Below are 100,335 nucleotides of genomic sequence, written 5' to 3' on the forward strand. Positions count from 1 at the left end.
TCCGAAAGACCCAGCGGTCGGGACGAAAAGCTGGCAGCAATCAAACAAAAAGCTGAACATCCGCCTTGACACACCAAATCCCCATGTGAGCAATCCAGACCGCCACCGCGGTGGGATTCTGGATTGCTTCGCTTCGCTCGCAACGACGGGGAGGGAGCGATCAGATCTCCTTCTTCTGCATCGCGCCGGCAATGTAATCCGCCTGCCGGATCGCGAGCGAGACGATGGTCAGCGTCGGATTGCAGGCAGCGCCGCTGGTGAACTGGCTGCCGTCGGAGACGAACAGATTCTTGACGTCGTGGCTCTGCCCGAACTTGTTGACCACACCGTCGCGCGGCTTCTCGCTCATCCGGTTGGTGCCGAGATTGTGCGTGCTCGGATAGGGCGGCGTCGGATAGCTCACGGTGGCGCCGACGGCTTCGTAGACCGCCGCCCCCTGCTTGTAGGCATGCGCGCGCATCGCGAGATCGTTGGGATGATCGTCGAAATGCACGCTCGCGACCGGCTGTCCGAACTTGTCCTTCACGGTTGGATCGAGCGTGATGCGGTTGGTCTCCTGTGCCATGTCCTCGCCGACCAGCCACATGCCGGCCATTCGGGGATAGCCGTCGAGCGCTGCGGTGAACGGACGTCCCCAGGCGCCGGGGTTGAGGAACGCCGCCATGAAGGGCAGGCCGATCGACAGCGTCTCCATCTCGTAGCCGCCGACGAAGCCGCGCTTCGGATTGTTGGTGGCCTCGTCGCGGATGATGCCGGCCATGGTGGTGCCGCGATACATGTGCACCGATTTCTCGAACACGGCGTAGACGCTGCCGGTCATGTGGCGCATGTAGTTGCGGCCAACCTGACCACTCGAGTTGCCAAGGCCGTCCGGAAACATCGTGGATGCGCTGTTCAACAGCAGCCGCGGGCTTTCGATCGAATTGCCGGCCACCGCAACGATGCGTGCCTTCTGGCGCTGCATCGCGCCCGTCTCGTCGGCGTACACCACGCCGGTGACCTTGCCGCCCGCGTCATGCTCGATCTTGACCGCCATGCTCGCGGGGCGGACTTCGAGATTGCCGGTCGCCTCGCCCTTGGGTATCTCAGTGTAGAGCGTCGACCATTTCGCGCCGGATTTGCAGCCCTGGAAGCAGAAGCCGATCTGCTGACAGGCGCCGCGGCCATCTCGTGGCTGGCTGTTGATGGCCATGTTGCCGGTGTGCACGGTTTTGTATCCGAGCTTCTTCGCGCCGGCCTCCATCACCCTGAAGTTATTGTTGCCGGGAAGTCCGGGAATGCCGTTGGTGCGGGTCACGCCCATCTTGTTCTCGGCCTTGGCGTACCACGGCTCCATCTCCGCGAGCGTGACCGGCCAGTCCAGCAGGTTGGCGCCGGGAAGGCTGCCGTAGGTGCTCTTCACCTTGAACTCGTGCTCGTCGAAGCGCAGCGACGCGCCGGCCCAGTGTGTGGTCGAGCCGCCGACCGCCTTGACGATCCAGGCAGGAAGACCCGAGAAGTCTTTTGCGACGCGCCATGTTCCCGATGTGGTGCGCGCGTCGGTCCAGGCGAGCTGCGAGAAGCTCTCCCACTCGTCATTGACGAAGTCCTGATTCTCGATGCGGGGACCTGCTTCGAGAATGACGACCTTGACGCCCTTCTGTGCGAGCTCGTTGCCCAGCGTGCCGCCGCCGGCACCGGAGCCGACGATCACCACAACGCTGGAGTTGTTCAGATCGAATTTTGCCATTTGCGTTCTCCTGAACCGTTGGGTGGCCTTAAGCCTTCGGCAGCCAGTCGATGTCGGCGAAGCCGCGGTTGATGTAACCGCCGTGCTCGGCGGAGGAGCCCTCGTAGCCGAACCGCGGCCAGACCTCCTTCTGGTTGTAGAGAGAGACGATGAGGTCGCCGCGCACCTTCTGGAAGAAGTCGCTCTGCTCGATCTCCTTCAAGAGCACCACGCGGTCGGCTTCCCAGGGCACTTCGGCATAGGGCGCCTTGTGGCGATCACGCGCGTTCTGATCGAGCCTGGTGATGCCGTCGCTGATCAGCACCTTGACGGACGCGTCTTTCGCCGCCTTGCCGTCCCACGGCTTGATCGCGGTGATGTAGTAGCTGTCGCCGAGGGCGTCGTGTGGATAGATATCGCGCGCGACCTTCAGCAGTGTCTTCATCGTCGCAGGCGAAAGGGCGCTTGCCTCATCGGCCCAGGCGCCATCGATGCTGACGGCGACGCTGGTCGCGACTGCCGCGACCGGAACGGCGGCCGCGGCGCCCTTGAGAAAGATGCGGCGGCTGTGCTTGCTTCGACGATCGACTTCTCTCATGGCATTCCACCTTCGATTTTTGTGATTTTGATTTTTGTAGTTTGATCAGTTGAACCGTCCGCCGCGCTGGATCACCTCGATCTTGTAGCCGTCAGGGTCACTGACGAAGAAGAAGCGCGCCAGCGTTTTGCCGTCGTGCTTGAAGTCGCGCAGCGGACCCGGTGCGAGCTTTTCACGCTCGAAGCGGGAATGTTCGGCATCGAGATCCTCGACCACCACGGCGAGATGTCCATAGCCGTCGCCGAGCTGGTACGGCTCCTCTCGATCAGAGTTCACCGTCAGCTCCACTTCGAAGGGTGAGGAGGGGTGACGCAGATAGATCAGGGCAAAGTCCGAAAATTTCAGATGGTCGGCGATCTCCAGGCCGAAGGCGCGTCTGTAGAAGTCGAGCGAGCGCGCCTCGTCGAGCACGCGGATCATGGAATGAACGGGCTTCGCCATTCAGTTCTGCTCCTTCAGATAAGCGATAACGGCAGCGCGCGTCTCTGGCTTCGCCTGCCGGTAGACCATGGTCACGCCGGGAACGACGGCTTGCGGATCGGTCAGCCAAGCGTCGAGCCTGGTCTCGTCCCAGGCGAAGTCGGCTTTCGACAGCGCCTCTGAGTATTTAAAGCCTTCGGCCTTGCCGGCGGGGCGGCCCACGATCTTCACCAGTGAAGGGCCTTGCCGCATCGGTTCTGACAAGCTCAAGGTGTGGCACACCGCGCAGTGCTGCTTGAACAGTGTTGCGCCATCCGGCGGCTTTGCGGTCGGCAAAGGCATTTGCGCCTCGGCCACCCGCACCACCAGCACCATCGCGGTGCACAATCCCAGCACGATCGCGCGCATCGTCAAAAGCCCGCCCGTCCACGTCAATTCAGCGTGCGCAAACTCTAGGCGCGGCCAAACATGCGGTGGTAGTAGCGGGCTGTTTCGCCGCGAGCGGAGATGCTCACGGCCGCGTGTGTTCCGCACTGCCTAATATGCGGAGCACAATTCCGCGAAACCGCCGTCAAATCCCTAAACGATTACCACATGATGCGGATTGCATGACCAATGCGCCGCTTGATTTCTTTACGCGATGCAATGGACCGGTGCTGGCAAGCGGTGTCGGGAACGGCCGAGCCATTCATTGCAAAAAAATCCAGGAGAAATGGATGAAGTTGGTGAAGACCTCGATGATCGCATGCGCTCTGTCGGCTCTCATTGCGACGCCCGTTCTCGCGCAAGGCGCGCCATCCGCCAAGACAGGCGGCACCGTGCAAAGCAAACCCATGCAAGGCGGCACGATGGGCAGTGGCGATGAGGAGATGAGTGCTCAGCCGGGCGCAGCGGGCGAGAAGACCGGCATGAAGTCGACCAAAGGCACCAGAGGCACGGCCGGTACCACCGGCAGCGCTGCGCATAAGGGGACCGCCGACGATCCCACGACGGGCGGTGCTGCCCCATCCAAGCGTTACTAACCCGGCCGGGTCTGACGGCAGAACTCCGGTCGCCCTGCGGCCGGAGTTTTCTGAGCTAGCTAGTCGTCGAAATGTCCGCCGCGCTTCGACTTGATGTCGCTGCGGCGCTTCTTGCCCTCGAGCCGGCGCTGCTTGGAGCCAAAGGTCGGCTTTGTCGCGCGCCGCGGCTTCGGCCGGACCATGGCTTCGCCGAGCATCTCCGTAAGGCGGTCGATGGCGTCCTGGCGGTTGCGCTCCTGGGTGCGGAAGCGTTGGGCCTGGATCACGATGACGCCGTCCTTGGTCATGCGCTGCCCTGCGAGCCGTGCGAGGCGCAACGCGGCATCCTCCGGCAGCGTCAGCTTCCGGGTATCGAAGCGCAATTGCGCCGAGGTCGCGACCTTGTTGACGTTCTGCCCGCCCGGGCCGGAGGCGCGGACAAAGCCGATCTCGATGTCGTCCTCGTCGATGACGAGATCGCGGGATATCCGCAGCATGGTGGCACCATTCGTGATGTCCGGACATATCGCGGACGTCTACGTTCGGCAATGGCGCTCATCCGAAACGCAAATGGCCGGGCGAACCCGGCCATTCCAAGCGACGTAGCGGAAGTCAGTTCGACTTCGGGGCCGCTGCGGCCGGTTGCGCCGCGGCCTGCGGAGCGCGGCCGACGACGACGGTCAGAAGCCCCTGGCCCCAGAGGCGCTTGGCGGCTGCCTTGGCGTCGTCCAGGGTCACCGCATCGACGACGCCGTTGCGCTTCTCGATATAGTCGATCGGCAGCTTGTCCTGCTGATATTGCAGCAGCGCCTGCGCGAGCTTCGAGGAGGTGTCGAGCGCCAGCATCTGTGAGCCCTTGAGATAGGATTTGGCCTCGTCGAGCTCCTTCTGCGTCGGGCCCTCCTCGGCGATCCGGCGCACTTCCTTCTCGATGGCGTCGGTGGTGTCGCCGGCACGGTCGGCACGGGTACCGGTATTGCCGATGAAGACCGCCGAATGCTCCATCCAGAGCAGCGATTCGAACACCGAATAGGCCAGCCCGCGCTTCTCGCGCACCTCGCGATAAAGCCGCGAGGACAGCCCGCCGCCGCCGAGAATGTGGTTGACGACGTAGGCCGCCATGAAGTTCGGATCGCTGCGCTTCACCCCGGGGCCGCCGAAGGTGATCACGGTCTGGGGAACGTCGAGCGTCACGAAGGCGCGTTGCGGCGGCCTGGCGGCTTCGACGTCGGGGATCGGCACGAGATTGGCCTTGGCGGGCAGGCTGCCAAACGTGTGGTCGAGCAGCTTGCCGAGCGTGGCTGGATCGACGTCGCCAACCACGGCGATCTTCAGCGTGTCCTTGGCGAGTACGCGGCCGACATAATCCTTCATGTCGGCGATCGTGATGGTCGGGACACTGTCGAGGTTGCCGTTGGACTGCCGGCCGTAAGGATGTTCGCCGAAGGCGACCTCCAGGAATTTGCGGCTCGCCAGCGAGGTCGGGTTGGTGGTCTCGCGGCGCAGGCCCGAGATCACCTGCGAGCGGATACGTTCGACATCGGCGGTTTCGAAATGCGGCGAGGTCAGCGCGCTCCGCAGCAGGTCGAAGGCCTCGTCCTTGTTGTCGCGCAGCATGCGCAGGCTGCCGCGGAACGTGTCGCGGGTGGCGCTGAAGGAGAGCTCGATGGCGCGGCGGTCGAGCCGCTCATGGAAGGTCTTGGAGTCGAGATCACCGGAGCCTTCGTCGAGGAGATCGCCGACCAGATTGGCGAGGCCCGACTTGTCCTTGGGATCCTGGGCCGAGCCGCCGGCGAAGGAATATTCCATGGCGATCAGCGGCACGGTCGCATCCTGCACGAACCAGGCTTCGATGCCGCCCGGCGAGGTCAAATGCTGGATCTTTGCAGCCGCTTGTGACGGCGAGACCGCAGCGAGCGCGAGTGCCGCGCCGGTGGCAAAGGAGAATGCAACGCGTCGAAGGAAGGAATAGGTCACGAACGCTTCTCCTCGCGCTTGGTGGTCGCGGTGTCCTTGATCAGATAGCCCGTCACCGAGCGCTTCTTCTCGAGCCATTTCTGCGCGACGGTGCGGACCTGCTCGGCGGTGACGGCGCGGATGCGGTCGGGCCAGCTCCGGATGTCCTCGATCGACAGGCCCGTGGTCAGCGCGCCGCCATACCAGCGCGCCAGAACAGCCTGGTTGTCCTGGGCGTAGATCGCCTCCGCGATGAGCTGGGTCTTCACGCGCTCCAGATCCTCGGCGCGAACCGGGTTTTGGGCGATGTCGGCAATGACGCCGTCGACCACCTGCTCGACTTCGGCGAAGCTGACGCCGGATTTCGGCGAAGCCGAGATCGCGAACTGGGTCGGGTCGAGCGAGATGCTCGAATAGCTGGCGCTGGCGGAGACCGCGAGCGGCTTGTCGACCACCAGCGCGCGGTAGAGATAGGAGTTGCTGCCGCTGCCCATCAGCTGCGCCAGCACGTCGAGGGCCGCGCTTTCGCCGGCTGCAGCCGTGGTCGCCGAGGGCACCAGATAATAGCGCCGCAAGCCCGGCTGCTCGACGCGTGGGTCGGACAGCGTGACGGTGCGCGGTGCCGCGGGCTCCGGCTCCTGCGGGCGGATGCGTTGCGCCGGGATCGCGGGCTGCGCCGGGATGGAGCCGAAATTGCGCTCGACCAACGGACGGATGTCGGCGGCGTCGACGTCGCCGGCGATCACCAGGATCGCGTTGTTCGGCGCGTAGAAGCGGCGGTAGAAGGCGAGTGCGTCTTCGCGATTGAGCTTCTCGATCTCCTGGTGCCAGCCGATCACCGGACGGCCATAGGGGTGGTTGAGATAGAGCGCGGCCATGATCTGCTCGTTGAGGCGCGCGTCGGGGCTGTTGGCGACGCGCATGTTGTACTCTTCGAGCACGACGTCGCGCTCAGGCAGCACGTTCTCGTCCTTGAGGATCAGGCCGGTCATGCGGTCGGCCTCGAACTCCATCATGGTCGGCAACTGCTCGCGCGGCACGCGCTGGTAGTAGTTGGTGTAGTCGACCGAGGTCGAGGCGTTCTCGTTGCCGCCGACGCGGAGCACGGTCTGGGAGAATTCGCCGACCGGATGCTTCGAGGTGCCCTTGAACATCAGGTGCTCGAGGAAGTGCGCGAGCCCGGACTTGCCCGGCGTCTCGTCTGCGGAGCCGACCTTGTACCAGATCATCTCCGTGACGACGGGCGTGCGGTGGTCCGGAATCACCACGACCTGCATGCCGTTACCGAGCGTGAAGCTGGCGGGCGGAGCCGATGTCACCGTGGTCTGGGCGAACGCGGCGCTGGCTGAGAGGACACTGGTCGAAAGCAGCGCGACAAGGAGGCAGGCAACCGATCGGTTTGCGGACATCATGATCCCTGGTGAAAGGCCGAGCCCGGATGTCCGGCTCGGAGGCACGGCATGCTACACCGTGCGGCTGAGGCTTCGCGTCACGAAGCAGAGAACGCAACTCGTAGGCAAGTTACTGATTAGCAATTTATAGACCGCGTCCGGCGTGCATCAGCCGCCGGTGCCGGGTTCGCGCCTGTCAGGACGTCGCGGCGGGTGAGGGGCGCTATTGTACCTTGTCCTTGCCCGTCATGATGTCGAAATAGGTCCGCCGCGATTTGTCCTCGCCGGCGCCATAGGCGTAGTTCGGTGACGGCGTCTGGTATCCCGGCGGCGGCTCGACCAGCGACGAGCGCGGCGGCTCGGTGGTGAACTGCTTGTTCTCGGCGCTCTTGCCGCCCTTCATCATATTCCACAACCCGCCGGTAAAACCGAGTTCGGCGGGGCTGAGCGACGGGTTGCTGTTGGCGCCCGGCTGAATGGGATCGTTGCTCGTGCGCTCGGGAGCGGCCGTCTGGCCGGCCTTCATCTCTGCGGGGGTCAGCGGCTGGGCGGCCTGCCAGTTCTCCGTCGCCTTGGTGGCCTTCTTCCGCGCGGCGATCGCTTCCTTGCGGCGCTTCTCCTCGGGATCCTTGGGCCAGTTCGGCGCATTCTGGGTCTGGGTCGCGGGCGGCGGCAGGTCGAGCTTGGGCGGCACCACCAGCGGCGAGCGCTCGCGGTATTCAATGCCGGGCTTTTCCATGCTCTTGGCGCCGATGCCGGACATCAGATTGTCGATGAGCTTCTCTTCGAAGGTCATGTCGTCGTCATCGGCATCATCGCCGTCACCGGCGCGGGCCGCGCCTGCCGACATGGCGAGACCGATGCCGAGGGCAACAGCGGACAATTTCAGTGCCCGCCAGAACCCCTGCTTGGGGTCTCGAACCATCGAACCGCTGGTCTTCGAGCTGCGCATCACTGTACCTGTTCCAAAATGTGCCAGTTTGCCGCTCTCGCGCGGCATAACCCCCCGCAAAAGCAAGGTTCCGCCTGCCGGTCCGTATCGGCCGGGATCAGGGCGCTTTTGCGGCGGGTACCCCCAGGAAGGAATCATACAATAGCGCCGCCACGCCGACAACGATGGCCACGTCGGCGAGGTTGAACACGTACCAATTATAGGTATTTCCGCCGATCTCGATGTGGAACAGGGCGAAATCGACCACCGCGCCATAGGCGAAGCGGTCGATGCCATTGCCGATGGCGCCGCCGATGATCAGCCCGAGCGCGATGGTTGCCAGCAGGGTGTGTGAGCGGACCATCCAGACCCCCAGCGCGACCACCGCAATGACTTTGACAGCCATCAGCGCCAACTGCGCCGCCTGACCGTCGTTCTGAAGCCAGCCGAAGCTGATGCCGATGTTCAAGGCCAGCACCAGGTCGAAGAACGGCGTCACCTTTACCGCGCCGCGACGGGCGAGGTCGAACACGTTCAGCAGCCAGAGCTTTGAGGCCTGGTCGGCCACGAGCGTGAGCAAGGCCGTGAGGATGCCGGCGCGGAGCGGGGTCATGGCCGCGGGGATCAGACCCCCACCCCCAGCGCCTTCCATTCGCGCAGCGCCCGGGCGTCGCGCGGGGTGACGTCGGGGTATTCGGGATCTTCACCCACCGTCGGCGAAATCTTCCAGGAACGGGCGCATTTGGTGCCGACCGCTTTCTCCACCACGACGGCGACGCCGGGCACGGCATCGAGCCGGAACGCAGACGCTGGCGCCTCGCCCTCGCGCACCTCGTAGTTCGAGGTAATGCAGATTTCGGCGAGGTCGGTGTCGAACAGCGTCGCCAGCATGTCGCGGTCGGCGACATAGATCACCGGCGAGGCCTCCAGCGACGAGCCGATGTTCTTGGCGGCGCGCTCGAGCTCCAGCGCGCCGGTGACGACGCGGCGGACGTTGCGGATCGCTTCCCACTTCGCGGCGAGCTTGTCGTTGCGCAAGCTTTCGAGGTCGTGGGGAAACTGTGTCAGGTGCACCGAGGGTTCGGCGTCGGGCCTGTACATCCGCCAGGCTTCCTCGGCCGTGAAGCTGAGGATTGGCGCCAGCCATTTCAGGATCGCGTGACACAGCAGGTCGATCGTGGTCAGCGCCGCCTTGCGCGTCGGCGAGGACGGCGGATCGCAATAGAGCGTGTCCTTGCGGATGTCGAAATAGAACGCCGAGAGCTCGCTGTTCAGGAAGGCGGACAGGGTCGCGACCACGGTCTTGTAGTCGAACTCCTGATAGGCCTTGCGGACGACGGCAGCACGGACCGCGAGTTCGTGCAGCATCAGCCGTTCGAGCTCCGGCATCTCGGCGGCCGCGACCGCGTCGGCCGGCTTGTAATGATGCAGCGTGCCGAGCATCCAGCGCACGGTGTTGCGCAGCTTGCGATAGGTCTCGACCGTGTTCTTCAGGATCTCGGGGCCGATGCGCTGGTCGTCGGTGTAGTCGCAGGCGGCGACCCAGAGCCGCAGAATGTCGGCGCCGGATTCCTTGATGACGGTCTGCGGCGCGATGGTGTTGCCGAGCGACTTCGCCATCTTGCGGCCGTGCTCGTCCTGGGTAAAGCCGTGGGTCAGCACGATATCGTAAGGCGCGCGACCGCGCGTGCCGCAGCTCTCCAGCAGCGAGGAGTGGAACCAGCCGCGATGCTGGTCCGAGCCCTCAAGATACATCACGGTATCCTTGCCGCCGTCGACCTTGCGCTTGATGCCGGCGAGGCCAGGGAAGTGCACGGGGTCTTCGAGCACGAAGGCGTGAGTCGAGCCGGAATCGAACCAGACGTCGAGAATGTCGTCGACCTTCTGCCAGTCCTCGTTCGCGTGCGGCCCAAGGAAGCGCTCGCGCGCGCCTTTCGCGTACCAGGCGTCTGCGCCTTCCTTCTCGAAGGCTTCGCCGATGCGCGTATTGACGGCCTCGTCTTGAAGGATCTCGGCCGAGCCGTCGCCCTTCTCGCGCACGAACACGGCGATCGGCACGCCCCAGGCGCGCTGGCGCGAGATCACCCAGTCGGGCCGCGACTCGATCATGCCGTTGATGCGGTTCTCGCCGGATGGCGGCACCCATTGCGTCACCGAGATCGCGTGCAGCGCGCGGGCGCGCAACGTGTCGCCGGACTTGGTCTTGCCGCCTGCCGCGATATCCTTGTCCATCGCGATGAACCATTGCGGCGTGTTGCGGAAGATTACCGGCTTCTTGGAGCGCCAGGAATGCGGATATTGGTGCTTCAGCCGGCCGCGTGCCAGCAGCATGCCTCTTTCGACGAGCGCCTTGATGACGGCCTCGTTGGCCTCGCCCTTCTCGCCCTTGTCGTTGATGACGCGCTTGCCGGTAAAGCCCGGGGCATGATCGGTATAGGCGCCGTTCTCGTCGACGGTGTAGGGGATTGCGGTGTTGATGCCGCGCGCATCGAGATCGCGTGCCTGCGCCGTCCAGGCGTCGAAGTCCTCGCGACCATGGCCGGGAGCCGTATGCACGAAGCCGGTGCCGGTGTCGTCGGTGACGTGATCGCCTGGCAAAAGCGGCACGATGAATTCGTAGCTGTCGGCAAGACCCTTCAGCGGGTGGGCGCATTCGATCGCGTCGATGTTATCGCCGGGGATGTCGCGGACCTTCTTGTAGGCGGTCACGCGCGCCTGCTTGAACACTTCTTCGGCGAGCGCGTCCGCAAGGATCAGGAGATCGCCCGTCTTGGCCCAGTTGTCGCCAGGGGCGTCCGTGACCTCAAAGAGGCCATAGGCGATCTTCGGCGAGAACGAGATGGCGCGGTTGCCCGGCAGCGTCCACGGCGTCGTGGTCCAGATCACGACGCTGGCGGAGGCGAGCGCACCATGCGCGGGCGAGGTGACCGGGAATTTTACCCACACCGTATCGGACGTGTAGTCCTCGTACTCGACCTCGGCTTCCGCGAGCGCGGTCTTCTCGACCACGCTCCACATCACCGGCTTGGAGCCGCGATACAGCGTGCCGTTGGCGGCGAACTTCATCAGCTCGCGGGCGATCTGCGCCTCGGCCGGATAGCTCATGGTGGCGTAGGGATGGTCCCAGTCGCCGATCACGCCGAGGCGCTTGAATTCCTCGCGCTGCACGCCGAGCCAGTGCGTCGCGTAAGCGCGGCACTCTTTGCGGAAATCGATCATCGCGGCACTGTCGCGGAAGTCGGGCTTCTGCTTGCCCTTCTTGCGATAATGCTCCTCCTCGACTTTCCACTCGATCGGCAGACCGTGGCAGTCCCAGCCCGGCACGTAGTTGGAATCGAAGCCGAGCATCTGCTGGCTCTTGGTGACGAGATCCTTCAGGATCTTGTTCAGCGACGTGCCGATATGGATGTTGCCATTGGCATAGGGCGGGCCGTCATGCAGCACGAACTTGTCGCGGCCCTTGGCGCTCTCGCGCAGCTTCTCGTAGAGGCCCATCTCGTACCAGCGCTTGAGGATCTCCGGCTCGCGCTGCGGCAGGCCGGCGCGCATCGGGAATTCGGTCTGCGGCAGATAAAGGGTCTTGGAATAGTCTTTGGCGTCGGACTTTTGGGTGTCGGACTTTTGCGGCTTATCGGACATGGGGCTGACTGGCTCGGAAGTGCGCGGGAACGGATGGCGATGCGGAATCGCGGGGTGAAACGACAACATCCCGGTCTTGCGCCGAGCCGAAGGCTCAGGCGGAAGCCGGGCCGCTAATCCCTATGATGCGCCGCGCAAACATGGGGCCCTCCATAGCAGCCGGGCCGGGGAAGCGCAAAGGCCCGGCAGGCCGGCTTTGGGACCTCAGTCAATCGCTCCAAGCCTCGGAAATGCGTCCGGGGCGGCGGCGAGCATGGCGCGGGCGCGGGCGGAATCGTCGTCCATCTGGCGGATCAAGGCATCCAGGTCGTCGAATTTCAGCTCCTCACGGATGAAGCCGACGAAAGCGCAATCCAGCGCCTGCCCGTAAAGGTCGCCCTTGAAGTCGAACAGGAAGATTTCCAGCAGCGGGGCGCCATTATCAAACGTCGGGCGGCGGCCGAAGCTTGCCACCCCGTCCAGCCGCTCGGCGCCGCGACCGACCCGCACCGCATAGATCCCGTGCTTCAAGCCGCAATTCGCGTCGAGCCTGATGTTGGCGGTGGGATAACCGAGATCGCGGCCACGCTTCTCGCCGTGGATGACTTCGCCGGTGACGAACCAGGGTGCGCCCAGCATGGTGGTGGCCTCGTCGAGCTGACCTTCGGCGAGTGCGATCCGGATCGCGCTGGAGGAGACCGGCCGCTCGTCGATATCGACATGCGGCTGCACGTCGACCTCGATACCGAGCCGCGGCGCCTCGTTGACGAGGAGGCTCGGCGAGCCGACGCGACCCTTGCCGAAATGAAAATCGTAGCCGACGGCGATTCCGCCGATGCCCAGGCGCCCGATCAGGTCATGGTGAATGAAGTCTTGCGCGCTGGTCCCGGCGCGGGACTTGTCGAAGGTCATGACAACGGCGCCAGCAAGTCCGGTGCCGGCCAGAAGCCGCAACTTGGCCCGCTCATCCGTGAGGCGGAATTGCGGGGTGTTGGGGCTGAAAAACCGGCGCGGATGCGGCTCAAAGGTCAATGCCAGCGCAGGGCGGCCATGCGTCCGGCCCATTTCCAGGGCCGCAGCGATCACGGCGCGATGGCCGAGATGAACGCCGTCGAAATTGCCCATGGCGACCACGGCGCCCCTCGCAATAGCGGAGTCCGGCGTGGTGTCGCGGATAACGGTAAAATGCGGAGCCATCAGGGGAATTCTCGAGCCGGCGGGACCGGCCGGGACCGTGGCGCGACGGGCCGGATGAAGTCAAGCGGGAGGGGCGGCCGCATCGAATGCGATTTCCGTTCGACGGCGGCCTCCCCGGTTAACGCGCTGTTTAACGCCTCGGTGTTAGTCCTTGAGCGTGGAACCGCCGGCTCCGGTCTGGCAGGTCCGATCGTAATATTCCTGGGTTTGCGTTGGGGGAGTCGAGATGGCGGTTGATTTGTCGATGTCGGTTCTGGTGGTTGATGACTACAGCACCATGATCCGTATCATCAGGAACCTCCTGAAGCAGCTTGGCTTCGAGAATATTGATGATGCCAGCGACGGTTCGGCAGCGCTGAACAAGATGCGCGGCAAGAAGTACGGGCTCGTGATTTCCGACTGGAACATGGAGCCAATGACTGGTTACGATCTGCTGCGCGAAGTGCGAGCGGATCCGAATCTCGCCACCACGCCCTTCATCATGATCACGGCCGAATCGAAGACCGAGAACGTGATCGCGGCCAAGAAGGCCGGCGTGAACAACTACATCGTCAAGCCGTTCAACGCGGCGACGCTGAAGACCAAGATCGAGGCGGTCTTCCCGGACATGGCGAGCGCGTAAGGCGCAATCGAAGCCATCATCGAATTCGGAAGGCCCGGGCATCGTCCCGGGCTTTCTGTGCTGGATTTGTCATTCGGGGTTCGATGCTCACATCACCCCGGAATGACGATCAGCTCGTTACCACTTCAGTTCGCGCATCAGCGCCTTCGGCGGATGGCCGAACAATTCCAGCACCGAAGCCGGGTCGAGCTGGTCGAGACCCTCGAACTCCTCGGCATGGATGCCGCGGGTCACGAACAGGCAATCGATGCCGAATTCGCGCGCGCCGGTAAGGTCGGTGCGCACGGAATCCCCGATCGCGAGTACCTTCTTGCGGTCGATCTGGTGACCCTGGCGTTCGCCGGCCAGCGCCATCGCGCGCTCGTAGATCGGCCGGTGCGGCTTGCCGTAGAAGAGCACTTCGCCGCCGAGCTCGCGATAGAGCTCCGCGATCGCGCCGGCGCAATAGATCAACCGGTCGCCCTTCTCCACCACGATGTCGGGGTTGGCGCAGATCAGCGTCAGCTTGCGCTCGCGCGCCTTCAGCATCATGCCGCGATAGTCTTCGGCCGTCTCGGTCTCGTCGTCATAGAGGCCGGTGCAGACGATGTAGTCGGCCTCTTCCAGCGGTGCGAGCACCGCGTCGAGGCCGCGATAGATCGAGTTATCGCGCTCAGGCCCGAGCCAGAACATCTTGCGGCCGGGATGGTCGGCGACATAGAGCCGCGTCAGGTCGCCCGATGAGACGATCGCGTCATAGGTCTCGTCGGCGACGCCGAGCTTGCGCAATTGCCGCTGCACGGAGTCGGCCGGCCGCGGCGCGTTGGTGATCAGGATCACCGTGCCGCCGTGGCTGCGATAGGTGTGCAGCGCCTCGCAGGCTTCGGGGAAGGATTCGAGGCCGTTATGGACCACGCCCCAGATGTCGCTGAGCACGACGTCCACGCCACCCACGAGTTCGCGCAGGCTCTTGGCGAAATGCAGCGTCGTCATGATGCGTGCGGCCGATCAGATGCGGCGCGCAAGCGCCGCGTTGCCGGTGACGCGCTGTGGCGGAGGCGCAGCTGATGTCGCGCCTGAGCTGGGTGTGCCGGAGCCATTCGATTCCTGAGTGTCCTGTGCCTGGTTCGACGGGGCCCCGGCGGTAGCAGATGCCCCCTCCGGCCGCAATGGTCGGGGCGGCGCGAACAAAAACCCCTGGCCGAACCGCACGTCGTAGTCGAGCAGGTCGATCACGGCGCGCTCGCCCTCGATCCGCTCGGCGATTAGGTCGATGCCGAAGCGGCCGAGCAGATCCGAGAGGTCCGAGGGGTGGATGTCCGAGGCCGACGCCTGTTTGGGGTCGAGCAGCAGGGACGCCGGCACCTTGATGAAGCGTACGCCGCGGTCAGCGAGCTCGCGCGGCTCGATGCGCAAATCCGTGACATGGTCGATCGAGAAACGGAAGCCACGCTGGGCGAGCGCAGCGAGGTTCTCAGTCTCGGCCGGGCCGAGATTGCGGAAGGTCGATTGCTTGAATTCCAGCACCAGCGAGGGCGCCAGCGCCCGATTGGCTTCGAGGAAGTCGAGGTATTGCGCGAAGGTCGTGGAATTGCCGAGCGTGGAAGCCGCGACGTTGCAGAACACGCCGACATCCTTGTTGCGGACCATCAGCCGCCGCAGCACCTGCACACAGCGCAGCATCACCATGTTGTCGATGCGCCCGATCAGGCCGGAGGCCTCCGCGAGGCTGATGAACTCCTCGGCCGCGATCAGCTGGTCACGCTCGTCGCGCAGGCGCGTCACGGCTTCGTAGAAGCGGACCTTGCGCTGCGGCAGCGTCACCATCGGCTGGAGGAAGATGTCGATGCGGTTCTCGTCGATCGCGTTGCGCAGCGTCGCCAGCAATTGGGTCTGGTTGCGGCCGTTCGCCGTCTGAACCGGATTGGCGGTCTGGGTCTGGATCGCCGGTGGTGCCGGTCGTGGCGGCGGCGCGGAAACTGGGGGAGGGGCAGCCGGCCGCTCCTCGTCGAACGGAGCCATCAGGTCGAGCGGCCCCTCCGGCTCCAGCCTCGCGACCGGAGCGGGAGCCGGAGGCGGCGCGTTGCCGGCCATCAGATCCTCATGAGCCGACACGGTGGTGGCGAGCTGCCTGACCAATCCGCCGAGCTCGTTGATCTCGCCAACCACCGATTGGATGCGGTCGGAGTTGGTCGAATTGGAGGAGGCGATGCGTCCTTCGATCGTGGCAAGCCGGCGGCCGTACTCGGCCACCTGGCGGGCGAGGTCGGCGGTGCCGCGCGAAAGGTCGGCGATCTGGCCGCCGACGTCGCTGCGGTCGCGCAGCCGCATCGACACTGCATTGTAGAGGATCAGGAAGGTCAGCGCCGTCAGCGCCACGATCGCGGATTCGGTTCCGCTGATGCCGGCGACCGCGTACAGCACAAGGCCGAGCGAGGCCGCGACCAGAACCATGCAGATGGCGATGAAGATCGTCGAAATACGAATCATGCCGCGCGTTACGCCTCAAGAGCTGACTGCCTGACCGGGAAAACACGGGTGGCGTTTCGAACCCGTCACGCCCTATGCTCCCCCAAGCGAGCATGACGTTAGCATCATTGTTGATTCGAGGGGATAGCGGCCCTCCTGCAGAGTCAGGACGGCGCCGCAGCGCCGACCGTGTCGGCCGAGACGGCCTGACGGGTGCCAAGCGGCTTGGGCGGCCCGGTGGTCGTGTCGTGCAGGGTGTGCCGTTCGACCTCCGAGTTCAGCTCGGCCCCGAACATGATGACGATGGCCGACATCCACATCCACGTCATCAAGCCGATCGCAGCGCCGAGCGAGCCGTAGGTCGCATTGTAGTTGGCGAATTCCGAGAGATACCAGGACAGCAGCGCCGAGCCGGCGATCCAGAGGATCGCGGCCGTCACCGCGCCGAGGCTCAGCCATTGCCAGCGCGGCGCATCGCGGCTGGGCGCGAAACGGTAGAGGACGGCGAGCGCCGCAAGGAGAATGACGAACAGCACCGGCCATCGCGCCAGCGCCACGATCAGCTTGCTTTCGGGCGCCATGCCGAGATGATTGAGCGCGAGCGGGAAGGCGACGACGGCGCCCACCATCAGCAGCAGGGCAACGATGCCACCGACCGTGAAGGCCAGCGAGACCGCGTTAAGCCGGATGAAGCTGCGCTTTTCGCGCTCTTCATAAGCGACGTTGAGGGCGTCGAAGATGGCTTTGACGCCAGCATTGGCGCTCCAGATCGCGAGCACGAGGCCAAACAGGAAAGTGACACCAAGCGTCGCACCGCCGTTCGACACGACGCGCGCCACCTGGTCCTCGACGATCTGGAACGCACCCTCGGGCAGCATCATCGCGAGCGAATGCAGGTTGGAACTGATCGTCGAGGGATCGGCGAACAGGCCATAGAATGAAACCAGAGCTGTGACGGCCGGAAAGATCGCGAGCAGCCCGAAGAAAACGACGCCGCCGGCGGTCGCGAGCAGGCGATCGTCGCCGACGCGCTGATAGGTGCGCCAGAAGATGTCTTTCCAGCCAGCCCAGGGGATCGCGAACGGGCTTTTCGAGCGGCGGCCATGGCCGGGCTGCGTGGCTGCGCCTGTCGGGCTCGTTTCCGGCGAATTCGCCTCGCTGTTGCGATGGTCTTGCGGAGGTCTCGGCCGGATCAGGCCGGAATCCTGGAAATACCGTTCTGCGGTGAGCACAAACACGGTCGTGGCTGCCACCAGCAGCCAGCTGTCGAGTTGCTCGGTGCGCCGCACACGCATCTAGCTGTCCGCTCCGTGGCCGTGACGCCGCCGACGCGCTGCCGTGAGCCCTACCAGCCCGACAGCCGCGAGCATCAGCCCGAGTTGCACGGGCCGGTTGGATCGAACCGGCCATGTGCTGCCGCCATGTCCTCGTTCGTGGCCGCGTTCGCCCGGCGCGAGCGGCACCAGGGGAATTGTCGTCGCGACCTCTTTCACCGCCTGCTTTACCGTTCCGCGCGGGATGCGCGGGGTGGCGATAGCCGCGCGCAGGCGGCTGGCGAGCGGCACGATCGGCTTGGTCTTGCGCTTCATCTGAGCCATGGCCACGCCGGCGCAGGCGCCGGCCAGCACCAACAGCACGCCGCCGACGGCGCCGAACCCCCAGAATTGTCCGTAATGGATTGCAACCCAGCGGTACAGCGCGATCAGGCCGACGAAGAAGGCTGCAACGACGAACAAGCCGGCAACCGCGAGCAGTCCGGCCGCAACCGCGTACGACGTCATGCGCCCTGTGGCTTGATTGCTCCGGTCACGGGCATAGGACCGGGCGGCGCGCTTGAGATGGTTGAGCTTGAGCGCGACGCCGGCGCGCAGCAATTCGCCCGATGGCGCGAGCATGCGGATATCCTCCGAGAGCGAGACATTCGTCCGGGGATGAACGTGGCGGTATTTGACTTGTTCCGACGAGGTCTGCCGGTCGTGACGGATCAGCCGAGATCGGCTGCCGCGATCCAGAACACCTCGCCCTCGGAATCCTCGGTGTCGAGCCAGAGCAGCGGCAGCTCCGGGAAGGCCTCGTCGACCAGCTCGCGGCCGCGGCCGATCTCGCAGATCAGCCCGCCATCCGGCGTCAGGTGTTCGGGCGCCTCGCGCAGGATCCTGCGCACCACGTCGAGACCGTCGGCACCGCCGTCGAAGGCGAGCTTCGGCTCGGCCCGGCACTCCGGCGGCAGCGCCGCCATGCCTTCGGCGTCGACATAAGGCGGGTTGGTGATGATCAGGTCGTATCTGGTGTCGCCGAGCGGGGCGAACAGGTCGCCGCGATGCAGGCTGATCCGGTCATCGAGCCCGTATTCGCCGACATTTCGGCGGGCGACTTCGACCGCGCCCTTCGAGATATCGACGGCGTCTATCGTGGCGTTCGGGAAATGATGCGCGGCGAGAATAGCGAGGCATCCCGACCCTGTGCAGAGATCGAGCACGTGCTCGACGGCGGCGCGATCGTCGATCAGCGAGCCGGCTTCGCCGTCGCCGCCGAAATGCGAATCCAGCAGCTCGCCGATGAAGGAGCGGGGAACGATGACGCGCTCGTCGACATAGAAGGGCAGGCCGCGCATGTAGATCTTGTTGACGAGATAGGCGGCCGGTTTGCGCGTGGTGACGCGCTGATGGATGAGATCGATGATGATCTTGCCCTCGGCGGCCGTGACGCGCGCGTTGGCAAAAATCTCGAACTGTTCGGGATGCAGATGCAGGGCTTCACAGACCAGGAAGGCCGCTTCCGCGACCGGATCGGTCGTGCCATGCGCAAAGGCGAGCTTGGCCTCGTTGAAGCGGCTCACCGCATAGCGGACGAAATCGATCAGCGCGACAAGCTCGCCGCGGCCCACTTTCGCGAGCTTTGGCGCGGCGCGACCGCGCATGGTCTTTTTGGATGTTGTTGCCATCAGGGTCGGGTCCAGCGTGCGGCGGCTTCGTCGTCGCGGGCCTGGGCCTCGACCCAGCCGGTGCCGGTGGCGCTCTCTTCCTTCTTCCAGAACGGCGCGTTGGTCTTGAGATAATCCATCAGGAACTCGGCTGCCTGGAACGCCGCCTGGCGGTGCTGCGAGGCGGTCAGCACCAGCACGATGTTCTGGCCGGGCATGAACCGGCCGACGCGATGGATCACAGTGACCCCGTCGAGCGGCCAGCGCGCGGTGGCCTCGTCGGCGTGACGCCTGATCTCTTCCTCCGCCATACCAGGATAATGCTCGAGCGTGAGCGCGGCGATCTTTGCACTGTCCTCGTCGCCGCGGCAGATGCCGGAGAAGCTCACGACCGCGCCGATGTCGGTGCGGCTCCCGGTCAGGACCGCAATCTCGCGCGCGATGTCGAAATCGTCCTGCTGGATACGGATGGTGACGGGGCACGCGGTGACGGGAGAGGCGGTGACGGGAGAGGTCATGGCCTAGCCGCCGGTCATCGGCGGGAAGAACGCGATCTCACGGGCGCCCGCGATCGCGGCGTCCGGCTTGACGTGGGTATGGTCGATCGCGGTGCGGATCACCTTCGGCTTCTCGAACGCGTAGGCGTAGGCTTCGCTTTGGCCGGATAGCCAGGCGATCAGCTCTTCCACGGTGCGTACGGTCGCAGGCGGTTCGATCGTCTCCTCGGCCTTGCCGACGCGCTCGCGCACCCAGGCGAAGTACTTCACCTTCATCCCTCATCCTCCTTGATGAGGTGATGGATGCCGGCGCGGAAATAGTCGTAGCCGGTGTACATGGTGAGGATTGCCGAGGCCCAGAGCAGGACCAGTCCGACCATCGAGACCATGGGTATCACCTCATCGCCGGCCGGACCAGCCAGTAGGAAGCCGATGGCGATGAGCTGAACGGTTGTCTTCCACTTCGCAAGCTTGGTCACAGGCACGCTGACGCGCAGCGCGGCGAGGTACTCGCGCAGGCCCGAGACCAGGATCTCGCGGCACAGGATCACGATGGCGGCCCACAGCGACCAGCCGTGGATGATGCCGTCGGCGGCCAGCATGAGGAGGCACGAGGCGACCAGCAGCTTGTCGGCGATCGGATCGAGCATTCGGCCGAATGCCGATTGCTGATTCCATATCCGCGCGTAATAGCCGTCGAGATAGTCCGTGACCGCGGCCGCGATGAAAATGGCGACCGCAACCCAGCGCAGCCACAGAGGGCCGTCCACGATCGACTGCGCGTAAATGCACCCGACCACGACCGGGATCGCAGCGATCCGGCCGTAGGTCAGAAGGTTCGGGAGGGACATCGCGCGGCTGGTCGTCCCTCGTGTCGTGGCGATGTTCATCCGTCCTACCAATACCGCTGCAGCCTGAAGGTCAACCGGTCCGCTCCCCAAATGGGGTGCGAGATGCGACGACCATATGACCGCGGCCCCTTTAGATCACCCCGGCTGGGGGTGGAAATAGTCGAAAATCTTGCGGGCGCTTTCGGCGCTCACCCCCGGAACCTTGCCGAGATCGGCGATCGAGGCCCGTTCGATCTCCTTCAGGGTTCCGAAATGATGCAGCAAGGCACGTTTGCGTGACGGACCGATGCCCGCAATCTCCTGCAAACCGGCCTCGCGGATGTCCTTCTTGCGCAGCTTGCGGTGCGAACCGATGACGAAGCGATGCGCCTCGTCCCGCAGCCGCTGGATGAAATAGAGCACGGGGTCGCGTGGCTCCAGCTTGATCGCCTCGCGCTCCGGCATGAACAGGGTCTCGCGGCCGGCATCCCGGTCCGGCCCCTTGGCCACCGACATCAGCGCCACCTGGGTCAGGCCGAGATTCGTAAAGATCTCCCGGACGGCGTTGAGCTGGCCGCGGCCGCCGTCGATGATCACGAGATCGGGCCATTGGGGGAAATCATCGTCCTTGGCCTTGTCGTTTTCCCTGGCCGCACTGTCCTCGGGTGGATTGATCAGGCGCTTGAAGCGGCGTTCGAGCACCTCGCGCATCATCCCGTAATCGTCGCCGGGCGTGAGCCCTTCCGACTTGATGTTGAACTTGCGGTACTGGTTTTTCACAAAACCGTCCGGGCCGGCGACGATCATGGCGCCGACCGCGTTGGTGCCCTGGATGTGGCTGTTGTCGTAGACCTCGATCCGCTTCGGCGAATGCGGCAGGCTCAGCGTCGTGGCCATGGCGTCGAGCAGGCGGCTCTGCGTCGCGGTGTCCGCGAGCTTGCGGCCCAGCGCCTCGCGCGCGTTGGTGAGCGCGTGGGCGACGAGCTCCTTCTTCTCGCCGCGCTTCGGCGTGGAAACCTCGACCTTGCGGCCGGCCTTGATCGCCAGTGCGCTGGCGAGCAGCTCGCTCTCCTCGATCTCGTGCGAGAGCAGGATATTCCTCGGCGGCGGCTTGTCGTCGTAGAATTGGGCGAGGAAGGAGCCGAGCACTTCCTCCGGCGTATACGTCTTCTCCGCGCGCGGAAAATAGGCGCGGTTGCCCCAGTTCTGCCCGGTGCGGAAGAAGAACACCTCGACGCAGGAGAAGCCGCCCTCCTGGTGGATGGCGAACACGTCGGCTTCTTCCACCGTGCGCGGATTGATGCCCTGCTGCGACTGGATCGCAGAGAGCGCGGCGAGGCGGTCGCGGTAGAGCGCGGCGCTCTCGAATTCGAGCTCGCCGGAAGCCTTCTCCATCTCGCCAGCGAGCTCCTGCTTCACCGCCTGGCTCTTGCCCGAGAGGAAGTCGGTCGCCTCGCGCACCAGCGTCGTGTAGCCGGGGAAGTCGATCTCGCGGGTGCAGGGGCCGGCGCAGCGGCGGATCTGGTAGAGCAGGCAGGGCCTGCTGCGGCTCTCGAAGAAGGAATCCGTGCAGGAGCGGACCAGGAACGCGCGCTGAAGCGCGGTGATGGTGCGGTTGACGGCGCCGGCGGAGGCGAACGGGCCGAAATAGCGACCGGGACGGGTCTGCGCGCCGCGGTGCTTCAGGATCTGCGGCGCCCAATGGTCGCCGGTGATCAGAATATAGGGAAACGACTTGTCGTCGCGCAGCTGCACGTTGAAGCGCGGCCGAAGCTGCTTGATGAGGTTGGCTTCCAGCAGCAGCGCTTCGGTCTCGGTGTTGGTCGAGATGATTTCCACGGTAACGGTGGCGGCGATCATGCGCAGGATGCGCGCCGGCAGCGGCGCACTCTGACGCGCATAATTCGACAGGCGCTTTTTGACGTTCTTGGCCTTGCCGACATAGAGCACGTCGGCATTCGCACTAAGCATGCGGTAGACGCCGGGCGAGGTGGGGGCGAGGCGAACCGCGCGCTCGATCGCCTCATGGCCGGTCGCCAGCGGCTCTTCGCCGACCGTGCCGCTCTCTTCCGGGATATCCGGCAGCCGTGCATCGTCCTCGTCGTCACCGCTTGCGGTCGCGGGATCGAGGTCCGGGGGCGCCGTTTCCGTTTCCTGGGGCGGGACGTCCGGCACGTTGCCGTGCACGGGTTTACGCGCGTGCATGTCGTCCGGATCGTCGGTGGAATCGTGAACCATGGAGCGAATTTAGGCGCTTGGGGTGCTGATTTGAAGTTCCGGCCGTGCGGCACGCACAGAATGGCGGCGCAGTTCCCGGTAACGCTTGCTTAAGCCTGTTAACAGCGCGGTAACCCGACTTAACAGGCCTTTAACTTAAAACTCTCGATAAATCTTACACGAAAAGGTCTTGGTTCCGTAACCATGCGGTTTTGCCTCGCGCGGCGGCGCAGGCATCGCACCCGGTGACGGCAGTTGCGTTGGAGTGTGTGATGAAGAGGCTCGTTGTGGGCGCAGCTGCGTTGGTTGCAGCCGGCTGGACGGCTTCGGCAAAGGCGGCCGATCTCAATTACGGGCAGCGTGCGCCCTACACGGTCAATCAGCCGCTCAACGGCTATAGCTGGGCGGGCCCGTATCTCGGCGGCAATCTCGGCTACGAATGGGGCTCGGTGAACAACAATCCCGCAAAGCCCTCCGGCTTCGTCGGCGGTGTTCAGGCCGGCTACAATTTCCAGAACGGCCCGTGGGTGTTCGGCGTCGAGGGCGACATCCAGGCCACGGGTGCCGACGACACCTTCGCGCCGTGGAAGTTCTCCAATCCGTGGTTCGGCACCCTGCGCGGCCGCGCCGGCTATGCCTTCAGCAACGTGCTGGTCTACGGCACCGCGGGCCTCGCCTTCGGCGAGCTGCGCGCGCAGACGTTCGGCTGGACGGAGTCGCACACCAGCGCCGGCTGGACCATCGGTGCCGGCGCGGAAGTTGGGTTCGCGCCGAACTGGAGCGCCAAGCTCGAATATCTCTACATTGATCTGTCGACGAGTCAGTTCGCGATTACAGGCGTGTCAAACGGCTATAGCGCCAGCGTTGTGCGCGCAGGCGTGAACTATCACTTCTGATACCCAAAGAAGAAAATACCGGACTACAGCCTCCCGGCCGCTCGCGGCCGGGATTTTTTTGGGGCCGGTGTTTTCGCGTGGGACTCGCTAGGAAAGGATGACTAAATCGACCGCCTTCGGCCCCTTCCCCTTCTTGTCCGGTTCGACTTCGAAAGTAATACGCTGTCCTTCGGCAAGGTCCTTTAATCCGGCCCGCTCCACGGCAGTAATGTGCACGAAGACGTCGCGGCCGCCGTCGTCCGGTTTGATGAATCCGTAGCCGCGCTCGCCGTTGAAAAACTTGACCGTTCCCGTCATGGCCATCGGGAAACTCCCCCTCATTGCTCCTCCGTCGCGACGCAGACGCACGTCACGACATGACCGGGCCTTACGAAGCCCGGGAGCTGGCCATCCTTGGGCAGACCATTCGGTCCGACTGGATCTTTCTTAGGCCTTCACTCCGCCGCAACCATTCGCGGAAGCGGAACGTAAAGCCAGTCACGGAAACAGCATAATACGGTTCTTTGCAGATTGACTACGGCTCTTGCATATTTTTCCCAAGAATGCCGGAGTGTTAGGGCCTCGGCACCTCTAATCGGAATCTGGCAGCGCCACCCTGGCCGAGCGGCATTTCCAGCTCGGGCAGGATCGTCTTGAGCTCGCCCTGCAGCGTGTAAGGCGGATTGACGATCAAGAGCCCGGTGGAGGTGAGAGTTGCGCCGTCGGCTTGCGGCGACACACTGAATTCGAGGCGCAGGCAATTTCCCGGCGGCTTTGCTGCGGCTGCGAGGCGCGCCACTGATTGCACCAGTGCGTCGGTGGCGCGCCGGCTCTTGGCGGGATACCAGATTACATAGATACCAGTCGGCCATTTCGCGAAAGCCGCCGAGAAGGCCTCGCCCAGCTTGTCGAACTCGTCCTTTGCCTCGAACGGGGGGTCGATCAGCACGAGCCCGCGCCGTTCCTTCGGCGGCACGAAAGCCGGCAGCGCCATCCAGCCGTCGAGATCGACCACGCGGGCCTGCTCGTCGTGGCGCAGCACGCCGATCAGCGCTTTCCGCGCCTTCGGCTCGAGTTCGCAGGCGACGAGGCGGTCCTGCGGCCGCATCAGGGCGCGCGCAATCAGCGGCGAGCCCGGATAAGCCTTGAGCTCGCCCTTCGGATTGTAGGCGCGGACAATATCGAGATAGGGCTTGGTCAGCGCGATGGTGTCGTTCGAGAAACGCGCCTGCATCAGCCGGGCGATGCCCGTCAGCCACTCGCCGCCGCGGCGGGCCTCGTCGCTTTCGAGATCGTAGAGGCCGGCGCCCGCATGGGTGTCGATGACGCGGAAGGCGCCCGGCTTGTCCTGGAGATAGGTGACGATGCGCGCCAGCACGATGTGCTTGATGACGTCAGCGAAGCTTCCGGCGTGAAAGGCGTGGCGGTAATTCATGCAAGAGCACTACGCCACGTGACGGCTTGAGCAAAGAGGCACGACGCCGGGGCTACCCACCCCTGATCGGCGGCATCGTCACCTGGTCGCGGCGGCAGGCGCGGCGGTCGATCTCCTCGCAGGCGCGGAATTGCAGGTCCTTGCTGAGGCAGATGCGGACTTCGGACAGCCGCGTCCGGTTGCACGTGATCGAGACGGCGGCGTTGCCGAGGCCCGGATTGGCCTTGATGAAGGCCTCCTCCACCTCAGCCGGCGCCACGGTCTTGGCCTGCGATAGATCGAGATATTCGGCCGGAATCTTGATCGCGGCGCGCGCCTTTCGGATCGTTTCGAAATAGCTGCGGTCGGCGAGCCCCGAGCAGGTGCCGTGCTTGTCCCACTCGTTGAAAATCAGCCCCGGCGCCGGCATCAGATCGAGCATCGAGGAGACGATGCTGCGATTCAGCCGCGGCGACGGCCGCTGGCAATATTCCGGAAAACCGTTCTCATATTGCGGCCACAGACCATGCACCACGAAAGAGTAGGGCCGTCCGCTGCACTGGATCTGCGAGCGGCCGCCGCGCTCTGCCGCCTCCTCGCAGAAGGAGGGCGACCACGACAGCGACAGCACATAAAAATCGAATTCGCCGGGCGCGTTCTGCCGCTTGTCCTCGGCCTTCGCGCCGCCGGCCAGCGCAGCCAGCCCGGCCGCAAGCGTCAGCGAGATCATCAGGCGGGAGAACGAATGCAATCTGGAATGAAACATGGCGACCCCCTCAACTAGACTGTGCAGCAAGCCTAGCAGGCGATAGGAACATTTCAAGAACAAAATTCAGGCGGCCATTTCAGCCAACCGAATCAGAGCTTCTTGGACTGAGGCTGGGCTGCTTAAGGCTTAGGCTGCTTAAGGCTTGGCGGCGCGGCAGGACGGGTTGTAGGCCCAGTTGCGGTCGAGCCCGACCACGCACCATTCGACGCCCTGGCCGAAGCTGGCGAAGCCGCCATCCTCGATGATCGAGAAGTGCACCTTGCGCATCTTGCCGTCCGTGAGCATGGCCTCGCCGCTGCAAAAGCGGCGCGGAATGTTATCGGGTGCCCAGGGCCGGAACGCGGTCTCGCGAACCGCGGCGAAGCCGGTGATCTTCAACGAGGAATTCCAGAACGAGCTTTCCTTCTCCAAGAACTGGGAAGCGATCGTCGGCAGCGCCCTGTCGCATTCGGAGACGTTGCCGTCATAGCGCGGCCCGCTCAGCCAGAAATTCAGCTCCAGCGGATTGGCGGCCCTGGCCTCACCGAGCGACAGCGCCCCGAACAGGAGGCCGAGCACGGCGGCAAAGCGGAGCGATTTCAGGGAGGTCGAGGCGCGCATGGGCAATCCAGACAACATGATCTGCGAGGGACGGACGGTGCCGTGAAGGCCGCGCGGGGTCAAGTGCAGCGCGGCAACACTTGCCGACGAGTTGACCACAAGGTCGCAGCAACCGGCCTTCCGTTCTTTCCACCGCCGCCCCGGCACCGTAAACTGCCACCAACCAATCGGAGTGACGGGAATGCGAATCATTGCGGCCGCGGGCCTACTTGCCTTGGGTATGATGGCGAGCCAGTCGGCGCGCGCCGATATCCTTCCGGTGCCTCCGTTTAAGGGCAACGACACCGGCGGCATCATCGCCTATTCGATGGCAACCCAGGTCGATGCGCGGCAGGTCGCGGTCGATCACTGCGCGCGCTACGGAAAGGTCGCGAAATTCCTGGGGGTGCAGGCCTATGAGGGCGGCTACATCTCGTTCTCATGCCGCTGGGTGCCCTATGGCGCTGCCGACAAGCCGATCCGCACGCTCTACTGAGGCGTTTTCGTAACGCCCGCAATCTCTTAGCCGGGAGCTTCTCACATGACGCGCAAACTCGCTTTGCTCGGCTCGGCCCTTTGCCTCGTCTTGTCGGCCGGCGTAGCCAGCGCCGACGATCTGCCGATGCGCAAAGCCGGTCTCTGGGAATTGAAGATGCTCAGGACCGGTACGCCCGTGCCCGAAATGACCATGCAGCACTGCACCGACGAGACCGTCGACAAGGAGATGAACAACAACGTCTCCCCGATGGCCAAGCAGATCTGCGCCAAGCAGGACATCAAGAAGACCGCGACCGGCTATGTCAGCGATTCCGAGTGCAGTGTCGCGGGCATCAGCACGACCTCGCATGCCGAGATCACGGGCGATTTCAATTCGGCCTACACGGTGAAGACCTCGTCGCACGCACAAGGTGGCGCCGCCGGCGCCGCGGGGCGCGATTCCACGATGACGCTCGAAGCCAAGTGGCTCGGAGCCTGCAAGCCCGAGCAGAAGCCCGGCGACATCGTGATGCCCGGCGGCTTCAAGATGAACGTGCGCGACATCGACAAGCTGAAGGCGCTGCTGCCGAAATAGGGCTATTGCGGTTACATCCGTTACACCGGTATCCGCACGCTCGCCCTTAATCCGCCCATCGGGCTATCGCCGAGCGTGATGTCACCGCCATGCGAGCGGGCGATGTCGCGTGCGATCGCGAGGCCTAGGCCGGTGCCGCCTTCGTCCTGGTTGCGGGCGTTGTCCAGCCGCAGGAACGGCTTGAACACCTCTTCGCGCAGATGGGCGGGAATGCCCGGCCCGTCGTCGTCGACCGTCACGGTCAAATAACGGTGATCGCGCTGACCGGTGATGGCGATGCTTTTGCCGTAGCGGGCGGCGTTGGTGACGAGGTTGGCGAGGCAGCGCTTGAACGAGGCCGGCTTCACCGTGACCACGGGCAGCCCGTTGAACGCGACGGTCGCGGTGTGGCCGTGGCGTTCGGCGTCGCTGCGCAACTCCTCGAGCGCCTGCGCCATGTCGGTCGGCTGCGACTGCTCGCCGGAATCGCCACGGGCAAACGCGAGGTAATCTTCCAGCATCATCGACATCTCGTCGACGTCCTTACGCATGCCCTCCATTTCGGGGCTGTCGCCGATCAGCGCCAGTTCGAGCTTGAACCGCGTCAGGATCGTGCGCAGATCGTGACTGACGCCGGCGAGCATCGCGGTGCGCTGCTCCATCGTGCGCTCGATGCGCGATTTCATTTCGAGGAAGGCGACCGACGCGCGCCGCACCTCGCGCGCGCCGCGCGGCCTGAAGTTCGGCGCCTCGCGGCCCTTGCCGAAGCTTTCGGCGGCGTCCGCAAGACGCAGGATCGGCTTGATCTGGTTGCGCAGGAACAGCACCGCGACGATCAGCAGGATCGAGGACGTTCCCACCATCCAGAACAGGAAAATCTCCGAGTTCGAGGCATAAGCGGCGCTGCGCTGCGCGAACACGCGCATCACGGCATCGTCGAGCTGGATCCGGATCTCGACGAGGTTGGAGCGGCCGACGGTGTCGATCCAGAACGAGCGCCCGATCTGGCGGCCGAGCTGCACCGACAGCGTCTGGTCGAGCAGCGAGAAGAACGGCTTTGGTCCGGGCGGCGGCATGTCGCCGGCCGGGAGGAAATCGACGACGAGGCCGAGGCGCTGCTGCGCGATGCGGCGGATCTGGTCGCGGTCCTTGTCTTGCGGATAGCCCTTGTAGACGTCGATCAGCGCGGCGATGTCCTGCACCACCGCCGCCGATAGGCGCCGCGTCACCGTGTTCCAGTGCCGCTCCATGAACACGAAGGCGACGACCGACTGCAGGATCACCATCGGCACGATCATGATCAGCAGCGCGCGGGCATAGAGGCCGGTCGGCATCCAGCCCTTGAATGCGTTGCCCATCCAGCCATTGACGGCGGAGACGCGGCCGGCGGCGCTCTTCAAAAGCGTCAGGCCGGTATCGATCGTGCTCATAGGGGGCGCTTCACTTCACAAAACTCAAGGCGAGGCGACCAGCCGGTAGCCGATACCGCGCACCGCCTGGAGGAACAGCGGATTGGCGGGATCGGTCTCGATCTTGCGCCGCAGGCGGTTGATCTGCACGTCGACGGCACGCTCGTTGACGCTGCCATTGCCGGTCAGCGCGCTGCGCGGCACGGTCTCGCCGGGCGTCTCCGACAGGATCCGCAGCATCTCGCGCTCCCGGTCGGTGAGGTGGATGACGTCTTCGCCCTGGCGCAACTCGCCGCGGTCGAGATGGTAGACGTAGGGACCGAACGCGATCTTCTCGACCGCTGCGGCCTGCGGCGGCGGCGCGGCGCGCTTGAGGATGTTGTTGATGCGCAACGCGAGCTCGCGCGGCTCGAACGGCTTTGCGACGTAGTCGTCGGCGCCGATCTGCAGGCCCTCGATGCGGGCTTCGGCTTCATGCCGCGCCGTCAGCATCACGATCGGCACCGAGGAGGAGGTCCGGATGAAACGGGCGAGATCGAAGCCGGTCTCGCCGGGCATCATGACGTCCAGGATCAAGAGGTCGAAGTGCAGGCCCATGAGCTTCGCGCGCGCGTCGCTGGCGCTGCCGGCGGTCGAAACGCGATAGCCTTCGCCGGCGAGAAAGCGCGAGAGCAGATCGCGGATGCGGCGGTCGTCGTCGACCAGCAGGAGATGCGGGGCATCGTCGGCCGGGCGTGCCGGCGGGCGGGCGAGCGTGGCAGCGAGCGGCACGGTCACTCCTTGGCGTCGTGGTTGACGGAAGCGAAGATTGTCTCGAGCACCTTGTCCGGATCCTCGCGATCGATCATCGCGCGCAGGAAGCGCTTGACGGTCTCGGCATCCTGCGGCGCCATCTCGGCGAGCGCCCTGGTGATCCGCGTGGTCTGGAGGCCGGCGAGCTTCTGCACCAGCGCCTCGCCCTTCGGTGTCGCAAAGAGCAGGCGTTGGCGGCGATCATTGTCGCCGGTCTTCTGCACGATATAGCCCTCGTCCAGGAGCTGCTTGAGCACCCGGCCGAGCGATTGCTTGGTGATGCGCAGGACGTCGAGGAGATCGGCGACCTTGAGACCGGGATAGCGATAGACGAAGTGCATGACGCGGTGGTGAGCCCGGCCGAAGCCGAACGCCTCCAGCTCCTGGTCGGGATCGCCGACGAAATCGCGATAGGCGAAGAACAGCAGCTCAATGATATCCCAGCGCAAATTGCCTCCGTCGCCTGCCGCCGGCCGTGGCTCGGCAGCGTCTTGAGGGGGAGTCGCGAAATTTATGTCAGGCATATTGACGTATCTTGGGTCCAATGTTACAAAACGGTCGGCTCGCACGAAATTTTAAATCGTTTCACTGCGGGCGGCATTTCCAGGAGCGGTTGGTGAGCGCCGAGCAGGCGGCGACAGCCGGATCAGATCTACCGTGCGATTGTCGAGCGGTGTTCGACAAAACATACTGGACTTCTGCCTTCCGCAAAAGCATGTCCTCGGCGACATGCTGGCCACGGAAACCGGCCGTAACAAGGCTGGCGTTGGTCCGGCCAGTAACCTAGTCAAGCCAGCCGAGCCCGGAAAAGGGCAGGCGGGCGCCAGAACAGCGCCGCCACCGGCAGCGGGAGGCCTAAGGACATGAGCATGAAATTCGACATCCAGCCCGCATCCAATCCGATCCCCGAGAAGGACCGCGTCGCCAAGCTGGTGGACCCAGGTTTCGGGAGGGTCTTCACCGACCACATGGCGGTGGTTCGTTACAACCAGGCCAAGGGCGGCTGGTACGAGGCGCGCGTCGAGGCCCGCGCCAATTTCCAGATCGATCCGGCCGGCGCCGTCCTGCACTACGCTCAGGAAATTTTTGAAGGCCTCAAAGCCTACAAGCGCGACGACGGCGGCGTGAACCTGTTCCGTCCCGACGCCAATGCGCGGCGCTTCAAGGACTCGGCCGATCGCATGGCAATGGCGCAGCTCCCCGAAGACATCTTCATCGAGGCTGTCGAGCAGGTCGTGCGCATCGACCGCGCCTGGATGCCGGGCGGCGAGGGCAGCCTTTACCTGCGTCCCTTCATGATCGCAAGCGAGACCTTCCTTGGGGTCAAGCCCTCCTCCGAATACATTTTCGCGGTGATCGCCTCGCCGGTCGGCTCCTACTTCAAAGGTGGCCCCGCGCCGGTGTCGATTTGGGTTTCAGAGAACTACACGCGCGCCGCGGTCGGTGGTACCGGCGCCGTCAAATGCGGCGGCAATTACGCTGCAAGCCTGCGGGCGCAGGCCGAAGCCATCCAGCACGGCTGCGATCAGGTCGTCTTCCTGGACGCGGTCGAGCGCCGCTACGTCGAGGAGCTCGGCGGCATGAACGTGTTCTTCGTGTTCGAGGACGGCTCGCTCTCGACACCGCCGCTCGGCACCATCCTGCCCGGCATCACCCGCGACTCCATCATCGCGCTGGCCAAAGACGCCGGCAAGACCGTGCGCGAGGAGCCGTACTCGCTCGACCAGTGGCGCAAGGATGCGGCAAGCGGCAAGCTCAAGGAAGCGTTTGCCTGCGGCACGGCGGCCGTGATCTCGCCGATCGGCAAGGTGCGTTCGGTGAGCGGCGATTTCGAGATCGGCGGCGGCGCCGCCGGCCCCATCGCCATGGGCCTGCGCAAGCAGCTCATCGACATCCAGTACGGCCGCACCAACGATCCGCACAACTGGATCCGTAAGGTGTTTTGAGGTCTCGTGTCCCGGACGCGCTGCAGCGTGAAACGCTGCTGCGCAGAGCCGGGACCCATCCCGCCGCGGATGGACCCCGGATCAGCAGCGCACCACGCCGCCAAGAGGCGGCGCGTTGCGTAGCATCCGGGGAACGCCAGCCGACATGCCATGAACTCGCTTGCACGACCGCGCGACAAAGTCCGAGACATCATGGCATCTGGACATCGCGATCATGGCTTCCACGCTTTCCCAACCCCTGAAATGGGCCGTTCTCGCCGCAATCACTGGCGTCACCGTCTTCGGCGTCCTGACGATCGGCCCCAAGCCGCATGTCGCCGCGGAAGACCGTTCACCCATCGTCGACGTGCGCACCACCGATCCGGAGATGAACACCGCGATCGCGCGCGCCCGCGGCACGCTGCCGACTTTCTGGGCCTCCTACGAGGCGCCAAAACCGTCGGAAACCGGGCATGCCCTGAAGGTGCACTTTTCGACCCGCAAAGGCGGTGAGCACATCTGGATGGCCGAGGTGACGAAGCTACCGAACGGGACTTATTCCGGTCTCTTCGCCAACGAGCCACGCGATCTGCCCGGCAAGCGGGCAGGCGACAAGGTCGAATTCACTGAAGCCGACATCTCGGACTGGATGTTCATGCGCAACGGCAAGATCGTCGGCGGCGAAACCATCAAGCCAACGCTGAAGTCGCTGCCGAAGGCGGACGCCGATGCCCTCAGGGCGCGGATGGAGAAGCCGTAGGGCAAGCCGGCAGTTGCCGCACCCCGCGTCGGCTGGTAAATGCCGCGCATGGCCGAAAAACCCAAAAAAACCCAGAAACTGAAGGCGCGGCTGCCGCGCGGGCTCGAGGATCGCGACCCTGCCGCGATCCGGGCGACGCGCGAGATGGTCGAAAAAATCCGCGCCGTCTACGAGCTCTACGGGTTCGAGCCCGTGGAAACGCCGGCGATGGAATACACCGACGCGCTCGGCAAATTCCTGCCCGACCAGGATCGTCCGAACGAAGGCGTGTTCTCGTTCCAGGACGACGACGAGCAGTGGATCAGCCTGCGCTATGATCTGACCGCGCCGCTTGCGCGCTATGTCGGCGAGCGATACGGCACCGACGGTCTGGTCCTGCCGTATCGCAGCTATCGCGTCGGCTACGTCTTCCGCAACGAGAAGCCCGGCCCCGGCCGCTTCCGCCAGTTCATGCAGTTCGATGCGGACACGGTGGGCTCGGCGACGCCGGCGGCGGATGCCGAGATCTGCATGATGGCGGCGGACACGATGGAGGCGCTTGGTGTTCAGCGCGGCCAGTACGTCGTGAAGGTCAACAACCGAAAAGTGCTCGACGGCGTTCTGGAAGCAATCGGGCTCGGCGGCGAAGAGAACGCGGCACGCAGGCTGACCGTGCTGCGCGCAATCGACAAGCTCGACAAATTTCCCGCCGAGGAAGTGCGCAAATTGCTCGGTCCCGGCAGATGGGATGGCGGCGAAGAAGGCAAGGGCGACTTCACGAAGGGCGGCAATCTGAGCGCGTCTGAGGCCGACGTTGTTCTCGCCATCACCAAACCGCGCGATGATTGGAAAGAGGCCATCGCCGCGGCAGAAACTTACCTCGCCAAGAGCGAAGTTGGCCAGGCGGGCGTGAGCGAGCTGGAAGAGATTGCCAAATTGGTTACGGCATCGGGCTACGGCGCTGATCGCATCCGTATCGACCCCTCCGTCGTGCGCGGCCTCGAATATTACACCGGCCCCGTCTACGAGGTCGAACTGCTTCTGGACACCAAGGACGAGAAGGGCCGTCCGGTGCGGTTCGGCTCGGTCGGCGGCGGCGGGCGCTATGACGGCCTGGTCTCGCGCTTCCGCGGTGAGCCGGTGCCGGCGACCGGATTCTCGATCGGTGTGTCGCGGCTTCAGGCCGCGCTGACGCTGCTCGGCAAGCTCGACACAAAACCCGAGTTTGGCCCCGTCGTCGTCACCGTGTTCGATCGCGACCGTGTCGCAGACTATCAGAAGATGGTCGCGAGCCTGCGCACCGCCGGCATCCGCGCCGAGCTCTATCTCGGCAATCCCAAGAACATGGGCAATCAGCTCAAATATGCCGACCGCCGCAACAGCCCTTGCGTGATCATCCAGGGCTCGGATGAGAAGGCGCGCGGCGAGCTGCAGATCAAGGATCTGATCGAGGGCGCGAAGGCGGCGGCTGCGATCGCTTCCAACCAGGAATGGCGGGAGAGCCGCCCGGCGCAGTTCTCGTGCAGCGAGGCCGATCTCGTCGCAAAAGTGCGCGAGGTGCTGGCGCGCCATGACGTGAGCTGGGGCTAGCCATTCGCTGACGCCGCCATGCCCGGGCTTGTCCCGGGCATCCGCCTCCTGTTTGATGGCGCCCGTCAACGGCCGGTGTTCGGCCCCAAGGGAGAGAAAAATGCCTGAGATCACTGTCAGCATGGCCGAAGGCCGCAGCGACGAACAAAAGGCCGGCATGATGCGCGACATCACCCAGGCACTGGTGAAGAATCTCGGCGTCGATGCCGATGCCGTCGTCATCCAGATCAACGAAGCCCCGCTCCGCCACAAGATGAAGGGCGGCAAGACCTTCGTGGAGCGCGCGGCGGCGGCGAAGAAATAGCCACTGCTCTAGCGCCAATCACAACTGTCGTCCCGGCCTAGTGCGCAATTGCGCACGGGGGGCCGGGACGACGCCGAGCAAGCAACATGGACGCACGCGACTTCATCACAATCGGCATGAACGCCGAGCGCATGCTGGTGGTGCCAGTAGAGCGTACGGTCGGGCATTTCGTGCCCGGCATGCCCATGGTCTACGCGACGCCGATGATGATCCTGGAAATGGAGATGACGTCGGGCGATGCGATCCGCCCGGCGCTTCAGCCGGGCTGGGTCACCGTCGGCACCGAGGTCGACATCCGGCATCTCGCAGCAGCTCTGGTCGGCGCGACGGTGCGGACTACCGCGAAGGTCGTCGCGGTCGAGCGCCGCGTCATCCGCTTCGAGGTCGAGGCTTTCGAGGGCACGCGAAAGCTTGGCGAGGGCCGCCACGCGCGCGGGCTCGTCAATGTCGAGATGTTCAACAAGCGGTTGGGAACGACGTAGGAGCCGCTTGCTCTGTCCTCATCCTGAGGAGACCGCGCAGCGGTCGTCTCGAAGGATGGCTCGCGGGCGAGAGCCGGGCCTGCATGGTTCGAGACGGCGCTTCGCGCCTCCTCACCATGAGGGGATAGCTTCCTTACTTCGCCAGGTCCTTTGACCGCTTCGTCGCCGCCGCGATCGCGCGGATCATCAGATCGCGCAGGCCGGGCTCGCCCATCAGCACGCCGAGGGCTGCGGCGGTGGTGCCGCCGGGCGAGGTGACGTTCTGGCGCAGCGTGCTGGAGGGAAGCTCCGACTGGTGGAGAAGTTCACCGGAGCCGGCGACGGTTTCGCGCGCGAGCTTTGTCGCCAGCGCCTCGGGCAATCCCGCCTCGACACCGGCGCGCGCGAGCTCTTCGGCGAGCAGAAACACATAGGCCGGGCCCGAGCCGGAGACGGCGGTGACCGCGTCCATCAGGCTCTCATCGTCGACCCATTCGACCGAGCCGGTGGCGCGCAGCAGCGCATCGGCCACCGCGCGCTGGCCGGTGCTGACGTTGTTCGCCGCGACCGCGACGGTGATGCCGCGGCCGATCGCGGCCGGCGTGTTCGGCATCGCGCGCACCACGGCGCCACCGCAGACCTCTTCAAGCGAGGCGATCGTGGTTCCCGCCATGATCGAGACCACCGAGGTTTTTTCAGAGACAAATGATTTCAGCTTCGCGCCGGCCTCGCGGAACATCTGCGGCTTCACCGCGACGACCATTGTCTCGACCGTGCCTACCGTCGTCACATCGGGATTGAGCGCAACGCCCTTGGCGGCAAGCGCGGTGATCTCGGGCGAGATGTGCGGATCAACCACAGCGACGCGGCGCGGATCGAGCCCGCCCGCCAGCCATCCGGTCAGCATCGCGCCGCCCATCTTGCCGGCGCCGGCGAGCAGGATGGTGCCGGTGATGTTTTTGAGAGTGCTGTTCGCCATCGCTGTTGCCACAAACTCAGTGTCGTCCCGGCCTAGTGCGCAATTGCGCACGAGGGGCCGGGACCCATTACCACGAATGGTTTTAGTGGATGGAGGTGTTGGCAACAAGCATCGCGCGGTACTGAGAAATCACGCGGTATGGGTCCCGGATCTGCGCTTCGCTTGTCCGGGACGACGTTGGGGAGGAAGGCGAGACTTACGCCTCGCCCACCGTGTCGAACATTGCCGCGTCCATGGCTTCCGTCGTGGTCTTGCCCGCCCACACCACGAACTGGAACGCCGGAAAATAGCGCTCGCAGGCGTGGATGGCGCCGGCGAGCATGGCTTCGCATTGCGCGGTGGAGGCGGTGAGCCCGCCCGGCAGCACCAGGGCCTGGCGGTGCATGATCATGCCGGTGTTGCTCCACAGGTCGAAGTGCCCGACCCACAACTGCTCGTTGACCGCGGCGACGAGCCGCTGCACCTCCGGTCGCCGCGCAACCGGAATCTTCATGTCGAACGCGCAGGCCAGATGCAGCGCCTCGATCTCGCCCATCCAGGTGAAGGAGATCTGGTAGTCGGTCCATTGTCCCTTGGAGACAATCGTGAGTTCGTCTTCGCCGGAGCGTTCAAACGGCCAGTTGTTGCTGGCAGCGATATCCTCGACCACCGCGAGCGGATGGCTTTTCGAATCGATAGTGCCTTCGAGCAGGGACATGCCGTCTCGACCTCTTGCCTTTTTGTTGTCTCTGATACGCACGCGCTTGGTCCGGCGCGCGCTTCCTTAACGTCGTTAAGGCGTTCCCCTCGGAGTCGCTGTAGCGATCCCGGGATCAGCGCGGGCTTGTCGCGGATCAACTGATGTGATTTGCGGAATCTGCGCAACCGGCTGCCAAGTCCGTCCACAAGCCATGACTCGTTCGTCCACAGCTCATCTCGGCCACAATTATTAACGTGGGATGTCCCAACCGGGATGGAGGAGAACAAACCGGAATCGGATTCGCGTGGAATGCCCGATCGTTAATTCCGCCCTGCGAGGGCCGGGTCGCCAAAGCGGCATGGGACCATGCGATTTCCCCATGCGGAACGTACTTGCTGTGGCAGCTCGCCGGCGTCATATTTCCCTCAGGCCGTTCATTCCGGACGGCCGATGTTCTCAGGGCGGGGTGAAAGTCCCCACCGGCGGTAAGGGCCGAAAGGCCTAAGCCCGCGAGCGCCTTCCTCAAGGTCTCTTGCCGCAGGGAAGGGTCAGCAGATTCGGTGCAACTCCGAAGCCGACGGTTAAAGTCCGGATGAAAGAGAACGGTCGGTGGCAGACGCATCGCAGGATGCGGCTGTTTGTCGTTCCGTGTGCCCTGATTCTGGTCCTTAACTGAGGAAAGCCATGAATCAGATGTTGCAAGACCCCCAAACCGAAACGCCCCAACCAACCCAAACGCCGCCGCCGGTTCCACAGGATCCCGCGACGGAGCACCCGCGCTTCGCAAAGCCGCAGCGGGTGGCCTTCGTGCAGGCCTGCTGGCACCGCGACGTGGTCGAGGAGGCCCGCATCGCCTTCGTGAGGGAGGCAGAAGTGCGTCACCTCAATCATGTCGACGTGTTCGAGGTGCCGGGCTCGTTCGAGATCCCGCTGCATGCGCAGATCCTCGCCAAGACACGGCGCTACACCGCGATCGTCGCGGCCGGCCTCGTCGTCGACGGCGGCATCTACCGCCATGAGTTCGTCGCCGACACCGTGATCAAGGCGCTGATGGATGTGCAACTGCGTACCGAGGTGCCCGTGTTCTCCGCGGTGCTGACGCCGCAGCAATTCCACGAGACCGAGGTGCACTACGATTTCTTCCGCAGGCATTTTGCGATCAAGGGCGTCGAGGTCGCGGCCGCCTGTGCGGAGACATTGCTCGGTCTGGAGCGTCTGCGTGGCCAGGTCGCGGCGGGAATTGTGTAGCGCAGCGCAATGACCAGCACCCCTCATCCCGAGGAGCGCGAAGCGCGTCGCGAAGGATGAGGGGCGATTGCCGCCGTGTTCGTCATCACCCCAGCGACACCCCCGCCTTGGCGCGGCTTATTCCGAGCATCAGGATGCGTTGCAGGAGAGCCGGATATTTCAGCCCGGCATGTTGAGCCGCCGTGGCGAACTCCTGGCTCTTGGCGATCTCGGGATTGGGATTGGCTTCGATGAAATATGGCGTGCCGTCGGCGGCGAGACGAAAATCGATGCGCGCGTAGCCGTCGAGGCCAAGCGCCCGGTAGATGCGTTTCGCGGCCCGCTGGATGCGGGCGGTCACTTCCGGCGCCAGATCCTTCGCAGGCCCGTCGACGATGCCGACCTTCTCCTGATAGTCGGTGTCGTGCTTGGCCTTCTCCGTGGCGATATGCCGTGACGAGCGGCCGCCCATGCTGCCGAATTTCAATTCCCAGACCGGCAGAACGCGTAAGCGATTGTTGCCGAGCACGCCGACGTAAAGCTCTCGCCCTTCGATGAACTGCTCGGCGATGGCGGCGGATTCGACCCGCTCGTGGATGAAGGCAACCCGCTCTGCGAGCTTCTCGTCGGTATCGACGATCGAGGCCTGCGAGATGCCGAACGAACCATCCATGTTCAGGCTCTTGACGATCAGCGGCAGCGCAAGACGGGTCGGGCGTTTCACCTTGCGGCGCATCGGGAAGACGGCAAAGGCCGGCGCGGCGATCCGGCGGTGATGCACCAGCGTCTTGGACAAATCCTTGCCGCGCGCCAGGATCAGGCCGCGCGGATTGCATCCGGTATAAGGGACCTTCATCAGCTCGAGATAGCTCGCGATGTGCTGGTCGAAGGCGACGTTGTTGTGGAATTCCTCCAGCAGCGTGAAAACCACGTGCGGCTTGAACTCCTCGATCGCTACGCGCACCGGCTTGATTTCCTCCTGCGCGCCGAGTGGCCGCACCTCGTGGCCGGCCGCGCGCAAGGTGCTCACCACGTCGTATTCCGTTTTCCACGCATTGATCTCCTGTGCGGAGTATCCGTCGGAGGAGTCCGGGGGCAGGAAGTCCGGATGCATCAGCACGAGAATACGGCGACGTCTCATAGCGCGATCCATTTTCGCCGAGACGGTCCAAACATCGCGTGCATGGTCTTGGCGGTCACGAGGACGGTGAAGTCGAGAACGAGCTTCTGTTCAGGGCCGACGGCGCGCAGATCGAGCTCGCGGCAACGGGAGATCATCTCGTCAAGCACGGCATCGAGCGTCAACTGATTCTCGCCGGTCCATCGCGCGACCAGTTGCCTGATCTGGGCGCGGTGCCGCCTGATCAGCACCGAAGCCGGCTTTGCCCGGTGGTGCCGCGGATCGGCGGAGAAGAGCCTGGAGAGGTCGCGATCGTAGGTCTTCGCTGGTGTGAAGGCGTAGAACGCCTGCTTCTTCTTGTAGTGCTCCTCCAGTGTCTGGCCGAGACCACGCAGTGGGTCGACACGCTCGCGCGTCGTGATCAGTGGTCGCTTTTCCGCAATCTCGTTCATCAGCTCGTCGACATATTCGAGCTTCTTCAGCGCCGGCCAACCGGCATATCGCGTCCGCCAGTTCGAGCGCGGCCGCAGCCACACCGCAAAGGTCTCGGCGAAATCCTCGTCCGGATGGCTCTGCGCATACCACAGCCGCAGATGCTGGACGTAACGCCTGCTCGCCGGATTGGGCCGGTAATAGCGCGGATAGTGTTTCGACGACGGGCCGAACAATTGCTGCCAGCGCCGGCGGCGTTGCAGCTGATAGCCGTGCTGTATGGCGTGGCCCGCTTCGTGACGGAGGATGGCCATGCATTCGCGCCAGGTTCCGCCCTCGACGTCGAACATCATCTTCTTCTCGAGCTTCATCAGGCGGGGATGGGCCAGATAGAAGGGGATGGCGATGCCGGGGACGCCTCCCGGGCTGAACCATTCGCTCGAGATCCAGGTATGCGGCCGCAGCCGGATGCCGCGCTCCTCGAGCTCCTCGTGGAGCGTGCCGACACAATCATCGAGCCAGGTGCCTTCGACCGTAACCCTCAGGCTGGAGAGCCGTTGCTTGAGCAACTCGTCATCCGACAGCTTTTCCCAAGCGAATTTCCGGCGTGGCATCAGGCATCCAGAGGGCAGAGATGACTCGGTATCCGGATGATGTCATGGGGCGGGGCCGGCAACAACCTGTGGAGCGGCGCATGAGGCCCTAGGGTGGGCAAAGCGAAGCGTGCCCACCGTGCTCATGGCCACAAAAAAAGGTGGGCACGGCGCCTCGAGCCTTTGCTCACCCTGCGACATCGCGAAGCTAATCAGTCGAACAGGCTCGACACCGATTCTTCCGCCGCCGTGCGCGCGATCGCGTCGGAGATCAGGCTGGCGATCGGCAGCGTGCGGATGTTCGGCGCCTTGCTCACCGCATCCGTCGGCAGGATCGAGTCGGTGATCACGAGCTCCTTCAGCTTGGAGTTTGTAATACGGGCGGCTGCACCGCCGGAGAGCACACCGTGGGTGATGTAGGCGTAGACGTCCTTGGCGCCCTTGGCGATCAGCGCGTCGGCTGCGTTCACCAGCGTGCCGCCGGAGTCCACGATGTCGTCGATCAGGATGCAGGTGTAGCCGGCGACATCGCCGATCACGTTCATGACCTCGGATTCGCCGGCACGTTCGCGGCGCTTGTCGACGATCGCGAGCGGGGTGTTGATGCGTTTGGCGAGGCCGCGGGCGCGTGCCACGCCGCCGACGTCGGGCGAGATCACCATCGTCTTGGAGAGGTCGAACTTGTCCTTGATGTCCCGCACCATCAGCGGCGCCGCGTAGAGATTGTCGGTCGGGATGTCGAAGAAGCCCTGGATCTGGCCGGCATGCAGGTCGAGCGTCATGACGCGGTCGACGCCGGCCTGCGTGATCAGATTGGCGACGAGTTTTGCCGAGATCGGCGTGCGCGAACCTGATTTGCGATCCTGCCGGGCGTAGCCGAAATAGGGCAGCACCGCGGTGATGCGGCGCGCCGAGGAGCGCCGCAGCGCGTCGGTGATGATCAGCAATTCCATCAGATGGTCGTTGGCCGGGAACGAGGTCGACTGGATGATGAAGGCATCCGAGCCGCGGACGTTCTCCTGGATCTCAACGAAGATCTCCATGTCGGCGAAGCGCCGTACCACCGCCTTGGTCAGCGGCAGGTCGAGACCTTGCGCGATGGCCTGGGCGAGAGCCGGATTGGAGTTGCCGGCGACGAGCTTAATGGAGCCGTTCTTGGCCGACATGGACGCTTCCTCCCGCGCTTTGTTGGACAGGATGTTCAACATCAGAGAATACCCACTGGAAGCACGGTTACGACGGGCGAGGAAATATCAGGCGGAGGGCTGCAATGGCAACCCGGGATGCTACGTTTTCCCTGCGAAATCCTGAGTCCGGTCAACGGTTTGGCCCGAAGTTGGGGCCGTGGTTTAGCGGGGTTATCGCTCGGCATAGCCGAGCGCCGAGGCCGGCATCTCGGCCGCCGGAGCCTCCGGGATCACACTCGCCACGGCCGGCCCGCGCAAGCCGGGAGCCGAGCCCGGCGCATCCGGTGTGCCATTGATCATGTTGGAAAGTCCGCTGAATCCGGCCTGGGCGATCTTCCGCAACACGAGGTCGTCAGCGGCGCCCCACGGATCGCGGCCGCCCTTGGCGGACGTGGGTTCCTCGCCGGAAAGGCGCAGCGCCCGCTGCTGGTTGGCGTCGTAGACGTCCCAGACCCAGGCGATCACGGTTTTGCCGCGCACAATCTGGGCGGAGAGGTAGCTGCGCACGCGGTAGGCGGCCGTCCCCTCGCGGGAGACCACGGACAGGCTGCGCAGCTTGGATTCGCTGTCGAGCACGCCGACCATTCGGTCGAACACTTGCGGCGGCGGCCCGTCGATCGATTCGAACGCGACCGTCGCCCCGGAGCCGGCGCTCGGCGCCATCGCATAGGAGTTCGCAGCACCACCGCCGCCGGCGCAGCCGCCAAGCGCGCAAGCAATCGCAATCGATGCGGCGGCGATCGCGGCGCGCATGATTGTCCCGGTTTGGAGCAGGCGGGTTGACGCTTCCCTCATCGCGCCTTGCGATATCGTTAAAATCGCTTAACGTCTAGGGCAGGCAGGACACAGGGCTTAACCGATCAGGCCAGCGTGCATGGGGAGCGGTCGATGAGAGACCCGGCTTTTGGCTTGATCATCGCGTGCCTTGCCGCAGGCCCGGTGGCCGCAGAGGAGAGCGCTGCGGAGGTCATTCAGTCCTTCGGATTGGTCGGGACGTGGTCGGTCGATTGCAAGCGCGATCCAAATCAGGCTTGCACGAGCAACGGCTGCGGCGCGCGGATGACATACATTGTGCCGCCCTCGGGATCGCCGACCATCAGGAACGTGATAGGGACGTTTTCGCCCGGCCAGGTGCGGACATTCATCAGCACGATCTACGCGGCGACCCGCATCGCGGACGACAAGATCAAGTTCGTGTCCGTTCAGGATCCTCCGGCGAGCGTCGCGGCGGTGTGGTGGCGTCAGCCTGGCGAGCCTTGGGAGATTGTTCTGTTGAAGGTTGGCGACAAGTATCGAACATTTTCCGCGCATCGCGAGGACAAGAAGAAGTTCGACGTCGAAGAAGGCTTTTACGTCCGGCCGCCGCCGCCGCCCCCGCCCGCCAAGACATATGACGAACTGCCGACGAAATGGGATCGCACCCAGCAGCAAGCGCCGTTGTTTGAAAAGTGCAGCGACTGACGCCTACCCTTCGAGCGCGATCGCGTGAACGTGGCGGCCGTAATCCGGCTCCTTGCGATGCACCGAGCGGCGATAGCTGAAGAAGCGCTCGTCGGCGTAGGTATCGAGGCCGAGATCGTCGATCATCAGGATGCCCGCGGCTTCCAGACGTTTCCGGATAAAGCCGGCCAGGTCGAACATCGCGTGGCCTTCGCGCACCGACGGGATGAAGAACATGGCGTTGTCCGCATCCGCCTCGATGAAGCGGGCCACGAACTCGTTACCGACCTCGTAGCTGTCCTGGCGGATTAACGGGCCGATCGCGGCGATGATGCCGCTGCGCGAGGCGCCGAGCTTTTCCATCGCCGAGATCGTCGCCTCCAGCACGCCGGTGAGGGCGCCCTTCCAGCCGGCATGTGCGCCGCCGATCACGCGCGCGTTGGGATCGACGAACAGCACCGGTCCGCAATCGGCGGTGGAGACGCCGAGCGCGATGCCCGGCACCTTCGTCACCAGCGCATCGCCCTTCGGCCGCGGCCCGCTGGGCCACGGGGTGTCGGCGACGCGCACGTCGGGCGAATGGATCTGGTGCAGGCTGAGAAAGCGTTCCGGCGCGACGCCGACATGCTCGGCCATGCGGCGGCGGTTTTCTGCGACAAGGGCCTGATCGTCGTTGGAGCCGAGCCCGCCGTTCAGCGCGGAATAGATGCCGCCTGAAACGCCGCCCTCGCGGGTGAAGAACGCGTGGCGCAGGCCGGGCACCGCCGACAGCAGCGACGAGCCTAGCGTCATGACGCGCCCCCGGCCTGTTCGAGATCGCTCAAGCCCGCAAGGCCGGTCAGACGCGGCTCGGAGATGCCGAGCACCTTGAACATCGAGCCCATGCCGCTACGCCCGGTATCGGTCAGGCGCTTGAGCGCGATCGAAATGTCGGTGGCGACATCAGGCGTCGCCTTCTGCATCAGCGCGGCTGCACGGGTCTCGATGCCGACGCGCTTGAGGAAATCGCCCTGCGTCACCGGGCCGTGCACGTGGGCGCCGACATCCTCGGCCGCGCGCGCCAGCGCCTGGAAGTCGACATGGGCGGTGACGTCGGCCTGGCCCGGTGCCTTCAGGGGATCGGTAAAGGTGTGGCGCGCGATCGCCTGGAAGGTGTCGCCGGCATCGCTGCGCAGATGGCCGTAGTCGATGATCAGCGCCGCGCCGTCCTGGTCGCGCACGCGGCTGGCGAGCTTCATGATCTCCGCATCGGGCCGCCATTCGAACACGGCCCCGACGGGCGCGGCGCGCACCAGAGGCGGCAGCAGCACCTCGAAGCGCGGCGTCGGCTCGGCCGCCGCGCCGAACTGAAGTTTTCCGTTGGCGTCGACCTCGATCACGCGCTCGTGCCAGCCGTTCTCGTGACGGACCATTTGGTGGATCGGCAGCACGTCGAAATATTCGTTGGCGAGGATGATGCTCGGTCCCTCAGGCACGTCGTCGATGCTGTCGTGCCAGGCGATGTTGCGCACGCCCGCCAGCGTCGCACTCTGCCGGTCGCGCAGGACGGGATTAACCTCGACCATGTGGATGTGAAGCGCCTGGTAGAGCGGCGGCAGCACGCGGAGCGCACGCAGCGCATCCGCCATCATGGTGCCACGGCCGGGGCCGAGCTCGATCAGCCGCAGGAATTGCGGCGAGCCCATCTGCTTCCACACCGAGGCGGTCCACAGGCCCAAAAGCTCGCCGAACATCTGGCTGACCTCGGGCGCGGTGGTGAAGTCGCCTTCTCGTCCCAGGGGATCGCGCGAAACGTAATAGCCATAGCGCGGGTGCATCAGGCACAGTTCCATGTACCGCCAGACCGGCATGGGGCCTGAGGATTTGATCAGCGCCTTGATCGCGTTGAGTAACGGCTGGTCGGTCACGGCCTATCTTCTCAAAAGGAATTAACGAATAGCCCCTGCGGGCTCGGGCGCACCGCGCCTGATAGCCAATACGATAAGTATGCCGCCGACAATAAGCATCGGGATCGACAACAGCATGCCCATGGTTAATCCGCCCCAGAGATAACCGAGCTGGACGTCCGGTTCGCGGAAATGCTCGCCGATGATCCGGGTCAGGCCGTAGATCAGGATGAAGCTGCCGAGAATGAGCCCCGGCCGCTTCAAGGCGCCGCGGCGGATCATCACGGCGAGGACGATGAAGAGCAGGAGACCCTCCATGCCCGCTTCGTAGAGTTGGCTCGGATGGCGCGGCACGTTACCACCGGTCGGAAAGACCATGGCCCAAGGCAGGCTCGGGTCGGCGGGGCGGCCCCACAGCTCGCCATTGATGAAGTTCGTCAACCGCACCAGGAAAATCCCGACCGGCGCAACGCCGCAGGTGATGTCGCCGAGCGACAGGATCGAGATGCCGTTCTTCCAGGCGAACCACATCACCGCCACGACGCATCCGAGGAAGCCGCCATGGAAGGCCATGCCGCCTTCCCACAATTTGAAGATGGCAGCCGGATGTTCGACGAAGAAGGGCAGGTTGTAAAACAGGATATAACCGGTGCGGCCACCGAGAATGATGCCGAGCGTCACCCACAAGATGAAATCGTCGATCTGCGGCAGACTGATCGGCGAGGTGCCGGCCCATAGCCTGTCGTTCTTGATCAGTGCACGTGCATAGAGCCAACCGAAGGTGATCCCGCAGATATAGCCAAGCGCGTACCAGCGGATCGCGAACGGTCCGATCTCGACCGCGATCGGACTGAACGATGGAAAGTCGATGAGCAGAAAGGGCATCGCGCCTTGCTTCTACAGAGTGAAGGGCAAGCAGCGGCCCCGTTGGAGCTGCGCCCCCTCTCCCGCTTGCGGGAGAGGGTTGGGGTGAGGGTGTTTCCGCGTTCGAGATAATCTCCGTGTGGAGAGAACCCCCACCCGGCGCTTCGCGCCGACCTCCCCCGCAAGCGGGAGAGGTGCACCGAGCTCGCGGATAGATCGATCCATCCCGTTCTACACGAGATTGCGGCGATAGAGCGCCAGCAGACGCTCCCAATGCCGCTCGGCGGCGTCGCGGTCATAGACCGGACGCTTGGGGAAGGCGAAGCCGTGATGGGTGCCCGGATAGATCTCGACCTCGGCTTTGGCACCGCTCATGCCCTGCTTCACCTTCTTGATGATCTCGGCAGGCGCGTAGATGTCGGTCTCGGCGCAGGCGAAGTACAGCTCGGCTTTGGTCTTGGCTGCCGCGAGATGCGGGCTGTCGTCCTGGTCGGTTGCGAGCTGCGTGCCGTAGACCGAGGCGGCGGCCTTGACGCGATCGGGGAAATGCGTGGCGGCGTTGACGGCGTAGCGGCCGCTCATGCAATAGCCGACGGCGCCGATCAGCTTGGTGTTAGCGGCCGCCTGGCCCTCGGCATAGGTCAGCAGCGCGCGCGTGTCGTCCATGATCATGGGGATCGTGAGCGATCCCATCAGCGCGAACATGCGCTTGCGCTCCGGCGCGTTCGGATCGGCCGGCAGCGCGCCGAGCTCCATCACGCCGGAACGGTAATAGAGGTTCGGCAGCATCACGTAATAGCCCGATGTCGCGAGCCGGCGCGCCATGTCGCGCAGCTCTTCGCGGATCGCCGGCGCGTCCATGTAGAACAGGATGACCGGAAACGGCCCGCCGCGTTCGGGATGGCTGATGAAGGTTGCGGTGTGACCGTCCTTGGTGGGGATCGCGATCTGCTGGTCGATCATCTCGAGCGCCTTTGTGATTCTTCTTATGCAGGGACGTTGAATACGATTGCAAGGAAACCGGGGCATGACAAGGATACCGCCGATCGGCCCTTGAACCGGGCCAAACGGGTTGCCATTGTCTCCCGGCGCATTCGCGCAGAGTTTATCGAAGGCCGCCAGGAGACCGACATGACCCAGACCAACAACCGGTTTTTCGACGAGATCGGCCGGCTGATGAACGATGCCGCCGGTGCCGCCCAGGGCGTCAAGCGCGAGGTCGACACCGTGTTGCGCACCCAGGCCGAAAAATTCCTGCGCGACATGGACCTGGTCAAGCGCGAGGAGTTCGAGGCGGTCAAGGACATGGCCCGGCTCGCCCGCGAAGAGAACGAGGCCCTGAAGGCCCGCATCGTGGCGCTGGAAGCCAAGCTCGGCGGCTAAGGCGCCAACCGGGAACGAACCGCGGCATGAAGTTCCCGGGTTTCGCCGCTCCATCCGGTCTATCCGGTCCTCACCGGCGGCCCATTCTCCTTGTCATTTCCGCATCTTCCGGGTAAAAGCCCGCTACGTCCGCGGCCCCCGCACCCCTGGAGGCTTGCTGCGGCGTATGCCATGGGCCGCCTTGCGGCCCATTAACTTTTGCAAAAACAAGGACTTAACGTTATGGCGACCGTCAAGGAATTGAAGGCGACCGCACGTCCGAAGAGCGGCAAGGGGGCCGCCCGGGCTGAGCGTCGCGCCGGGAGAGTGCCCGGAGTGATCTATGGCAACAACCAGCCCCCGCTGACGATCTCGATCGAAGATCGCGAACTGCGCACGCGCATCCTTGCCGGCCGGTTCCTGACCACGCTGGTCGACATCGACCTCGAGGGCAACAAGCACCGCGTGATTCCGCGCGACTACCACCTCGATCCGGTCAAGGACTTCCCGATCCACGTCGACTTCATGCGGCTCGGCGAAGGCGCCACCATCCGCATCAGCGTTCCCTTGCATGTGGTGAAGGCTGAAGGTTCGCCCGGCGTGAAGCGCGGCGGCGCCGTGAACATCGTTGCGCATGCGATCGAGCTCGAGTGCGGTGTGGAGAACATCCCGCAGTTCATCGAGGTTGATGTCGGTTCGCTCGAAATCGGCCACTCGCTGCATCTCTCCGACATCAAGCTGCCGGCCGGTGTGAAGGCGCTGACCTCGGAGGACGCGACCCTTGTGACCATCGTGCCGCCGTCCGGCTACGCCGAAGAGCAGAAGGCTGCGGCTGCTGCTCCGGCTGCGGGTGCTGCTGCTCCGGCGGCCGGTGCTGCCGCTCCTGCTGCGGGTGCTGCTCCGGCAGCGGCTGCCAAAGCTCCCGCTGCCAAGGCTCCCGCCGGCGGCGACAAGAAGAAGTAATCTCTCAAAGCCGGCGCGCGGTCTCTGATCGCGCGCCGAGCGAGGGGCGCGCCGCGTCATGCGACTCTTTGTTGGGCTCGGCAATCCCGGCCCGAAATTCGCACGTAACCGGCACAATGTCGGCTTCATGGCCGTCGACGAGATCGCGCGGCGTCACGGTTTCGCGCCATGGCGCCGCAGGTTTCAAGGCGAGACCTCGGAAGGCACGCTCGGTACTGAGCGCGTGATCCTGCTCAAGCCGGCGACTTACATGAACGATTCCGGCCGCAGCGTTCAGGAAGCGGCAAGCTTCTTCAAGATCGCACCGGGCGACGTCACCGTATTCCATGACGAGCTCGAACTGCCGCCGGGCAAGGTGCGGGTGAAGGTCGGCGGCGGCATCGCCGGCCACAACGGCCTGCGCTCGATCTCGGCGCATATCGGCAACGAGTACCGCCGGGTGCGGCTCGGCATCGGTCATCCCGGCGTCAAGGAACTGGTGCACGGCCACGTGCTGTCGGACTTCGCCAAGGCCGACAACGACTGGGTGGCGACGCTCTGCGACGCGGTGGCCGAGCACGCGGCACTGGTTGCCAAAGGCACGGACGCGACCTTCGCCAACAGGGTGCATCTCGCCATGCAGGCGAAGGGATTTTTGACCAAGGACGACAACGGCAAGGAATAACGCTCGTGGGATTTAAATGCGGGATCGTCGGATTGCCCAATGTCGGCAAATCGACCTTGTTCAATGCGCTGACCGAGACGGCCGCGGCGCAGGCGGCGAACTATCCGTTCTGCACGATCGAGCCGAATGTCGGCGAGGTCGCGGTGCCGGATCCGCGGCTCGACAAGCTGTCGGCGATCGCCAAATCGGCGCAGATCATCCCGACCCGGCTGACCTTCGTCGACATCGCCGGCCTCGTGCGCGGTGCGTCCAAGGGTGAAGGCCTCGGCAATCAATTCCTGGCCACCATCCGCGAGGTCGACGCCGTCGCGCATGTCGTGCGCTGCTTTGAAGATTCCGACATCACCCATGTCGAAGGCAAGATCGCCCCGCTCGCCGACATCGAGACCATCGAGACCGAGCTGATGCTCGCCGATCTCGACAGCCTCGAGAAGCGCGTCGACAACCTCTCCAAGAAGGCCAAGGGCAACGACAAGGACGCCAAGGAGCAGCTCGACCTCGTCAATCGCACGCTGGTGCTGCTGCGCGAGGGCAAGCCCGCGCGCCTCGTCGAGCGCAAGGCGGAGGAGGAGCGCGCTTTCGGGATGCTCGGCCTGCTGTCGTCCAAGCCTGTGCTCTACGTTTGCAACGTCGAGGAAGGCTCGGCCGCGACCGGCAATTCGTTCTCGAAGGCGGTGCAGGAGCAGGCTGCCAAGGAAGGCGCCATTGCCGTCGTCATCTCGGCAAAAATCGAATCCGAGGTCGCCACCATTTCACGTGACGAACGCGCCGACTTCCTGGAGACGCTGGGTCTCGAAGAGGCCGGCCTCGATCGCCTGATCCGCGCCGGCTATACGCTGCTCGACCTCATCACCTATTTCACGGTGGGCCCGAAGGAAGCGCGCGCCTGGACCATCTATCGCGGCACCAAGGCGCCGGGTGCGGCCGGTGTGATCCACACCGACTTCGAGAAGGGTTTTATCCGCGCCGAGACCATTGCGTATGAGGACTATGTCGCGCTCAACGGCGAAGCCGGTGCCCGCGATGCCGGCAAGCTGCGCCTCGAAGGCAAGGAATACGTCGTCGCCGACGGCGACGTGATGCATTTCAGGTTTAATACGTAAGATTCTGGAGTTCGTGCCCCGGACGCAGCGCAGCGCTTCTTCAGCGGAACGCTGCAGAGCCGGGGCCCAGGAGTCTCGATTGGAGATGCATGGGTCGCGGCTCTGCGTCGCGTCATTTCATGCCGCGCCGCGTCCGGGACACGGAAGCCCTACCGCAATCCGCCGCCCTGGTCCCGTATCGCGCCGAGATGCTCGTTGATGCGGAATATGATCAGGATCAGCTCCGCGACGATGCGCGAGAACACGATGCCGACGACCACGCTCGCGATCGACGACAGCAGCATCAGGAAACCGCCGAACGGGCTGATCGCCATCATCGCGAGGCCGGAGAAGATGCCGGAGAGGCCGAACAGGCAGATCAGCGCGATCACCAGCCAGTAAAAGGTCTTGATGATCGTCGGCGTGATAAAGCGGTCCCATTGAAACAGGTCGCTGAATGAAAACATCTTTTTCCCCCGGGCGAATCGCGCCCCCGCCGCGTCAATTGACCAAAAGGCGGGTCCGGCCCGACTCGTCGAATGTAGCACGAGCCATGCGGGCCGGCGGGTTGAGATTGCCGCAAAGTGCGGCCACAATCTGTCATTCCCTCAAAGCTTTCCCAAGATGACCCTGACCTTCGAAGATTTTCCGCCCGGCCGGTTCGGAACATTCGGCCCGCGCCATGTCACCCGTGACGAGATCCTGGCTTTCGCCGCCGAGTTCGATCCGCAGCCGATGCACCTCGATGAGGACGCGGCCAGCAAGAGCATGCTGCGCGGCTTGTCCGGCTCGGGCTGGCACCTCTGTTCGCTGATGATGCGAATGATGGCCGACGGCTTTATCACTCGCGCCGCCTCGCTGGGTTCGCCCGGCGTGGACGAGGTGCGTTGGCTGTCGCCGCTGAGACCTGGCGACGACCTCATGCTCGACGTCGACGTGCTGGAAGCGCGTACCTCGAAGAGCCGCCCCGAGCTCGGCATCGTCAAGTTCAAATGCACCGTGCGTAACGCGGCGGGGCAGGCGCTGTGTGAGATGACCTCGCCGATCCTGATCAAGCGGCGCGAAGGGGCGGTTTGATGCGGTTCTTCGAGGACATCGAGATCGGCCATCGTCGCGAGATCGGCGCCTACAATTTCACGGCGGACTCCATCAAGGCGTTCGCCGCGAAGTTCGATCCGCAGCGTTTTCACCTCGACGAGGAGGAGGGCAAGAACTCGCTGTTCGGCGGGCTCGCGGCCTCGGGCTGGCATGTCGGCTCCGCCTGCATGAGCCTGCTTGTCGCGGACGGCCAGCGTTTGGCGCGTGAGGCCGCTTCGCGCGGCGAGCAGATCGCGGTGTGGGGCCCGTCGCCGGGCTTTCGCGATCTGCGCTGGATCCGGCCGGTGCTCGCCGGTGACACCGTCGCTTACGCCAACGTCGTCATCGACAAGCGCAGCTCCGCCTCGCGTCCCGGCTGGGGCATCTTGACCGCCCGCACCACCGGCACCAACCAGCGCGGCGAGGAAGTCTACGCCATCACCGCCAGCGCCTTCGTGCCGATGCGCGTGCAGGGCGGTTAGATTCGTTCCAGGATGAACGGCGAAAACAGCGTGCGAGTGTTGCTCCCGCGCTATGGACGCGATTCCGGGTGGCTGCCATAAGCCTGCGCAACATGGTTTTCCCGCGAAGCAGTTGGCGGAACCATCGAGTTGCTAACCAATTATGAACCTGTCGCTGTCTATTTGATCGATCTGGGCAGAGTACAGGGGACAGAGGACCATGGCAGACCGCGGCGCACTCAAGCTGGTCGGATTCATCTTTGCTACCGCGACGCTGGCCGTGATGCTGGTCGCCGGCATGGTGGTGAAGGGCTATGCCGATGGCGGCTACACCCTGGAAGCCTCGAGCGTCGACGCGAGCCGTTAAGAGTTCGTTAACTCCGCGGGCCGCAACGCGGCCTCCGCCTTCAGCGGCTATAGACGAACGCCAATATGGCGATCGCAACCGCCAGCAATCCGACAAAACGAAGCATGATCGTGCCGAACTGGTTCGGCGCGGGCCGCAACGGTATCGGGTCCGTGTTGTCGGGCCGAATGCTTTCCATGAAATTCCCCCGGCCCGGCCGCAGGGTGCGGGCGCTCGGCATTGGTCGCCAGGGAGAGGTGGAAAGTTCAAATCGGGGAACGAGACCCCACGAATCAAAACCGCCACGTCCGTTTCGGAACGCGGCGGCTGGTGATGCGTGATGCCAGCGATCAGCTGTTGCGCAGGCCGTCGGCGGCGCGCTTCCACTGCGAGACGTTGTCGGCGATCATGCGGGTCGACTTCATCGCAGCCTGGCTGAGCTGGGCGTAGCCGGAGATCTCGCGCTGGACGCGCTGGCCTTCGGCGTGGAGCAGGTCGCGCAGGCTCTCGAGCTCGGAGATCAAATTCTCGATCTCGGCGAGCGAGGTGCCGGCGACGCGCTGGATCAGCGAATTGACGTTGGTGACGGTGGCCTCCGCGCTCGGATCGAGCGGCGGCGCGTCCGTGGCGGTCGCTGCCGGACGGCGCAGATAGGCGATGTCATTGCGGACGAAGTCACGGATGCCGGCTTCGACTTCCGTCACTGCGGCGAGGTTGGTGTCGATGGTCTCGGTCTCGGTGGTTTCGGTCTTTTCCGGACGCATGGCGTTCATCGTTATTCCCCTGTTCGCGTTGAGCGCAGCGCGAGTGTCCCCCGCACGACGACGTCGGTCAGTGGACTAGGGCGTCGGATTTTGGCGGCAACTTGGCCGAGGTGCGGCAAGGGTGGTCCATTCGGGGGTTTTGCCGTGGCGTATGGTTACGAGAGTCTGAACGCCGCTCGCGGGGAGGGATCCGGGCGCTCAGCTACCAGCTCTTCTTGAAACCCGCCGTCAGGCTCTTGTTGATCGCCCCTTGCGAGGTCTCGCCGACCGAGCCGGAGACGGTGACGTTGTCGAACAGCTTTTGCTCGGCGCCGACCTTGCGCAGCCATTTGTCGTCGGTGGTCGACAGCGACTGGCCCGCGGTGATGCTGGTGCCGGTGTCGATGATGGTGACCTTGGCCGACTGGTCGGTCTCGTAATTGCGCGTGATGTGGCCGCCGACGCCGGGCAGCGCCGTGGTGCCCTGCTGGTTGACGCTGTAGCCGTTCTGGAGCGTCAGCGACGTGTCGTTCGACAGCGGCACCGACTTGGTCAGCGACGCCCCGAGCTTGCTCTGTTCGGCGCCGGGGTCGACGCGGGCTTCCACCGCGGTCTTGTCCCAGATCGCGCCCGCGCCCGGCGCGGTCGCGGCCGCCCAGGCGCTCCCGGATGACTGAGGGACGCTGCCGCCATTGGTGGCCTTCTGTGCCAGGAGCTCGGACATCGTCCGCGGCTCGTTCGTCACCGTCATGTCGGCGCCGATACGGGCGTCCCAGAACGAGGACACCGACTGCTTCACCGTCACCGCCGAGGAGCCGTTGGCGTTGGCGTTCGTCGCCCAGTTCAGCCCGTCCTTGGCGGCGGCCTGCGCGCGCTTCTTGGCGGCAATGATGTCGTTGAGCGTGCCGGCGTCGATCGCGAGCTGGCCCCAGTCGAGCTTGTCGATGTCGATACCGCGGAGCACGTCGGGGTCGTTGACGTCGGGAGCCTCGGCCGCCTCGGCATCCTCGTCGGGCACTGCGGCCGTGGGCAGAATGATCTGCGCCGAAACCGTCAGCACCGATCCCAAAATGAACGCAGCCGCCAGCACCGGCAGCCTGGTCCAGCCAAAACCTGTCGCGAATTCCATAGTCCTGCCCGTCAGCCCGGTTCGCGCTCAGAATGCGGAACCATCATTGCGAAATTGTGGCGGTTCCATCAACCGCGAACCAACGGGCCGCGCGAAAGGCGCGCGCCCGATGACGAGCTTCTCCACGATTGCATCCGGCGGGGCTGGAGGCCAGGACGCATCGCGGGGAGCATCAGCCATCGGTCCCGAACAGCGGGGCCCGTTGGTGTCCCTTTCAGCCGACGCTGGTCATCTTCGGCAGATGAATGGCGCGGCCGAGTGCCTGCTCGACCAAATCAAACGTGTCGATCAGCACGCGCATGCTGGTGAGCTTGCCCGCCCTGAATTGGGCGAACTGCGCGACCCGCAAGCTGATCGGCTTGCTGGAATCCAGCGCGGTCAGCGAATAGCGCAGCATCGAGGCCGCGGAATCGACGCCGAGCATGATGCTCTCGCGGTCGAAGCGGCGGACCTGGAAATTGTCAGCGAGCTGGCGGATGACCTCGAGCACGGCGTCCTTGCCCTGGCGTGCGCCGAGGAACGGAAACATGTCGATCGGGCCGTACAGTGCCCATTCGACGTCCTCGTCGATCAGGGCCCCGATGTCCTCGAAATGCCGGTCGTTGATCGCGCGGTGTAACGCACGCGAGAAACGCCAGAGACTGTGCTCTGTCATTTTGGGCAGTCCTGAAGCTGGCTTGCGAAAAACAAAAACCACCCCATGCGCACAGGAAAGATGCCGCGGGGTCGCTCTACTCATTTGTATACGAACAAAATACGCCGTTTCGGCCAAAACGCAATTCACGTTTTCGCAATGCACAATTGATCCTGGTTTGCGGGATTTGGAGTAGACCCCGTAGTTTACCGGTCCGGCCGGTCGGAGAGAGAACTACGCCCCGTCCACCCGATCGCCCACGATCAGCGGGCCGATCTCACGTTCCAGCACCTGCTGCACCAGGTCGAAGGAATCGATGATCTCCCGGATCTGCGCCACCTGGCCGTTGCGGAAAGTGTAGAACACGGCCATGTCGACCTGAATGATGCGGTCGTTGCTGCGTTTCCTGAAGAACACGCGCAAATAGGCCGCGACCGTGTCGCCTTCGGCGACGATCTGCGGCACCTCGTAGCGGATATCGGCGTATCGCTCCTGCACGGTGCGCCAGAATTCGCCAAGCTCCTTCTTGCCATGGCAGGGACCCATGTGCGGCAGCACGTCGATCGGCGCGTGGGTAAGAAAGTCGACGTTGTCGGTGCAGCACGACAGCGCGGCCTGGAGATCGCTGCCGGCGATGGCATCGAGCAGATGCAGCACGCGCTGCCGATTGAGCGTCTCGACTGTCATTCCGCCCGTCCCCCATTGGCCGTGTGGAGTTTGCGCGCAAAGCTAACGCGCGGCCTCGGACACCGGCAATCCGCAACACCACTGTTGCAGATGATATGACGCGCAAGCGCAATGCCAGGTTCATGGCTGCAATTAGGGGTTGAGCGGCCTGGCGCCTGCACAAGTTCATACCGCGTTCGGCTGCATGGCGCGCGAAGCCTTGTACGAACGCACAACACCATGAGGCCTCACGCTTATGGAACCGCGACGCGCCCGCGCTTGTTGAAAGGCCGACACCGCATTCGGAGACATCGATCCATGAAATCCCTCGCCGCCATCGCCGCCGCACTTCTCATGCTGGGAGCGACCTCCGCCGCCAACGCCAAGGGCTGCATCAAGGGCGCCGTCGTCGGTGGCGTTGCCGGCCATTATGCCGGCCATCACGGCGTCCTCGGCGCTGCCGCCGGTTGCCTCTACGGTCGCCACCACGCGAAAGAGCAGCAAGAGCAGGACAGGCAGCGGCAACAGCAGAGCCACGTGAACGGGCAGGGGAAGCTGTAGTCCCGTCATTTAGAGACAGCGACCCCGCCGCCGCATCGGCGGTCCATTCCCTCGCCCTGCTTGCGGGGCGAGGCGGAAAGCATCGCCCGCCGAACCCGCGTGACCCGTCTCACATCACGCCTCGGACAGCGCAGCTAACGTCGTTCCCATGTCATCAGGGAGACGTGCCATGGCGGCCCTCGCCACCGTCAGAAAGTCCAGCCTGCACAACGCGCTCGAAGGCCTCGCGCTGACCGCGACGCTGCAGAGCTTCCCGACCTTCGCCGCCGCCGCCTTCCTGCTCAAGCTGGTCGGCAACCACGACCTCGTCGGCGATCCCGGCGTCGCCATCTTCGTCGCCATCGCCTCGCTCGCCCATGCACTGCTTGCGGTGACCCTGGGGCCGAGCTTCCCGGCCTTGTTCAAGACCGTCTACGAGCCAAAGTTCTTCGAGGCCCATCTGTCGCTCGCCGACAAGATCACCGCGTGGCGCACCCAGCCGGTCGCCTCGCTCCAGCTCGTGACCATCGTGCTGCTGCTGTCGGTGATGGCGGTGGTGACGGCGAGCGTGGGGTGATCGCATCATGCCCTTCATCACCGCGTCGAAATCCGGCTCGCTCAACTGGCTCGAAGGCTTTGCGCTCACCACAATCCTACAGGGCTTCCCGATCTTCGCCGCCGCTTCACTGATGGTGAAGCTGCTAGGAGACTACCGCGGCAGCAGCCCCGTGCTCACCATTGCGTTGGCGTCGGTCTTCTACAGCATCTTCGCCGTCTCGGTCGGCTCGGTATTCCCGAGGCACTTCAAGAACGGCTATGAAGCGCAGTTCTTCGACGCCAGTCTGTCATTCTCCGAAAAAATCGCCCGCTGGCGTGCGACGTCGCTGTAACTCATGGCGTCAGTGCTGCTGCTGTCGCTGCTGGCGACGATCGCGGGGTGAGGGGGCGTTGTCCTCATTCTAGGGCGCCGGCGAGCCTGGAATCTATAATCACGTGCGGTGCCGGCGGCTCTACGCTCCCTACCTCTTCTTCCACCCACCTCTATGCCCCGGCGCCCCTCCGCTCGATCGCGGCGATGGCCCGAACTCCGGCCCCGACTGCTTTGAGTCCGTCGGCTGGATGATGCGGCTCTCGCCGCCGAACGGCTTTGACGGCGGCGCGCGGTCCGCGCGATAGGGCAGGGACTCCGGGCCGTGCATCTCGTCGAGATGCGGCTTGTGCACTTTCGAGCCGCTGCCGCCGCTTGCCTTCAGCGCGGAGCTCACGGTCTTTTTCTTCATGGCGCTGACCGGCAAATTGGCGGCGTCGCCGTATTTCTTCGTGCCCGCATAGGCGCCGGCCTTGCCCTGCACGGTGCGCTGCTTGACGGTGGGGTCGTCGACCACCGCGAGCTCGGTGGCGCGCAGGCGCTTGACTTCGTCGCGGAGGCGCGCGGCTTCCTCGAAGTTCAGATCGGCGGCGGCCTCGCGCATCCGTGTTTCCAAATCGCCGAGCACGGCTTCGAAATTGTGGCCGATCGAGATGATGTCGTCGGTCATGTCGTGACCCCCGACCTCGACCAGCACATGATCGCGCTCGTAGACGCTGTTCATGATGTCGCCGATCGACTTCTTCACGCTCTCCGGCGTGATGCCGTGGGCGGTGTTGTACTCGACCTGTTTTTCGCGGCGCCGGTTGGTTTCCGCGATCGCGCGTTCCATCGACCCCGTCATCTGGTCGGCGTAGAGGATCACCTTTCCGTCGACGTTGCGCGCGGCGCGGCCGATGGTTTGAACCAGCGACGTTTCGCTGCGCAAAAAGCCTTCCTTGTCGGCATCCAAAATCGCGACCAGCGCGCATTCGGGAATGTCGAGGCCTTCGCGGAGCAGGTTGATGCCGACCAGCGCGTCGAACGCGCCGAGACGGAGATCCCTGATGATCTCGATGCGTTCGATGGTGTCGATGTCCGAGTGCATGTAGCGCACGCGAATGCCCTGCTCGTGCAGATATTCGGTGAGATCCTCCGCCATGCGTTTTGTGAGAACCGTGACCAGCGAGCGATAGCCGGCCAGCGCGGTGGCGCGGACCTCGCCGACGAGGTCGTCGACCTGGGTGCGGGCGGGGCGGATGTTGACGGGCGGATCGATCAAGCCGGTCGGGCGGATCACCTGCTCGACGAACACGCCGCCGCTCTCGTTCAACTCCCAGCCGCTCGGCGTCGCCGACACCGCGACCGTCTGCGGCCGCATCATGTCCCACTCCTCGAAGCGTAGCGGGCGGTTGTCCATGCACGACGGCAGGCGGAAGCCATATTCGGCGAGCGTTGCCTTGCGGCGGAAGTCGCCGCGGAACATGCCGCCGATCTGCGGCACGGTGACGTGGCTCTCGTCGGCGAACACCAGTGCGTTGTCGGGGACGTATTCAAACAGCGTCGGCGGCGGCTCGCCGGGCAGGCGCCCGGTGAGATAGCGCGAATAGTTCTCGATGCCGGCGCAGCTTCCGGTGGCCTCCATCATCTCGATGTCGAAGGTGGTGCGCTGCTCCAGCCGCTGTGCTTCCAGCAGGCGGCCCTGGTCATGAAGCTGGTCGAGCCGCATCTTCAATTCGGATTTGATCGACTTGATCGCCTGCACCAGCGTCGGGCGCGGCGTCACATAATGCGAATTGGCGTAGATTTTGATGAATTCGAGCTCGTCCTGCTTGTGGCCGGTGAGCGGGTCGAATTCCTCGATGTTCTCGACGGTGTCGCCAAACAGGTTCACGCGCCAGGCACGGTCCTCATAGTGCGCCGGAAAAATGTCGATGACATCGCCGCGCACGCGAAAGGTGCCGCGGGTAAAATCGGCCTGGGTGCGCTTGTATTGGAGGGCGACGAGGTCGGCGATGAGCTGGCGCTGGTCGATGCGCTCGCCCTTCTTCAGCGCAAACGTCATCGCGGTGTAGGTCTCGACCGAGCCGATACCGTAGATGCAGGACACCGATGCAACGATGATGACGTCGTCGCGTTCGAGCAGCGCGCGTGTCGCGGAGTGGCGCATGCGGTCGATCTGCTCGTTGATCGACGAATCCTTCTCGATATAGGTGTCGGTCCGCGGCACATAGGCCTCGGGCTGGTAGTAGTCGTAATAGCTGACGAAATACTCGACCGCATTGTCGGGGAAGAAGCTCTTGAACTCGCCATAGAGCTGGGCGGCGAGCGTCTTGTTCGGCGCCAGGATGATGGCGGGCCGTTGGGTCTTCTCGATCACCTGCGCCATGGTGTAGGTCTTGCCCGAGCCGGTGACGCCGAGCAGCACCTGGGTGCGGTCGTGGCGCTGGATGCCTTCGACCAGCTCGGCGATCGCGGTCGGCTGGTCGCCGCGCGGCTCGTAGTGGGACTTGAGCTCGAAGCGCACGCCGCCTTCGGACTTTTCCGGGCGGGGTGGCCGATGCGGCGTCCACACCTGCGTCGACCCGTCGTCCTTGCGGAACTCCGGCCGGCCATCGCGGATCAGCGCGTCCAGCGCATCCGCCGTTGCCTTGACGCCAAGCGCCTCCATCTTGCTGCGCGGCGGACGCGCCAGCGCTTCGGCATCGTCCTCTTCAGTCGGAAGACCAAGCTGACGGGCCAGTTCCGGATCGAGCGTCGGGATCGTGGCCGCGGTTCCGTAATTGGCTTGCGGTGTCTCGTCGAAGCCCGCGTCGCGCACCCCCGGTGGCTGCGGATTGGGCCGCAGCGGCATCGGCCTGGAATTGGTCCTGGCCGTATCCTGCGGAAACTCTCTCGGGGTCGACGCCCGTGCCCGATGCGCGGCGGCCTCGCCGCCGGAGCGGCGGTCGCGCGAATTGTCCGGCGGCGGCTGGAGCCCGGTACCCGACCCAAGCCCGGCATCGCCGCGATTGATCGCGGGATTGAGCAGCTCGGCCAGCGCCGGCCCGATCGGCTGCACGTCAGGACGTGACGCCTTGGAATTTGGCGCCTTCGAGTTGGGGGCCTTGGCCTTGGGGGATTTGCCGGATTTATCGGAGGATGCAGGTTTCTTCGCCATGCACCGAATATGGGACGAGTCCGCCTCGCAATAAAGAGCGAATGCCCGTCCTGGGTCAGCATGCTGACAGCAGGTTGGCAGCAGGCCGGAAAGATTACGCCGCCGGCACCGGCCCCTCGTCCCCGGCTGCCCGGCGCGGTTCGAGGATGTCGAGATGGATGCCGCCGCAATCGGTGCAGCGCATGGTCCAATACTCGCATCCGGCGCGGCCGCTGATCACGCGGAGCACCGTGAGATCGCCGTCGCATTCCGGGCAGCTGGACAACACATTGCGGGCGTAAATCCTCGGCCGCGGCGTGTCTTCGAATTCGATGACTGACATGAACCGGTCCCCCTTTTACCCTGCGCCGTTCCTGGGTTCGCTTGCAGTCCCGCTCGCTTATTCGTCGTCGCTGTCGTCGGCCCGTCGGCGGAAGCGATCGATGTGATGCTTGGCATCGGCAATCGCGGCGTCGGGATCGGGCCAGGCGAAGCCGACCTCCATGGCCGGAAACAGCACCCCGTCGATGGCAACCGGGCTGAAATCGGCGCGCCTGATCCGGGCGTGCCACAGCCCCTTGCCAGCTTCGAAGGATTCGATGTCAAAGCCGTCGTAGATGGTCGTCATTGTAGTCCCCAAAATGTCCCGCTTGAGCGTCTTGTTGAAGGGTCAGGGGACCACGTTTGCGGATTCCGGGATGTGAAGCCGTTCACAAGCGGCGGGCTTTTTTGGCCGCCAGCCTAGTTCCGCGCCGAGCTGCGGCCGGTCCGCCGGACGGGACGCGCGGCAGGTTCCGACGCCGCGCGCATGATCCAGCGGCGGAAGGCGGCAAAGTCGCGCTGCTCGGTCTGGAAGCTGCGGTAGAGCAAGTACCAGCGCATGCCCTTGGGCACCGAGAGGTCGAATGGTGCGACCAGCCGGCCGGCGGCGAGATCGTCGTCGATATAGGGCCGGATGCCCATGGCGATGCCGAGCCCGTCGGCAGCGGCCTGGAGTGCCTGGCCGTAGAACTGGAACTCCGGACCGCGCGCGTTGATCCTTGTAAGGCCTGAGGCCTTCAGCCAGATCGGCCAATCCTCGGGCGAATGCTCGACGCGGATCAGGCTGGGGCCTTTGAGGTCCGCCGGCCGCTTCAGGCTGGAAGCGAGCCGGGGCACGCAGACCGGCGTGAGGTCGCCGGCAAACAGCGGCTCGGCCACCAGCCCCGGCCAGTCGCCGGTGCCGAGCTTGATGCCGCAGCTCCAGTCCTCGCCGAACGGCACCGACGCGCCGCCGGTGGTGAAGCGCACCTCGATGTCGGGCTCTTCGTTGCGAAACTCCGACAGGCGCGGGATCAGCCAGCGCATCGCAAAGGTATGGCCGACGCCGATGGTGAGCACGCGGACGCTCGAGGGTGCCGTCACCTGGGCGGTGAGGCTTGCGAGCGCATCGAAGATCGGCGTCAGCCCGCTCTGATAGGCGCGGCCTGCCTGCGTGAGGAGCAGCTTGTTGGCCTTGCGCTCGAACAGCGCGACGCCGAGCCGTTCTTCCAGGATGTGCACCATGCGGCTGACCGCGGCGGCCGATACGCTCAGCTCGAGGCCGGCCGCGGCAAAGCTGCCGGCCCGCGCCGCGGCTTCGAATGCCTTGATGCCGTTGAGAAACAGCAAGCGCCGCAAATGACCGACCCTCAGGAAAGCTGATGCCAGGCCAAGATAACTCAGTTTGCGCGCCGGAGGCAAGCGGGGCACGTTCTCCTTCGCTTCTCCTCGCGTGCGGGGAGATGGCCAACAGGAGATTCTCTCGTGACGCTCATCATGATCGCTGCCCTTGGATTGCTGATGGTCGGCACCGCGTTCCTGTCGGGCCTGTTCGGCATGGCGGGCGGGTTGATCTTGATCGGTGTGCTGCTGGCCTTGATGCCGCTGCCCACCGCGATGGTGCTGCATGCGATCACGCAGATGGCGTCCAATGGCTGGCGCGCGTTTCTCTGGCGCGCGCATATCCGCTGGCGGCCGGTCGCGAACTATATGGTCGGCGCGGCTGTCGCGCTCGCGGCGTGGTCGATCGCCCGCTATGTGCCGGACAAGCCGGTCGCGCTGCTGCTGCTCGGCACCACCCCGTTCATGGCGCGGCTGCTGCCCGCAAACGTCAAGCCGGATCCCGACCGTCTCTGGCAAGGCACCGCCTACGGCACGATCTGCATGGGCTTGATGCTGATGACCGGCGTATCGGGGCCGCTGCTCGACACCTTCTTCCTCGGCGGCGATTTCGGCCGGCGCGAGAAAGTGGCGACCAAAGCGATGTGCCAGCTCGTCAGCCATTTCACCAAGCTGATTTATTTCGGTGGCGTCATCGACCAGGCCGCGACGCTCGATCCGGTGCTCGCCGGGGTCGCGATCTTGGCATCGATGCTCGGCACCACGCTGGCACGCCGCCTCCTCGAAGCCATGACCGACCAGCAATTCGTGGCCTGGTCGTACAAGCTGATCACCACCATCGCCTGCTACTACATCGCCTATGGCGGCTGGCTCCTGCTTCGTACGCCGGTGCTGGCGGCCTTCGACAAGGGAGGTTTGCAATGAGCGAGACCGCCGATCCGCTGGTGCTGGACTTCGTCGAATGGGTCGCGCGCGAGCCGCGCGCCTATGCCGAGGTCATTGCGACCTGGAAGACCTCGTGCCCGCGCCTCACAATATGGGAAGACGCCGCCGACCGCGGCTACGTCGCGCGCGAAACGCGACCAGGAATAGGACTGATCATCGCGGTGACGGAAGGTGGCGAGAGGTTGCTGCGCACGAACGGGCGTTAGCTCTCGCCACATCCGTCATTGCGAGCGCAAGCGAAGCAATCCAGAATAGGAGACCCTCACCCTGAGGAGCGCGCACCTTGCGCGCGTCTCGAAGGGCGAGGCCGAGATCGGCCTTCATCCTTCGAGACGCGCGTTCGCGCTCCTCAGGATGAGGGGCTGGCAGCTAAGGGCCCTTTCCATGTCACTCAAACTCTACGAACTCGTCGGCGCGGACGCCTCGCGACCGTTCAGCCCTTTCTGCTGGCGCACGCGGATGGCGCTGGCACACAAGGGGTTGGCGGCGGAATCGCTGCCCTGGCGCTTCACGGAGAAGAGCGCGATTGCGCCGCACGGCTCGGAGAAGGTTCCGGTGCTGCTGCATCATGACGAGCCGGTGGTCGATTCCTGGGCGATCGCGAACTACCTCGAAGACCAGTTTCCGGATAGCCCGTCGCTGTTCGGTGGCGAGGGCGGCCGTGCCATGGCGCGCATGCTCAATGCCTGGGGCGACATCGCCATCGTCGGCGGCATCTTTCCGCTGATCGTCGCCGACATCCCGAAGAATCTGGCCGAGGTCGACGCTGCCTATTTCCGCCAGTCGCGCGAGGCGCGTTTCGGCGGCAAGAGTCTGGAAGAGGTGATGTCGGGCCGCGATGCCGGCGTGGTCGCGTTCCGCAGATCGCTCGAGGTGATGCGTCAGACCCTGAAGAAGCAGCCCTTCATCGCCGGCGCCGCGCCGAACTATGCCGACTACATCGTGTTCGGCGGTTTTCAGTGGGCGCGCGTGACGAGCCTGTTCAAGCTGATCGAGGCGGATGACCCGGTTTACGCCTGGCGCGAAAAGCTGCTCGACGCATTCGACGGCATGGCGCGGAAATCGCCGGGGCATCCAGTCTAAGCTTCGTAGGCCGGATTACGCTTGCGCACCATCCGGGCTTCGCGCCGCCGCAGCCTTGCGCAGGCACGCCCGGCACAGACAATCCTCGCTCTTGACCGGCATCGGCAACCGCGCCGTTTCCTCCGCGCACCAGCAGGTGCCGGAGAGGTCGCAACCGAACTCGGTGCCGCAGCGGGAGCAGGCGAGGCGACGCGGTTCCTGCACTGGAATTTCTTGCGGATTTGTCATGATTTGCGCAAAAGCTGGGCCGTCATTTTCATGCCGGGTTCATCTCCGGCTCCGGTATATTAGGCCTCGCGCCCGGACTCGGAAAGCGGTTAGCAACGCGCGAAGGACACATCGATGGCCCGCGATTCGCAAGCCGCCCTGGTTGCGCTCAACCGTTTCGGCTTCGGCGCCCGCGGCGGCGCGTCCGGCGATCTCATCAACGCGGCCTCGGATCCGCGCGGGTTCGTCAAGGCGGAACTGAGCCGCCCCAATGGCGTACTGCTGGAGGCGCCAGGGCTGCAATCCACGCCGCAGCTCGGACAGGCCGTGTTCGCCTATCAGGACCAGGTCAAGCAGGCGCGCGAGGCCGCCGCCAAAGCCGGCGCGCCGACTGAGGCGCCGGCCGATCAGAAGCCTGGATTGCGTCGCAATCTCTCGCTGAATGCAGTCGCGACCGAGATTGCCGGCCAGATGGCCAAGGCCAAGCCGACCGACAACAAGCCGGCCGACAATATGGCGAAGCCAGACGCCATGCAGCCTAACGCGGCGACACCGCCTGTCGCAAAGCCCGCTCCGCAGCCGCTCAACGTCATCCAAAAGACCTTTCGCGCCGAGGCGCTGGCGCGGTTGCAGCGCGCGACGCTGGTCGAGTGCGGCTTCACCGAGCGGCTGGTGGTGTTCTGGTCCAACCATTTCTGCATCTCCGCGAGCAAGGGTGAGCTGGCGCGGATTTGGGCCGGCGCGTTCGAGCGCGAGGCGATCAGGCCGAACGTGCTCGGGCGCTTCGCCGACATGCTCAAGTCCGTCGAGCAGCATCCGGCGATGCTGTTCTTCCTCGACAACCAGCAATCGCTCGGGCCGGACTCGCGCGCGGGCCAGAACCGCAAGCGTGGGCTGAACGAGAATCTCGCGCGCGAGATCATGGAGCTGCATACGCTCGGCGTCGGCGGCGGCTACACCCAGCAAGACGTCACCTCGCTCGCGCGCATCATCACCGGCTGGACCTTTGCCGGCCGGCAGGGGCAGTTAGGAGTGCCCGGCTCGTTCGTGTTCAACACCAATGCGCACCAGCCCGGGCCGCAAATGTTGCTCGGCAAGAGCTATGAGCCGACGGGCCTTGCGCAAGGCGAGGCCGCGCTTGCCGACATTGCGCGCCATCCCTCGACAGCGAATTTCATCGCCAGCAAATTCGTGCGCCATTTCGTCGCCGACGATCCGCCGCCTGCGTTGGTGGCGCGATTGCGCGATGTTTTCATCAAGACTGACGGCGATCTCAAGGCGATGTCGACGGCGTTGGTCGATTCCGACGACGCGTGGAAGGCGCCGCTGACCAAGATGCGCAGCCCATACGATTTCGTGATCGCCAGCGGCCGGTTGCTCGCGCGCGTGCCGGAGGATCCCGGTAGCTATCTCAACAATCTCAATCTGCTGGGACAGCCGCTGTGGTCGCCGGCTGGGCCGAATGGTTTTGCCGATACCAGCGCCACCTGGGCTGCGCCCGAAGGCATCAAGCTTCGGCTCGACATCGCCGCGCAAATGGGTGCGCGGCTCGGCAACAATATCGACCCGATCGACCTGCTGGAATTCGCGGCGGCAGATGCTGCTTCCATCGAAACGCGGCGCACCATCGAGCGCGCGGAGTCGCGGCAGCAAGCATTGGCGCTGCTGTTGATGTCGCCGGAGATGCAGAGGAGATGACGATGATCGACTGCGTCGAGAACCGGCTCATCACCTCGCGCCGTAACCTCCTGCTCGGCGGCGCCTCCTTCGCGGCGTGGGCGTACTTGCCGAAATTCGCGCGCGCGGCCGATGGCCGCGACCCCCGGCTGATCGTGGTGATCCTGCGCGGCGCGCTTGACGGTCTCTCGACCGTCGCGCCGGTTGGCGACCCCGACTATGCCGGCCTGCACGGATCGATCGCGCTTACCGCTGACGGTACGCATCCCGCGATCATGCTCGATACTTTCTTTGCGCTGCATCCGGCGATGCCTGAGTTCGCGCGGATGTATCGCGACATGCACGCCACGGTGATCCACGCGGTGGCGACGCCTTATCGCGACCGTTCGCATTTCGACGGCCAGGACGTGCTCGAAAGCGGCTACGCCGGCCCGGGGCGCCTGCAATCCGGCTGGCTCAACCGCGCGCTGGAAGCGCTGCCGCGCGGCGAGCGTGTGTCGAGCGGACTTGCGGTCGGCCCGACCACGCCGCTGGTGCTGCGCGGCAATGCGCCGACGGTCGGCTGGACCCCGGTGGCGCTGCCGCAAGCCGACGACGACACCGCGATGCGTCTGGTCAATCTCTACCGTCACCGCGATCCGGGGCTGGCATCGGCCTTGTCGCAGGGCCTTCAACTCGAGAAGGCTGCGAGCGGCGACGACATGAAGCGGAAGCCCGGCAACGCGGTCGTGCAGATGCGGCAGGTCGCGCGCGGCGCCGCAAAACTGATGGCGGCCGACGACGGTCCGCGCATTGCCGCGCTCGCCTTCGACGGCTGGGACACGCACGCCAATGAGGGCGGGCCAGTGGGGCGCCTCGCGGTCCTGCTCGGCGGGCTCGACGGCGCGCTCGCCGAATTCGAAAGCGGCCTCGGCGAACGCTGGCGCGACACCGTCGTCGTGGTCGCGACCGAATTCGGCCGCACCGCGCGCATCAACGGCACCGACGGGACCGACCACGGCACGGGAACGATCGCGCTGCTCGCCGGCGGCGCGGTGAAGGGCGGCCGCGTCATCTCCGACTGGCCCGGCCTCAAGCTCGCCAACCTTTACGAGGGCCGCGACCTCAAGCCCACTACCGATCTGCGCTCCGTGATCAAGGGCGTGCTGCAGGGACAGTTCGGCCTGTCGGATCGCGTGCTGGCCGAGACGGTGTTCCCGGACAGCGCAGGCGCACGACCGATGAAAGGGCTGGTTGCCTAAACTGTCATTCCGGGTTCGCGCCTTGCGGCGCGTCCCGGAATGGCGACATGATCAGCCGAACATCAGGAGACCATCACCCATGTACATCGCCATGAACCGCTTCCGCGTCACCAAAGGCTCCGAAACCGCTTTCGAGCAGGTCTGGCTTTCGCGCGATACCCATCTGGACAAGGTGCCGGGCTTCGTCGAGTTTCATCTGCTGCGCGGTCCCGAGCTCGAGGACCACACCCTGTACGCCTCGCATACGATCTGGGCCAACCACGCCGCGTTCGAGGCCTGGACCCAGTCGGAGGCGTTTCGTGCCGCGCATCAGCGCGCCGGCGACAACAAGCCGCTGTATCTCGGCCATCCCCAGTTCGAAGGCTTTGAGGTGATGCAGACTGTGGGACGCGGCGCGAAGTAGCACGCCGCCGCAGAGTTCAGCCCAGCGTGATCTTGTCGATCTCGGCAAGATCATCCGCACCGAGCTTCCACGCGATCGCCCTCACGTTCTCCTCGACCTGCTCGACGCGGGTCGCGCCGGCGATCACGCTCGACACTTGCGGGCGTGCGGCGAGCCAGGAGAAGGCGAGCTCGAGCATGCTGTGGCCCCGTACCTTCGCGAAGGCCGTGAGCTTCTCGACGATGTCCTCGTTGCGCGGCGTGACGTAGCGGTCGCGCAGCCGCGGCACCTTGCCGAAGCGGGAGTCATCAGGCGCGGTCTCTCCCTTTCTGTATTTGCCGGTCAGGAGTCCGCTTGCGAGCGGGAAGAACGGTAACAGACCGAGCTTGTATTCCTGCGCGGCCGGCAGCAGATCCTTCTCGATGTCGCGCACGACGAGGGAGTATTCGTCCTGGCAGGAGATGAAGCGGCTGACATTCATCGCGCGTGCGACGTACTCTGCCTCAGCGACCCGCCAGGCCGGAAAGTTCGAATTGCCGATGTAGCGAACCTTGCCTTGACGGACGAGATCGTCGAGGGCGCGCAAGCTCTCCTCGATCGGCGTCAGTGGGTCAAAATCGTGCTGCTGGTAGAGATCGATGTAATCGGTCTTCAGCCGCTTCAGGCTCGCGTCCACGGCGTCCATGATGTAGCGGCGCGAGGCGCCCTGCTTGGTTCCGTCTTCCGCCATCGGCTTGGAATATTTCGTCGCCAGCACGATGTCCTTGCGGCGATCGCCCAGCACGGCGCCGAGTACATTTTCCGAACCACCCATGTTCGAATAGACGTCCGCGGTGTCGAACAGCGTGATGCCGAGATCGAGCGCGCGATGGATCACCTTGCGCGAGGTCTCCAGGTCGGTGCGCTGTCCGAAATTGTTGCAGCCGAGCCCAACCGCAGACACGCGCAGGCCGGAGGCGCCGAGATTGCGAATTTCCATGGGAGATCCCTATCAGATGAGCAGCGGCTCATTGTGACCGCCGTACGCCGCAGCAGCAAGCCGCCAGCCGCGTTGCTGCCATACCGACAAGGGACTGCCGACAAGGGACTGCCGACAAGGGACTGCCGACAAGGGACTGCCGACAAGGAACTGCCGACAAGGAATTGCCGACAAAAAATGCGGCCCCTGTCAGACGCGGCGACTGACGGGGACCGCTTGGAGCGCTTGATCGGTGACGGGGGGCCTGATCAGACGCAGGTGCAACCTAGTCCCGCCATGTTACGCGCGGGTGACAGGCAAAGTTATCCACAGGGCTCGCGATCACGAGAATCAGAAGATCTTGCGATAGACGATGAAGCCGGAGCGCTCGGCGACCTTATTGTACAGGCGCTGCGCCGTGACGTTGGTTTCGTGCGTCTGCCAGTAGACGCGCGGGGCTCCCGCGAGTTTCGCGCGCTCGTAGACGCCGTGGATCAGCGCCGAGCCGACACCTTTGCCGCGAGCAGCCTCAGTCGTGAACAGGTCCTGCAAATAGCAGGACGGCTCGATCGCGGTGGTGCTGCGGTGAAAGAGATAATTCGTCATCCCGAGCAGGCGGCCGTCGCTCTCGGCGACCAATCCGTGCACCGGCTCATAGGCATCGAAAAAGCGCTGCCACGTCACGCGCGTGATTTCGGGGGCGAGCGCAGTCGGGCCCGAGCGGCCGTAGAAGGCGTTGTAGCCGTCCCACAACGGCAGCCATTGTTCGTAATCCTGCCTCGTGACGGAGCGAATGGTGAGCGACATATGAAATTCCCGCGATCGATGAGCGTCCTTCATACTTGATGATGGACGTGCTGATCAATCGCGCACTACTCCGCGACGCGCAGATAGCGGATCAGCTTGCGGCCCGCGGGATCGCGCAGCGAGCGGTAGTAGTCGGCGCGGGACGGCGCATCGGTATGCCGCACGAGGTCGGTCACGGGCGTGTAGCTCAACATGCGCCCGCCATCGGGCAGCGCGGCGCACACGAAGCGCAACACCTCGCCATTGCGCAAGGCGATGTTGATCGGCGTGGCATCGCCGATCCGCACCATCTCCATGCGCTGGGCGATGAAGGTGCCGAGCTCGTCCTCGGGCAATTCGAACGCGCCGGTGTCGCGGCCGTGATACATCAGCGCGATGAATGGCGGCTTGCCGTCGGCGATGTCGTCCGGTACCGCAAAATAATCGCGGAACGCGCGGTTGATGAACTCGGCGCGCGTCTCGGCATCGAGCAGCACGATGCCGATATCGGCCTGGTCGAGCGCGGCCGACAGCCGCGCGGCGGTGGCGTGGCTCTGACGCTCGGCGGCAAAAATGCCGAGCAGCCGCCCGCGCATCAGGCCGGTGATGCCTGCGGTGCCCGCGGCCGTCATTGTCAGGAGGCCGAGCTGAACCAGATCCGCCGTGGTAAGGCCGGAAATGCCGTGCTGGCTGAGCAACAGCAGCGCCGCGCCGATGACGGCGACGGCTGCGCTGGCGACGGCGGGCGCGAGGCCCGAGAGCGCGCCGGCAAGCGCCACGATGCAGACCAGCAGCGGCGCAGGCGAGGGAGTGGGGACAAAACGATCGAAAAGCATCGTCAGCAGCGCAGTCGCTGCCGTCAGCGCCGGACCGAAGATCACACGCCATCCGAACCGCATGGGGCTGTCTCGCTCCTCCCTGAACGAGGTAAGGCGGCAACACTGACTGATCGTTGCGCCAATGCGATGCGGTTCCGCGCGGCGCGCTTAACGCGGACTTGCGTCCAAGCGCAAAGCTTTCGGATGATTTTAGACCAAGTGCGCGTGCTTGACGCGTTGTTGCAGCGCGGGCGCGTTCAGGGTCGACGTCCCCGGGCCCTTGCGCGTGCCGACCAATATCAGCAGCGATGCCGCGACGAGGATGGCCGCAGTCAGGGTGATCGCAACGACTACCACAGGTGATTTCATCGACGTCCTGTCGCGATGCCGGTCGGCGCGGGGCACGCGGCGCCTTGAAGGCGGGTCCAGGATAAAACGGGAATCAGACCGGCAGGCCCATCGCCATGGTCGCCTTGGTCGACAGCACTGTCAGGGTGACGATCAGGCACAGCGAGAGCGCGGCGACGGCGAGCGAGGCCGCGACCGCGTTGGTCAGCCGGGAAGACGAAACGGTAGCGGGCTGGCCTTGAAAGCCCGCCGCGCCGGACGCCCGTATCATGGTCTAAATCCTTCAACGCGCGAGCGAATCACCCACGACATCGAACAATTTCACCGTGGCAACCGGCAATATTGCGGCGGCCAGCACGCCGAAAATGGCGAGATTGCGGCAAGGAAGACCCTTGTGCCCGCTATTCGCCAGAGCGCGATCGCTCCGTCAGGCGCCCGCGGCGATGCTGGCGGGATCCTCGATGTCGGCCGGCCGCCACTCCATTGCGACGAAGCCGGGGGCCGCTTCCACGCGCTCCAGCCAGTCCCGGATCGCCGGGAAGGTCGAGAGGTCGAAGTCGCAGCGGTCCGCAAGGTGGGTATAACCGTACAGCGCGATGTCGGCGACCGTGAGCTGGCGGGCGGCGAAATAGGCGTTGGTCTTGAGGTGGTTTTCCATCACCTGGAGGGCGCCATAGCCGCGCTCCATCCAGTCTTCCAGCGAATGGGTCTGCAGGTCGCGGCCGCCCCTCACCAGCGACAGCCAGAAATAGGCCGCGCCGATGTTCGGCTCCAACGCGTGCTGCTCAAAGAACATCCACTGCAGCGCTTCGGCACGATCGATGCGGTTCTCCGGCGCGAGCGGAGTGCCGACGGCGACATACCAGAGGATGGCGTTGGACTCGGCGAGATAGCGATCGCCGCCGACCTCGAGCAGCGGCACCTGACCGGACGGGTTCTTGGCCAGGAAGTCCGGGGTGCGGCTCTCGCCGCGCAGAATGTCCACCTCGACCGCTTCGTAAGGCAAGTTCAACAGCGCCAGCGCAAGGCGGACCTTGTAGCTGTTGCCCGAGCGTTGCATCGAATAGAGCTTGTACATTCTGAGGATGATTCCGAAAGACGGGAAGGCGCGGCGCTTGTTGCCCTGCAACGCGGCTAAACAATGATGCCGATGCGAATCCGCTGCAAGGGCCCGCCAATAGAAAAACTCGAAAACCCTACCGCATTGCAACGCGGCGGAAGATCATTTCCGTGCGACCATGCAATTCAGTTCACGCTTGCGTCAATTCGTGTGCGCATCGTTACGCACGAGGCGTGCGCTGAAGCCTTCACCTTGTTATGGCCGGGCATAGCCGCCCGAAAGACGGCGTCGCTTCCGGCCTATGTCCCGGCCATCCACGATCTCACTGCATCACCAAAGAACGTCGATACCCGGGACAGCCCGGGCAAGACGACCTGCTGTCGCCAACACGCAAAATTGCTCCGAGGACAAGCCTTGTCGGATATGTGGGATTTGCCTGGCAAAGTTGCGGAAAATTGCGAAGAATCCAGTCTTGAAACGCTCCAGACCCGTAAACTTTTGCGAGATCGGACCGAAGTTTCTTGCGGTGCAACGGCACTCGTTTTAGGGTGGTTCATTCCCACAATCGGAGTCGTGAGGCCAAAGGGTTCACGACGCTTGTCAGGAGATGACGATGCCCTTCCTTGCCGCTGCGCTCGACCGTGTGAAGCCGTCCGCCACCATCGCGGTCACGGATAAAGCACGTGCGCTGAAAGCGGCGGGCCGCAACGTCATCGGCCTCGGCGCCGGCGAGCCCGACTTCGACACGCCCGCCAACATCAAGCTGGCGGCGATCCGCGCCATCGAAGCCGGCAAGACCAAGTACACTGCGGTCGACGGCATTCCCGAGTTGAAGGAAGCCATCATCGCCAAGTTTCAGCGCGAGAACGGCGTCGTCTTCAAGGCAAACCAGATCATCGTCGGCACCGGCGGCAAGCAGGTGCTCTACAACGCGCTGATGGCAACCATCAATCCGGGCGACGAGGTGATCATCCCCGCGCCGTACTGGGTCAGCTATCCCGAGATGGTGGCGCTCGCCGGCGGCGAGCCAGTGCCGGTGGTCTGCACCGCCGCGACCGGCTTCAAGCTCCAGGCCGATGCGCTCGAGCGCGCGATCACGCCAAAGACCAAATGGGTGATCCTGTGCTCGCCGTCGAACCCGACGGGAGCTGCCTACACCAGGACCGAGCTGAAGGCGCTCACCGACGTGCTGGTCAAGCATCCGCATGTCTGGGTGATGACCGACGACATGTACGAGCACCTCGTCTATGACGACTTCCAGTTCACCACGGTCGCGCAGGTCGAGCCGAAACTCTACGACCGCACGCTGACCGTGAACGGCGTGTCGAAGGCCTATTGCATGACCGGCTGGCGCATCGGCTATGCCGGTGGTCCGGCGCAGCTCATCAAGGCGATGTCGACGATCCAGTCGCAGTCGACGTCGAACCCGTCGTCGATCGCGCAATGGGCAGCGGTTGAGGCGCTGAACGGTCCGCAGGACTTCATCCCCGCCAACAACAAGGTGTTCAAGGAGCGCCGCGACCTCGTCGTCTCCATGCTCAACCAGGCCAAGGGCATCGAGTGCCCGCGTCCCGAAGGCGCCTTCTACGTCTATCCGTCCTGCGCCGGCACGATCGGCAAGACCGCGCCGTCGGGCAAGGTGATCGACAATGACGAGACGTTCGTGACCGAACTGCTCGAGACCGAAGGCGTTGCCGTCGTGCAGGGCTCGGCGTTCGGGCTTGGACCTGCGTTCCGCATCTCCTACGCGACCAAGACCTCGGACCTCGAAGACGCCTGCAATCGCATCCAGCGCTTCTGCGGCAATCTGCGCTAAGCCTGTCACGACGAAACGAACTGGAATGAAAAGGCCCGCTTCGCGCGGGCCTTTTTTATTCCTGCACGCAATCTGGCACCGCAGGGAATGTTGTGCCATAGACCATTGCGTCACGGGTAGGCGTGCATCTCTGCTCGCATCACGTTCATCGCCGGAGATATTTCATGCGCCGTTCACTCCTTCTCGCCGGGATCGCCGCCGCCAGCCTCGTTGCCTCGGTCGTGGTCGCCGACGCGCAGCAGCGGATGGTGCGGGTCGGCGTGCTCGAATGCCGCGGCGGCGCCAGCGTCGGCTTCATCGTGGGATCGGTGACCAATCTCGGCTGCGTCCTGCGCGCCGAGGGCTTGCCGGAGGATCGCTACGTCGCGACCATCCGCAAAGTCGGCCTCGATATCGGCATCACCCAGGAGACCGCGCTGGCCTGGGGCGTGTTCGCGCCGGTCGACCGGCTCGGACCGGGCGACCTCTCGGGCACCTATGCGGGCGCGCAGGGCAGTGCCTCGGTCGGCGTCGGTCTCGGCGGCAACGTGCTGGTCGGCGGCTCCAACAATTCGATCGCGCTCCAGCCGCTCAGCGTGCAGGGCCAGGTCGGCCTCAACGTCGCGGCCGGGCTTGAGAGCCTGGAACTTCGCCCCGGCCGTTAAGAGCTGGCCGTCAATAACCTGATCTCACTGACGACGCACCGCAGCGATTTTTGATGCTTGCCAAATCTCGGGGACGGGCAGAGCATCTGCGCTTGCCGACCCAATCATGGGCCGAGCTCCACACCAAGGAGGCGGCGAATGGGACAAGACGTCAGAAGTCCCCGAGGTCCACGGTGCATTGCGCTGGTGGGCCCTTTCCAAAGCGGTAAAACCACACTCCTCGAAGCAATCCTGGCGCGAACGGGCGCGATCCCGCGCGCCGGCAGCGTCGATGCCGGAACCTCCGTCGGCGACGCCAGTGCCGAAGCCCGTCATCATAAGATGACCGTCGGGCTCACTGCCGCCACCACGAATTTTATGGGCGACAGCTACACCTTCCTCGATTGTCCCGGTTCCGTCGAGTTCGCCCACGACATGCGCGCCGCGCTGCCTGCGATCGACGCCGCAATCGTGGTCTGCGAAGCCGACGAGAAGAAGCTGCCGCAGCTTCAGATCATCCTGCGCGAGCTGGAGGAGCTGAAGATCCCGCGTTTCCTGTTCCTCAACAAGATCGACCGCGCCAACAAGCGCATCCGCGAAACGCTCGAGATACTCCAGCCCGCCTCGCGCGTGCCGCTGGTGCTGCGCCAGATCCCGATCTGGAACAACGAGCTGATCGAGGGTTTCGTCGATCTCGCGCTGGAACGCGCGTTCGTCTACCGCGAGCACAAGGCCTCCGAAGTGGTCGCGCTCGAAGGCGGCGATCTCGATCGCGAGAAGGAAGCCCGCTTCTCGATGCTGGAGAAGCTCGCAGATCATGACGATGCGCTGATGGAGCAGCTGCTCGAGGACATCCAGCCGCCGCGCGATGCAGTGTTCGACGATCTCGCCCGCGAATTGCGCGAGGGGCAGATATGTCCGGTGCTGATAGGCGCCGCCGCACGCGAAAACGGCGTGCTGCGCCTGATGAAAGCGCTGCGCCATGAGGCGCCCGGTGTCGCGGAGACCGCAAAACGTCTCGGCGTTCCCGAGACCAGGGATGCGCTCGGCTTCGTGTTCAAGACGCTGCATTCGCAGCACGGCGGCAAGCTGTCGCTGACGCGGCTGCTCGCCGGCCATCTCGACGACGGTGCCACGCTGCAATCCTCCTCCGGCGGGGCCAGCCGCATCTCCGGGATCCTCGCCGTCACCGGCGCCTACGACACCAAGCGTGGCGCGGCGGAAGCCGGCGACACGGTGGCGCTCGCCAAGCTCGATCCCATAAGCACCGGCGACACGGTCTCGAACGGCAAGACCCAGCCGGCTGCGCTCGCAGCCAGCGAGCCGACGCCGCCGGTGCTCGCGATCTCGGTTGCGGCCACCGACCGCAAGGACGACGTCAAGCTCGGCCAAGCGCTGACGCGGCTGCACGAGGAGGATCCCTCGCTCGTCTTCGTGATGAACGCCCAGACCCACGACACTGTGCTGTGGGGACAGGGCGAGATGCACCTGCGCGTCGCGAGCGAGCGGCTGCGCGACCGCTTTGGCGTCAAAGTTGCCTCGCATCCTCCCGCGATCGGCTATCAGGAGACCATCCGCAAGCCGATCGTCCAGCGCGGCCGCCACAAGAAGCAGTCCGGCGGCCACGGCCAGTTCGGCGATGTCGTGCTCGACATCAAGCCGCTGCCGCGCGGCGACGGCTTCAAGTTCGCCGAGAAGGTGGTCGGCGGCGCGGTGCCGCGCAACTACATCGGCGCGGTGGAAGAGGGCGTCGTCGACGGGCTCACACGCGGTCCGCTCGGTTTCCCCGTCACCGATTTGCAGGTGACGCTGACCGACGGCTCCTATCACAGCGTCGATTCCTCCGACCTCGCCTTCCGCACGGCGGCGCGGGTCGGGCTGAATGAAGGCCTTCCGTTATGCCAGTCGGTGCTGCTGGAGCCGATCCACGTGGTCGAGATCGTCTGCCCGACCGATGCCACCGCCAAGATCAACGCGATCCTGTCGGCGCGGCGCGGCCAGATCCTCGGCTTCGACACCCGCGACGGCTGGAGCGGATGGGACTGCGTCCGCGCCATGATGCCGGAAGCCGAGATCGGCGAGTTGATCGTCGAGCTGCGCTCGGCCACGGCAGGCGCCGGCAGCTTCACCCGCCAGTTCGACCACATGGCCGAAGTGACCGGCCGCGCCGCCGACCAGATCATCGCCGCGCATCAGCACGCGGCGTGAGCCGCCTCTCGCAGTAACAGACGCACGCTCTCGCCCTCTTCCCGTTGTTACGGGGAGAGGGAGACGCACAGCCCGTGGCGGCGAGCGCCCTCTTGCGCTCGGCCCGGATTGATGTATTTTACATCATTGTGCATGCTCCAGACATCACTTATAATCTCTCATACGTGAGGCCAAGGTGATCACGTCGTTCCAGATGCGGGCAGCGCGCGCGCTGCTCGGCATTGACCAGAGGGCCTTGGCGGAGCTCGCAGGCGTTTCGCTGCCGACCATTCAGCGGATGGAGGCGAGCACCGGCAACGTTCGCGGCGTGGTCGAGACCTTGATGAAGGTGGTCGAAGCCTTTGATCGGGCCGGCGTCGAGCTGATCGGCGAACAGGCTCGCAGCGAAGGCGGCGGACGTGGCGTTCGGCTGAAACAGCCGGGGCCGCCGCGTCGGGTTGGAGCGTGATCCCGCAATGATCATGCTCGGGAGCAGACTTAACTAACGCACCGTCGCGCCCCGATACGCGGCCGCACGATGCATCGGAGCGGTGTGGGCATGAGCATCACAGGCGAACACGCAGGCAAGCTGCACCAGCTTCGTCGGCCGACCTTTACCGAACTCTATCTGCCGAAGCTCGTCACCGTGTGGCGCGAGGGCTATGGCTTGTCGGATTTCCGCGCCGATGTGTTCGCGGGCCTCACGGTCGCAATCGTCGCGCTGCCGCTGTCGATGGCGATCGCGATCGCTTCGGGCGTGACGCCGGATCGCGGACTCTACACCGCTGTTGTCGGCGGCTTCATTGCGTCACTGCTCGGCGGCAGCCGGTTCCAGATCGGCGGCCCGGCCGGCGCCTTCATTGTGCTGGTTGCGGCGACCGCCGACCGTCACGGGGTTGACGGCGTGGTCCTCGCCACGCTGATGGCGGGCCTGTTCCTGATCGCCGCGGGCTTCCTGCGGATCGGCACCTATATCAAGTTCATTCCGTATCCGGTGACGGTCGGCTTCACGGCCGGCATCGCCGTCATCATCTTCGCGAGCCAGCTGCGCGATCTCGGCGGGATCACGCTGGTCGCGAAAGAGCCGAGCGAATTCGTCCCAAAACTCGTCGCGCTCGCCGGGGGGCTGCACACCGTCAATCCGTCGGCCGTCGCGGTCGCGATCGTCAGCATTGCCATCATCGCCGGCCTGCGACGCTGGCGGCCGTCCTGGCCGGGCATCCTGATCGCGGTCGTGCTCGCGGCGGCCGCATGTGCCGTGCTGTCGCTGCCGGTCGAGACCGTCGGATCGCGCTTCGGCGGCATTCCGCGCGAACTGCCCGCGCCGGCCTTGCCTGCGTTCTCGCTCGCGAAGGCGACCGCCGTGCTGCCGGATGCGATCGCCTTCGCGCTGCTCGCCGCCATCGAATCGCTGCTGTCGGCGGTGGTGGCCGACGGCATGACCGGACGCCGTCACCGCTCCAATTGCGAGCTGGTGGCGCAAGGCGCCGCCAATGTCGGCGCGGCGCTGTTCGGCGGCATCTGCGTCACCGGGCTGATCGCGCGCACCGCGACCAACATCCGCGCCGGCGCGCGGGGGCCGCTCGCGGGCATGCTGCATTCGATCTTCCTGCTGCTGTTCATGCTGATCGCGGCGCCGCTCGCGAGCTACATCCCGCTGGCCGCGCTCGCCGCCGTGCTCGTCGTGGTGGCCTGGACCATGGCAGAGAAGCACGAATTCGCGACGCTCCTGCGCTCGTCGTGGGGCGATGCCGTCGTGCTGCTCGCAACTTTCCTGCTCACCATCTTCCGCGATCTGACCGAAGGCATTTTGGTCGGCTTCGCGCTTGGCGCGGTGCTGTTCATCCATCGCATGGCGGAAATGACGGGCATCGAGGAACGTTCGCCGCTGGTGGCCGCCGATCGTCCCGATGACGGCAATGGCGAGCGCGTGCCTTACGACCCCGCGCTCGCGGTCGATCGCGACGTGCTGGTCTATCGCATCACCGGCGCGTTCTTCTTCGGCGCCGCCTCGGCGATCGGCAGCGTGCTCGACGGCATTGCCGACAAGCGCAAGGGCTTCGTGGTCGACTTCGCCGCAGTGCCGTTCCTGGATTCGACGGCGGCCAACGTGCTGGGACGCGTCGCCGCAAAAGCCCACCGGCAGGGCATCCGGCTGTTCATCACCGGGGCATCGCCTGCGGTTCGCCGCGCGCTGCTCACCCATGGCGTCACGCCGCCGCGAGCGCGTTATCGCGAGACCATCGCGCGTGCCGTCGCCGACATCAAGGGCCGCACGGCCCAGCTCGCGGGCGATGACGCGGGCACGGCCTAGCGCCGCGGCCTTCCCGGGGCGTCCGCGCGCTTGACAGGGCCCGCGGGACGCGAAATGGATCGCCTCCGACGCTCCCCAGGGAAGGATGACCGTGACCAAGGCTCCCGCAGCCTGTCTGATCGGATGGCCGGCCGCGCATTCGCGCTCGCCGCTGATCCACCATTACTGGCTGCGCACGCTCGGGATCGAGGGCGGCTATCTCATCGAGGCGGTTCCACCCGATAATTTGCGCGACTTCGTGCTGCGGCTGTCACTGCGCGGCTTCGCGGGCGCTAATGTCACCATCCCGCACAAGGAGAGCGTGCTTGAGCTCTCGAAGCCCGATGCCCGCGCGCAGGCGGTCGGAGCGGCCAACACGCTGTGGTTTGCGGACGGCGAGCTGCGCTCGACCAACACCGACGTCGAGGGTTTCATTGGCAATCTCGACGCCAGCGCGCCCGGATGGGACGCAGCCGGCGAGGCGCTGGTGCTGGGCGCCGGCGGCTCCTCGCGTGCGATCGTGTTCGGGCTGCTCGAACGCGGCTTCAAGCGCATCCATCTCGCCAACCGCACCATCGCGCGGGCCGAGACGCTTGCAAGACAATTCGGACCGAACGTGCATCCTGCTACATGGGACAGCGTGAACGGCCTCCTGCCGCGCGCAAAACTTCTCGTGAACACGACCTCGCTCGGCATGCACGGTCAGCCTTCACTCGACGTTGAAGTCGCCCGCCTGCCGGATGGCGCCGTGGTCGCCGATCTCGTCTATGTTCCGCTGATGACGCCGCTGCTGGCGGCCGCAAAGGCGCGAGGGCTGAAGACCGCCGACGGCCTAGGCATGCTGCTGCATCAGGCGGTTCGCGGCTTCGAGCTGTGGTTCGGCCAGCGGCCGCAGGTCACGGCCGAGCTGCGCGCGCTGGTCGAGGCCGATCTCACAAAGACTTGAGAGAATAGCGCGTAATCTCCGGCGTTCTATGTCCGTAGGGACAATAGGGACAATCGGAGACCATCATGTCTGTTCAACGTGCAACTTTCACACGTCCGCTCATCGCCGTCGCGATGGTGGCCGTCTCGACCCTCTCGGCACTTGCGCAAAGGGCGCCGGTGCCGACGCGCGTGCGCGGCACGATCGAAAGCGTCAATGGCGATACGATGCAAGTCAAGTCGCGCAGTGGTGAGGATGTCAAGCTCCACATCGCCTCCGACGTGAACGTGTCAGGCATTACGAGGATTTCACTCGCCGACATCAAGGCCGGCTCCTTCGTCGGCGCCACCACCGTGCCGGGACCGGACGGCGGTGCGAACGCGGTCGAGGTCCACGTGTTTCCGGAGAGCATGCGCGGCACCGGCGAGGGCTCGCGGCCCTATGACCTCAAGCCCAACTCCAGCATGACCAATGCGACCGTGTCGGAGAGCGTGGTCGGCAATGACGGCCATACGCTGCTGGTCAAGTACAAGGACGGCGAGAAGAAGGTGTTCGTCGCCGACAGCACGCCGGTGGTGACCTTCGTGCCCGGCGACAAATCCGATCTGAAGGCCGGCGCCAAGGTGATCGCCTTCATGAAGCAGCTGCCGGACGGCTCATTCGAGACCAACCGCGTCAGCGTCGGACGCGATGGTCTGACACCGCCGATGTGATTATTGCAGCCGGGAATAGCGGTGGTCACGCGGGGTTGCCGTATTGATCGCCGCTCCTCCCTGGAGGGATATCATGCCGAAAGTGAACAACTGGATGCCACGCCTCGTCGTGGCCGCATTCGCCGCTTGCATCGTTATTACGTCATCCGTCTCGGCGCAGCAGGCGCCGACGGTCCGCATCCGCGGAACCATCGAGAGCATCGACGGCAACATGCTCGATATCAAGACCCGCGAGGGTACTGACGTGAAAGTGCGCATGACCGACAACGTTGCCGTCTTCGCGGTGGTGAAGACCTCGTTGTCGGAGATCAAGGACGGCTCCTATATCGGCGTCACCGGCCTGCCCGAGCCCGACGGCACCCAGAAGGCGATCGCCGTGCACATCTTTCCCGAAAACCAGCGCGGCGCGGCCGAAGGTTTTCGTCCCTGGGATGCCCGCGCCAACTCGACCATGACCAACGCCACGGTCTCACAGACGGTGAGGGGCACCGACGGCCAGAACATCACGGTCAAGTACAAGGACGGTGAGAAGAAAGTCGTGGTTCCGCCGGACACGCCGATCGTCACCTTCGTCGCCAGCGACAAATCCGAGCTCAAGCCGGGCGCCAAGCTGATCATTTTTGGTGCGGCGAAGAAGGACGATGGTTCGCTGGAAGCCAACCGGGTGAATGTCGGCAGGGACGGCGTGACGCCGCCGATGTGAGGCGTGAAACTGGCAGAGCCGTAGGGTGCGTAAAGGCGCGCGAGCGCCGTGCCCACCATCTTTCCACGATCGCAGCAAAATGGTGGGCACGCTTTCGCTTTGCCCACCCTGCGGCGCCTCACATCGCAATGATATGATCGTCGATCTCGTCGATCCTGTTGACGCCGCACAGGCCCATGGTGGTGAGCAGCTCCTTCTGGATGATGTCGATCGCCTTGGCGACGCCGGCCTGGCCCCCGGCGCCCAGGCCGTAGGCGTAGGCGCGGCCGATCATGCAGGACTTTGCGCCGAGCGCGAGCGCGCGCATCACGTCCTGGCCGGAGCGGATGCCGCCGTCGAACATGATCTCCATCCTGTCACCGACCGCGTCGGCGATCTCGGGCAGCACCTCGATCGATGACGGGGCGCCGTCGAGCTGACGGCCGCCATGGTTCGACACGACGAGGGCCTGCGCGCCGGTCTTGGCGGCCTCCTCGGCGTCCTCGACGTCCAGAATGCCCTTGATGACGAGCTTGCCCGGCCAAATGCTGCGGACCCACTCGATGTCCTTCCAGTTCAGCGAGGTGTCGAACTGCGAGGCGGTCCATTCCGCGAGGCGATTGAGGTCCTCGGTGTTCTTCACGTGGCCGGCGATGTTGCCGAAGGTGCGGCGCTTGCCCTGCAGCACGCCGGAGACCCACGCCGGCTTGGTCGCGAAATCCAAAAATTTCGACAGCGTCCACTCGGGGGGGATCGTCATGCCGTTCTTGATGTCGGCATGGCGCTGGCCGATGACCTGGAGGTCGACGGTGAGCACGAGGGCGCTGCACTTGGCCGCCATCGCGCGCTGGATCAGCTCCTTGATGAAGCCGCGGTCCTTCATCACGTAGAGCTGGAACCAGAACGGCTTCTCGACATTGGCCGCGATGTCCTCGATCGAGCAGATCGACATCGTCGACTGCGTGAACGGGATACCGGCGGCTTGCGCGGCGCGGCAGGCATGAATCTCACCATCGCCATGTTGCATGCCGAGCAGGCCCACAGGCGCGAGCATCAGCGGCATGGTCGAGGACTCGCCGAGGATCGTGGTCGCGGTGTCGCGTTTGGAGACGTCGACCAGGATGCGCTGGCGGAACTTGATCGCCTGCATGTCATCGCGGTTGGCGCGCAGCGTTTCCTCGGCGTAGGAGCCGCGGTCGCAATAATCGAAGAACGCCTTCGGCACGCGGCGCTGATGCAGTGTGCGAAGATCGTCGATACAGGTGATATGCTTCATGAATTTTTCCCCGGCCCGTCTTTGCATCAGGAGTCTTGCATCGGAAGTCTTGCATCGGAAGATCGAGGGGTCATCTAGCATGGTTGGATGCTCAGCCAAATCGTTTGCATCCTTTGTGGAGAGGAGGTCGCCATGACGAGACCGCACGCCGGACCGACCCCGGAAGAGATCAAGGAGAAGCATGATCTCGAGGAAGCGCTGGAAGAAGGTCTGGAAGAAACCTTTCCGGGCTCCGATCCCGTCAACGTCACCCAGCCGGCGCCGAGCCGCGGGGACGGCCATGTGAAGCGCTCCAGCTAGGGGCGGGTTCCGCGCTGTTTCGGCATTTTCGCCGGGAATATAGTGTTAACAAGACGTTATCGGCGCCGTGGCGCGCCGGGTTCCGTAATGATTGATCATATTTTTTGAAGCCAAGTTAGCCGTGATGGCTCTATAAGAGCTCAGCAAATCAGGGATGCGGGGCCCGTTGGGGCACCCGAAGGTTGTAGTGGGGACCCCTGGTTGTTGCGTGGGGGACGATATGAGCCGCAAATATTTCGGGACGGACGGGATCCGGGGCCGCGCCAACGGACTGATCACGCCGGAGCTCGCGCTCAAGGTCGGCCAGGCCGCAGGCCTTGCGTTTCAGCGCGGTGACCACCGCCACCGGGTCGTGATCGGCAAGGACACCCGCCTGTCCGGCTACATGATCGAATACGCGATGGTCGCGGGCTTCACCTCGGTCGGTATGGACGTGCTGCTGGTCGGCCCGATGCCGACGCCGGCGGTGGCGATGCTGACCAAGTCGATGCGCGCCGATCTCGGTGTGATGATCTCCGCCTCGCACAATCTGTTCGAGGACAACGGCATCAAGCTGTTCGGCCCGCAGGGCTTCAAGCTTTCCGACGACGTCGAGAAGCAGATCGAGCAGCTGCTCGACGAGCCCATCGGCAAGCGTCTCGCACAGAGCGCCAGTCTCGGCCGCGCCCGCCGCATCGACGGCGTGCATGACCGCTATATCGAATTCGCCAAGCGCACGCTGCCGCGCGATCTGTCGCTCGACGGCCTGCGCGTCGTGGTCGATTGCGCCAATGGCGCCGCCTACAAGGTGGTGCCGGAAGCGCTGTGGGAGCTGGGCGCCGACGTGATTCCGATCGGCGTCGAGCCCGATGGCTTCAACATCAACAAGGAATGCGGCTCCACCTCGCCGGAAGCCTTGTCGAAGAAGGTCCGCGAGATGCGCGCCGACATCGGCATCGCACTCGACGGCGACGCCGATCGCGTCATCCTGGTCGACGAGCGCGGCCACATCGTCGACGGCGACCAGCTGCTCGCGGTGATCGCGCAGAGCTGGAAGGAAGACGGGCGGCTGTCGCGGCCGGGCATCGTCGCGACAGTGATGTCGAACCTCGGGCTTGAGCGTTTCCTCAAGGGGCAGGGGCTCGATCTCGTGCGCACGCCGGTCGGCGACCGCTATGTGCTCGAGCAGATGCTGAACGGCGGCTACAATCTCGGTGGCGAGCAGTCCGGCCACATCATCCTGTCCGACTATGCCACCACCGGCGACGGCTTCGTTGCCGCATTGCAGGTGCTTGCCGTGGTGCAGAAGCTGCGCCGGCCGGTGTCGGAAGTCTGCCACCGCTTCGATCCGCTGCCGCAGATCCTCAAGAACGTCCGTCACAAGGGCGGCAAGCCGCTCGACGACACCAGCGTCAAATCGGCGATCTCCGACGGCGAGCAACGGCTCAACGGCCATGGCCGCCTGCTGATCCGCTCTTCCGGCACCGAGCCGGTGATCCGCGTCATGGCCGAGGGCGAAGACCGCATCCTGGTCGAGGACGTCGTCGACACCATCGTTTCGGCGCTCGGACAGGCCGCGGCGGCCTAGGCGCATCCCAGCCATCGACGATTGGCGGTGGTTTGGCCGCCCCGGTCATCGTAGTCAGGCCGTGCGGCGGTTCGCCGCGCCTGCCGGGATACTCCATTGAACAAGCCCGTCGTCGTCTCCGAGGAAACGCTGACCGAGTCCGTCGTCGTCAGCGACGTGACGCCGGCGAAGTCGGCCGCAGGGCCGGCCTATGTCGTGCTTGCCGGCATCAGCTTCTCGCACTTCCTCAATGACACCATGCAGTCGCTGATCGCTTCGGTGTATCCGATCCTGAAGGACACCTACGCGCTCGACTTCGCACAGATCGGCATGATCACGCTGGCGTTCCAGTTCACGGCCTCGCTGCTCCAGCCAGTGGTCGGCCACTACACCGACAAAAAGGCGCAGCCCTATTCGCTGTCGATCGGCATGGCCTCGACCTTCTTCGGTCTCTTGCTGCTCAGCGCCGCCCACCAATATCTCGTCATCCTCGTCGCCGCCGCGCTGGTCGGTCTCGGCTCGGCAGTGTTTCATCCCGAATCCGCGCGCATCGCGCGGCTCGCCTCCGGCGGCCGCTACGGCTTTGCGCAATCGGTGTTCCAGCTCGGCGGCAGTTTTGGCACCTCGATGGGACCGGTATTGGCCGCGCTCATCGTCGTGCCGTTCGGGCAGGGCAGCATCGCCTGGTTTTCCTCGATCGCCTTCCTCGCGATCCTCATCCTCTGGCGCATCGGCCGCTGGTACGAACCGCAGATCAAGGCGAAGAAGACGGTCGCGATCGAGACCCATCCCGACGCGCCGAGCGCGCGTCGCGTCACCGTTGCGCTCCTCGTGCTGGTCGCGCTGCTGTTCTCGAAACAGCTCTACGTCTCGAGCCTGTCGAGCTATTACATCTTCTATCTGATCGACCGCTTTGGCGTGTCGACCCAGGCGGCGCAGATGTATCTCTTCGTTTTCCTCGCAGCGAACGCGGTCGGCGCTTTTCTCGGCGGTCCCCTGGGCGATCGCTACGGCCGCAAGATCGTGATCTGGATCTCGATCCTGGGCGCGCTGCCGTTCACGCTGGCGCTGCCCTATGCGGGGCTCTATGCGAGCGCGGTGCTCTCGGTGATCATCGGCCTGATCATCTCTTCGACGACGTCGTCGATCATCGTGTTCGCGCAGGAGCTGGTACCGCATCGCTTCGGCATGATCTCCGGCGTGTTCTTCGGCGTCGCCTTCGGCATCGGGGGCCTGGGCGCGGCCGTGCTCGGCAAGCTCGCCGACCACACCTCGATCGAGTTCGTCTACCAGGTCTGTGCCTATCTGCCGGCGATCGGCCTGCTCGCGGTGTTCCTGCCCAAGCTGCCGCGGCACGTCCGTTAACGCATCCTGTCTTGCCGCAACGCGGCTTCATACAACGTTAGCAATTGCGACGTTCAGCCGCCGCATTTTTGCAGCGCTCTTGCCGCATCGGCGTGTGAGTTGAGAAAAAATCAACCTTAAAAATTAGGGTTAAGTGGCGCTTAAACATTTGCTGGCATCGTCCGGGCCGTGAGTTTCCAGAACGTGAGGCGCCGTATTTGCCTCACCGGCCAAAAGGACGAAGCCAATGCGTAGCGTTAAGTCTCTCCTTGCCGCGGGTGCGGCAACCCTGATGTCCTCGATGGCGTTCGCCGCCGACATGCCGATCGCAGCGCCCCCTCCGATGTACGCGCCCCCGCCGCCGCCCTCGGACTTCGGCGGCTGGTATCTGCGCGGCGACGTCGGCATGACCAACCAGAGCGCCAAGCGCATCGACAGTGCGACTGCGGCAGCGTTCCCGACCACGACGACGGGGCTCGGTTTCGACTCCTCGCCGCTGTTCGATCTCGGCGTCGGCTATCGCTTCAACAACTGGTTCCGCGCCGACTTGATCGGTCAGTACCGCGGCAAGGCCAATCTGCACGGTGCGGACAACGTCATTGCGCCCGGCTTCGTTGGCTCCAACAATTACAGCGGCAGCAAGTCCGAGTGGGTCGTCATGGCGAATGCCTATGTCGATCTCGGCACTTGGTGGTGCATCACGCCGTTCATCGGCGCCGGTGTCGGCGGCTCCTACAACAAGATCAGCGGCTTCCGTGACGACGGCGTGTCATACAGCCCGTTGCTGAACAACAGCGTCGCCTACTTCGCCGACAACGGGAAGTGGAATTTGGCCTGGGCGGCTCACGCCGGTCTCGCCTACAGGGTCAACCCCGGGTTCACGGTCGAACTGGCCTACAGCTACATGAATCTCGGCGACGCGGCGCCCGGCAACTACCGCCTGTTCGACAACAGTGCCTCCGGCCCGTCCACGATCAAGATCAAGGAGCTCACCTCGCACGATATCAAGCTCGGCGTGCGCTGGGATCTCAACAGTCCGCCGGCCTACATGCCGCCGCTCGTCACCAAGGGCTGATCGTCAGCCTGATCGCTTTAGACTTCTTAGCGGCGCGGGATCATCCCGCGCCGTTTTGCTTTGCGTATTTTTCATGGCTTCACCGCGACGAAAGTCCCCGGTGCAACCATTGGTTAAGGTTAACGGGCCATGATCACGAGCGAAAGTTCGAGTTCGATGGAGCGTTCGATGCGTAGGCTTTGGTTGGCGGCGGCGATATTGGGGACGGTCTCTGCCGCGCACGCGGCCGATCTCTCTGACCTGCCCATCCTGCGCGGCAGCTTCACGGACGGACTGTCGAAGACGTCCCACAACTGGGACGGTTTCTATGTCGGCGGCCAGTTCGGCTTTGCCACGACCGACGTCGATTTCAGTCACGCCCCAAAGACGATGACCGACTTCATGCTTCGCAACAGCATCCTCCAGGCGCCGGTCGGCGGCTGGGCGCTGCTGCCGAGTAACCACGTGCAGTCGACCGGGTTTGGCGCCTATGTCGGCCGCAATTGGCAGCTCTACGATGCGGTGTTCGGCGTCGAGGCCAATTACAGCTACATGAACAATCTGTCGAGCTCGGCGAGCGATTCCATGGCGCGATTGCTCCCTGGCGAAACGGCTCCGACTGGCCATACTTATACCTACGCCACCACGCTCGGTGGTGGTGCTGCGCTGAAGCTCAAGGATTACGCAACCTTTCGCGGCCGCGTCGGCTGGGACGGGGGCGACTTCATGCCGTATGCCTTTGCCGGCTTGGCAATCGGACGCGCCGAAGTTTCGAGATTTGCGACAGTATCCTGGCAGAAGTACGATGACTTCGACGACGTCGTAGTCAACGGCGGCATAGCCACAACGGTTCATAGACATCTGCCCGCCGGTTCGGACACACTGTCCAAGACTGAGCTGCGCACCAACAGCTTCATGTACGGATGGACGGCCGGTATCGGTGTCGAGTACGCGATCTGCGGCAACATCCTGCTTCGCGGCGAATGGGAGCATGTCGGCTTTTCGAACGTGAAGGACATCACGGTCGGCCTGAACAACTTCCGCGTCGGCGCTGGCTACCAGTTCTGAGCCGTCCGCTTCCTGTTGACAGCCTTGTTTCCTCCTGATGCTCTGTCGCTGAACGCGCGGGGGCAGCGATGCGGATCTACGGCGATACCAATTCCGGCAATTGTCTGAAGGTGAAGTGGGTCTGCGACAAGCTCGCATTGCCTTACCGATGGATCGAAATAGATACGCGCAAGGGCGAGACGCGCACGCCCCAATTCCTAGAGATGAACGGCGCCGGCCAGGTGCCAACCGTCGCCTTGGACGACGGTCGCACGCTGGCGCAATCCAATGCCATCATCCGCTATCTCGCACGCGACAGCGCGCTCGTTCCGCGCGATGCCTTCACGGCCGCCAAGATGGACGAATGGCTGTTCTGGGAACAATACAGCCACGAGCCCTATATCGCGGTGTGCCGCTTCCAGCTCGTCTATCTCGGCAAGGACGCCTCCGAGCTCGATCCTGAAAAGGTCAAGCGCGGCTATGCGGCGCTCGACCGCATGGAGCAGCATCTCGCCGGCAGCCGTTTCCTTGCTGGGGACGCGGTTTCGCTCGCCGACGTGTCGCTGCTCGCCTATACCCGCGTTGCGCATGAAGGCGGCTTCGATCTCAGCCGCTTTGCTGCCGTCCGCCGCTGGATCGCCGAAGCCGAGGCCTTTCTCAGGCTTCCCAAGGTGCGTTAAGGCGCGCTGAGGCAGGAGTATCGCAATGAACGCTGAATCCGTCTCCATTCGTCCGGCGCGCCGCGAGGATGTTGCTGCGATCGTCGCGATGCTCGCCGACGATCGTCTCGGGAGCGCACGCGAGCGCGTGGAAGATCCGTTGCCTGCGGTCTATTACGAGGCATTCGCGCGGGTCGGGCGCGATGAAAATCTCCAGCTCGTGGTTGCCGAGAGCGAGGACAGGGTGGTCGGCTGCCTGCAACTCGCGATCCTGCCCGGCATCAGCTCGCAGGGCGGTATGCGCGGTCTGCTCGAAGATGTCCGCGTTGCTTCCGATTGCCGCAGCCGCGGCATCGGCGAACAATTGGTGCAATGGGCGGTGACCGAAGCGAAAGCGCGCGGCTGCAATCTGGTCGAATTGCTGACTCATCAGACGCGAACAGATGCGCAGCGCTTCTACAAGCGGCTCGGATTTACATCGAGCCACGTCGGCATGACTGTTCGCTTTTGATGCAATGCGCCGCGAGCGTTGCACGATCAGCGAAATCGGATCGCGTGTTCGGTCATGTTAAGAGCTGATAAACTACCCGTTCGTGGTTCACGTGGAACCGGGAGCGAACGGTGCTACGGCAGCGTCTGCAACCGGGCTCGGTCGGTTCGGGGATTTCGATGAAAAGCTATTCGATAATCAAGGTCGGCAACGATTACGTCGTGCAGGCCAATGACAAATGCATTTTGAAAGTTGGCAGCCGCCGCCGTGCCGCGCAATTGATCAGCGATGCCACGGGCTTGCTGAACGCGCTTGCAGTGGTCGAATCCCCGGATATCGCACCGGAGGCGCCATCACTCGCGCGTGAGGTCCCGGAACTTCCTTGACGACTCTTCCCGTTTCCCGTATCAGCCGCGGCGGGACACCTCCCCCCAACGGGAGGCTTACTATCTGGAAGGGTAGACTATGACTGTAGCGAAGCCCGCTTCGCGGCCGAACGTGCCGCATTTTTCCTCCGGCCCCTGCGCCAAGCGCCCCGGATGGAATGCCCAAAATCTCAAGGACGCAGCGCTCGGCCGTTCGCATCGCGCGAAGGTCGGCAAGACCAAACTCAAGCTCGCGATCGACTTGACGCGCGAAGTGCTTGAAGTGCCCGCCGATTATCGCATCGGCATCGTGCCGGCCTCCGATACCGGCGCGGTCGAGATGGCGCTGTGGTCGATGCTGGGTGCGCGGCCCGTCACCACGCTCGCCTGGGAATCCTTCGGCGAAGGCTGGGTCAGCGACATCGTCAAGGAATTGAAGCTCAAGGACGTCACCAAGCTCAACGCTGGCTACGGTGAACTCCCCGACCTCTCCAAGGTCGATCCGAAGTCCGACGTCGTCTTCACTTGGAACGGCACCACATCAGGCGTGCGCGTGCCGAACGCTGACTGGATCAGCGCGACCCGCGAAGGCCTGACCATCTGCGACGCCACCTCGGCCGCGTTCGCGCAAGCCCTCGACTGGGCCAAGCTCGACGTCGTCACCTTCTCCTGGCAGAAGGCGCTCGGCGGCGAGGCCGCGCACGGCATGCTGATCCTGTCGCCCCGCGCGGTGGAACGGCTCGAAACCTACAAGCCGGCCTGGCCGCTGCCGAAAATCTTCCGCATGACCAAGGGCGGCAAGATCAACGAGGGCATCTTCGTCGGCGAGACCATCAACACGCCGTCGATGCTCTGCGTCGAGGATTATCTCGACGCGCTGAACTGGGGCAAGTCGATCGGCGGCCTGAAGGCGCTGATCGCGCGCGCCGACGCCAACACCAAGGTGCTCGCCGACTGGAAGGCGAAGACGCCGTGGATCGACTTCCTCGCCAAGGACGCCGCGATCCGCTCCAACACTTCGGTGTGCCTGAAGTTCACCGATCACGCGATCACCTCGCTCTCCGAGGACGCGCAGGCTGACTTCTCCAAGAAGCTGGTGGCGCTGGTCGAGAAGGAAGGCGCGGGCTACGACTTCGCGTACTACCGCGATGCGCCCGCCGGCCTGCGCATCTGGTGTGGTGCGACCGTCGAGGCCAGTGATGTCGCGCTGCTGACGCAGTGGATCGACTGGGCTTTTGCCGAGACCAAGGCCGCGCTCGCCAAGGCGGCGTGAGCTTTCTTTCTTAGCCTCTCCCCGAACGAACGGGGAGAGGGAGAAGAAACCGCTCCGAGACATCAACTTATTCCGGTCGACGGCCGCCCTGGTTTCAGGGAAGGTAGAGGATTATCCCCATGACTAAACCCAAAGTTCTCATTTCCGATGCGCTCTCTCCCGCAGCCGTGCAGATTTTCAAAGACCGCGGCGTTGAGGTCGATTTCCAGCCCAATCTCGGCAAGGACAAGGACAAGCTCGCCGAGATCATCGGCAATTACGACGGCCTTGCGATCCGCTCCGCGACGAAAGCGACCGCCAAGATCCTCGAGAAGGCCACCAACCTCAAGGTAATCGGCCGCGCCGGGATCGGCGTCGACAACGTCGAGATTCCCGCCGCCACGGCCAAGGGCATCATCGTGATGAACACGCCGTTCGGCAATTCGATCACGACCGCCGAGCACGCCATCACCCTGATGCTGGCGCTGGCGCGCGAGATTCCGCAGGCGGACGCTTCGACCCAGGCCGGCAAGTGGGAAAAGAATCGCTTCATGGGTGTCGAGATCACCGGCAAGGTGCTCGGCGTCGTCGGCTGCGGCAACATCGGCTCGATCGTCGCCGACCGCGCGCTCGGCCTGCGCATGAAGGTGATCGCGTTCGATCCGTTCCTGTCGCCGGAGCGCGCCAGGGACATCGGGGTCGAGAAGGTCGATCTCGACGATCTCCTGAAGCGCGCCGATTTCATCACGCTGCATACGCCGCTGACCGAGAAGACCAAGAACATCATCGATGCTGCCGCGATCGCCAGGATGAAGAAGGGCGTGCGCCTGATCAACTGCGCCCGCGGCGGCCTCGTCGACGAGCAGGCCGTGGTCGACGCCTTGAATTCCAAGCATATCGCGGGCGCCGCCTTCGACGTCTTCGTCGAGGAGCCCGCCACTGCGAACGTGCTGTTCGGTCACCCCAACGTGATCTGCACGCCGCATCTCGGCGCGTCCACCACCGAAGCGCAGGAGAACGTCGCGCTCCAGGTCGCCGAGCAGATGTCGGATTACCTGCTGACCGGCGCGATCTCGAATGCCGTCAACTTCCCCTCGATCACCGCGGAAGAGGCGCCGAAGCTGAAGCCGTTCATCACGCTCGCCGAGAAGCTCGGCTCGTTTGCCGGCCAGCTCACCGAGACCGGCATCCTCAAGGTCGAGATCACCTATGAAGGCCACGTCGCCGAGATGAAGATCAAGGCGATCACCTCTGCGGTATTGTCGGGCCTGCTGCGGCCGATGCTGGGCGAGGTCAACGTCGTGTCCGCGCCCGTCGTCGCCAAGGAGCGCGGCATGGTGGTCGACGAGATCGTGCGCGCCGCGCAGAGCGACTATGAGAGCCTGATCACCGTGACGGTCGCGACCGAACGCCAGGAGCGCTCGGTCTCCGGCACCGTCTATCACGACGGCAAGCCGCGCCTCGTCGACATCAAGGGCATCCGCGTCGACGCCGAGTTCGGCAAGTCGATGATCTACGTCACCAACGAGGACAAGCCGGGCTTCATCGGCAAGTTCGCAGGGCTTCTCGGCGACGCCAAGATCAACATCGCGACCTTCCATCTCGGCCGTGTCGAGCAGGGCGGCGATGCCATCGCGCTGGTCGAAGTCGACGGCGCGGTGCCGGCCGATCTGCTCGCAAAGGTGCAGGCCCTGCCGCAGGTCAAGCAGGTCAAGGCGCTGACGTTCTGATACGCCCACATATTCCGACCAGCGGAACAACGCCGCCCTCTCGCGAGGGCGGCGTTTTGTTTGGCTGGTAGGCCCCAGTAATTTCCCCGCCGCCTGCAAACTTTGTGTACCAATGGCGCCCAGGACGCTCCGTACCATCGTTCGAAAAGGGAGAAGACAATGCGTGAAGCCGTCATCGTTTCCTATGCGCGCACGGGCCTCGCAAAATCCGGCCGCGGCGGGTTCAACATCACGCCGCCGATGTCGCTGGCGGCCCACGCCATCCAGCACGCGGTGAACCGCGCCGGTGTCGAGAAGGACTATGTCGAGGATTGCTATCTCGGCAATTGCGCCCATGGCGCGCCGAACATCGGCCGCCAGGCCGCGCTGCTCGCCGGCCTGCCGACGACCACCGCCGGCGTCTCGGTGAACCGCTTCTGCTCGTCGGGGCTGCAGACCATCGCGATGGCCGCCAACTCGATCCGCTCCGACGGCGCCGATTGCATCGTCGCCGGCGGCGTCGAGAGCATCTCGATGCCGGGCGGCGGGACGCCGAAGGAGACGATCGATCCGGAATTGCTCAAGGTCGCGCCTGACATCTTCATGGCGATGATCGACACCGCCGACATCGTCGCCGAGCGCTACAAGCTCAGCCGCGAATACCAGGACGAGTTCTCGCTGGAATCGCAGCGCCGCATGGCGGCGTCCCAGCAGGCGGGAAAATACAAGGACGAGATCGTCCCGATGAAGACCAGGATGAAGGTCGTCGACAAGCAGACCAAGGCGGAGAGCATCGTCGACTACGTCGTCGATCGCGACGAGTGCAATCGCCCCGAGACCACGCTGGAAGGTCTCGCCAAGCTCGAGCCGGTGAAGGGCCCCGGCAAGTCCGTCACCGCCGGCAATGCCAGCCAGCTCTCGGACGGCGCCGCCGCCGTGGTGCTGATGGAAGCCAAGGACGCGGAGAAGCGCGGCCTGAAGCCGCTCGGCCGCTTCGTCGCCTGGGCGACCGCCGGCTGCGAGCCCGACGAGATGGGCATCGGACCGGTGTTCGCGATTCCGAAACTGCTCAAGCGCACCGGCCTGAAGATCGACGACATTGATCTGTGGGAGCTCAACGAGGCGTTCGCCAGCCAGTGCCTCTACTCCCGCGACAAGCTCGGCATCGATCCCGCCAAGTACAACGTCAACGGCGGCTCGATCGCGATCGGCCATCCCTTCGGCATGACCGGCGCCCGGCTCACCGGCCACCTGCTGCAGGAAGGCGCCCGCCGCAAGGCCAAGTGGGGCGTCGTGACGATGTGCATCGGCGGCGGCCAGGGCGGCGCGGGCCTGTTCGAGATCTATAGCTGAGATCAAGCGATATGAATGCGAAGGGCACGGCGCCGCAAGCGTGGTGCCTTTTTCGTTGCGCGTCGATCGCCACGAAACTATATAGCTCGTGTCGGAAAAGGCAGACTTGGTCTGGTGAGCCCAAGTCCTTTCGGTAACGAAAGCTCTGGTCTTTGGCCTTGTGCACGAGATCCCCACGACGAACATCGGACGCCGCCAAGGCGCCCCATCGTTCGTCCGTGTGATTCTCGAAGCCCAGGGAACGCTCCGGTCGAACATCGACCACAGGAGCGTCTCATGCAAACTCAATCCTCGAATCTGCAATCCTCTAGTCCATACGACGTCGTCGTTGCGGGTGCCGGCCCAGTCGGCCTGTTTCTCGCGTGCGAGTTGCGGCTCGCCGGTCTCCAGGTCCTGGTGCTGGAGCAATCGCAAGACCCGCATTCGGCGCTGAAGCAACTCCCGTTCGGCCTGCGCGGCCTTTCGATCCCCACGCTCGAGGCGTTCCACCGGCGTGGCTTGCTGGACGATATCGTGGCCGCGCAGCACCTTGCCTCAGGCGCCATCAAGTCCGCTGCCCATTGGATGCAGCAGACCCGACGGCCCGCAGGTCATTTCGCCGGCATCCAGTTCTATCAGGACAACATCGATGTTGCGAAGTGGCCCTGGCGTCTGCCGACGCCGGCCGATGCCGGCGTCGCGGTCGATATGGAAACTCTCGAATCCGTTCTGGCCGCGCGCGCATCCCGCCTGGGCGTCGAAATCCGGCGCGGCTTCGGCGTCGATGCCGTTGCCGCTTCAGACGAAGACGTAATGGTGCAGGCGGCCGGCGAGACCTTCCGGGGACGCTGGCTCGTCGGTTGCGACGGCGGCCGCAGCACGGTGCGGAAGATGAGAGGCTTCGACTTCGTCGGCACCGACCCCGAATTCACAGGCTATTCCGTCGAAGTCGAGCTGGCCGATCCGGACAAGCTAAGCCCGGGCCGCAACTACACGCCGACGGGCGTGTATACCTTTGCGCAGCGAGGGACGATCGCGATGGTCGATTTCGACGGTGGTGCCTTCCACCGGACCGAGCCGATCACACCCGAGCATGTGCAGAAGGTCCTGCGACGAGTCTCCTGCACGGACGTCACCATCACAGCGCTTCGGCTTGCCGCCACCTGGACGGATCGGGCCTATCAGGCCACGACATATCGCAAGGGGCGCGTGCTCCTGGCCGGCGACGCCGCCCACATCCACTCGCCGCTCGGCGGCCAAGGCCTCAATCTCGGTCTCGGCGATGCGATGAATCTCGGTTGGAAGCTGACGGCTGCGATCCGCGGAGATGCGCCCGCCGACCTCCTCGACACCTATTCGCGCGAGCGGCATCCGGTCGGCGCGCAGATCCTCGACTGGTCGCGCGCGCAGGTCGCGATCATGCGGCCGACGCCGAGCACGCGCGCGCTCCAGGCCATCATGCGCGATCTGATCGCGACCCGGGACGGTGCGAGCTATTTCGCCGAACGCGTGCGCGGCGTTTCGCTCCGCTACGATCTCGGCGGCGGCCATCCGCTTGTGGGCCGCAGTGTTCCCGATTTCGAATTGTTCGATGGAACGACGGTCGGAGAACGCCTCCGGACGGCGAAAGGTCTATTGCTGGATTTTGACGCTCGATCACCGCTTCAAGCGCTTGCGAGCCGCTGGAGTGGTCGGATCGATTACGTCGCTGATGACGTCAGGGATCGGCTGGGCCTGAGCGCCGTGCTGGTGCGCCCCGATGGTTTTGTCGCGTGGGCCAGTGACGGTGCGGCCGACGAGAAGGAAGCTGCTCAGGCCGCATCGCGATGGTTCGGTGAATCCTCGGCGCGCGCATCTGCGTAGCCCGCATGAGCGGAGCGATATGCGGGACCTTTCACGGGTGTCGCTTCGCTCAGGCGGACTACGCCGTTCACGCCTTCGCCAGCGCCGGTGCGAACACCACCTCGATCAGCGAGCCGGAGTTCGCCGCGCTCTTGATGTTGAACCGGGCGCGGTTGGCTTCGACCAGGGCTTTGGTCAGCGACAGGCTGAGCGCCGAATTGTCTTCGGCGTCGCCAGGTGGCGGGGTGCGGAACGGCTCCATCGCGGCGGCGACTTCGCGCTCGCTAAGGCCATGACCGGTGTCGCGGATGCGAAGGGCGACCTCGCCGTGGTCGGACAGCGCCGTCGAGACGATGACCTGGCCGCCGGCGCTGGCAAGCCGGATCGAGTTCGAGATCAGATTCATGGTGATCTGCCGCATCGCGCGCGCATCCACGCTCACCTGCGGCAGCGCATGGCCGAGCGAGGTGCGGATGATGATGCGCTCGCGATTGGCCTGCGGCTGCATCACGACCACGCAGGCTTCGACGAGATCATTGAGGTTGAGGTTGGCGAAGTTGAGGTCGAGCTTGCCGGTCTCGATCCGCGACAGCTCGAGCAGATCGTCGATGATGGCGATCACGCGCTCGCCGGAGGCGCGGATGTCCTTCATGTACTCGCCGTAGCGCTCGTTGCCGAGCGTGCCGAAACGTTCGGAGATCATCACCTCGGAAAAGCCGATGATGGCGTTGAGCGGCGTGCGGATCTCGTGGCTGATCCGCGCCAGCATGTCGGCCTTGGCATTCGCCGCACCGTCGACGAGGCGGCGGGCCTGCGTCAGCTCGCTCTCGCCCTGCTTGCTGTGCGAGAGGTCGCGGAACACGGCGAAGAAGTTCGGGCCGTCGGGCCTGGTGCGGCCCATGATCATCGCGAGCGGAATGACGCCGCCCTTCTTTTCGCGCCCCAGCACCTCGCGGCCGTGGTCGAGCAGGCTCGCGATGTCCTGGCTCTTGAGGTTTTCGAGATAGTCGATCACGACATGCTGGCTCTCCGGTGCAAACAGCGTCACCAGATTCTGCTGCATCAGCGTCTCGCCGTCATAGCCGAACAACGCCTCGGCGCTGCGGTTGCAGGCGTGGATGTTGCCCTCGGCGTCGAACATGACGATGCCCTCGGCCGTGGTGTCGAGGATCGCGGCGAGATCTTCCGCGGCCGCATCGCCGGCCTCGGGCTCGGGCGCGAAGAGGAAGGACTCCGGGACGATGGTCTCGACGACGACAGGCGAGGCGGCAACAGGTGCAGCCACGACAGCGGCAGGATTGGGCAGCGCGCAGATCAGCGCGTGCGCGCTCTCGCCGTCCCAGTCGATCGTGTGCAGATGCGCCTCGGTGGTTGGAAGCGGCGCTTCGCCATTGGCGAGCGTCGCGCTGATCGTAACAGGCGTGCCGCCTTGCGACGTGCTGCTGGCCGCGGACACGCCCGGCTCGACATAAAGCGCATCGAGCCCGCCGGCGTTCTCCAGTGCGCTCAGGCCGGCATAGCCCATGCGCGCGAGGAAGGCGGGGTTGGCGTAGAGCAGGCGGTCGAGCCGATAGATCAAGATGCCCGTCGGCAGCAGGTCGAGCAGCGCGCGGTCGCGCGTGCTGTGGCCGTGCGCGGGCGGCGCGGGTTCGTTCAACCATTCGGCCGGTGCGTGCGGGGCTTCCGTCTCCGGCGTCGGCGGTTCGGGCTTGATCTCTGCCGCCGGCGGCTCGGATGAAGCCGCGATGGTTTCCTTGTCGCGTTCGAGGCGCTCGGACAATTGCCGGGCCAGCTCGTTGAACGCGCTGTTCTCGACCGGCGTCAGCGTCGGCGATCTGGTGTCGCCGGGCGCTCGGAACGGCAGGACATTGGGAGGCGTTTCCACTGGCGTTTCCGGATCGGTTGGGTGTGAATTCGCTGCGGTTGTGGGTTGGGGCAGTTCAGATTCAGGCTCAGGCGGCTCGATCGGCGGCGGCGGTGCCTCCGGTTCAGACTTGGCTTCGGGCTCGGGCTCGACCACGTCGGCGGACAGGCTTTGCGGCGCCGGCGGTTCGGCCAACAGTTCGAAACGCCTGAGCGCCTCGAGCCGGTTAAGGCCGTCGACATCGCGGCAGACGCCAAATCCCTTGAAGCCCGCGAAATTGCGCGCGCCGTCATAGATGGGCAGCCCTGCAAGCTCGACCGGCAGATGCTCGCCGCCATCGGCCGGCCAGTTCACGGTGATCCCGGCCCAGGTGTCCTCGCTTGCGAGCGCCTGCGCCACGCGGCTTTCAGGATCGAGCGCAAATGCGTCGGCGATCTCGCGCCACGGGCGGCCGAAGCCGGCGGCCGTGTGCGCGCCGATCAGGTGGATGAACTCGCTGGTTGCGAGCACAAAGCGGCCCTCTGCATCCATCTGCCAGAGAAAGCGCAGCGGATGCTGACGCGGTGCGGGCGGCTCTTCGTGGCCCGATGGCGGCTCGACCATGTGTGACGTGATCGGCGCGGCCTGCGGCGACACGATGGCCTCTGGCGAGTTTTCAACCGGAGTCTTGCACGCGGCTTCGGCGACGGCTTCCTCGACCGCTTCCTGGATCGTGGCGATCTCTGTCGTCGGCTCGCTCAAAGGCGGTTCGTGCGCGTTCGTCCCGGTTGCTTCCGGCGCTTCGACCGGCTCGGCAAAGGCGTCGAACAGCGCGAATTCGGATGGAGCCTCGTTCGGCAGCGCGGGTTGTGCATGCTCCGGCACGGCGGCTGGAGGCGCGGGCGGCGCAGCCTCGGGCTGAGCGATCTCCTCGCGCGCGATGTCTTCTTTGGCTTCAGGCGCAGCATCCGCCTCCGCCGTCGCAGCCACCTGCACGGCAGGCTCGATCAGCGCGACCAGGCCGACATCGGCCCCGCTGCCGACCCGTTGCAGCACCATCTGGCCGATGCCGATCGGCGTCTCGGCGCGGCCCTGGCGAAGCGCATCGCTGCGCGCCTGGTCGAGGCCGGCATCAGTGAGATCGCGGAAGCCGAGCAGGGGACGGGCGGTCTCGCTGGCGCCGACGAACAGGCCGTCGGGCGCGAACGCCGCCATCGGCACCTTGGCGTTATCGACGAGACGAAGCAGGCGCTCGACCAGCGGCATGGTGTGCAAGCCGGGGTCCATCGCGGTGACGAGGACCGCGCGGCCGCCGTCGGCGAAGTCGAGCCGCGCGCAGGCGCAGGTCATCAGCGTGCCGAGCCGCGCGCCGAAGCCGCGCAGCCGTTCGAGCCGGATGGCTCCGTTCGGAGGCAGCCGGCCGGCAAGCCGGACGACCTGGCGGCGGTGGCTGTCAGCGGGGCCGAAAGTCCTGTCCGCGAGCGCGGCGCTATGTGCCGCGCCAAACAGCTTTGCGCCGACCGGATTGGCCCAGAGCACGCGCGTGCCGTCGGTCGACCAGAGCCAGGCGGGCAGCGGGGAGGTCGCGTGCACGGCCAGCCGGGGATCGCCCACACCTCGCAACTGGAAATCCGAACTCGTCATCCGACCGGCTTCGCGTCTCGCTTGTCAGCATCAAGGTGCAAGGCTGCCGGGAATGACAGCCTTAAGAAAGGGTTAGTATCGCGCGCCGGCGCGGGCAGGTCCACGGCGCCGGTCCCTAGCGGCGGCCCAAAGCCGCGATAACCTTAATGTGGCTGACCCCGCAAGCCGCAGCGCGGTTGCATCCCCATCCTTCGCGACGCCCGCTTTTTGGCGGGTTCCTCGGGCGCCGACGCCGCCCAGCCTCATCCTGAGGAGACCGCGCAGCGGTCGTCTCGAAGGACGAGGCGCGCGCTCAAATTGCCGCCCAAATACCTCAACCGAGGGTTCCCCCGTCCGGGAACCTCATCTTTACCGAGATTAAATTTTGCAATGCACCCTCCCAACCCGTTGCGTTGCACAATGTTGACATCTTAGGCAGGCATGGTCCGGGCGCTGGGCGAGCCATCATTCGTTTCGCGTTTCCAGTCTTGGTACCCGCCAACACATGGCCCCGGTTGGCCGGCGGGCGCGGCCGGAAGGCTCACTCCGTTTTTTCATTAGTGTGAGGGATAACCATGACAGGTGCGACTGATCCGTTTTCTGCCTCGATCATTCCGTTCGAGGTCCCCGAGCAGATGCGTGCGTTCGCCGAAAAGGGCGTGTCGCAGGCCCGCGAGAGCTACGCCAAGTTCAAGGACGCCGCCGAGACCCACAACGGCACCGTCGAGGCCGTGTTCACCTCCGCCAACAAGGGCGCGAGCGAGTACACCGCCAAGCTGGTGGAGTTCATGAAGGCCAACACCAGCGCCCAGCTCGACTTCGCCCAGCAGCTGTTCAGCCTCAAGTCGCCGGCCGAAGCGCTGCAGCTGTGGACCGGCCACACCCGCACCCAGCTCGAGACCTTCCAGTCCCAGGCCAAGGAGCTGGTCGAGCTGACCCAGCGCGTCGCCGCGGCGACCGCCGAGCCGATCAAGGCCAGCGCCGCGAAGCTCTACACGCCCGCCGCCTAAGCGGATTGGGTCGTTTGAGTTAAGAAACCCGGGCCTAGAGCCCGGGTTTTGCTTTGGAAATAACGTCGCCGAGCGGACGATTTGGGCGTCTTGCGGCCTTGCCAAAAACGCCCGTTGCACCTAGTTTCCGCCCCGTCCAGCCCCCTTAGGTCACGGCCCTTTCAGGGCGCCCAGAGGCGCGGCTCGCAAGGATGCAGTTGTAGCTCAGTTGGTTAGAGCGCCTGTCTGTGGAACAGGAGGTCGGTGGTTCGAGCCCACCCAACTGTACCACCGTTGCGGATTACTCCGCGTTCCCAGCATCTTATTGATAGACCAGTGGATTTGCGCCGCCTAAAATACAAAAGGCTGCACAAATGGCGTTGCGGATGGTCGGGTTAAGTCGAGTTGCGGATGGTCGGTGGTTTGCGCGTAAGGGCATCCCAGAGGATGTCCGCGAGGAGTATCAACGGCTCTATGGCGTGAAGCGTGAAGCCCACCTGAAGCTTCCAGCAGACACGCCAAGGCATGAAGCCGCAGCGCGCCTCGGTGAATGGATGGCAGATGTTGAGACCCGCATTGCCACGCTGCGTGCTCAGCGCAATGGCGAGGGCCAGCCGCTCACCAAGCTCAACGCCATCGCTCTCTCAGGCCGGTGGTACTCGTGGTTCGTGAAGCAACACGAGGCGGACCCGGGAAAGCCAAAGTATTGGCGCGAGTTCAGCGACCATGTCGTCTACAACGTGATCCGTCCCGAGGCGCCAGACGATTACGAAGAGGACCCCAAAGCCGATTCTCAGTGGGATTGGGCAAGAGAACCAGACGTGCGCGAGGCGGTGAGACCGCAGATTGCCGAATTGGCGCGCGTAGCGACGTTCTTGGCGAGCGAGGGGAAGGCGCTGAACCCGACTGCCTATGCGCTATTCGTGGATGCCGTCAGTGACAATCTGTCGGACGCTATCTCAACGCTAGAAAAGCGCGCGAACGGTGATTACTCCCGCGATGAGACGCCAGATACCTTCCCGCCTTTCACGGACGGGCCTTCGCGTGCCGCAGGTGTGAGTTGCTGGGACCTGTTCGAGGCCTTCGTTATCGCGACGAAGCCAGCAGACAAGACGGTGAGCCGATGGCGTGCCGTTTTCCTTGAGATGCAGCGAGACTTCGCTGACGTCGGAGCAAACGGGATCACCGAGGACGGAGCCCGCAAGTGGGTGCATGGCTTGATCACCGAGGAGCGTCAAGCAATCACCGTTCGCGAGGTTTGGCTATCGTCCTCTCGTCGCGTCTTTGGCTGGGCGCGCGAGCACAAGCGCATTGCGCAAAACCCGTTCAAGGAAGTGCGGGTGGACGTGCCTCGAAAGGTGCAGACCCGCGAGGAGGGGCGCAGCTTCAGTGATGTGGAAGCCAAAATCATTCTTCAAGCGAGCTTCGCCATACAGAAGCCCCTCACGCCTACTCAGCGGACACGTCGCTGGGTGCCATGGCTGTGTGCTTATTCGGGAGCGCGTCCGGGCGAAATCACGCAGTTGCGCGGCATCGACGTAGAGGACCGTAAGGGGCTCTTCGTGATGAGGCTCACCCCGGATGCGGGCACGATCAAGACAGCGAAGCCCCGCACTGTGCCTATCCACGAGCACCTATTGGCTCAAGGTTTCATTGAGATGGTGAGGCGGGTCGGCAAGGGTGCGCTGTTCTACAACGACAAGACGCCGCAACGATTGAGCGCTGATCCCTTGAAGCCGTCGCGGTCGCGCGCTGATACCGCCCGGGCGCACCTCGGGGAATGGGTGCGAGGCTTAGGTGTCAAAGATACTGAACTTAGCCCCAATCATGCTTGGCGCCACACTTTCAAAAGGCGCGCTGACGAAATTGGGATGCGGGAGAAGATGAACGACGCGATAACGGGACACACGCAGGCCTCTGAAGGCAGGAAGTACGGCGCGCCTACCCCGACTGCGATGGCAGAGGCTCTGAAGAAATTTCCTCGATACAAGCTGGATTGACCGCATTGCTCAGAGGGACCGTCACGTGTCTCCCGGGGAGTGTGTAGCGCACACGTGCCACGGAGCGCACGCAGGCCGCAAGCGCTGATCAGGTTTAGCTGTTGAGTGCGTACCGCCGGTAAGGGCGCTGCCGGGATACACAGAAAGGATCACGCATCATGATCACTAAAATTACCACCGCTTCCTCTACGCAGCCCTTCAACTCGGGGGAAATCTGAGCCGAACAGCTGGAGAGTTAGCCGCGTACTCACCTTCGCATTTCGCGGCTCGCCTTTGGGAGCGCGTGGGCAACACCGGGTTAGCTTTGGAAGGCCTTATGGGCCGCGTTGCTGATCGGTGCGGCATCGACATCTGCGCATACATGATCGATCGGGCTTACGAGGTCTGATCCCGTCTGGCACGAAAAGAAAACGGCCGCATCCGAGGGCTCCTAATGGAAACCTTTTGATGCGGCCGGTGTTCTCTCCGCCAATTGAGGCGGCCTCTTGGGAGCCCAGCAATGACCCGGAAGCGGATCGCCGCAATCGCTGCTGTGTGTGTTTTTGTTGTCGGGATGGTTGCCTTCTACTTCTTGGTCGGCGCGATCAGGGATCGGTATTCCGAACTAGCTACATACGCCATTTGCATGGCCGCCTTTGGGATGGTGTGCGGTCTCGCCCACCTGACCGAGCGGATGATCTACACGCCACCCGACAAGCGAACTTAAGGCTGCACCGGGGGCTCCACATGGAAACCCTCGGTGTGACCAGTGCCTTTTGCTACGCGGCTTTCACAAGAAAGCTCTTCGAACCCCGGCCGACGCCGGGAATGTAGCTTACGCCCATCTCTCGGAGTGCCTGCGTCGTCGGGTGCTCACTGACCTGCCTCCGAAGTTTCATCCAGTGGCGATTAGAGCCTCAGCGGATGTTACGCCGTTTGGCGCGGGGTGAGCAACGTGCGATCGGCGGAGCTGGT

The 100,335-nt window shown here is 64.5% G+C and carries 107 protein-coding genes, 1 tRNA gene and 1 riboswitch; of the genes, 52 read left to right on the plus strand and 56 right to left on the minus strand.

Going from position 1 to position 100,335, the window contains the following annotated elements:
* Positions 1–160 precede the first annotated feature (160 nt).
* The 4 genes from IVA74_RS38095 to IVA74_RS38110 are packed head-to-tail and all read right to left on the minus strand — an operon-like array spanning position 161 to position 3,134.
* Positions 161–1,729: a GMC family oxidoreductase gene (locus IVA74_RS38095; protein ID WP_247352936.1), complete on the minus strand. Its 1,569-nt coding sequence runs from the start codon at positions 1,727–1,729 to the stop codon at positions 161–163.
* Positions 1,730–1,757: 28 nt separating this feature from the next.
* On the minus strand, positions 1,758–2,306 hold the full coding sequence (locus tag IVA74_RS38100; RefSeq protein ID WP_247352938.1) for a gluconate 2-dehydrogenase subunit 3 family protein: 549 nt from the start codon (positions 2,304–2,306) through the stop codon (positions 1,758–1,760).
* Positions 2,307–2,351: 45 nt separating this feature from the next.
* Positions 2,352–2,747, minus strand: coding sequence for a VOC family protein (locus IVA74_RS38105; RefSeq protein WP_247352940.1), 396 nt, complete (start codon positions 2,745–2,747; stop codon positions 2,352–2,354).
* Positions 2,748–3,134: a c-type cytochrome gene (locus tag IVA74_RS38110; protein WP_247352942.1), complete on the minus strand. Its 387-nt coding sequence runs from the start codon at positions 3,132–3,134 to the stop codon at positions 2,748–2,750. It abuts the gene before it with no gap.
* Between the two features lie 200 nt (positions 3,135–3,334).
* On the opposite strand from IVA74_RS38110, the gene IVA74_RS38115 reads away from it, so the two are divergent.
* Complete coding sequence (locus IVA74_RS38115) at positions 3,335–3,748, plus strand: hypothetical protein (RefSeq protein WP_247352944.1); 414 nt, start codon at positions 3,335–3,337, stop codon at positions 3,746–3,748.
* Between the two features lie 59 nt (positions 3,749–3,807).
* Here IVA74_RS38115 and arfB read toward each other — a convergent pair whose 3' ends face one another.
* From arfB to IVA74_RS38150, 7 genes are all read right to left on the minus strand, one after another.
* Positions 3,808–4,224, minus strand: coding sequence for an alternative ribosome rescue aminoacyl-tRNA hydrolase ArfB (arfB, locus tag IVA74_RS38120; RefSeq protein WP_247352946.1), 417 nt, complete (start codon positions 4,222–4,224; stop codon positions 3,808–3,810).
* Positions 4,225–4,339: 115 nt separating this feature from the next.
* Positions 4,340–5,704, minus strand: a complete 1,365-nt coding sequence (locus tag IVA74_RS38125) for a pitrilysin family protein (RefSeq protein ID WP_247352948.1) — start codon at positions 5,702–5,704, stop codon at positions 4,340–4,342.
* Entirely contained in the window at positions 5,701–7,095 is a 1,395-nt protein-coding gene (locus tag IVA74_RS38130; RefSeq protein ID WP_247352950.1) for a pitrilysin family protein, read from the minus strand. Before IVA74_RS38130 ends, IVA74_RS38125 begins: the two co-directional genes overlap by 4 nt.
* 202 nt (positions 7,096–7,297) lie before the next feature.
* Positions 7,298–8,026, minus strand: coding sequence for a hypothetical protein (locus tag IVA74_RS38135; protein WP_247353091.1), 729 nt, complete (start codon positions 8,024–8,026; stop codon positions 7,298–7,300).
* Positions 8,027–8,123: 97 nt separating this feature from the next.
* Positions 8,124–8,618, minus strand: coding sequence for a signal peptidase II (gene lspA / locus IVA74_RS38140; protein WP_247352952.1), 495 nt, complete (start codon positions 8,616–8,618; stop codon positions 8,124–8,126).
* Positions 8,619–8,629: 11 nt separating this feature from the next.
* Entirely contained in the window at positions 8,630–11,644 is a 3,015-nt protein-coding gene (gene ileS / locus IVA74_RS38145) for an isoleucine--tRNA ligase (protein ID WP_247352953.1), read from the minus strand.
* 204 nt (positions 11,645–11,848) lie between these two features.
* On the minus strand, positions 11,849–12,820 hold the full coding sequence (locus tag IVA74_RS38150; protein ID WP_247352955.1) for a bifunctional riboflavin kinase/FAD synthetase: 972 nt from the start codon (positions 12,818–12,820) through the stop codon (positions 11,849–11,851).
* Between the two features lie 226 nt (positions 12,821–13,046).
* On the opposite strand from IVA74_RS38150, the gene IVA74_RS38155 reads away from it, so the two are divergent.
* Positions 13,047–13,442, plus strand: coding sequence for a response regulator (locus tag IVA74_RS38155; RefSeq protein WP_007596883.1), 396 nt, complete (start codon positions 13,047–13,049; stop codon positions 13,440–13,442).
* Positions 13,443–13,559: 117 nt separating this feature from the next.
* Here IVA74_RS38155 and IVA74_RS38160 read toward each other — a convergent pair whose 3' ends face one another.
* The 9 genes from IVA74_RS38160 to uvrC form a co-directional block, all read right to left on the minus strand.
* Positions 13,560–14,414 (minus strand): TIGR01459 family HAD-type hydrolase, encoded by an 855-nt coding sequence (locus tag IVA74_RS38160; protein ID WP_247352956.1) that lies wholly within the window; start codon positions 14,412–14,414, stop codon positions 13,560–13,562.
* 15 nt (positions 14,415–14,429) lie between these two features.
* Positions 14,430–15,911, minus strand: coding sequence for an EAL domain-containing protein (locus IVA74_RS38165; RefSeq protein WP_247352957.1), 1,482 nt, complete (start codon positions 15,909–15,911; stop codon positions 14,430–14,432).
* A gap of 143 nt (positions 15,912–16,054) precedes the next feature.
* Positions 16,055–17,185, minus strand: coding sequence for a YihY/virulence factor BrkB family protein (locus tag IVA74_RS38170; protein ID WP_247352958.1), 1,131 nt, complete (start codon positions 17,183–17,185; stop codon positions 16,055–16,057).
* Positions 17,186–17,785: a phage holin family protein gene (locus IVA74_RS38175; RefSeq protein ID WP_247352959.1), complete on the minus strand. Its 600-nt coding sequence runs from the start codon at positions 17,783–17,785 to the stop codon at positions 17,186–17,188.
* 89 nt (positions 17,786–17,874) lie between these two features.
* Positions 17,875–18,834, minus strand: a complete 960-nt coding sequence (gene prmB, locus IVA74_RS38180) for a 50S ribosomal protein L3 N(5)-glutamine methyltransferase (RefSeq protein WP_247352960.1) — start codon at positions 18,832–18,834, stop codon at positions 17,875–17,877.
* The gene (locus IVA74_RS38185) at positions 18,834–19,331 is read right to left on the minus strand and encodes a molybdenum cofactor biosynthesis protein MoaE (protein WP_247352962.1); all 498 of its coding nucleotides are present in this window, start codon (positions 19,329–19,331) and stop codon (positions 18,834–18,836) included. The genes prmB and IVA74_RS38185 overlap by 1 nt, the downstream gene beginning before the upstream one ends.
* Before the next feature lie 3 nt (positions 19,332–19,334).
* Positions 19,335–19,586 (minus strand): molybdopterin converting factor subunit 1, encoded by a 252-nt coding sequence (gene moaD, locus IVA74_RS38190; protein WP_247352964.1) that lies wholly within the window; start codon positions 19,584–19,586, stop codon positions 19,335–19,337.
* Positions 19,583–20,200: a CDP-diacylglycerol--glycerol-3-phosphate 3-phosphatidyltransferase gene (gene pgsA / locus IVA74_RS38195; protein WP_247352966.1), complete on the minus strand. Its 618-nt coding sequence runs from the start codon at positions 20,198–20,200 to the stop codon at positions 19,583–19,585. The genes moaD and pgsA overlap by 4 nt, the downstream gene beginning before the upstream one ends.
* 96 nt (positions 20,201–20,296) lie before the next feature.
* Positions 20,297–22,378, minus strand: coding sequence for an excinuclease ABC subunit UvrC (gene uvrC, locus IVA74_RS38200; RefSeq protein ID WP_247352967.1), 2,082 nt, complete (start codon positions 22,376–22,378; stop codon positions 20,297–20,299).
* Positions 22,379–22,629: 251 nt separating this feature from the next.
* Between uvrC and IVA74_RS38205 the strand changes: the two genes are divergently transcribed.
* On the plus strand, positions 22,630–23,253 hold the full coding sequence (locus tag IVA74_RS38205) for an outer membrane protein (protein ID WP_247352969.1): 624 nt from the start codon (positions 22,630–22,632) through the stop codon (positions 23,251–23,253).
* Between the two features lie 87 nt (positions 23,254–23,340).
* On the opposite strand, the gene IVA74_RS38210 is transcribed toward IVA74_RS38205, so the two are convergent.
* The 4 genes from IVA74_RS38210 to IVA74_RS38225 all read right to left on the minus strand — a co-directional run bounded on the left by IVA74_RS38210 (position 23,341) and on the right by IVA74_RS38225 (position 26,015).
* Positions 23,341–23,556 (minus strand): cold-shock protein, encoded by a 216-nt coding sequence (locus tag IVA74_RS38210; RefSeq protein ID WP_092029496.1) that lies wholly within the window; start codon positions 23,554–23,556, stop codon positions 23,341–23,343.
* Between the two features lie 250 nt (positions 23,557–23,806).
* Positions 23,807–24,667: a 23S rRNA (adenine(2030)-N(6))-methyltransferase RlmJ gene (gene rlmJ / locus IVA74_RS38215; RefSeq protein WP_247352971.1), complete on the minus strand. Its 861-nt coding sequence runs from the start codon at positions 24,665–24,667 to the stop codon at positions 23,807–23,809.
* 52 nt (positions 24,668–24,719) lie between these two features.
* A complete protein-coding gene (locus IVA74_RS38220; RefSeq protein ID WP_247352972.1) occupies positions 24,720–25,412 on the minus strand; it encodes a ribonuclease T2 in 693 nt (230 codons plus the stop codon).
* 138 nt (positions 25,413–25,550) lie between these two features.
* Positions 25,551–26,015 (minus strand): hypothetical protein, encoded by a 465-nt coding sequence (locus tag IVA74_RS38225; protein ID WP_247352974.1) that lies wholly within the window; start codon positions 26,013–26,015, stop codon positions 25,551–25,553.
* Positions 26,016–26,196: 181 nt separating this feature from the next.
* Here IVA74_RS38225 and IVA74_RS38230 point away from each other — a divergent pair, with 181 nt between their 5' ends.
* Together IVA74_RS38230 and IVA74_RS38235 are read left to right on the plus strand one after the other, a co-directional pair.
* Positions 26,197–26,490, plus strand: a complete 294-nt coding sequence (locus IVA74_RS38230; protein WP_247352976.1) for a hypothetical protein — start codon at positions 26,197–26,199, stop codon at positions 26,488–26,490.
* A gap of 45 nt (positions 26,491–26,535) precedes the next feature.
* A complete protein-coding gene (locus IVA74_RS38235; RefSeq protein ID WP_247352977.1) occupies positions 26,536–27,066 on the plus strand; it encodes a DUF3617 family protein in 531 nt (176 codons plus the stop codon).
* Positions 27,067–27,086: 20 nt separating this feature from the next.
* On the opposite strand, the gene IVA74_RS38240 is transcribed toward IVA74_RS38235, so the two are convergent.
* Genes IVA74_RS38240 through IVA74_RS38250 form a run of 3 tightly spaced genes read right to left on the minus strand, consistent with a single transcriptional unit; the run spans position 27,087 to position 29,770 of the window.
* On the minus strand, positions 27,087–28,475 hold the full coding sequence (locus tag IVA74_RS38240) for an ATP-binding protein (RefSeq protein ID WP_247352979.1): 1,389 nt from the start codon (positions 28,473–28,475) through the stop codon (positions 27,087–27,089).
* Positions 28,476–28,499: 24 nt separating this feature from the next.
* On the minus strand, positions 28,500–29,231 hold the full coding sequence (locus tag IVA74_RS38245; RefSeq protein ID WP_247352981.1) for a response regulator transcription factor: 732 nt from the start codon (positions 29,229–29,231) through the stop codon (positions 28,500–28,502).
* Positions 29,228–29,770, minus strand: coding sequence for a MarR family transcriptional regulator (locus tag IVA74_RS38250; protein WP_247352983.1), 543 nt, complete (start codon positions 29,768–29,770; stop codon positions 29,228–29,230). The genes IVA74_RS38245 and IVA74_RS38250 overlap by 4 nt, the downstream gene beginning before the upstream one ends.
* Positions 29,771–30,109: 339 nt before the next feature.
* Here IVA74_RS38250 and IVA74_RS38255 point away from each other — a divergent pair, with 339 nt between their 5' ends.
* From IVA74_RS38255 to IVA74_RS38275, 5 genes are all read left to right on the plus strand, one after another.
* A complete protein-coding gene (locus tag IVA74_RS38255; RefSeq protein ID WP_247352985.1) occupies positions 30,110–31,192 on the plus strand; it encodes a branched-chain amino acid aminotransferase in 1,083 nt (360 codons plus the stop codon).
* A 214-nt stretch (positions 31,193–31,406) separates the two neighbouring features.
* Positions 31,407–31,931 carry a DUF2314 domain-containing protein gene (locus IVA74_RS38260; RefSeq protein ID WP_247352986.1) on the plus strand — a complete coding sequence of 175 codons (525 nt, stop codon included), beginning with the start codon at positions 31,407–31,409 and terminating at the stop codon, positions 31,929–31,931.
* Positions 31,932–31,979: 48 nt separating this feature from the next.
* Positions 31,980–33,500 (plus strand): histidine--tRNA ligase, encoded by a 1,521-nt coding sequence (hisS, locus tag IVA74_RS38265; protein ID WP_247352987.1) that lies wholly within the window; start codon positions 31,980–31,982, stop codon positions 33,498–33,500.
* A gap of 55 nt (positions 33,501–33,555) precedes the next feature.
* On the plus strand, positions 33,556–33,804 hold the full coding sequence (locus IVA74_RS38270; protein ID WP_256467622.1) for a tautomerase family protein: 249 nt from the start codon (positions 33,556–33,558) through the stop codon (positions 33,802–33,804).
* Between the two features lie 86 nt (positions 33,805–33,890).
* Positions 33,891–34,286 carry a hotdog domain-containing protein gene (locus IVA74_RS38275; protein WP_247352989.1) on the plus strand — a complete coding sequence of 132 codons (396 nt, stop codon included), beginning with the start codon at positions 33,891–33,893 and terminating at the stop codon, positions 34,284–34,286.
* Between the two features lie 133 nt (positions 34,287–34,419).
* On the opposite strand, the gene proC is transcribed toward IVA74_RS38275, so the two are convergent.
* Both proC and IVA74_RS38285 read right to left on the minus strand, forming a co-directional pair.
* Complete coding sequence (proC, locus tag IVA74_RS38280) at positions 34,420–35,244, minus strand: pyrroline-5-carboxylate reductase (protein WP_247352990.1); 825 nt, start codon at positions 35,242–35,244, stop codon at positions 34,420–34,422.
* A 196-nt stretch (positions 35,245–35,440) separates the two neighbouring features.
* The gene (locus tag IVA74_RS38285) at positions 35,441–35,941 is read right to left on the minus strand and encodes a YbjN domain-containing protein (RefSeq protein ID WP_247352991.1); all 501 of its coding nucleotides are present in this window, start codon (positions 35,939–35,941) and stop codon (positions 35,441–35,443) included.
* Positions 35,942–36,371: 430 nt separating this feature from the next.
* Positions 36,372–36,531, plus strand: a riboswitch (FMN riboswitch).
* A gap of 76 nt (positions 36,532–36,607) precedes the next feature.
* On the opposite strand from IVA74_RS38285, the gene IVA74_RS38290 reads away from it, so the two are divergent.
* A complete protein-coding gene (locus IVA74_RS38290; RefSeq protein ID WP_247352994.1) occupies positions 36,608–37,171 on the plus strand; it encodes a 6,7-dimethyl-8-ribityllumazine synthase in 564 nt (187 codons plus the stop codon).
* Between the two features lie 85 nt (positions 37,172–37,256).
* Here the strand turns inward: IVA74_RS38290 and IVA74_RS38295 are convergent, their stop codons facing one another.
* From IVA74_RS38295 to IVA74_RS38310, 4 genes are all read right to left on the minus strand, one after another.
* Positions 37,257–38,291, minus strand: coding sequence for an ATP-grasp domain-containing protein (locus IVA74_RS38295; RefSeq protein WP_247352995.1), 1,035 nt, complete (start codon positions 38,289–38,291; stop codon positions 37,257–37,259).
* Positions 38,288–39,316 carry a putative zinc-binding metallopeptidase gene (locus tag IVA74_RS38300; protein WP_247352997.1) on the minus strand — a complete coding sequence of 343 codons (1,029 nt, stop codon included), beginning with the start codon at positions 39,314–39,316 and terminating at the stop codon, positions 38,288–38,290. Before IVA74_RS38300 ends, IVA74_RS38295 begins: the two co-directional genes overlap by 4 nt.
* Before the next feature lie 191 nt (positions 39,317–39,507).
* Positions 39,508–40,461 (minus strand): ribose-phosphate pyrophosphokinase, encoded by a 954-nt coding sequence (locus tag IVA74_RS38305; RefSeq protein WP_247352999.1) that lies wholly within the window; start codon positions 40,459–40,461, stop codon positions 39,508–39,510.
* Positions 40,462–40,653: 192 nt separating this feature from the next.
* A complete protein-coding gene (locus IVA74_RS38310; protein WP_247353001.1) occupies positions 40,654–41,277 on the minus strand; it encodes a hypothetical protein in 624 nt (207 codons plus the stop codon).
* Positions 41,278–41,370: 93 nt separating this feature from the next.
* Here IVA74_RS38310 and IVA74_RS38315 point away from each other — a divergent pair, with 93 nt between their 5' ends.
* Positions 41,371–41,943: a hypothetical protein gene (locus tag IVA74_RS38315; RefSeq protein WP_247353003.1), complete on the plus strand. Its 573-nt coding sequence runs from the start codon at positions 41,371–41,373 to the stop codon at positions 41,941–41,943.
* A gap of 3 nt (positions 41,944–41,946) precedes the next feature.
* On the opposite strand, the gene pgeF is transcribed toward IVA74_RS38315, so the two are convergent.
* The 4 genes from pgeF to IVA74_RS38335 form a co-directional block, all read right to left on the minus strand.
* The gene (pgeF, locus tag IVA74_RS38320; RefSeq protein ID WP_247353005.1) at positions 41,947–42,714 is read right to left on the minus strand and encodes a peptidoglycan editing factor PgeF; all 768 of its coding nucleotides are present in this window, start codon (positions 42,712–42,714) and stop codon (positions 41,947–41,949) included.
* On the minus strand, positions 42,711–43,829 hold the full coding sequence (locus tag IVA74_RS38325; protein ID WP_247353007.1) for an SAM-dependent methyltransferase: 1,119 nt from the start codon (positions 43,827–43,829) through the stop codon (positions 42,711–42,713). The genes pgeF and IVA74_RS38325 overlap by 4 nt, the downstream gene beginning before the upstream one ends.
* 21 nt (positions 43,830–43,850) lie before the next feature.
* On the minus strand, positions 43,851–44,693 hold the full coding sequence (gene lgt, locus IVA74_RS38330) for a prolipoprotein diacylglyceryl transferase (protein WP_247353009.1): 843 nt from the start codon (positions 44,691–44,693) through the stop codon (positions 43,851–43,853).
* 210 nt (positions 44,694–44,903) lie between these two features.
* Positions 44,904–45,635 carry a dienelactone hydrolase family protein gene (locus IVA74_RS38335; protein WP_247353011.1) on the minus strand — a complete coding sequence of 244 codons (732 nt, stop codon included), beginning with the start codon at positions 45,633–45,635 and terminating at the stop codon, positions 44,904–44,906.
* Positions 45,636–45,803: 168 nt separating this feature from the next.
* Here IVA74_RS38335 and IVA74_RS38340 point away from each other — a divergent pair, with 168 nt between their 5' ends.
* From IVA74_RS38340 to ychF, 4 genes are all read left to right on the plus strand, one after another.
* On the plus strand, positions 45,804–46,055 hold the full coding sequence (locus tag IVA74_RS38340) for an accessory factor UbiK family protein (protein WP_247353013.1): 252 nt from the start codon (positions 45,804–45,806) through the stop codon (positions 46,053–46,055).
* A gap of 222 nt (positions 46,056–46,277) precedes the next feature.
* Positions 46,278–46,997, plus strand: a complete 720-nt coding sequence (locus IVA74_RS38345; protein ID WP_247353015.1) for a 50S ribosomal protein L25/general stress protein Ctc — start codon at positions 46,278–46,280, stop codon at positions 46,995–46,997.
* A gap of 58 nt (positions 46,998–47,055) precedes the next feature.
* Positions 47,056–47,661 (plus strand): aminoacyl-tRNA hydrolase, encoded by a 606-nt coding sequence (gene pth, locus IVA74_RS38350; protein WP_247353017.1) that lies wholly within the window; start codon positions 47,056–47,058, stop codon positions 47,659–47,661.
* 5 nt (positions 47,662–47,666) lie between these two features.
* Positions 47,667–48,764, plus strand: a complete 1,098-nt coding sequence (gene ychF, locus IVA74_RS38355) for a redox-regulated ATPase YchF (RefSeq protein ID WP_247353018.1) — start codon at positions 47,667–47,669, stop codon at positions 48,762–48,764.
* A gap of 149 nt (positions 48,765–48,913) precedes the next feature.
* On the opposite strand, the gene IVA74_RS38360 is transcribed toward ychF, so the two are convergent.
* Positions 48,914–49,210 (minus strand): DUF4282 domain-containing protein, encoded by a 297-nt coding sequence (locus tag IVA74_RS38360; protein ID WP_211381495.1) that lies wholly within the window; start codon positions 49,208–49,210, stop codon positions 48,914–48,916.
* Positions 49,211–49,367: 157 nt separating this feature from the next.
* Between IVA74_RS38360 and IVA74_RS38365 the strand changes: the two genes are divergently transcribed.
* From IVA74_RS38365 to IVA74_RS38375, 3 genes are all read left to right on the plus strand, one after another.
* A complete protein-coding gene (locus IVA74_RS38365; RefSeq protein WP_247353019.1) occupies positions 49,368–49,820 on the plus strand; it encodes a MaoC family dehydratase in 453 nt (150 codons plus the stop codon).
* Positions 49,820–50,302, plus strand: coding sequence for a MaoC family dehydratase (locus tag IVA74_RS38370; protein ID WP_247353020.1), 483 nt, complete (start codon positions 49,820–49,822; stop codon positions 50,300–50,302). The genes IVA74_RS38365 and IVA74_RS38370 overlap by 1 nt, the downstream gene beginning before the upstream one ends.
* Before the next feature lie 199 nt (positions 50,303–50,501).
* A complete protein-coding gene (locus IVA74_RS38375) occupies positions 50,502–50,648 on the plus strand; it encodes a hypothetical protein (protein ID WP_015688514.1) in 147 nt (48 codons plus the stop codon).
* Positions 50,649–50,688: 40 nt separating this feature from the next.
* On the opposite strand, the gene IVA74_RS38380 is transcribed toward IVA74_RS38375, so the two are convergent.
* From IVA74_RS38380 to IVA74_RS38400, 5 genes are all read right to left on the minus strand, one after another.
* The gene (locus tag IVA74_RS38380) at positions 50,689–50,868 is read right to left on the minus strand and encodes a hypothetical protein (protein WP_247353021.1); all 180 of its coding nucleotides are present in this window, start codon (positions 50,866–50,868) and stop codon (positions 50,689–50,691) included.
* Between the two features lie 109 nt (positions 50,869–50,977).
* A complete protein-coding gene (locus IVA74_RS38385; protein ID WP_007596788.1) occupies positions 50,978–51,400 on the minus strand; it encodes a hypothetical protein in 423 nt (140 codons plus the stop codon).
* A 193-nt stretch (positions 51,401–51,593) separates the two neighbouring features.
* The gene (locus IVA74_RS38390; RefSeq protein WP_247353022.1) at positions 51,594–52,499 is read right to left on the minus strand and encodes a hypothetical protein; all 906 of its coding nucleotides are present in this window, start codon (positions 52,497–52,499) and stop codon (positions 51,594–51,596) included.
* A gap of 214 nt (positions 52,500–52,713) precedes the next feature.
* Entirely contained in the window at positions 52,714–53,154 is a 441-nt protein-coding gene (locus IVA74_RS38395; protein ID WP_247353023.1) for a nuclear transport factor 2 family protein, read from the minus strand.
* A 213-nt stretch (positions 53,155–53,367) separates the two neighbouring features.
* A complete protein-coding gene (locus IVA74_RS38400; protein WP_247353025.1) occupies positions 53,368–53,820 on the minus strand; it encodes a nuclear transport factor 2 family protein in 453 nt (150 codons plus the stop codon).
* A 297-nt stretch (positions 53,821–54,117) separates the two neighbouring features.
* Here IVA74_RS38400 and IVA74_RS38405 point away from each other — a divergent pair, with 297 nt between their 5' ends.
* The 3 genes from IVA74_RS38405 to IVA74_RS38415 all read left to right on the plus strand — a co-directional run bounded on the left by IVA74_RS38405 (position 54,118) and on the right by IVA74_RS38415 (position 55,229).
* Positions 54,118–54,360, plus strand: coding sequence for a hypothetical protein (locus tag IVA74_RS38405; RefSeq protein WP_247353027.1), 243 nt, complete (start codon positions 54,118–54,120; stop codon positions 54,358–54,360).
* A 169-nt stretch (positions 54,361–54,529) separates the two neighbouring features.
* Positions 54,530–54,916: a hypothetical protein gene (locus tag IVA74_RS38410; RefSeq protein ID WP_247353028.1), complete on the plus strand. Its 387-nt coding sequence runs from the start codon at positions 54,530–54,532 to the stop codon at positions 54,914–54,916.
* Between the two features lie 7 nt (positions 54,917–54,923).
* Positions 54,924–55,229 (plus strand): hypothetical protein, encoded by a 306-nt coding sequence (locus IVA74_RS38415; RefSeq protein WP_247353029.1) that lies wholly within the window; start codon positions 54,924–54,926, stop codon positions 55,227–55,229.
* Between the two features lie 129 nt (positions 55,230–55,358).
* Here IVA74_RS38415 and uvrB read toward each other — a convergent pair whose 3' ends face one another.
* From uvrB to IVA74_RS38435, 4 genes are all read right to left on the minus strand, one after another.
* Positions 55,359–58,346 (minus strand): excinuclease ABC subunit UvrB, encoded by a 2,988-nt coding sequence (gene uvrB, locus IVA74_RS38420; protein ID WP_247353031.1) that lies wholly within the window; start codon positions 58,344–58,346, stop codon positions 55,359–55,361.
* 94 nt (positions 58,347–58,440) lie between these two features.
* Positions 58,441–58,668: a hypothetical protein gene (locus IVA74_RS38425; protein ID WP_247353033.1), complete on the minus strand. Its 228-nt coding sequence runs from the start codon at positions 58,666–58,668 to the stop codon at positions 58,441–58,443.
* Between the two features lie 57 nt (positions 58,669–58,725).
* Positions 58,726–58,953, minus strand: coding sequence for a hypothetical protein (locus IVA74_RS38430; protein ID WP_247320737.1), 228 nt, complete (start codon positions 58,951–58,953; stop codon positions 58,726–58,728).
* Positions 58,954–59,066: 113 nt separating this feature from the next.
* Positions 59,067–59,984 (minus strand): LysR substrate-binding domain-containing protein, encoded by a 918-nt coding sequence (locus IVA74_RS38435; protein WP_247353092.1) that lies wholly within the window; start codon positions 59,982–59,984, stop codon positions 59,067–59,069.
* A gap of 126 nt (positions 59,985–60,110) precedes the next feature.
* Here IVA74_RS38435 and IVA74_RS38440 point away from each other — a divergent pair, with 126 nt between their 5' ends.
* The 3 genes from IVA74_RS38440 (at position 60,111) to IVA74_RS38450 (ending at position 61,994) form a co-directional block, all read left to right on the plus strand.
* Positions 60,111–60,890: a sulfite exporter TauE/SafE family protein gene (locus tag IVA74_RS38440; RefSeq protein ID WP_247353034.1), complete on the plus strand. Its 780-nt coding sequence runs from the start codon at positions 60,111–60,113 to the stop codon at positions 60,888–60,890.
* Positions 60,887–61,117, plus strand: a complete 231-nt coding sequence (locus IVA74_RS38445) for a hypothetical protein (protein ID WP_247353035.1) — start codon at positions 60,887–60,889, stop codon at positions 61,115–61,117. The genes IVA74_RS38440 and IVA74_RS38445 overlap by 4 nt, the downstream gene beginning before the upstream one ends.
* A 178-nt stretch (positions 61,118–61,295) precedes the next feature.
* Entirely contained in the window at positions 61,296–61,994 is a 699-nt protein-coding gene (locus IVA74_RS38450; protein WP_247353036.1) for a glutathione S-transferase family protein, read from the plus strand.
* 15 nt (positions 61,995–62,009) lie between these two features.
* Here the strand turns inward: IVA74_RS38450 and IVA74_RS38455 are convergent, their stop codons facing one another.
* Positions 62,010–62,222 carry a cysteine-rich CWC family protein gene (locus IVA74_RS38455; protein ID WP_247353037.1) on the minus strand — a complete coding sequence of 71 codons (213 nt, stop codon included), beginning with the start codon at positions 62,220–62,222 and terminating at the stop codon, positions 62,010–62,012.
* Positions 62,223–62,336: 114 nt separating this feature from the next.
* Between IVA74_RS38455 and IVA74_RS38460 the strand changes: the two genes are divergently transcribed.
* The 3 genes from IVA74_RS38460 to IVA74_RS38470 all read left to right on the plus strand — a co-directional run bounded on the left by IVA74_RS38460 (position 62,337) and on the right by IVA74_RS38470 (position 65,522).
* Positions 62,337–63,899, plus strand: coding sequence for a DUF1800 family protein (locus tag IVA74_RS38460; RefSeq protein ID WP_247353038.1), 1,563 nt, complete (start codon positions 62,337–62,339; stop codon positions 63,897–63,899).
* The gene (locus IVA74_RS38465; RefSeq protein WP_247353040.1) at positions 63,896–65,119 is read left to right on the plus strand and encodes a DUF1501 domain-containing protein; all 1,224 of its coding nucleotides are present in this window, start codon (positions 63,896–63,898) and stop codon (positions 65,117–65,119) included. Before IVA74_RS38460 ends, IVA74_RS38465 begins: the two co-directional genes overlap by 4 nt.
* A gap of 79 nt (positions 65,120–65,198) precedes the next feature.
* Positions 65,199–65,522 carry an antibiotic biosynthesis monooxygenase gene (locus tag IVA74_RS38470; RefSeq protein ID WP_247353042.1) on the plus strand — a complete coding sequence of 108 codons (324 nt, stop codon included), beginning with the start codon at positions 65,199–65,201 and terminating at the stop codon, positions 65,520–65,522.
* Between the two features lie 16 nt (positions 65,523–65,538).
* Here IVA74_RS38470 and IVA74_RS38475 read toward each other — a convergent pair whose 3' ends face one another.
* The 6 genes from IVA74_RS38475 to IVA74_RS38500 form a co-directional block, all read right to left on the minus strand.
* The gene (locus tag IVA74_RS38475) at positions 65,539–66,480 is read right to left on the minus strand and encodes an aldo/keto reductase (RefSeq protein ID WP_247353044.1); all 942 of its coding nucleotides are present in this window, start codon (positions 66,478–66,480) and stop codon (positions 65,539–65,541) included.
* A gap of 330 nt (positions 66,481–66,810) precedes the next feature.
* On the minus strand, positions 66,811–67,266 hold the full coding sequence (locus IVA74_RS38480) for a GNAT family N-acetyltransferase (protein ID WP_247353046.1): 456 nt from the start codon (positions 67,264–67,266) through the stop codon (positions 66,811–66,813).
* Positions 67,267–67,331: 65 nt separating this feature from the next.
* Entirely contained in the window at positions 67,332–68,144 is an 813-nt protein-coding gene (locus IVA74_RS38485) for a PAS-domain containing protein (protein ID WP_247353048.1), read from the minus strand.
* A gap of 129 nt (positions 68,145–68,273) precedes the next feature.
* The gene (locus IVA74_RS38490; RefSeq protein ID WP_247353050.1) at positions 68,274–68,432 is read right to left on the minus strand and encodes a hypothetical protein; all 159 of its coding nucleotides are present in this window, start codon (positions 68,430–68,432) and stop codon (positions 68,274–68,276) included.
* A 73-nt stretch (positions 68,433–68,505) separates the two neighbouring features.
* Entirely contained in the window at positions 68,506–68,682 is a 177-nt protein-coding gene (locus tag IVA74_RS38495) for a hypothetical protein (protein WP_247353051.1), read from the minus strand.
* 156 nt (positions 68,683–68,838) lie between these two features.
* Positions 68,839–69,489 (minus strand): glutathione S-transferase family protein, encoded by a 651-nt coding sequence (locus tag IVA74_RS38500; RefSeq protein ID WP_247353053.1) that lies wholly within the window; start codon positions 69,487–69,489, stop codon positions 68,839–68,841.
* A gap of 595 nt (positions 69,490–70,084) precedes the next feature.
* On the opposite strand from IVA74_RS38500, the gene IVA74_RS38505 reads away from it, so the two are divergent.
* The 8 genes from IVA74_RS38505 to IVA74_RS38540 all read left to right on the plus strand — a co-directional run bounded on the left by IVA74_RS38505 (position 70,085) and on the right by IVA74_RS38540 (position 78,731).
* Complete coding sequence (locus IVA74_RS38505) at positions 70,085–71,287, plus strand: pyridoxal phosphate-dependent aminotransferase (protein ID WP_247353055.1); 1,203 nt, start codon at positions 70,085–70,087, stop codon at positions 71,285–71,287.
* A gap of 164 nt (positions 71,288–71,451) precedes the next feature.
* Positions 71,452–71,931: a DUF992 domain-containing protein gene (locus IVA74_RS38510; protein WP_247353057.1), complete on the plus strand. Its 480-nt coding sequence runs from the start codon at positions 71,452–71,454 to the stop codon at positions 71,929–71,931.
* Between the two features lie 138 nt (positions 71,932–72,069).
* Entirely contained in the window at positions 72,070–74,118 is a 2,049-nt protein-coding gene (locus tag IVA74_RS38515) for an elongation factor G (RefSeq protein ID WP_247353059.1), read from the plus strand.
* Positions 74,119–74,293: 175 nt separating this feature from the next.
* Positions 74,294–74,566: a helix-turn-helix transcriptional regulator gene (locus IVA74_RS38520; protein WP_247353060.1), complete on the plus strand. Its 273-nt coding sequence runs from the start codon at positions 74,294–74,296 to the stop codon at positions 74,564–74,566.
* A gap of 90 nt (positions 74,567–74,656) precedes the next feature.
* Entirely contained in the window at positions 74,657–76,411 is a 1,755-nt protein-coding gene (locus IVA74_RS38525; protein ID WP_247353062.1) for a SulP family inorganic anion transporter, read from the plus strand.
* Between the two features lie 85 nt (positions 76,412–76,496).
* Positions 76,497–77,336, plus strand: coding sequence for a shikimate dehydrogenase (locus IVA74_RS38530; RefSeq protein WP_247353064.1), 840 nt, complete (start codon positions 76,497–76,499; stop codon positions 77,334–77,336).
* A gap of 65 nt (positions 77,337–77,401) precedes the next feature.
* Entirely contained in the window at positions 77,402–78,028 is a 627-nt protein-coding gene (locus tag IVA74_RS38535) for a hypothetical protein (RefSeq protein WP_247353065.1), read from the plus strand.
* A 94-nt stretch (positions 78,029–78,122) separates the two neighbouring features.
* Positions 78,123–78,731, plus strand: a complete 609-nt coding sequence (locus IVA74_RS38540) for a hypothetical protein (RefSeq protein WP_247353094.1) — start codon at positions 78,123–78,125, stop codon at positions 78,729–78,731.
* Positions 78,732–78,849: 118 nt separating this feature from the next.
* Here the strand turns inward: IVA74_RS38540 and IVA74_RS38545 are convergent, their stop codons facing one another.
* Positions 78,850–79,986 (minus strand): alpha-hydroxy acid oxidase, encoded by a 1,137-nt coding sequence (locus IVA74_RS38545; RefSeq protein ID WP_247353066.1) that lies wholly within the window; start codon positions 79,984–79,986, stop codon positions 78,850–78,852.
* Between the two features lie 132 nt (positions 79,987–80,118).
* Here IVA74_RS38545 and IVA74_RS38550 point away from each other — a divergent pair, with 132 nt between their 5' ends.
* The 12 genes from IVA74_RS38550 (at position 80,119) to IVA74_RS38605 (ending at position 92,947) form a co-directional block, all read left to right on the plus strand.
* Positions 80,119–80,286 (plus strand): hypothetical protein, encoded by a 168-nt coding sequence (locus tag IVA74_RS38550; RefSeq protein WP_247353068.1) that lies wholly within the window; start codon positions 80,119–80,121, stop codon positions 80,284–80,286.
* Positions 80,287–80,506: 220 nt separating this feature from the next.
* On the plus strand, positions 80,507–81,853 hold the full coding sequence (gene glmM, locus IVA74_RS38555) for a phosphoglucosamine mutase (protein WP_247353069.1): 1,347 nt from the start codon (positions 80,507–80,509) through the stop codon (positions 81,851–81,853).
* 96 nt (positions 81,854–81,949) lie between these two features.
* Complete coding sequence (locus tag IVA74_RS38560; RefSeq protein ID WP_276577009.1) at positions 81,950–83,197, plus strand: MFS transporter; 1,248 nt, start codon at positions 81,950–81,952, stop codon at positions 83,195–83,197.
* Positions 83,198–83,423: 226 nt separating this feature from the next.
* Positions 83,424–84,251 carry an outer membrane beta-barrel protein gene (locus IVA74_RS38565; protein ID WP_247353070.1) on the plus strand — a complete coding sequence of 276 codons (828 nt, stop codon included), beginning with the start codon at positions 83,424–83,426 and terminating at the stop codon, positions 84,249–84,251.
* Positions 84,252–84,419: 168 nt separating this feature from the next.
* On the plus strand, positions 84,420–85,298 hold the full coding sequence (locus tag IVA74_RS38570) for an outer membrane beta-barrel protein (protein ID WP_247353071.1): 879 nt from the start codon (positions 84,420–84,422) through the stop codon (positions 85,296–85,298).
* 68 nt (positions 85,299–85,366) lie between these two features.
* Complete coding sequence (locus IVA74_RS38575) at positions 85,367–85,957, plus strand: glutathione S-transferase family protein (RefSeq protein ID WP_247353073.1); 591 nt, start codon at positions 85,367–85,369, stop codon at positions 85,955–85,957.
* A gap of 25 nt (positions 85,958–85,982) precedes the next feature.
* Entirely contained in the window at positions 85,983–86,447 is a 465-nt protein-coding gene (locus tag IVA74_RS38580; protein ID WP_247353075.1) for a GNAT family N-acetyltransferase, read from the plus strand.
* 158 nt (positions 86,448–86,605) lie between these two features.
* Positions 86,606–86,812 (plus strand): hypothetical protein, encoded by a 207-nt coding sequence (locus IVA74_RS38585; protein WP_247353076.1) that lies wholly within the window; start codon positions 86,606–86,608, stop codon positions 86,810–86,812.
* Between the two features lie 79 nt (positions 86,813–86,891).
* Positions 86,892–88,064 (plus strand): phosphoserine transaminase, encoded by a 1,173-nt coding sequence (locus IVA74_RS38590; protein WP_247353078.1) that lies wholly within the window; start codon positions 86,892–86,894, stop codon positions 88,062–88,064.
* Between the two features lie 119 nt (positions 88,065–88,183).
* On the plus strand, positions 88,184–89,773 hold the full coding sequence (serA, locus tag IVA74_RS38595) for a phosphoglycerate dehydrogenase (RefSeq protein WP_247353079.1): 1,590 nt from the start codon (positions 88,184–88,186) through the stop codon (positions 89,771–89,773).
* 159 nt (positions 89,774–89,932) lie between these two features.
* The gene (locus tag IVA74_RS38600; protein ID WP_247353081.1) at positions 89,933–91,105 is read left to right on the plus strand and encodes an acetyl-CoA C-acyltransferase; all 1,173 of its coding nucleotides are present in this window, start codon (positions 89,933–89,935) and stop codon (positions 91,103–91,105) included.
* A 276-nt stretch (positions 91,106–91,381) separates the two neighbouring features.
* Positions 91,382–92,947 (plus strand): FAD-dependent monooxygenase, encoded by a 1,566-nt coding sequence (locus IVA74_RS38605; protein ID WP_247353083.1) that lies wholly within the window; start codon positions 91,382–91,384, stop codon positions 92,945–92,947.
* A gap of 67 nt (positions 92,948–93,014) precedes the next feature.
* Here the strand turns inward: IVA74_RS38605 and IVA74_RS38610 are convergent, their stop codons facing one another.
* Complete coding sequence (locus IVA74_RS38610; RefSeq protein ID WP_247353085.1) at positions 93,015–96,413, minus strand: PAS domain-containing protein; 3,399 nt, start codon at positions 96,411–96,413, stop codon at positions 93,015–93,017.
* A 554-nt stretch (positions 96,414–96,967) separates the two neighbouring features.
* Here IVA74_RS38610 and IVA74_RS38615 point away from each other — a divergent pair.
* The 4 genes from IVA74_RS38615 to IVA74_RS38630 all read left to right on the plus strand — a co-directional run bounded on the left by IVA74_RS38615 (position 96,968) and on the right by IVA74_RS38630 (position 100,087).
* The gene (locus IVA74_RS38615; RefSeq protein ID WP_247353087.1) at positions 96,968–97,402 is read left to right on the plus strand and encodes a phasin; all 435 of its coding nucleotides are present in this window, start codon (positions 96,968–96,970) and stop codon (positions 97,400–97,402) included.
* 193 nt (positions 97,403–97,595) lie between these two features.
* Positions 97,596–97,672 (plus strand) — tRNA-His (locus IVA74_RS38620).
* 83 nt (positions 97,673–97,755) lie between these two features.
* Entirely contained in the window at positions 97,756–99,381 is a 1,626-nt protein-coding gene (locus IVA74_RS38625) for a hypothetical protein (RefSeq protein WP_247353088.1), read from the plus strand.
* A 499-nt stretch (positions 99,382–99,880) separates the two neighbouring features.
* On the plus strand, positions 99,881–100,087 hold the full coding sequence (locus tag IVA74_RS38630) for a hypothetical protein (RefSeq protein ID WP_247353089.1): 207 nt from the start codon (positions 99,881–99,883) through the stop codon (positions 100,085–100,087).
* Positions 100,088–100,335 lie beyond the last annotated feature (248 nt).

This window comes from Bradyrhizobium sp. 132, assembly GCF_023074185.1.
Lineage (GTDB): Bacteria > Pseudomonadota > Alphaproteobacteria > Rhizobiales > Xanthobacteraceae > Bradyrhizobium.

Excerpts from the sequence above, each read along its gene's own strand:
- IVA74_RS38095 (WP_247352936.1), bottom strand. The coding sequence starts at position 1,729 with ATGGCAAAATTCGATCTGAACAACTCCAGCGTTGTGGTGATCGTCGGC.
- IVA74_RS38100 (WP_247352938.1), bottom strand. The coding sequence starts at position 2,306 with ATGAGAGAAGTCGATCGTCGAAGCAAGCACAGCCGCCGCATCTTTCTC.
- IVA74_RS38105 (WP_247352940.1), bottom strand. The coding sequence starts at position 2,747 with ATGGCGAAGCCCGTTCATTCCATGATCCGCGTGCTCGACGAGGCGCGC.
- IVA74_RS38110 (WP_247352942.1), bottom strand. The coding sequence starts at position 3,134 with ATGCGCGCGATCGTGCTGGGATTGTGCACCGCGATGGTGCTGGTGGTG.
- IVA74_RS38115 (WP_247352944.1), top strand. The coding sequence starts at position 3,335 with ATGACCAATGCGCCGCTTGATTTCTTTACGCGATGCAATGGACCGGTG.
- arfB (WP_247352946.1), bottom strand. The coding sequence starts at position 4,224 with ATGCTGCGGATATCCCGCGATCTCGTCATCGACGAGGACGACATCGAG.
- IVA74_RS38130 (WP_247352950.1), bottom strand. The coding sequence starts at position 7,095 with ATGATGTCCGCAAACCGATCGGTTGCCTGCCTCCTTGTCGCGCTGCTT.
- IVA74_RS38135 (WP_247353091.1), bottom strand. The coding sequence starts at position 8,026 with ATGCGCAGCTCGAAGACCAGCGGTTCGATGGTTCGAGACCCCAAGCAG.
- lspA (WP_247352952.1), bottom strand. The coding sequence starts at position 8,618 with ATGACCCCGCTCCGCGCCGGCATCCTCACGGCCTTGCTCACGCTCGTG.
- ileS (WP_247352953.1), bottom strand. The coding sequence starts at position 11,644 with ATGTCCGATAAGCCGCAAAAGTCCGACACCCAAAAGTCCGACGCCAAA.
- IVA74_RS38150 (WP_247352955.1), bottom strand. The coding sequence starts at position 12,820 with ATGGCTCCGCATTTTACCGTTATCCGCGACACCACGCCGGACTCCGCT.
- IVA74_RS38155 (WP_007596883.1), top strand. The coding sequence starts at position 13,047 with ATGGCGGTTGATTTGTCGATGTCGGTTCTGGTGGTTGATGACTACAGC.
- IVA74_RS38160 (WP_247352956.1), bottom strand. The coding sequence starts at position 14,414 with ATGACGACGCTGCATTTCGCCAAGAGCCTGCGCGAACTCGTGGGTGGC.
- IVA74_RS38165 (WP_247352957.1), bottom strand. The coding sequence starts at position 15,911 with ATGATTCGTATTTCGACGATCTTCATCGCCATCTGCATGGTTCTGGTC.
- IVA74_RS38170 (WP_247352958.1), bottom strand. The coding sequence starts at position 17,185 with ATGCGTGTGCGGCGCACCGAGCAACTCGACAGCTGGCTGCTGGTGGCA.
- IVA74_RS38175 (WP_247352959.1), bottom strand. The coding sequence starts at position 17,785 with ATGCTCGCGCCATCGGGCGAATTGCTGCGCGCCGGCGTCGCGCTCAAG.
- prmB (WP_247352960.1), bottom strand. The coding sequence starts at position 18,834 with ATGGCAACAACATCCAAAAAGACCATGCGCGGTCGCGCCGCGCCAAAG.
- IVA74_RS38185 (WP_247352962.1), bottom strand. The coding sequence starts at position 19,331 with ATGACCTCTCCCGTCACCGCCTCTCCCGTCACCGCGTGCCCCGTCACC.
- moaD (WP_247352964.1), bottom strand. The coding sequence starts at position 19,586 with ATGAAGGTGAAGTACTTCGCCTGGGTGCGCGAGCGCGTCGGCAAGGCC.
- pgsA (WP_247352966.1), bottom strand. The coding sequence starts at position 20,200 with ATGAACATCGCCACGACACGAGGGACGACCAGCCGCGCGATGTCCCTC.
- uvrC (WP_247352967.1), bottom strand. The coding sequence starts at position 22,378 with ATGGTTCACGATTCCACCGACGATCCGGACGACATGCACGCGCGTAAA.
- IVA74_RS38205 (WP_247352969.1), top strand. The coding sequence starts at position 22,630 with ATGAAGAGGCTCGTTGTGGGCGCAGCTGCGTTGGTTGCAGCCGGCTGG.
- IVA74_RS38210 (WP_092029496.1), bottom strand. The coding sequence starts at position 23,556 with ATGGCCATGACGGGAACGGTCAAGTTTTTCAACGGCGAGCGCGGCTAC.
- rlmJ (WP_247352971.1), bottom strand. The coding sequence starts at position 24,667 with ATGAATTACCGCCACGCCTTTCACGCCGGAAGCTTCGCTGACGTCATC.
- IVA74_RS38220 (WP_247352972.1), bottom strand. The coding sequence starts at position 25,412 with ATGTTTCATTCCAGATTGCATTCGTTCTCCCGCCTGATGATCTCGCTG.
- IVA74_RS38225 (WP_247352974.1), bottom strand. The coding sequence starts at position 26,015 with ATGCGCGCCTCGACCTCCCTGAAATCGCTCCGCTTTGCCGCCGTGCTC.
- IVA74_RS38230 (WP_247352976.1), top strand. The coding sequence starts at position 26,197 with ATGCGAATCATTGCGGCCGCGGGCCTACTTGCCTTGGGTATGATGGCG.
- IVA74_RS38235 (WP_247352977.1), top strand. The coding sequence starts at position 26,536 with ATGACGCGCAAACTCGCTTTGCTCGGCTCGGCCCTTTGCCTCGTCTTG.
- IVA74_RS38240 (WP_247352979.1), bottom strand. The coding sequence starts at position 28,475 with ATGAGCACGATCGATACCGGCCTGACGCTTTTGAAGAGCGCCGCCGGC.
- IVA74_RS38250 (WP_247352983.1), bottom strand. The coding sequence starts at position 29,770 with ATGCCTGACATAAATTTCGCGACTCCCCCTCAAGACGCTGCCGAGCCA.
- IVA74_RS38255 (WP_247352985.1), top strand. The coding sequence starts at position 30,110 with ATGAGCATGAAATTCGACATCCAGCCCGCATCCAATCCGATCCCCGAG.
- IVA74_RS38260 (WP_247352986.1), top strand. The coding sequence starts at position 31,407 with ATGGCTTCCACGCTTTCCCAACCCCTGAAATGGGCCGTTCTCGCCGCA.
- hisS (WP_247352987.1), top strand. The coding sequence starts at position 31,980 with ATGGCCGAAAAACCCAAAAAAACCCAGAAACTGAAGGCGCGGCTGCCG.
- IVA74_RS38270 (WP_256467622.1), top strand. The coding sequence starts at position 33,556 with ATGGCGCCCGTCAACGGCCGGTGTTCGGCCCCAAGGGAGAGAAAAATG.
- IVA74_RS38275 (WP_247352989.1), top strand. The coding sequence starts at position 33,891 with ATGGACGCACGCGACTTCATCACAATCGGCATGAACGCCGAGCGCATG.
- proC (WP_247352990.1), bottom strand. The coding sequence starts at position 35,244 with ATGGCGAACAGCACTCTCAAAAACATCACCGGCACCATCCTGCTCGCC.
- IVA74_RS38285 (WP_247352991.1), bottom strand. The coding sequence starts at position 35,941 with ATGTCCCTGCTCGAAGGCACTATCGATTCGAAAAGCCATCCGCTCGCG.
- IVA74_RS38290 (WP_247352994.1), top strand. The coding sequence starts at position 36,608 with ATGAATCAGATGTTGCAAGACCCCCAAACCGAAACGCCCCAACCAACC.
- IVA74_RS38295 (WP_247352995.1), bottom strand. The coding sequence starts at position 38,291 with ATGAGACGTCGCCGTATTCTCGTGCTGATGCATCCGGACTTCCTGCCC.
- IVA74_RS38300 (WP_247352997.1), bottom strand. The coding sequence starts at position 39,316 with ATGCCACGCCGGAAATTCGCTTGGGAAAAGCTGTCGGATGACGAGTTG.
- IVA74_RS38305 (WP_247352999.1), bottom strand. The coding sequence starts at position 40,461 with ATGTCGGCCAAGAACGGCTCCATTAAGCTCGTCGCCGGCAACTCCAAT.
- IVA74_RS38310 (WP_247353001.1), bottom strand. The coding sequence starts at position 41,277 with ATGAGGGAAGCGTCAACCCGCCTGCTCCAAACCGGGACAATCATGCGC.
- IVA74_RS38315 (WP_247353003.1), top strand. The coding sequence starts at position 41,371 with ATGAGAGACCCGGCTTTTGGCTTGATCATCGCGTGCCTTGCCGCAGGC.
- pgeF (WP_247353005.1), bottom strand. The coding sequence starts at position 42,714 with ATGACGCTAGGCTCGTCGCTGCTGTCGGCGGTGCCCGGCCTGCGCCAC.
- lgt (WP_247353009.1), bottom strand. The coding sequence starts at position 44,693 with ATGCCCTTTCTGCTCATCGACTTTCCATCGTTCAGTCCGATCGCGGTC.
- IVA74_RS38335 (WP_247353011.1), bottom strand. The coding sequence starts at position 45,635 with ATGATCGACCAGCAGATCGCGATCCCCACCAAGGACGGTCACACCGCA.
- IVA74_RS38340 (WP_247353013.1), top strand. The coding sequence starts at position 45,804 with ATGACCCAGACCAACAACCGGTTTTTCGACGAGATCGGCCGGCTGATG.
- IVA74_RS38345 (WP_247353015.1), top strand. The coding sequence starts at position 46,278 with ATGGCGACCGTCAAGGAATTGAAGGCGACCGCACGTCCGAAGAGCGGC.
- pth (WP_247353017.1), top strand. The coding sequence starts at position 47,056 with ATGCGACTCTTTGTTGGGCTCGGCAATCCCGGCCCGAAATTCGCACGT.
- IVA74_RS38360 (WP_211381495.1), bottom strand. The coding sequence starts at position 49,210 with ATGTTTTCATTCAGCGACCTGTTTCAATGGGACCGCTTTATCACGCCG.
- IVA74_RS38365 (WP_247353019.1), top strand. The coding sequence starts at position 49,368 with ATGACCCTGACCTTCGAAGATTTTCCGCCCGGCCGGTTCGGAACATTC.
- IVA74_RS38370 (WP_247353020.1), top strand. The coding sequence starts at position 49,820 with ATGCGGTTCTTCGAGGACATCGAGATCGGCCATCGTCGCGAGATCGGC.
- IVA74_RS38375 (WP_015688514.1), top strand. The coding sequence starts at position 50,502 with ATGGCAGACCGCGGCGCACTCAAGCTGGTCGGATTCATCTTTGCTACC.
- IVA74_RS38380 (WP_247353021.1), bottom strand. The coding sequence starts at position 50,868 with ATGCCGAGCGCCCGCACCCTGCGGCCGGGCCGGGGGAATTTCATGGAA.
- IVA74_RS38385 (WP_007596788.1), bottom strand. The coding sequence starts at position 51,400 with ATGAACGCCATGCGTCCGGAAAAGACCGAAACCACCGAGACCGAGACC.
- IVA74_RS38390 (WP_247353022.1), bottom strand. The coding sequence starts at position 52,499 with ATGGAATTCGCGACAGGTTTTGGCTGGACCAGGCTGCCGGTGCTGGCG.
- IVA74_RS38395 (WP_247353023.1), bottom strand. The coding sequence starts at position 53,154 with ATGACAGAGCACAGTCTCTGGCGTTTCTCGCGTGCGTTACACCGCGCG.
- IVA74_RS38400 (WP_247353025.1), bottom strand. The coding sequence starts at position 53,820 with ATGACAGTCGAGACGCTCAATCGGCAGCGCGTGCTGCATCTGCTCGAT.
- IVA74_RS38405 (WP_247353027.1), top strand. The coding sequence starts at position 54,118 with ATGAAATCCCTCGCCGCCATCGCCGCCGCACTTCTCATGCTGGGAGCG.
- IVA74_RS38410 (WP_247353028.1), top strand. The coding sequence starts at position 54,530 with ATGGCGGCCCTCGCCACCGTCAGAAAGTCCAGCCTGCACAACGCGCTC.
- IVA74_RS38415 (WP_247353029.1), top strand. The coding sequence starts at position 54,924 with ATGCCCTTCATCACCGCGTCGAAATCCGGCTCGCTCAACTGGCTCGAA.
- uvrB (WP_247353031.1), bottom strand. The coding sequence starts at position 58,346 with ATGGCGAAGAAACCTGCATCCTCCGATAAATCCGGCAAATCCCCCAAG.
- IVA74_RS38425 (WP_247353033.1), bottom strand. The coding sequence starts at position 58,668 with ATGTCAGTCATCGAATTCGAAGACACGCCGCGGCCGAGGATTTACGCC.
- IVA74_RS38430 (WP_247320737.1), bottom strand. The coding sequence starts at position 58,953 with ATGACGACCATCTACGACGGCTTTGACATCGAATCCTTCGAAGCTGGC.
- IVA74_RS38445 (WP_247353035.1), top strand. The coding sequence starts at position 60,887 with ATGAGCGAGACCGCCGATCCGCTGGTGCTGGACTTCGTCGAATGGGTC.
- IVA74_RS38450 (WP_247353036.1), top strand. The coding sequence starts at position 61,296 with ATGTCACTCAAACTCTACGAACTCGTCGGCGCGGACGCCTCGCGACCG.
- IVA74_RS38455 (WP_247353037.1), bottom strand. The coding sequence starts at position 62,222 with ATGACAAATCCGCAAGAAATTCCAGTGCAGGAACCGCGTCGCCTCGCC.
- IVA74_RS38460 (WP_247353038.1), top strand. The coding sequence starts at position 62,337 with ATGGCCCGCGATTCGCAAGCCGCCCTGGTTGCGCTCAACCGTTTCGGC.
- IVA74_RS38465 (WP_247353040.1), top strand. The coding sequence starts at position 63,896 with ATGACGATGATCGACTGCGTCGAGAACCGGCTCATCACCTCGCGCCGT.
- IVA74_RS38470 (WP_247353042.1), top strand. The coding sequence starts at position 65,199 with ATGTACATCGCCATGAACCGCTTCCGCGTCACCAAAGGCTCCGAAACC.
- IVA74_RS38475 (WP_247353044.1), bottom strand. The coding sequence starts at position 66,480 with ATGGAAATTCGCAATCTCGGCGCCTCCGGCCTGCGCGTGTCTGCGGTT.
- IVA74_RS38480 (WP_247353046.1), bottom strand. The coding sequence starts at position 67,266 with ATGTCGCTCACCATTCGCTCCGTCACGAGGCAGGATTACGAACAATGG.
- IVA74_RS38485 (WP_247353048.1), bottom strand. The coding sequence starts at position 68,144 with ATGCGGTTCGGATGGCGTGTGATCTTCGGTCCGGCGCTGACGGCAGCG.
- IVA74_RS38490 (WP_247353050.1), bottom strand. The coding sequence starts at position 68,432 with ATGAAATCACCTGTGGTAGTCGTTGCGATCACCCTGACTGCGGCCATC.
- IVA74_RS38495 (WP_247353051.1), bottom strand. The coding sequence starts at position 68,682 with ATGATACGGGCGTCCGGCGCGGCGGGCTTTCAAGGCCAGCCCGCTACC.
- IVA74_RS38500 (WP_247353053.1), bottom strand. The coding sequence starts at position 69,489 with ATGTACAAGCTCTATTCGATGCAACGCTCGGGCAACAGCTACAAGGTC.
- IVA74_RS38505 (WP_247353055.1), top strand. The coding sequence starts at position 70,085 with ATGCCCTTCCTTGCCGCTGCGCTCGACCGTGTGAAGCCGTCCGCCACC.
- IVA74_RS38510 (WP_247353057.1), top strand. The coding sequence starts at position 71,452 with ATGCGCCGTTCACTCCTTCTCGCCGGGATCGCCGCCGCCAGCCTCGTT.
- IVA74_RS38515 (WP_247353059.1), top strand. The coding sequence starts at position 72,070 with ATGGGACAAGACGTCAGAAGTCCCCGAGGTCCACGGTGCATTGCGCTG.
- IVA74_RS38525 (WP_247353062.1), top strand. The coding sequence starts at position 74,657 with ATGAGCATCACAGGCGAACACGCAGGCAAGCTGCACCAGCTTCGTCGG.
- IVA74_RS38530 (WP_247353064.1), top strand. The coding sequence starts at position 76,497 with ATGACCGTGACCAAGGCTCCCGCAGCCTGTCTGATCGGATGGCCGGCC.
- IVA74_RS38535 (WP_247353065.1), top strand. The coding sequence starts at position 77,402 with ATGTCTGTTCAACGTGCAACTTTCACACGTCCGCTCATCGCCGTCGCG.
- IVA74_RS38540 (WP_247353094.1), top strand. The coding sequence starts at position 78,123 with ATGCCACGCCTCGTCGTGGCCGCATTCGCCGCTTGCATCGTTATTACG.
- IVA74_RS38545 (WP_247353066.1), bottom strand. The coding sequence starts at position 79,986 with ATGAAGCATATCACCTGTATCGACGATCTTCGCACACTGCATCAGCGC.
- IVA74_RS38550 (WP_247353068.1), top strand. The coding sequence starts at position 80,119 with ATGACGAGACCGCACGCCGGACCGACCCCGGAAGAGATCAAGGAGAAG.
- glmM (WP_247353069.1), top strand. The coding sequence starts at position 80,507 with ATGAGCCGCAAATATTTCGGGACGGACGGGATCCGGGGCCGCGCCAAC.
- IVA74_RS38565 (WP_247353070.1), top strand. The coding sequence starts at position 83,424 with ATGCGTAGCGTTAAGTCTCTCCTTGCCGCGGGTGCGGCAACCCTGATG.
- IVA74_RS38570 (WP_247353071.1), top strand. The coding sequence starts at position 84,420 with ATGCGTAGGCTTTGGTTGGCGGCGGCGATATTGGGGACGGTCTCTGCC.
- IVA74_RS38575 (WP_247353073.1), top strand. The coding sequence starts at position 85,367 with ATGCGGATCTACGGCGATACCAATTCCGGCAATTGTCTGAAGGTGAAG.
- IVA74_RS38580 (WP_247353075.1), top strand. The coding sequence starts at position 85,983 with ATGAACGCTGAATCCGTCTCCATTCGTCCGGCGCGCCGCGAGGATGTT.
- IVA74_RS38585 (WP_247353076.1), top strand. The coding sequence starts at position 86,606 with ATGAAAAGCTATTCGATAATCAAGGTCGGCAACGATTACGTCGTGCAG.
- IVA74_RS38590 (WP_247353078.1), top strand. The coding sequence starts at position 86,892 with ATGACTGTAGCGAAGCCCGCTTCGCGGCCGAACGTGCCGCATTTTTCC.
- serA (WP_247353079.1), top strand. The coding sequence starts at position 88,184 with ATGACTAAACCCAAAGTTCTCATTTCCGATGCGCTCTCTCCCGCAGCC.
- IVA74_RS38600 (WP_247353081.1), top strand. The coding sequence starts at position 89,933 with ATGCGTGAAGCCGTCATCGTTTCCTATGCGCGCACGGGCCTCGCAAAA.
- IVA74_RS38605 (WP_247353083.1), top strand. The coding sequence starts at position 91,382 with ATGCAAACTCAATCCTCGAATCTGCAATCCTCTAGTCCATACGACGTC.
- IVA74_RS38610 (WP_247353085.1), bottom strand. The coding sequence starts at position 96,413 with ATGACGAGTTCGGATTTCCAGTTGCGAGGTGTGGGCGATCCCCGGCTG.
- IVA74_RS38615 (WP_247353087.1), top strand. The coding sequence starts at position 96,968 with ATGACAGGTGCGACTGATCCGTTTTCTGCCTCGATCATTCCGTTCGAG.
- IVA74_RS38625 (WP_247353088.1), top strand. The coding sequence starts at position 97,756 with ATGGCGTTGCGGATGGTCGGGTTAAGTCGAGTTGCGGATGGTCGGTGG.
- IVA74_RS38630 (WP_247353089.1), top strand. The coding sequence starts at position 99,881 with ATGACCCGGAAGCGGATCGCCGCAATCGCTGCTGTGTGTGTTTTTGTT.